This is a genomic window from Paenibacillus sp. sgz302191, assembly GCF_057749925.1.
Map to the genome: position 1 here is coordinate 1 of NZ_JBYLHY010000007.1, position 115,343 is coordinate 115,343.

The window sequence follows — 115,343 nt, forward strand, 5'->3', positions numbered from 1 at the left end:
GACTTGCATGTATTAGGCACGCCGCCAGCGTTCGTCCTGAGCCAGGATCAAACTCTCCAAAAAGGTGTTACCTTTATTGAAAGCTGAATAGCTCAATTTCAAAGCTGACGAGATTTTGCAATCTCTTTGTTTTGGTTGATTGCTCAACCTTGCTTCTTCACTCGTTGTTCAGTTTTCAAAGAACAATTTCTTTCGTTCATTTCGTCGCCCGTTTTCAGCGGCGACTTTTATAATATATCACATTCGCCCAATTCAATGCAAGCTTTTTTTTCAAATCTTTTTCTTGCTTGTCTTGCATCAAACTTTTTGAAAGCGTACCGTCTTTAGGCGGCGAAATCTAATTTATCACAGATGATTATTTAATGTCAAGAAAGAAAAAAAGAATCGGCGCGGCAGCCGATTCCTGCGGATTTTGAATTATTTTAAACGGCCGAATACTTCAGCTCTAATTCCGTAATGTCTTCATCGATAGGGACGGCCACTTCTTTAATCAGTCCCTTTTTCACCAATTTATTAAGAAGAAGCGGCAGCTCTCCCCTGACCTCCAACAGTAAAGGATGAAGCTGCAGTTCCTTGGCGCTCACAGGCTGCCCGCTTTCGGACAATATATAGATGAGGCTTTTGCAGCAGCGCTCCATTTTGGACATCACGGAAAATTCGCAGGCCAGCAAAACTAGTTGAACTCTCTGTTTCAAAGTTTCTTTGCTCATCGTTAATTCTTCGTACAGCTTGTAAACCCCCGGATTGATCGAGCGGATTTGTCGCCAAACCGTAATTTCGGGATGGTAGCCGTCTTCGATAATGACGATGCGCGCCCAATGATGAAGAGCTTCAAGTATATTGTTATAGGCATCCAGCAGATGCTCGTCAAGAATATATTCTTTGCTTTGCAAATATTTTCGCAAAAACAAGGAGAATTCGATTAACAATTTGTGTTCGCGCAAATCAACAGGAAATTCAAGCATTCTATGGCGAAGGCCTTCCAAATAAGTATTTTGATCCAGAAGTATCTCCCCTTTTAACAGCCAATGAATGATGCTGCGATTTTCCCCGACACGAATCCAATGCTCCAGCGAAGCCGGATCAACCCATCTTTCTTGTATACGAAGATCGTCTCTTATATAATTAATCATATGGTTGTTAAGACTCTGATCGTTTGTAACTATGAGAAGCAGTTGATCGAACCCGTCCGTCAGCGCGGGAAGCTGCTTGGGGTTATTCACCGTCATGACGCTGATAATTCTGCGGTCATTGCGGAACTTAAGCAAAAGCTGCTCTTTATCGATTCCCATGGGTATCAGAAGCTCCTGTCTGGATTGGATTACTCTCTTATTTCGACATCAATGGCGGAGTTTCCTGCTGAATTTTGTGACAAATCATACAGTAACGATTGCGAAAGCGACGGCGGAGAGGAAGGAATCAGGTGCGTTTTAAATCAAGTAAAGTGAATGAGTTTCGGCTTTGGGGACTGGGCATGACGATGGGCGGCATGCTGCTCATGATTGTCGGATTGGCGGGGATCGTTTTCGATTGGGGACAAGCTGGCCGCATCATGGCTGTGATCTTTATGATTATCGGCATGATCAGCATGATGGTCAGCATGGGCATTTATTTTTGGGCGGGAATGCTCTCTACTTCGGCGACCGTCATCGACTGTCCTGAATGCGGGCGAAGAACGAAAATGCTCGGAAAAACGGACCGCTGCATGTTCTGCAAAACGATTTTGACGGTGGACCCGCAGTACCAACCCAAAGAGCAGGCTGAAGATCAATTGATCACAATGCCGATGCTGGAGCATAACCGGGATCACGAGCAAAAGCCTCATTAAGCGAAGCGGCACACAACAAAAAACATGGCGGGCGAAAGCCCGTTTTTTTCTTTTGCACACAAAAAAAGACCCGCACAGCGCTCACGGGTCCGGCTTTTGCTGTATCTATGATTTATCCGAGAAAATAATCCCGCACTTCCTGCCAGTTGTTGACGCGAGGATAGCGGGTTTCGTTAACGTTATGAGGAGCCGTATAAAGTATTCCTTGTCCCTTGAAACGCTCGAAATTGTGCGGGTGGTCATCGATCAAGAAATCGGCGTGAACGATGCTTTTGTCGCCGCAAAACACGAAATTCATGTCCGGCAAAAAAGAAAAGTGTTCTTTCAGCCATTCGAATTTGGCCATAAAAGAAGCCGGGTGTTCCATGGCCGCCGTAGCGATAAAAATGTCGTACCGTTCGCTCAGCTCAAGTATGACTTCCTGACTTCGTTCCATCACTTCCAGATCGCGAAAAAACGTGACATCGTCAAAATAACCGCTGATCTCCTGTTCCAGGTGCGGACGGAGATGGCGCAATTTTTTGCCGTGCAAATCCGCCAGTGTAATTTCGTCGTTGTAATCGCGGTTAAACGATGCCAGATGCTTGGCAACAGTATCGGCCATAACCTCGTCCATATCGATGGCTATTCTTTTTCTCATCGATCCTATCCTCCCTATTTGCCCATTTCGTCTTGAATCGTCTTCCACAAATCCGCTTTTTCGAAGCCGCGGCGCCATGAGGCCATTCCAGCCAGATCGTATTTTTTGACGAGCGCGATTCTCGCTTTGACCGAAGTTTCGTCTTCAAGCCAGATCCGCATCAGCTTGTCTCCTTCTTTATACTCCACGTAGTTTTGCCCCGCTTCGGGCAGGAAGACCGGCGTCAGCTTCTTGTCTTTGATAATGGCTTGGGCTTGATCCATCGACAGCGTCTTCGACTTCGCTTCGGTTTTGCCTTTTTTGACTTCTTCCGTCCACAGGCGCGTGTAGAAAGGAACGCCAAGAACGAGCTTGGATGCCGGCACTTTCTCTTCGTTCAATAATTGAACAAGCGATTTTTCCGCCCATGGCAGGGAGGAGACGGAGCCGGATTTGGGACTTGTCGCCCAATATTCATCATAAGCCATCAGCATCATGTAATCCACTGTCTCCGCAAGCGCCGGCCTATCATAAAATAAGGACCACATTTCGTTCGTCGATTTCGGCGTAACGTCAATCGATACGACGAGGCCCTGCTCATGCATGAGCGGCGTCATTTCCCGCACGAATTGAACCAGGTTCGCTTTATCTTTTACGCGCACGTTTTCAAAGTCGATATTAAAACCTTGCAATTTGTACGTTTGAGCAAAACCGAGAAGCTGCTTGATGATTTTCATGCGCAAATCGTACGTCCCAAGCGCTTGGGAAGTCCTGTCGGGCTCGAAGCCGTTGCTGAAAAGCGCCCATACCTGATAACCGCGGTCCTGGGCCCATTTGACATAGGCGGCATCAGCGGAGTTGCTCACCCGCCCCTGATTGTCGGCTAAAGAAAACCAGGTCGGACTGATGACGTTAAGTCCGGGCATCTCGGGAATTTTGGCCGTGTCGGGATTTTTGGAAGTGACGTGTTCCCAGGTCATATTCAGCTTGCCGCCGAGCGGCTTGGCCGGCACAAAGGCCGCAGCGCCCTCGCCGACGGGAATCGTTTCCTCACGGTCAAGCGCGATTTCGCTTTTGCGGACGAAGCCGATGGGACCGCTCTGCTGCTGAATTTTATACCAATCGTTGTCTTCGCCCAAAATCATAACCTGCTCGTCAAAAGCGACGGTCGACAGGATCGACGCCTTCACGGTCGAGCCCGCGCGGAGCTGCGCTCCTTTCGCATCGGTCAGTTTGCCCCACTGCAAACGATCCCCCTTCTTCAGCAGGATGACGGCGCCGGTCTGTTCCGACTCCCTGAGCTCGATAGGGTACAGCTCGCGCAGCGGTTCAATAGGCACATAGACGGTTTTATCTTTCTTTTCGACGGGGAAAGCGAGCGTGTACGGTTTTTCATTCATAAACGCCGAGAGCTGGCTCGTTTTGAAACGAAGCACTTTGTCCGCCGTCGTAATGATCACGGAATCGCTCTGCTCCTCGTACACGATCGACGGATCAATCCACTGCTGGATAAGCGCCAGCGGCAGCTTGAGCGTTTCCTTTTGGCCGATTGCGCTTGTCGGGAAAAATTGGTCTTGATAAAAAACCGGCTTGGCCAGTTCGTGATAATCGGTCTCCGCATGTTCGTTATTAGGGGCGTACTCTTTCCAGAGCCAAAATCCCGCACCTGAACCGAGCATCAAAAAAAGAATGAGGACTAAAAAAAACAAGCGTCTGGGCGACTTTCTGCGGCGAATGTGCGGCTCGGTTGGCAGTGGTTGCAAGTTGTCACGTCCTTTTAAAATTTGCAAAAGAAAAACGCGTTCTCCGCTTCTTATCGCAAGAAGGTTCAAACACGTTCATTATACAACAAAAACCGGAGCGAGCAGGAATTTTGCGCAAAGTTGTTAATGCTTGGTAACGCCGACGCAATCCGGACAAACCCCATATACCTCCAACCGGTGACCGCGCACTTGAAATCCTGTCTGGGCGGCTGCGGTCGTTTCAACGTCGTGAAGCGACGGGTATTCGAAATCGGTGATTTTGCCGCACACCTCGCAAAGCGCATGGTAATGATCTGTCATATCGGCGTCAAACCGACTGGAACTGTCCCCGTAAGTCAGCTCGCGGACGAGTCCCGCCTCAATAAAGACCTTCAGATTATTATAAACCGTAGCAACGCTCATATTAGGAAATTTGGATTCGAGTGCTTTATAAATGTCATCTGCAGTCGGATGAGTCATGGAATCCAGCAAAAAAGAAAGAATGGCGTGCCGCTGAGGGGTCATTCGAACACCGGTTGTTTTCAATTTGGCCAGAGCATGTTCCAATTGTACTGCCATGATACTCACCACCTGATGTGTAGTCATTTATGCTTCACACTTTATTGTACGTGTGTAAATGGACTTTTGTCAATGATGGCAGCGGATTCATGGTTATTCTCAGCAAACAATTACCTGCTTTTGCGGGATTCCAGCAAGAACATGCCCAGTCCGGCCACGATCAGAACGATTGAACCGAGATAAGAACCGAGGAGATCGAAAATTTGTTCGAACCACGGCGGTTTCGTGCTGATCAGGAAAAACAAGACGCCGGCCACGATGAGCAGCACCCCGAGGTTGCTGCCGCGCATCAGCTTTTGCAAGGGGTCCTGCGGCATATCCGCGAATTCTCCCAGTTCCATGCGCCGGTTGACGTTGTCCGTAGATTGCAAAGCGTCAAACAAACTGTAAAAATAAATGACCGGCAAAATCAAGGCGAACAATGTCATCATCGGAACGCTTCCATGCCCATGGGCAATCGAAACCATAATGACAATGTCCAGGATGATGAGCGCCATGATAAACAATCCGCGCTGCATCAAACCGAGATACAGTTGTCCTGTTCCCGGAATGGCGAACGACAGAACCCCGGCAACCCATTTGCGCTTTTTGGGCGATTGATAATAAGGGGGCGTGTAGGGCATGTTCGGAAAAGCGGACGATTCATGCGCGGCAAAAGGCTCTCTCAGCAGTTCCTCATGCCCCGGAAACTCCGGTATGCGATGATTGTTGTTGGGTATATTCACTTCAAATTCCTCCAATCTGCGCTTAAGGATCAGGATTGCAGCAAATGGGAAAGCTGCGCAATGTAAGCGGAAATCATGTTGATTCCCGTATCGATGTTCAAAACTTTGTCGATGAGACCGGAGTGGATAAACAGAACCGTGGCGGCGATAGCAATGAGACCGTTGACAGCCTGGCTTCTCCAATGCTGCTTGCCGGCGTCTGCCTGCCGCGAAGATCGTTCCGGAAGCGTAATAGCCCGCATCACCCGATCCGTAAAATCCGGAGACGTTTCCTCCAGCGGCATCTCGATTAAAAACTTATTCAGATACGGCTCGGACTTGGCCTCTTCCATCGGTTTCCGTCTCATCCGCATTCACCTCCAACCATTTTTCCTTGAGCATGGCCTTTCCCCGGTACAGCCTTGTTTCAATTGTTTTCACAGGCAAGCCTGTAGCCTCGGACATTTCCTGATAGGACAACTGCTTGTAGTGATACAGATACATGATCAGCCTGTATTTATCAGGCAGCTCGGACAACAGCTTCTGCATGCGCTGCTGCTCGTCTTTCATGAGCGCGGCTTCCTCAGGCTGTTCCCTGGCATCCCCTAGCCAGCCCTTCATTTTATCCAGAAGCGCTTCATACGGCCTTCTCTTCTGCGACCGCCTGTAATCCGTGACGAGATTGACCGTCATCCGGTACAGCCATGTCGTAAATTTGGCGTCGCCGCGAAAATAGGAAAGGGAACGGTACAGCTTGACGAACACTTCCTGGGTCAAGTCTTCGGCAGTTTCCCGATGCTCTACCATTCGGTAGACGAGCGAATAAATGTAGTTCTTATGCCGCTCCACCACAATGCGGTAAGCTTCGGAATGACCTTGACGGATCCGGTCGATAAGCTGTTCATCCGTCAAATTGTCCATGCCCGACCTCTCCCTTCCTGTTCGTACTTTATGCTTAGACGCTCGCCCCCTGAAGAACCCTTCAATTAAACTTTACTTTTTTCAACGTTCACTTCTTCAACGCCCGAAAGATTGTTAATCTGCTCCAAAATCGAGACGATCACGGCAGGCTTCGGCACCGTCACGTAAAAGGTGATCCGAACCATTTTTCTCTCCCCATCGTGCTTATAATCCTCCATACCGACTTTGCGGATGTCCACCTTCAACTCGCCGAGCAGGGTTGTAACGATGCCGAGAATTCCCGGTTGGTCGACGGCAACGATGTTGATAATGCGCAGCTTTTTGCCGCTGAAATACCGCAGTTCCAATTTATTAAGGATCCACAAGCTGACCAAAACCATAAGGCAGGCGAGGACGGCCGGATAATAAAAGCCCGCGCCTACGGCAAGCCCGATTCCCGCCACCACCCAAAGCGAAGCGGCCGTCGTCAAGCCCGTGATGGATCTGCCATTGAACATAATCGTGCCCGCGCCCAAAAAGCCGATGCCGCTGATGACTTGCGCCGCCAGACGGGAAGGATCGATCCGAACGTTCACTTCGTTCACGAAGGCACTGAAGCCGTACATCGATAACAGCATCACCAGAGCCGAACCTACGCACACCAAAATATGAGTCCGCAGCCCCGCGGCATGACTGCTGACTTCCCGTTCAAAGCCGATCAGCCCTCCTAAAAGGAGAGCCAAAAACAGCCGGATCGTAACATGCAGCTGATCGATAACCCAAGGATTCATGTTGAAATCGCTCCCTTTACGCAGTGATAACATATTGTATCGCGCTCCGCTTCGATAAGAACCTGCTTTTGATGAAAAAATCAACTCGAAGCAGGGCGTTCGAATGTCGTTAGCGCAATACCGGGGCCGACCGTAAGCGTTCTCCTTGGGGAAAAGCCGAAGCTTTCGTACAGCCGCACCGCCGGATAATTCGCCGACCCGGTCGAGACGACAAACCGGGAAGCCCCGTCCCGCTCCTGATCGGCGAGCACGAACCGCAGCAGGCTCGCGGCGATCCCCCGGCGAAAATAGTCCGGATGCACCATCATCCGGCAAATCGTCACGACCGTTCCCTCGCAGCTGTACGAGATTGCGCCAGCCAGCCTGCTTGCTCCGGCCTCTTCCGTATAATAGCCGAGGAAAGTTTCCTCCGCCGCCCGGATCGAAGCTATGCCGTCCTTGAGCGGAGGAATGTCCTCGAAGCCGATTAATTGCGCTTCCACGCGATAGGAAGCCGTTTGCAGCGACAACAGCTGCAAAATCTCCTCGTTCGTGTCCAAAGGAAGCTGCTTGATGGTCATAGTGCCGCCACCCTCCCCGATTGAAAAAAAGTGGTGCCCATATTGCGGGATCACCACTTTCTGTTTTTATTATTTGCCGTTCAGGCACTCGACGATTAATTTGTTGACGAGCCCCGGGTTGGCTTTGCCCTTCGTTTCTTTCATCACTTGTCCGACCAGGAAGCCTACAGCCTTCTCTTTGCCGGCCTTGAAATCGGCGACAGACTGCGGATTGTTGTTCACGACCTGCTCGACAACCGCCTTGATCGCGCCTTCGTCGCTAATTTGCACGAGCCCTTGCTCCTCAACGATCTTCTGCGGATCTTTACCGGTTTCGATCAGCTCCTTGAACACGGTTTTGGCGATTTTGCTGGAGATCGTGCCTTTTTCGATCAGGCCGATCATCTCGCCCAGTCCTTTGCCGGTAATTTTCACATCACCCAGTTCAAGGTTGCCCGCATTCAAATATCCGAGCAGATCGCCCATGATCCAGTTCGAGACAGCTTTGGCGTCCTTGGTGTACTGCAGGCTCTCTTCAAAGAAGTCGGCCAGCTTCATCGAGGCGGTGATGACTTCGGCGTCGTAGCCCGGAAGCCCGTGCTCGCTCGCATACCGCGCCTTGCGCGCGTCCGGCAGCTCCGGAATCGAAGCTTTGACAGCGGCCTTCCACGCATCGTCGATGTACAGGCTGACCAGATCCGGGTCCGGGAAGTAGCGGTAGTCGTGCGCCTCCTCTTTGCCGCGCATCGTCAAGGTTTTGCCCTGCGCGTCGTCCCAGCGGCGCGTTTCCTGTACGACTTCGCCGCCGCTGCGGAGAATGTCCGCCTGGCGGTATTCTTCGTACTCGAGGCCTCTCTGCACGCCGCGGAACGAGTTCATGTTCTTCAATTCGGCTCTCGTGCCGAATTTCTCCTGCCCGAACGGACGCAAGCTGATGTTGGCGTCGCAGCGCAGCGAGCCTTCCTCCATCTTGACGTCGGACACGTCGCAGTACAGCATGATCGCTTTCAGCTTCTCCAGGTAAGCGCGCGCTTCTTCCGGCGAGCGCAGGTCCGGCTCGGAGACGATCTCGATCAGCGGAGTGCCGACGCGGTTGAAGTCGACGAGCGAGGCGTAGCCGCCGTCCACGTGCGTCAGCTTGCCGGCGTCTTCTTCCAGATGGACGCGGGTGATGCCGATCCGTTTGGCGACGCCGTCCACTTCGATATCAATCCAGCCGTGCTCGCCGATAGGCTGATCGTACTGGGAGATTTGGTAAGCTTTGGGCGAATCCGGGTAAAAGTAATTTTTACGGTCGAACTTGCTGTTCGTCGCAATCGTACAGTTCAGCGCCATCGCCGCTTTCATCGCGTACTCCACCGCCTGGCGGTTCAACACAGGCAGCACGCCTGGATGACCCAAACAGACGGGACACGTATTCGTGTTCGGAGGCGCACCGAATGAAGTCGCGCAGCTGCAAAATATTTTGGATGCGGTGTGAAGCTCCACATGGACTTCCAGACCGATCACGGTTTCAAATTGGGTATCCGTCGTTGCCGTCAAAATGAATATGCCTCCTTTGGACTTGATTAGCCGCCATTATAGCTGCGGACGCTGTTTGTGGTGGTCGGTGTTCTGCTCGTAGGCATGAGCCGTGCGCAGTACCGTCGACTCGTCAAGCGCTTTGCCGATAATCTGCAGCCCGACCGGAAGCCCGTTCACGAAGCCGCAGGGCACGCTGATTGCCGGAACGCCCGCGAGGTTGACCGGAATCGTCAAAATATCGTTCAGGTACATCGTCAGCGGATCTTCCACCTGATCGCCGATTTTGAATGCCGGCGTCGGAGCCGTCGGGCCGACGATGACGTCGTATTTTTCAAACACCCGATCGAAGTCCTGCTTGATCAGGGTGCGCACTTTTTGCGCTTTCAGGTAGTAAGCGTCGTAGTAGCCGGAGCTCAGCGCGTAGGTGCCCAGCATGATGCGGCGCTTGACTTCGGGGCCGAAGCCTTCGCTGCGGGACATGTGGTACACGTCGAGCAGGCTCTGCGCGTTGTCGGAACGGACGCCGTAGCGAACGCCGTCAAAGCGGGCCAGGTTCGAGGAGGCCTCGGACGAAGCGAGCAGATAGTAAGTGGCGACGGCATGTTCGGAATGCGGCATGTCGACCTCTTCCCAGACGGCGCCGAGGCTTTCCAGCACTTTCAGCGCTTCGAGCACTTTTTCCTTCACGGCAGGGTCGATGCCTTTGCCCATATATTCTTTCGGCACGCCGATGCGCAAGCCTTTGATATCGCCTGTCAAGGCGCTCACGTAGTCGGGAATGTCCGTTTTCGCGGAAGTGGAATCCTTCGGATCGTGCCCGGCAATAGCTTGCAGCAAGTAGGCGGAATCTTCCACGTTCTTGGTCAGCGGTCCGATCTGGTCGAGCGAGGACGCGAATGCGACCAGCCCGTAACGGGACACGAGGCCGTATGTAGGCTTCAACCCGACGATGCCGCAGTAGGCGGCCGGCTGGCGGATCGATCCGCCGGTGTCCGAACCGAGCGCAAAATATACTTCGCCGGCGGCAACAGCAGCGGCCGAGCCTCCGCTGGAGCCGCCCGGAACGTGCGCGGTGTTCCACGGGTTGTAGGTCGGATGAAACGCGGAGTTCTCGTTGGAGCCGCCCATCGCGAATTCATCCATGTTCAGCTTGCCTATGGTGACGGTCTGCGCCTCTTTCAGCTTGCGTACAACCGTTGCGTCGTAAATCGGGTTGTAGTTGGATAAAAATTTGCTGGCGCAGGTCGTCTTGAGACCTTCCGTCACGATATTATCCTTGAGGCCGATCGGCAGCCCGAATAAAATCCCTCTTGCGCCGCCGCCAGCGAGCTGCTCGTCCAATTGCTCTGCAGCCGCCCGGGCGTTCTCTTCATCCAGCGTCAGGAACGCCTGGATTTTCGCATCCGCTTCCCGGATTCTCTTATACGATTGATCCACAAGATCGGATACTTTCAGTTCCTTGCCGTGCAGCTTATTGTGGATTTGTTGTAAGGTAAGATCAAACAAAGACAACGACAGGCACTCCCTTCCTTAATATACGTTTTCCTACTCCAATACGGCCGGAACTTTGAACTGGCCGTCTTCTTCGTCCGGCGCGTTCAACAGCACCTTCTCGATCGGCAGCGAAGGCTGCGTCACATCCTCGCGCATCACGTTAACAAGCGGCATCGCATGGCTCGTCGGAGCCACATCGTCCGTATTCAGCTCATTCAGCTGCTCGGCATATTTCAAAATCGCATTCAGCTGCCCTGTGAACTGTTCCATCTCATTGTCCGTGAGATCCAGTCTGGCCAGCTTGGCAACGTGCTCGACATCTGATTTTGTAATGCTCACAATAGTCCACCCCTTTACCTTTGTTGCATATAGTCATTCTTTTCATTATAGCCCAACCATCCCCCAAAAGTGAAGCGAGCCTTTGGTCCGTCTTTGCGCCGTCTTTGTGCGGCCTTTGCGCCGGGGCGCAGCAAAAGCCGCAAGCCGTACCGGCGGACGCTTGGCGCAGTCTGCCGATACGAATTTGCGGCTTGCTTCTTAAAGGTTACTGGATAAAGCCCGAATCCATCGCCTTCGCTTTTTCATTCAACACATAATATTTCAGCTTGGCGGCAGCCAGCGCAGTTTCGTTCTGGTGAACCTTAAGCATGAATTTATCGAGATCATGCCTGGAAATGACACCCGCCGCGTAGCGGAAGCGAACCTTTTGCAAATCCGCCTGAATGTCGCTCAAATTGCGCTGCTCCGTCAGGCAAGCCTGGTAAGCGTTGCGGGCGTCGTTATAGGTCGCTTCGATTTTTTTGGTCAGCTCAAGCTTCGTTTGCGCGTTCTTTTGACCGGCGATGCCCTCATTCGCCATCAGGTATTGGCCGCCGTACGTGTTTTGCGTAACCGTATTGCCAGTTTCCCACACCGCTTCATCGATATTGTTTCCGGCCATTTTCATCTGGTAGGAGCCTTTCAGCAATGTCAGCGTGTCCGTCTCGACGACCGGCTGCGGGGTGATCGGCGCGATATCCTGAATAACCTGATCGGGGTTATAGGCGATGCCGATATCCGTGCACAGCTGAACGAGAGCAAGTCGGTAATTGTTCGTCAGCAGAACGATGTCGTCCTTCTGTTTGGCGAGCGCCTTTTGCGCCGTCTGGACGTCGTCGGCCGAGGCCAGCCCCTGCTGCCGGAACATGACCGCTTTCTGCACGTCCTTCTCGATCACGGCCTGGTACTCGCGCATCAGCTCAAGCTGCTTCTTCTGGCCGAGCAATTGCGCGTACTGCGCGATCATTTGCAGCCGGATGCCGGCCTCGGCCTCATCGCTTTGCAGCAGCGAATTGCGCTGGTCGGTGCCGAGCTGATGGGCGGCCGAACGCATCTGCGCCCGCTGCGAGCTGATGATCGTGTTCATCCCGCCGGCAAGCGCCCCCATGCCCTGAAGCATTTGGTTCATGGCCGAATTTTGCACGATCGTCCACTGCAGATCGACCGGGTCTTTAATCGCCGGCATGCCCGGCGTGTTCGCGATCTCCGCCGCTGTGGCGGGCAGGTGCCCGGGCGTGAACGACGGGCCGGCCATCTGGTCCATCTGGGCCTCCAAATCCCCCTTCTTGGTGCCCTGAGCCGAATATTTCAGCGCCAGCAGAGTCAGATTATGCGAGTCTTTCAGCGCTTTGTCCAACACATAATTCAAATCCAACGAAGCTGCGGTGTCCAGCGTTTCCGGGTACACATATACGTTCTGCACAGGGTCCTCGACCGTCGTCGTGACCGTCGTATCCGCGTAAGCGGCCGGCTGCAGTCCCGCAGCAAGGAGAAGTGCCGAAGATAGCACGATGATCGTTTTTTTCATGATGTTCGCATCCTTTCGAAAAGGTTTCAGGCTGTCAGATTCGATCCTTGCGGCAGCGCAGGCTTGCCGCCCGCTGCGGCTTGCGCCGTCTTTTTGCCGGAAAATACGACAAACCGCGTCAGCAGCATCGCGATGAAATAAGTGAGCGTTCCGGTCAGCACCAGGGCGACGCAGTCCCGCCAAATGGCGGCGAAATCGTTCCCTTTGACGAAAATGTTTCTGACGCCGTCCAAAAAGTAAGTGAGCGGCAGCATATGCCCGACGATCTGAAGCGCCCTCGGCATCGCTTCGAACGGCCAGGTGAAGCCGGAAAGCATGAATGACGGCACCGCGATCAGCATCGCCGTCTGGGTGGAGCCGAGCTGATTGCCCGAAAACAGGCTGATCAGATAACCGATGCCGCTAACGGCGAAAGTAAAGCTGAGTATGATGGCAAGCCCGGCCGGCAGGCTGCCGAACAGCGGGGCTTCGAACACGTACAGCGCGACGACGAAAGCAACGGCGGTATTAAACAGGTTGATGAGAAAATACGGCGCCGTCTTGGCGTAAGCGATCCGCCACGGATTAAGCTTCCACTCGGCGAACCTGTGCCAGGTTCCGCTGTCCTTATCCCTTGTGATCGTCAGAGCGATGCCAAGAAACAATACCTGCTGCAAAATCGCGCCCATCAAACCGTAAAGCATGAAGTCGCTGTAATTAAACGTCGAGTTGTACAAAATGCGGTAGCGGTACGGGATCGGCGACAGGGTGTTCAGCACCTGCTCGCTTTGCAGCCCTTGCTGGAGCTGCAGCTTTTTCGCCGAATATCCCATGCTGAACGTCGTGATCACCTCGTTCGCGCCTTTGGTCGCGGCATTCGAGATCATCATGTTGCTGCCGTCGATCAAGGTCAGCAAAGGCAGCGTCTCCCCGTGCTTCAGCTTCGCTTCGAAATTCGAAGGTATGACAAGCCCGACCTTTGCTTCGCCCGATGCCAGCGCCCGCTTCACCTCGTCCTCGGAATGATATTCCTTCGTAATCCGGAACGACTCGCTCTGCTCGAACGCCTGAATAATTTGACGGCTGAGCGGGCTTTGATCTTCGTCGATGACGACGGTTGCCATCTCCGTAACTTTGTGATGCACATAAATCGATCCGAAAAGCAGTGTGTACATAATCGGAACGATGAACAAAATGGCGAATAGACGGCGGTCTTTCACGATGTGCGTCCATTCTTCCGCAATAATTCGGCCGACCCGCAGATTCATGCGCTCATCACCCTTCCGATTTGCCGTTCCACACGAGCGTCATGCCCGTTGCGGCGCTGCCCGGCAGGCTGCTCAGCTCCACCTTGACGCCGAACGAACGGATGTCCGTTTCGCCTGCGCTCTGGGTCGCTTTTTTCACGGCAAAATCGGGTGCGGCGGCCACGGAAGTGACGGCGCCCTCGATTTTCTCGCCTGTCGCCAGCAGCGTCATGCTGATTTTGTCGCCTGCTTTTAGGCCCGCGACGGCGGTTTCCGGCATGTAGAACTTAACCCAGCGCTTCTCCGCCGCTTCCAGCGAAAACACCGGAAAGCCCGAGCCGACCAGCTCGCCGACCTGCGCGGACTGGGATAAAATGATGCCGTCGCCCGGCGCAAGCAGCTCGGTATAGCTCAAATACGTCTCGGCTTCCTGCTGCGCCGCCTTCGCCTGCTGCTCCCCGGACTGCGCGGATTTGACCGCGCCCTGAGCCTGCCGCACAGCCGCTTCGGCGGCTGTCACGTCGCCCTGCCTCACCTGCACCGTCTCGCGGTTCGCCTCGGCAAGCCCGAGCGCCGCCTTCGCCTGCTCAAGAAGCGCTTCGGCTCCCCGCACCTCTTCCTCGCGCGGGCCCTCGCTGGCCATGTTGAGCTGCTGCTCGGCCAGGTCGCGCTTCGTCTTCGCTTCCTGGTAACTCACCTTCACTTTGTCGACGTCGGCTTTGGCGACAAGGCCTTGCGCAAGCATTGCGTTCATCCGGTCCAGATTTTGCTCGGCGAGGGTGAATACCTCTTGCGCCGCCTTGTACTGAATCTCGGCCTGCTTCTTCTCTTCCGGGCGCGCGCCGTTATGCAGCGCGTCCACCTTCGCCTGCGCCGCATCGACCGCCGCCTTCGCCTGGGCGACCTGCTGCTCGGCTGTATCGGCCGTCACGGCGACGCCGGCAATGCCCTGCTGCTTCTTCGCTTCCGCCGTAGCCGCAGCCCCTTGCGCTTCGGCGATTTTACCCTGGGCCAGCGAGACGGCCGCCTTGGCCTGGTCCACCTTCGCGGCGATTTCGCCGCTTTGCAGGCTTGCCAGCACCTGGCCTTTCTTGACGGTTTCTCCTTCTTTCACGAGAACCTCCGTAATGCGTCCGCCCACTTTGAAGCTGGCGCTAATTTCATTCGCTTCTATATAAGCAGTCGGACGGGCCTGATTCGCCGGATCGGTCTGGCTGACCGCCTGCCTGGATGTCAACAGAAATACGCTTGCGCCGATGACGAGCGCCATCACCGAATAAACCATAGGTCGAATAAATCGCATAAAAAACCCCTCCGTCATAGTTGAAGTAAACAAGTGAAAGTGGTTAGGAAGCAGTCAAGCCGTTCATGATATACAGATTCAGCATTTCGGAAATTTTGTCGTCGGTGAGCGGCGGATTGTGCTTTTCCCAATCAAACACCAGCGCGACATACATTTTGAAAATGACGAATGCGGTAATTTTCGGATCGCACGGCTTCATCGTGCCGCCGGCAATCGCCCGCTCGATTTGCCGGGTCATGAAATCGATCACTTCCGTTTCGACGCTCGCCAGAGCTTGCTGCGCCACCTGATTGCCGTACTGCTGAACCTCGTGGGACAGCTGAATCAGCAGCTCGTGCTCCTTGCGAAACAGGAGGATGCCATAGATCGCGCCGTGAATCCGTTCGGAGGTCGTCTTCCCTTCTTCGAACGACTTCTCGGCGACTGCTTTCATCTCCGCTATCAACGACATGACGATTTCATGAAGCAGCACTTCTTTATTTTCAAAATACGTGTAGATGGTCGCCTTGCCCACCCCGGCAATTTTGGCGATCTGATCCATCGTCGTTCCTTTATAGCCGAACAGCGAAAAAGATTTTTTGGCCGATTCCATAATCATCAATTGTTTGGCATCCATCATTCGCACCTCAGAACTAAAATACTAAATTAGTTTTATGTTCGATTTCTAATTTACCATGCCTTTCCGATTTTATCAACAGAAAAAAACCTGACCCCTGTTCAAGCTCCAGGGGCCAGGTTTTCCGGCGTCGGTACCCGCTTAGATCCACGCTTTCAAGCTGACTTGCTTAATGAAGTCTTCCCGCGACTGCACGTCCTTGCCGCTCTCGACCTGCACGTCCGCCGCATCGCCGTTCATAATTTTGCGGAACAGCTCGGCATTCTTCGTCGCCAGGGCAAAATCGATCAGCGTCTCCTTCTCGATACGCTCCGCTTCCTGCTGCAGCAGCACCTCTTCCAGTTCGATGTCCGCAGCCGGCACATAATAATGCTTGTTCTCCTTCGGGATGCGAATCACGTAATCGAACACGTTATCCGCATTCCGGTCGTATGCAATAATATATCCGTATTGCCCGATAGGCAGGTTTTGCTCCAAACTATCGGCAATGACAATAATTTTTTCACCAAGACGAAGCATTGGAATCCCCCCAACCGCATGAAGCCGACCATGTAAATGTCGAATCTTTCAAATATATGTATCTACGAATATCGTACTAAAAAAAACAGAGAGTGTCCAATGGCATACTCCCTTTTTCATTCGCTCCCGGATGAAATTTCGTAGTCGGATGAAGTTCTTGGTATAATGGTTACCATGTATCCCCTATCATTACTCTGAAAAGGAGTCCTTGCATGAGTTCAGACAGTCCCAAAGCGCCGCGTCCTTCGTTAACGGAAGGGCCGATCGGCAAAACGCTGATTTTATTTTCACTGCCCATTTTGCTCGGAAATGTGCTGCAAACGCTGAACGGATCGATCAATTCCATCTGGATCGGCAATTTTCTCGGCGAGCAGGCACTTGCGGCAACCTCCAACGCAAACATCATTATGTTCTTTTTAATCAGCGCCATATTCGGCATCGCCATGGCCGCGGTCATTTTGATCGGGCAAAATCTGGGGGCCAAAAAGGTCGAGGAAGCGAAAAAAGTCGTCGGAACAAGCTCCGTATTTTTCTTTATTCTTTCGATTGTTGTCGCCCTGATCGGGCTTATTTTTAGCCCAGTTATTCTCGATTGGATGAACACGCCCGCGGATGTGAAGGATCTCGCCGTGCCGTATACGCGCATCATGTTCGCCGGCGTGCCGTTCATGTTCGGCTTCAACCTGATTATGGCCGTTCTGCGCGGATCGGGGAACGCCAAAACCCCTTTTTACTTCCTGCTGTTATCCGCATTCCTCGACGTCCTGCTGAACCCGCTGCTGATAAAAGGGATCGGACCTTTTCCGGAGCTCGGCATATCCGGATCGGCGGTCGCCACCTTTTTCGCGCAGCTGCTGAGCTTCGTCCTGCTTCTGCTTTATTTGTACCGGACGAAATATTTTTTGCGCATTACGAGGAACGACACGCACATGCTGAGAATGGACTGGACGATCATCCGGGTGCTCATTCAAAAGGGGCTGCCGATGGGCTTGAATATGGTCGTCGTGTCGCTCAGCAACTTGATTCTGATTCATCTCGTCAACTCCTACGGATCGGAAGCGGCCGCCGCCTTCGGCGTAGCTATGCAAATATCGAGCTACGTGCAGATGCCGGCGATGGCGATCGGCGGAGCGGTTACCTCTATGGCCGCGCAGAACATCGGAGCCGGCAAGTGGGACCGCGTATCGCGGATTACCTGGATAGGCGTAGGAACCAACATCGTGCTCACGGGCGTGCTTGTCGGCCTGCTCCATCTGTTTAACCGTCAAGCGGTCGGGCTGTTCCTGCCGATGGAAGGCAAAGCGATCGAGCTCGGCGTGCACATCAATAACATTACGCTATGGTCCTTCATCATCTTCGGCATCTTCAACGTCGTAGCCGGAGTCGTCCGGTCCGCCGGGGCCGTCGTCTTCCCGCTGGTCGTCGCCTTTATCGCCTTGCTGCTGATCCGCAATCCGCTGGCCGTGTTCCTTGGGCATACGTACGGATTCGACGCCATCTGGTGGAGCTTCCCCATCGGCTTTATCGTCGCCGTCGTCCTGAATGTGCTCTACTATCGATTCGGCAAGTGGAAAAATACCAAAATGATGGGCAGCGTGAAGCCTGCATCCTGAAAAAAATAAAACGTCGAGCCGGATTTCATTTTCCGGTTTCGACGTTTTTTTTGCGGCGAATCAGCCTTTGACCGAGCCCACCAGCATGCCCTGGTTGAAATATTTTTGCAGGAACGGGTAAATAAGCAGCATCGGCAGCGCCGTCAGCACGACGCCGGCCATGCGGACGCCGGGACTGTATTCGAAACTGCCCATCGCGGCGATCGTTTCGTCGGGCTGGTTCAGCATTTGCCGCAGAAATACCTGCAAAGGCCATTTGTCCTGATCGCTCAAGTACAGCACGGCATTGAAATATGTGTTCCAATGCTCCACGGCGTAAAACAGCGTAATCGTGACGATGACCGGCATCGAGAGCGGGATCATGATGCTCCACAGCAGCCTGAACTCGTGGCACCCGTCCATTCGCGCCGATTCCTCTACCTCTGCGGGAACGCCCGTAAAAAAAGTGCGCATCACGATCAGGTTGAAAGGCGCGATCGCCACGGTCAGGAACAGCGCCCACATGGAGTTCAGCAGGTGCAAATTTTTCACCACAAGGTAGAGCGGAATCATGCCTCCGTTAAACAGCATGGAAAATACGATCATCAGGTTCATCCATTTTCGGCCTTTGAGCCACGACTTGGACAGCCCGTAAGCCATCAGCGTCGTGAATACCATATTGAGCAAAGTGCCTGCGCCCGTAATATAGAGCGAATTCAAGAACGATTTCATAAAAGCCGGGTTCATGAACAAATAGCCGTAGGAGTTGATCGTCCATTCGCCGGGGATCAGAAAGAAACCCCTGGTCTGAATTTCATGCTTGCTGGCGAAGGAAGTCAGAAACACGTACACGAGCGGGAACAAAATGCACAGCACGAATAAAACAAGCAGCCCGTAGACGATCGTATGAAACACCCAATCGCTGCCTCTGGCGTCATGACGGCGCATGCTAGTACACCCCTTCCTCACCGAATTGTTTGGCGATGCGGTTCACGATGACGACGAGCACGAAGCCGATCACCGATTTGAACAAACCGACAGCCGTCGGATAGCTGAAATCGCCCTGCAAAATACCGTTCCGGTACATATAGGTGTCGAAAATTTCCGACACTTCCATGTTCGCCGGATTTTGCATCAATAAAATGTGCTCAAAGCTTAGATCGAGCACGTAGCCGATGCGGAGAATAAACAGGACGATAATGGTCGTCCGCAGCGCAGGCAGCGAGACATGCCACATTTGCCTCCAGCGTCCGGCCCCGTCCATCACCGCCGCTTCGTACAGCGTCGGATCGACGGTCGCCAGGGCGGCAAAGAAAATGATCGCCGACCAGCCCGCTTCTTTCCACACGCTTTGCAAATTGTAGAGAAAGCGGAAATAGCCCGGATCGGTGAGCAGCTCCAGCCGGGGGTAGCCCAACTTGACCAGAAGCTGATTGATCCCGCCGTCCTGCGTAGCGAATAGCAGCACCGTAACGCTGACGACGATGACCCAGGACATGAAGTGCGGGATGTTGATGATCGTCTGCACCGCTTGGCGGAACCACGATTTGCGGACTTCATTCAGCAGCAGCGCAATGATGATCGGTGCGGGAAAAAACAAGATTAGGTTCAATCCGCTCAAATACAACGAATTGGAAAACAGCGTCCAAAAATCCGGATCGTGAAACAATTTGGCAAAATGGGCGAAGCCCACCCAATCGCTCCCGAAAAATCCGCCAAACGGATCGTATTCTTTAAAGGCGAGCAGTACGCCGAACATCGGCGCATACTTGAAAATCATAAAATATAAAAACCCCGGGATAATCATCGCATATAAAGGCAATCCCCGTTTCCAGGCGCCCGCCGATACGCTTTTCCCAAGTCCGGGCGAAGCGGCGACTGCCGTATTAGCGCTTGTCTCCACTATTTTTCCCATGCTGCTTCCTCCGTATATGGGCTGCCGTTACTTTTTATACTCCGCATTGACTTCCTCGATCATTTTGTCGCCGCCGTTTTTCTTCCAATCCGCGATAGCGTCGTCGATCGAATCTACGGAAGCTTTGCCGATAATGATCCTCGTCATCGCTTCGATCATTTTTTTGTCCAGCGTCTGCCCCGACTTGTTCATCGTCTCCGAAGAAATGCCCGCTCCCTTGTTCGGATTGCGGTATTTGGCGTTCAGCTCGAACCAGGGCTCCATCTTCTTGCGCACTTCCTCGCTATCCCACAGGCGGACCGAAATATACGGATCGAAGCGGCGGATCAGCCAGAAGGAAAGCAGGTACGCTCTGTCCGTGTCGAAGGCCGGGAGCTTCTCATACTTGCCGTCGGCGGTTTTCTTGTAATGAATGCCTTCCACACCGTTTTTAATAAGCGTGAAGCCTTCGTCGGAGAGCATGTAATCGAACATCTCCAAGAGGCGTTCCTGTTTCTTTTTATCGATCTTGGCATTGATCACGATTTTGTTCAGCGGCACTGACGTCGTTGTGCCCTGCAGGCCTGTCGGGCCTTTGGACGGCGTCAGCTGCACCACTTCGGCGTCCGGGGAAATCTTTTTAATGGAAGGAACCGCCTGGCTGTAGACGGTGGTCGGCAGCACGTGCCCGATCCCCAGCTTGCCGGACTCGAACTTGAAGTCGGGATCTTTGATTTTGTTGACGGCAAAATCTTTATCGAGCACGTCCTCCTCGTACGCCTTGTGCAAATACGCCAGCAAGCCTTTCAGCTCGGCCGATTGCGTCTGCCACGGCACGAGCGCGCCGTTCGCCTCTTTCCAGCCGTTGGCGACGCCGAACGCAGCTTTCAGCTGATCCATAAACACGTCGGTCGTAAACGTTTGCATGCTGAAGGACAGTCCGACCGTATCCGCCTGGCCGTTGCCGTCCGGGTCCTGCTTGGCGAAAGCTTTGGCCACCTCGTACAATTCGTCCACGGTCGTCGGCATTTTGAGGTGCAGCTTGTCCAGCCAATCTTTGCGGATCGCCATGGAATCGCGGGTTTCGGCGACATAGTAGGGCAGCCCGTAAGCTTTGCCTTTCGGATTCTCCACTTTGATCGCTTCGTCGCTCAAATATTTTTTCAAATTCGGGTATTTGTCCAGCACCGGGGCTATATCCAGAAAAATGCCCTTATCGCGCCATTTGAGAAAATCGTCGCCGGCAATCATGAACGCATCGGGAAAATCGTTGGAAGCGGCCAGCACGCCCAGCTTTTCCTTGTAGTTGTCGGCGGGAATCCACGACATTTTCAAATCGATGTTCAGCTTCTTGCCCAGCTCGTCGAGCACCGAAAATTTCTCCGGCCAGCCTCCGCCCTCATAGCTGATCGTCATCACTTTGAGATCGAGCTTCTCTTTTTTATCCCCCGCCGGAGCCGTCGAGGCCGCCGCTGTTGACGAAGGCGCTGCGGAATTGCCTGGCGCCGTATCCGCCTGCTTTTGCGAGCAGCCCGACAACACAGCGATGGACAGCATGACGGCCGCGGAACTTTTCAACATTTTCATGGATCTACCCCCATATATAAAATTATCCTTACAGCCACAACTATAGCGAGTCACGGGGGAAATAGCCTTACGTAATCTTTCGATTTCCGAACTTATTTTACGGTTCGAAAGGCTGAATATGAAACGGAATGCGGATCGAAACGACGGTTCCCCTGCTGTGGAAGGAGGTGAGCGCGATCCCGTACCTGCTTCCGTATTTGAGCACCAGCCTGGCGTGCACATTGGACAAGCCGAGGGAATGCGGTTGAACGTACGACTCGCCCGCATGTTCCGAAATGCGCCTCAAGTGCCCTTCCAGCTCATGCAAATCCGCCTCGTCAATGCCCATCCCGTTATCGGCGATTTCCAGCACCAAATCCCGCTCCTCCATGTAAGCGCTAACGAGAATGCAGCCTGTCCCGCCCTGGGACTCGACGGCATATTTCACCGCATTTTCCACAATCGGCTGCAAGGTCAGCTTAATAATCCGCCCCTGCAAAAACTTCTCGTTCACGTAAATTTTGCTTTGAAAATGCTTCGGAAACCGGATATGGATAATTTCCAAATATTTGCGCAGAATCGACAATTCCTCTTCCAGCGTCACCTCGAGGTCGGAGAACCGGGCCGTATAGCGGTATACGTCGGACAAGTTTTGCGCCATGCGCTCGATGACCGGCACCTGCTCCAGGTAAGCGATGCTTTTGATGATGCCCAGCGAATTGTAGAGGAGATGCGGATTGATTTGATTTTGCAGCGCTTTAATGAGCGCGTCCTTTTGCTGCAGCTGCATCTGGTACTCTTTCACCTTCAAAAGCGTGTTCGTTTCCATCAGCTCGTTCAGCCTGTAAACCATGTTGTTGAAGCTGTGGAACAGCTGTTGGAACTCGTCCCGGCTTGGCGGCCCGTCGGAGCGCACGTCGAGCATACCTTTGGCCACCTGGTTCATCAGCTTTTTCAAAGTCAGGATCGGCCGGATCAAGCGGTTCGACACGATCGGAACGGCAAGCAAAATGACCAGCGTAATGATCGCCAGCACGAGAAGCACCGAGGAGCGGGCTGCGCTCAGCCCTGCCGCCATTTCTTCGAAAGGCGCCATCGAGACGGTTTCCCAGCCCGTCAAGCTCGAAGGATAATGGGCGATCAAATATTGTTTGCCTTGATACTGCCCGAGAAACATGTGCTGCCCTTCCGGCAGCGCCACCTCCTTCAAGGGAGTCCGGCTGACGGCCGCCCCGTTCCACGCATCCTCCGGGTAATAAATCACCTTTTGCCGGTCCGCCGATAAAATAAAAAACATGCCCGACTCGCCGAGCCTGGAGCTTTGAAAAGCCGCCTGCAGTTCGGCCAACGAAATGTCGATGATCAAATTGCCGATTAATGTCAAGTTGACTTTATCGTAAACGGGAAGCCGGATGGACAGCACAGGCTGGCCGTTGGCCTCGTCGTAATGCGCTGCATGCGTTTCGAACACTTGCATTTTGTCCGTAAGCGGCAGGCCGTACCAGGGCTCCAGATCGTATTGCGGCGGCTTCCCCGTCGATTGGGACATCGAGATGACCGCCTTCCGGCCGGAGACGAGAAAAATGTTGCGGATTTCGGGATAATTCAAGGCCATGTACCGCCTCAATTCATGCTCCGCATCCTGATCGTCCAGATTGGTAGCGTTTCCAGAGACGAGCCACTTTTGTACGACATCGCTGCCCGCCAGGCTTTGGACGGATTGGGCGAAGCCCCGGAAATAAAAATCCAGATGATAGTTCAGCCTGACAATGGCTTCGTACGAAATGTTCTCGAACTGCTTCTTGGCTTCTTTGCCGTAATAATAATTGGAGAAAAGAACTACCAGCAGCAGCGAAATGACGCTGATTCCGTAAAAGACTAGCACCATGACCGCGCGGATCGACAGTTTCGGCAAGAGCGCTTTCATCATTACACACCCAGTTTTTTCCGGTATTCGGCCGGGGTCATCCCTACCAGCTCTTTGAACATCCGGTTGAAGTAAGGCATCGAATTGTAGCCGACCATGCCGGCGATCTCGTATATTTTCAAATCGGCCTCCTGCAGCAGCTGCTTCGCCTTTTCCATGCGCACCTCGTTCAAATAATGGAGGCAGGTTTTGCCGGTCACTTTTTTAAACAACGTGCTGAAGTAAGAAACGCTCAAATGCGCCATATCCGCAAGCCGGGCAAGCGAAAAGTCGTCATAGTAATTGGCCTTGATATGTTCGCATACCTTCAGCACCGCCGCATTCACATTGTGGTTGGCATACTCCGTGTAGCTCAAAATCCAGGCTTCCGCAAGCTCCCGAAAGTGCTTATGTACGCCCTTCTCCTCTTTTTCCGCAAAAGGAACGGCCGGCCGGGACGGCTGGATGCCCTGCAGCAGCTCGTTCATTTTAAACGACAGCAGCGACAGCGCGTTTTTGCCGATTCCCGGCTCGCGGGCTTTTAATCTTAGCAAACTCGCCACGAGACTTTGCGTCTCCTGGAGCTGCTTCTGCTGATTGAGCCCGGGAAATTGATCGATAAAGTGCTGAATTTTGAAAATGTACTCGCGGTATTCGGCCGTCTTCTCCAGACGAAGCAAGGAGCGCTGCAGCGCATCGTGCAGCTCTTGCTTGTCCACCGGCTTGAGGAGATACTCCGAGATACCGAAGCGCATCGCCTGTTTCGCATATTGAAAATTGTCGTAGCCGCTCAAAATGACGACCATGACCGGAAGCTGCTGCGCATAAATCTGCTCGCTGAGCCAGAGCCCGTTTTTCTTCGGCATCATAATATCGGTGACCACGATCCCCGGCCAGCTTTGCTGAATGAAATTCCACGCCTCCTCGCCGTTGTCCACAGCGCCAATAACCGTAAACCGGGGATTCAACTCCTCGATCATTTCCACGACGGCATCGCGAATCCATACTTCATCTTCCGCAACCAGCACTTCGAACAACCCGATCCCTCCCTTATGTCTGTATGGTGAAGCCTGTTATTGGGGCATCTGCCAAAAAAAGCGGTCCTTGAAAAGAACGCCCGTCAAATATTGGATCGTGTGCGGGTCCAGCGTATCGTGCATCTCCTGCAAAATATGCTGCCGCCGATACATATCCGCGGACATGCGAATGCGGGCATGGTGATTGTCGGCATCAAGCAGCAGAATCCGCTCTTGTCGATCGCTATGCCACGGCAGCCACGGGGTCAGGCCGGACTGCTCTCCGTTCGGATCTCCGGTATGCAATAAATTGCCCAAATATGTCATCATGCGTTCCGACAATTCCATTCTTCCGGGCTTATTGTGCGGCGTGTAGTAAGCCCCGGGATGCATCCTGTTCAGCATGCCTTCTTCATGGCCGGTCCAAAAATCGACATCGGCTCCGTGCGAAGAGCCGAACAGTTCCGGCAGCGGCGAAGCGACGACTTCGCTGTTCGCCCCCCAGGCAAACCGAAAAACATACACCGGAGGCGGAGCCGCGGACTCGTGAAGCGCCTCGGCGACAGCGTCGGCGTTAAAGCCCGCATACAGCTTGCTGCCGAAAGTCTTAGCGAGAGTGTACAGCGCGAGCTTGTGAGGATCTTCCAGCAGCTTTCCGGTTTGGACATCGCTCATAAAATCCGGCTCAAAAAACAAAAATCCGGAAAATTCGTCCAGCGTCGAGCCGACGATCATCGGAACTCTACGGTATGATTCTTCCTTAAGCAGCTGAAATCCCGCTTCAGGGATGACATAGCCGTCCTTGAACAGATGCGGGAACCGGTTCATCCTGATTTGCCCGGGACCGACGAGCGGCAAAAACTCCTCGCCGCTCCGGCTTCTCAGATAGGCGGCGACATCCCGCGCATCGCTGCTGCGAAGCCACCGCTCGGCCTCCGCCGGCGAGTCCGCCCGCCCGTCCTGCAGAAGCAGCCGGCTCGCGACTTCGTCGGCAAACCGCTCGCCGAGCCCGGTTTCGACCAGCGTCATGCCGCCGCTCAGGCATACGGCCTTCGCGTACAGGCCCGCCGCCAGCGGAGAAATCGTGAGCGCCATAATGTTCCGCGCACCCGCCGATTGGCCGGCCACCGTCACATTGCCGGGATCGCCGCCGAATGAACGAATATGGTCCTGCACCCAGTGCAGCGCCTGAATGATGTCCAGCAGCCCGTAATTGCCGGAATCGTCGAGCGGATCGCCCGTCGCCAAAGCTTTGCTGCGAAACCAGCCCATCGCGCCCAGGCGGTAATTGATCGACACAATGATACTGTCCGTACGCCGGCACAACACATCGCCTTTGAACTCTTCGCCCGAAGCATTCATGTTCCCGCCGCCGTGAACAAATACGAGAACGGGCAAATGCACGCGGTCGTGGGCCGGTCTCCACAGATTGAGATACAAGCAGTCTTCGCTGCCGACGGCTGTCCCGTCCGGCCATTGCAGTTGAAGCGAACAGGACGCAAACCGCTTCGCCTCCCGCACGCCTTCCCAAGCGTCCGGCTGCTGCGGCGCTCGCCACCGCAGCTCGCCGACCGGCGGTTTGGCGTAAGGGATGCCCAGCCACCCCCATATCCCGCGCTCCGCGTCTTCCACACCTTCTACGATGCCGCTGCGCGTTGTTTGGCGGATGCCGTATTGAAAATTATAAGTATCCATAGACTCGCCCCCCTGTTAAAATATAGAAATGAATCCACTATAAACGGTTTTGAGCTGCACGTGGAGAATCAATCTTGCGAAAACATACTCTAATCTACTATATACACTACCATGCATTCGAAAGGGCTGTCGAAAAAAAGAGTATGCCGAACTCAATGAGCAAGATGACCAATACGCAAATGATTCTGCTGATCGGACTAATCTGCGCGGTCATGACCGGTTTCCGGTTATTGTGGATCGCCTTTCAGACAGTACCTGCGCATCCGCTTGCCGCACATGGCGTCCTGGATCTCCGGAGCATGAGCGCCGACGTCACCGCCCCCATTCCGCTGGAAGGCGAATGGGAGTTGTACCCGCAGCAATGGTTGATGCCCGGCGAGGGCGGCGGACCCGCACCGGCTGCGAATCCGACATACCTTCGCGTCCCGGGCAAATGGGACAGCGCGATCTCGTCCGGCGCCGGCGCACGCGGCTACGGAACGTACCGCCTGCTCGTCCGGACCCGCGATAACCGGGATACGCTGTACGGTATCCGGGTATTGGAAGAGGCCAGCGCCTCCGACATTTACGTGAACGGCCATTTGATCGGCGGCAACGGGCGGCCGGCCGAGTCGCAAGCACTGCACAAAGCCGGAAACGCGCCTTATTCCGTATATTTCACGGCGAACGGAAATACGATCGAGATCCTCATGCGTGTATCCAATTACGAGTTCGCGCGCGGCGGAGGCCTCGTCGGTTCGGTGAAATTCGGCACGGCCGAAGCCATTCAGCGCCAATCGCTGTTCTACATCTCCACAAACATGATAGCCGCCATCGTTATGTTTCTGTACGGATTCTGCGCCTTCATCCTGTATTTGCTCCGCAACAGAGTCAGGGTGCTGCTATATTTTTCGCTGCTTCTGTTCAGCGGGGCAGGCACGATCATGACGAACTATGAGAAGCTGCTGCTGGCCGCAGTACCCTCCCTCAGTTTCGAATGGTCCATGAAGCTCCAGTATCTTTCTTATTGCGGCACGGCGCTGTCCGTCATCCTTTTTTTGAAGCATCTATTTCCGGAGTACGGGAAAGCCGGATACATCTCCCGGTCCATTGCGGTATGCGGCGCAATCACGCTGCTCTGCTTGTTCGTTCCGGGCTCGTACGTGATCGCGGTCCGACCGCTGTTCGTATTGCTGACTGCGGCATCGGCAATCATCGTTCCCGTCTTTTATATCCGCGAAGCCTGGAAAAGAAACGAAGGCTCCTTCTATATGCTGCTCGGAGCATGCGGTACCCTTTCCCATACGATATGGAGCGTAGTGGCCAACGTGGGATTGAACGAGACCGCTTATTACCCGTTCGACTTGATTGTTTCTTTCTTCAGCCTGGCCTTATTCTGGTCCGTCAAATTTTTCCGGGCCACCGCGGACACGAAACAGCTAGCGGAAGCGCTCCAGCAAGCGGACCGCAACAAGGACGAGTTTCTCGCCGTTACTTCTCATGAACTGCGCAATCCGCTTCACGGAATGATCAATATTGCCCGGACCGTCATCGATACCGCCAAGCATTTGCTGGACGACAAGCATATCAAAGATTTGGAACAGCTCATCTCCGTCGGGCGGCGGATGTCTTTTCTGCTGAACGACCTTATGGACCTGGACCGCCTGAAAGCGAACGCCGTCCGGCTTGAAATCGCGAGCACCCACGTACAGCCGGTAGCCTCGGTCGTCCTGGACATGCTGCAATTTATGACCGAAGGCAAAATCATTCGCCTGGTAAATGAAATACCCGCCGGGTTCCCGGCCGTGAAAGCCGACGAAAACCGGCTGCAGCAAATTTTGTTCAATCTGATCCACAATGCGGTCAAATATACGCATGAAGGATCGATTTCGGTCAGCGCGGAGCTGCGGGGCGGAATGGCACATATCCATGTCCACGATACCGGGAGCGGCATGGACGAACAGATGCAGCGGAAAATTTTCCAGCCCTACGAGCGCGGCGACGCCAACTTTACGGATTCGGAAGGGGGCCTCGGTCTCGGATTAAGCATCTGTACCCGGCTAATTGAAATGCATGGCGGAACCTTGACGGTTCGCTCGCAGCCGGGTCTCGGCTCGGTTTTTACGTTCACGCTGCCGCTGGCGGAAGCTGCCGATCAACAAGCCGCCCCCGATGACAAAGAGCTGCTTGCAGCTCATTCGGGCCGGGAAACCGCAGTTGCAGCCGCAGCCGCCGTATCGGTTCCCGCCAAAGAGCCTTTCTTTTTGCCGATCGGGCACATGTTTGGAAAATCGAGGATTTTGGTCGTAGACGACGATGCGGTCAACCTGAAAATTTTGCACAACCTGCTTTCCGCCGAGTCTTACGACGTCGTCACCGCGACGAGCGGCCGCGAAGCGTTGACGCTGCTGCATGCGGGCTACTGGGATCTCGTCATATCCGACGTGACGATGCCCCGCATGTCCGGCTACGAGCTGACCCGCGCTGTTCGCGAGCGCTTCTCCATCTCGGAGCTTCCGGTTCTGCTGCTCACCGCGAGAAATCGGCCGGAGGACGTGTCGATGGGCTTTTTATCCGGGGCCAACGATTACGTTACGAAACCGCTGGATGCGTTGGAGCTTAAATTCAGGGTCAGCACCTTGACGAACCTGAACCGCTCGTTCCGCGAACGCCTCAATCTGGAAGCCGCGTGGCTGCAAGCTCAGATCAAACCGCACTTTCTCTTTAACGCTTTGAACTCGATTGCCGCGCTCAGCGAATTCGATATGGCGCGCATGCGGGACCTGCTGGAAGCTTTCACCCGGTATTTGCGCGCAAGCTTCGACTTCCACAACCAGGACCAGCTCATTCCTCTGGAGCATGAATTGGAACATGTACGTTCCTATTTGTCCATTGAAAAAGAGCGGTTCGAGGACCGGCTCGAGATCGTTTGGGAGCTGAACGGAGGGCAGCATCTGCTGGTGCCGCCGCTATCGGTTCAGCCTCTCGTAGAAAACGCCGTCCGCCACGGCATCATGGGCCACGCGAAAGGGGGAACCCTCTGGATACGGGTCATCGAGCAAGCGGACGGAACGGAAATTGCCGTATCGGACAACGGCGTTGGAATGACCGAGGAGCGACTGCAGGAGGTGCTGAACAGAACTACGGATGAACGCCAAGGGGTAGGCCTGTACAACCTGGATCGCCGCCTCAAGCAGTTGTTCGGCCAAAGCCTGAACGTCCGCAGCGAGCCGGGCCACGGCACCACTGTGACGATGTTCATCCCGGATCAGTCAGGGCGGGGGCGAGATTGACGTTTTCACATCTCAGATTCCAAAACGAGGTGTTTTAATATGAAAAGATCGATTAACAAAATGACGGAAATTTTCAGAAAAAATGCAGGATCGCCACAAAGTAAAGAGTTCACGAATAAGATAAAAAGCTTATTAGATCAATACAAGAGTCTTTTTGACGATGATTGCCCTTATGTGCTTAATGACAGATTATCCGAGAGACAAATCAAGCAGTTTGAAGCCTCGGCAAACGTTGTATTGCCTCAAGACTACAAAGATTTCTTACTAAACATCGGGGATGGTGGGAGATATGTAAGACAGTTCCCTTTGTCCTTATCGCATGCAAAAGAGTGTATGGAAACTTGTTTACGTAAGTCTGCCGGCTTTGAATACATGAGTCTGCCATTTAGTTTGGAAACCTGCAGCAAGCATTTTGATGATAACTTTAACGATGAAGATGACGATGTTACAGATGAAGAATACGAAAGGACAGTCGCAGAGGCACTGCAAGGCACAATCACTTTACATAACGACGGCTGCGGCTACTTTATAGTTCTGGTTGTATCAGGTGAATTGGCCGGAAAATTGTTTTACATAGATACATGTCACGGACAAGGTGTATATAAAGTTAGCGATTCGTTTGAAGATTATTATGTGAAATGGCTTAATCGTAAAATCACGGAGCGATCCGCTTATTTGGAACAGAACGATCGATTTGAATGCATCATTACCAAAATAAAGCTGGGCGGAAATGTTAGAGATTTAGAGGTGAAAAAGGTACAAAACGGTGTTAAGTTCCAGTTTGAGTTTTTCTGTCCAAATGATTTTGTGCGGGAAGGCGGGTATTCCGAATTAACTCAAATCAACGACAAATTAGTAGTCTCCTTATACATGGAGCATAAATCGTACAGTCCTTTGGAGCTCGTAAAGCTGGCGAATAATACGACTCTGGATTCTATTGAGCAAATAAAACTCATCGGGAATAGGTCCGAGCATGTTGTGAGCGGGCAGGTTAACAGACTTTTTAAATATGATATGGGGCAAAATGCTTTCCCCTTGTATATTGAAACGCTGAAACAGGAAGTTTTAATTCAAGGAGTTGCTGTTCCAAATCTATCGATTGGAGATACCGTACAGGTAAAAGGCAGATTATGCGGATCGGTATATAAAATTACACGGCATAAATAAAAGGACAACCCTGAAGGTTGCCCCAAAACTCATCAGCCTTTGACCGCTCCCGCGACCATGCCTTTAATAATGTATTTTTGCATGAACAGGAAAAATAGGATCGGCGGTGTCGTTGTAAATACGACTGCGGTCAAGGCGTAGTTCCATTCGCTTTTGTACTGTCCGAAAAACTTGTAGGAAGCAAGCTGCAAAGTCGCTTCTTTGCCGTTGAGCATGATGAGCGGCAGCAGGAAGTCGTTCCAGATCCACATCACATTCAAAATCGCCACCGTGCTGATGACCGGCACCATGATCGGAAACACGATCCGGTAAAAGATGCGGTACGACGAACAGCCGTCGATGGACGCGCACTCTTCGAGCTCCAGCGGTATCGATTTGACGAAACCGTGGAACATGAAAATCGCCAACGGGCAGCCCAGTCCCCAGTAGATCACATTGAGACCGTTCAGGCTGTTGATGAGATGCAGTTCTTTGGACAGCTTGGTCAGCGTAATCATGAACGATTGAAACGGCAGCATCATCGGCGCGATCGCCAGGAAGAACAGGAATGTGCTGAGCCTGCTTTTTGTGCGGGACAGCTTGTAGCCGGCCATCGAGCCGAAAATGAGAATGCCGATTACGCTTACGGCCGTTATAAACAAGGTGTTCAGGAACAGCTTCGGATAATTCATCAAATCCCACACCTGCGCATAATTGTCCAGGCTGAAATGGCGCGGGAGGCTGACCACATTCGTCACGACTTCGGTGTAATCCTTGAACGTATTGATGACGACGAGAAACAGCGGATACAGGAAAACGCAGGTGAGCAGGATGACGACGATTTCGAGCAGCAGCAAATTTCTTTTGTTGCGCCTGGTCATGCTTCCACTTCCTTGCTTTTAAAATATTTCACCTGGACGACGGTAATGAACAGGATGAGGAGGACAAAAAGCAGCGATTTGGCCGTCGCATAACCGAAACGGTTGTTGACGAACGCTTCATTATAAATGTCGAGCGTTATGCTGGTAGTCGTCCCGCCCGGCCCGCCGTAGGTGAGCGTATAAATGATATCGAACACTTTGAGCGAGTTCGCAATTGTCAGGAAGAAGGCGACGGTCAAGGAAGGCATGAGCAAAGGCAGCGTAATTTTGAAAAAACGTTCGAATCCTTCCACACCGTCGATGGCAGCCGCTTCGTTCAACTCCGATGGAATGGACTGCAGCCCCGTTATATAAATCATCATGTAAAAGCCGATGGATTGCCAGATGCTGACGAGCACAATCGAGACAAAAGCGAGATGCTGTTCGCCGAGCCAGCTCCATTGCAGCAGCTCCAGATGGGTAACCGCATAAAGAGCGTCAAAAACACGCGTAAATATGAATTTCCAAATAAATCCAATAATCACCAGACTTATGATGTTCGGCACGAAAAAGGCCGCGCGAAGCACGCCTCTAGACTTGAGCGCTTTTGTTAAAACAACGGCTAACGCAATCGCGATCACGTTGGTCAACACCACGTTCAATACGGCGTACAGCAAGGTGAACAGCAGCGCTTTCAGCGCCCCCGTATCGGTCGTAAACAGCTCGGTAAAGTTATCGAGCCCGATGAACCGGATGTTTTTGCCGACTCCATTCCATTTGGTAAGCGAATAATAGAGCGACATGAGAAACGGAGCGACGGCGGCAAGCACAATAAAGGCGAGAGCCGGTGTTACAAAAACAAAAAATTCCGTGTAATTTTTGACCGATTTCGTTAATACTTTCATCACGTTCACTCCGGTATCCGTGGTTTTTTGCCTGAATCAAGCCGGAAGAACACTTCCGGCTCGAACAGCAAACTGCTGGGAACTGATGCGTCAATCAGCGGCTTTGGCGAGTTTGGCCCAGGTTTTGTCCAGCTCATCCTTCACTTGATCGCGGGTCGAGGCGCCGCCGACGTATTTTTGCAGCAGCTCACCCGCTTTTTGCTCGAATCCGTCCGGCCAGTAGCCTTTCACCCAAGGGTATGTCACGCCGCTTTTAATAAACTCGGACGTCGCTTTCGCCAGTTGGGCATCCGGGAACGGTGCGTCCTTAATCGTAGAAATTTGCTTCGTTTCGTTCGGAATGAATTTTTTGCCGTAATCGGAGGTGGTCAGCCAGTTGAAAAATTGCAGCACTTCTTTCAGGTTTTTGGAATCTTTGTTGATGCGGTAAATAATGTTGGAATCGACCATCAGCCCGGCCTTGGACGGGTCTTCTCCGACCGGTCCGGCGAGGAAGCCGATGTCAAGATCCTTGTTGATTTTGCGGATCGATTCCTCCGCCCACGTCCCTTGATGCATCATGGCTGCCTTGCCCTGCGCGAACAGGCTGACCTGTGCGTTAAAATCCGTCTCCAGCGGCTTCGGATTGCTGTATTTTTTGGTCAGATCCAGAAGATCGAACACATTCATCGCTTCTTTAATGTCGCTCAGCTTCTTCTTGCCTGCGTTGATATCGGCAAAAGTTTGAGCGTAGTTGCCGCCCATCGAGGCCATAACCTGCGTAAACGTCTGCTCCATCACCCACCACTCTTTGTACCCGTTGGCAAAAGGCGTGATGCCTTTATCCTGCAGCTTTTTGGCCGCATCTTCCAGTTGGCTGAACGTCTTCGGCAGCTCCGTTATGCCTGCCTCGGCGAACAGCTTTTTGTTGTAAATGAACGAGTGCGCCTGCAAAATGAGCGGATACCCGATCACTTTGCCGTTCAGCGTCACGCCGGTTTTGGCCGAATCGACGATGTTTTTCATAAAATCCTCGTTCGTCAAATCGTAGGAGTAATCTTTGTACACGTTGTTGTCATTGTAAGCGCTCGACATAAAAATATCAGGAATATCGCCGGAATTAATCCGCGTCTTCAGCAGCGTCGGGTAATCGTCCTGATGAATCGTAATGTCGAGCTTCACATTGGGGAACTGCTTGTTGTACTCCTCAGCCAATTTGTGCATCGCGTCGCTCATTTCAGGCGCATACTGCAATATGCTGATCGTCACCGGCTTGGCGTCCTTTTTGGCATCGCCCGGAGTTGCCGCGGCGCTCTCTTTGGGCGCTTGACTGGAAGCGGCAGTCTCGGGCTTGGAGCCTGCGGCACAGCCGGAAAGCACAGATGCCAACATCGCTGCGGCGCCAACCATACTCACGTATCTCTTGGTCATTTGGTTCATAGCCTCCCTTTGTTTTGAAAGCGTTTATCGTATCGCTACCTTTATTAAACCGGATTTCATGTGCAGGGTCTATGCAATATCGTGGCTTGTTGCGGGTAAAAAAATGGCATTTGCCGTGGAGAACGCAGGGGCAAACAACCGCCTGGAGCGGCGCAAAAGGCGGGAACGCCCGGAGCCGGCAGGTCCGCAGGCGCCGCGGGGGCGACGGTGATGCGCGGCGGAACATCATGAGGCAGCTTGTGATAAGCCGGTTCGTAGAAAAAGCCTGCGAAAATGCAGGTTTTTTCGATGAAACTTGTTCATTTTGACGAAAAGCCTGCGATTGTGCAGGAATTTTTGATGAAAATGAATCTGGGCCCATGTGCCCGGTGAAAAGCCTGCACTTTTGCAGGAATGTTTCGCGGCCAGCGCCTCAACGAACAAAAAAACTGCACTTTTGCAGGCTTTCTCCGCCAGCAGTCAGGCAGCCGGGCGATCGGCCCACGCGTGTGAGATGCTCAACAGCCTGCGCAATGTCCTCCCAGTTGCCCCAAAAACCCAAATGTAGCCGCCCGACCGCCGTCATGCAGCGCAGCACCCCGCGCTGGGAGCTGCGCGAAGTGCAAAAAAAGCCTTGCCGCCAATTGCGCAAGGCTCCGGCGCGGAGCTATCCCGCGTTGTTTGCATCCGGGTATATCATGATTTTGATGCTCGTGTCCTTTTGGTTGATCGCAGTTTCCAGCGCCTCGCCAATCGAGCTTAGAGGGAACTTGTGTGTGATGACTTTACGGATATCCTGCTTGCCGCCGCTTAACGCCTGGATCGCCGCCGGGTACGTGTTCACGTAACGGAACAGCCCGTACACGTCCAGCTCGGAGTCGACCAGCAGCGGAATGTCTATCGGGATCGCATCGCTGACCGGCAGACCGACCAAAACGATGCGGCCTCCGCGCTTCACGGTGCGGATCGAATCCGCGACGGCCCGCGCATTGCCGGAAGTTTCGATGATGACGTCGATGCCTTTGCCGCCCGTCCATTGCTGCAATTGTTCCTGCATGCCGCCGTCCAGCGGGTTCAATACGTTCGCGGCGCCCAGATCTTTCGCCATATCCCGGCGGAAACCAACGACATCGCTGCCGTAAATTTCCGTCACACCGAACAGCTTGGCCGCTTCGATCGCAAGCAAACCGATCGGACCCAGACCGAGCACGAGAACGCGGTCCTGAGGCTGAATTTTCACCCGTCTCATGGCATGAAATCCGACGGACAGCGGCTCCAGCAAAGCGCCTTCTTCAAAAGACATCGAATCGGGCAGCTTGAACAGGAAATCGCTTCGCACGGCCACATACTCGGCCCATGCGCCGTCTACCGGAGGAGTCGCCATAAATACTACGTCAGGACACAGGTTATAGCGCCCCGCCTTGCAATATTCGCAGCGTCCGCAAGTCACTCCCGGCTCAACGGCGACGCGATCACCCACCGCCACATTCGTGACGTCGCGGCCCACCTGGACAACCTCGCCCGCCAGCTCGTGTCCGAGAATGATCGGCTTTTTCACCTCGTACCTGCCGATTTTGCCGTGCTCGTAGTAATGTACATCCGACCCGCAAACTCCGATGCAGTATACTTTGACAAGCGCCTCGTCAGCCTTCGGCTCGGGGCGGGGCACCTGCCGGATGGCGATAGAATGAGGCCGATCCATGACGGCCGCGGTCATTTGAGAAATGGTCACAATTACTCCTCCTTTGGTGGATTCAGCCATGCTTGCCCAAGAGGGCGGCTAAACATGCACATTATAAAATCATTTGGTAAACGTTGTAAAGACGCTAAACGGAAATACTTGGCGGTGGCCCAGTGGCCCCCCGGCGGTGCCTCCCCTCCTCCATCCGCGTATGGCGAGCCGCAGATGCCTGCCGTGCAGCGCTACGATGCGCGCCGGGAGAGGCGCACATCTAGCCACCGGCAGTGCCTCCCCTCCTCCGCTCGCGCAAGGGCCCGCTCCTGCCTTATGAACGTTCAGGCTGCATGCCTTTTCTAAACTCCAGCGGCGAGACGCCGTAATGCTTTTTGAACGCTTTGCTGAAATAATTCGTATCGTGGTAGCCGATTTTGTCGCTCACGGTCTGAATTTTCAGCTCGGGGTCGCGCAGCAGCTCCTTCGCCTTTTCCATGCGGACATTCAACGTGTATTCGTAAATGCCGCAGCCGTATTTTTGCTTGAACAGACGGAGCAGATGCTCCTTGCTGATGAAATATTTTTCGGTGAAGAGAGCAATTGAAATCTCCTCAAAATAATGATGGTCGATGAACGCCTTGATCTGTTCGACGTTGACCTTGTCGGCAGGCTTGTGGCTTTGCTGGATTTGTTGAATTTGCGCGAACCACTCCGCGATAAAAGCGGTCATCGTAAGCTCGAACCTCGCGAAGTCCGTCACCTGATGGCCGAATTGCAGGTCGAAGCGTTCCATCGCCACGGGCAGCAGGGAAGCCGCCGCGCCGCTCTCCTCGGCAAGCTGCTTCAGCAAAATGCGAAATTCCGTTTCGTTTTGGCGCATCGATTCGAGGCTGAAGTAGCCCGAGCGCCGGATATCGTCGAAAAACTGCTTCAGGATGCTTTCGGCATACACCGCACTGCCGATTTCCAGGCCGTGCAGGAGCAAATCCTTCTTCGCCAAAATTGACGCCCGCGCGGCCGTCTGACCTGCATTCCCGCGTACATGCAGCGGATCGAGCATGTTCGTCTGCCCCAAAGCGGCCTTCGCCGTTTGATACGAAGCGTCCAACTGATCAAGGCGGCCGGTTCTGCAGCCTAGCGCCGTAATGCTTTCGATGCCAAAAGCTTCCCGCAGTCGCGCTGCCGCCTGCTCAGCCGCTTCCCGCGCTCCGCTCTCCGGCGCAGACTCAGGTGCGGACAGGACGATGATGAACTCCTGCTCCTCTTTGCCGCTCTTGAAGCTGAATGCTCTGCCGGAGACGGACAACAGCTCGTCCAACGCATTCGTGATCGAGTAGTTGCAAGCGTGCATATCGCCCCCGAACTTGCCTCGGCTGACCTCGGCGAGATTCAATACCGTCACGACGACGACTCGAAACGCATCGGCGGGCTTCGCTTCGATCAAGTTTTCCAACTCCTTGATCTTGTGAAATTTGCCGCTTTGGCCGATAATCGACGCAAAAATTTTCTCCTTCACAAGCGGCAGGGAAATATTGTGCAAAATCGCGCCGGAAAGCTGGCTGTCGCGCTCGTTCCGCTCGCTGTCCAGCTGCGCGACCGCCCTGGCAATCGCCTGATTCAGCTCCGCTTTTTTAATCGGCTTCAAAATATAGTCGAGCGCACCCGAAGTGATCGCGCCGCGGGCAAATTCGAAGTCGTCGTAGCCGCTGACGACAATGCATTTGGCTGAAGATGCCGTCTTCGCGAGCTGCAAAAATTCGACACCGCCAACGAGCGGCATGCGCATGTCGACGAACACGAGGTCCGGCTTGTGGGCCGCCAGCATCTCCAACCCCTCCTTGCCGTCCCGCGCTTCCAGCACGGCCGCGACCCGGTGTTCCCGCCATGCGCCCAATGCGTGAATCGCGCGTCTGGCAGGTTCTTCATCATCAATGATCAGCGCTTTATACATGTCGTCTCTCCCTCATGGCAGTCAGCCCGATTTCCACTTCCGTCCCTTGGTGCAACCGGCTGCGAATCGTCACGTACGCCTCGCTGCCAAACATCAGCTTTAGCCGGGAATACAAATTTTTCAGGCCGATTTCCTCCTGCACATCCAAATAATTGTCGTTCATCCCGGCCAACACCTCGCTCAATCGCGCTTCCGTCATACCCGGACCGTCGTCGGCGACTTGCAGAACGAGCCATTCGTCCTCCAGGCTGACCCGGATTTCCATATACATCGCATTCGACATTTGCTCCAAAGCATGCTCAATTGCGTTTTCAAGCAGTATTTGCAGCGTCATTTTGGGAATGAGGCACGATTTCGTTTCGTCGGGAATATCCAACGTTACGGTCAACCGCTCACCGAATCTCGCTTTTTGCAAAATCAAATAGTTCTCAATATGCTCCAGCTCATGCAGCAGGCTGACGGTTTCACCGCCTTTAAAACAGTAACGCAGCGAAGAAGCAAGCGCATCCACCATTTGCTGAATCGTGCCGACTTCATGGATAATCGCCTCCGTCGAGATCGCCTGCAACGAATTATACAGAAAATGCGGATTGATTTGCGCCTCAAGCGCTTTCAGACGGGCATTTTTCTCGTTCAGCTTGATTTCGTAGCGCTCGGCGATCAAATCGTTGATTTTGACAACCATCTGATTGAATTTCCGCGACAAGTGCGCGATTTCGTCCGTGCCTTTGAACTCGTAATCCAGCTCGAAATTCCCCTCGCCCAACTGCTCGATGCGGCGGGAAAAATTTTTCAGCCTTCCCGTAATCGCATTGGAGACGAACACCACGACGATAATAAAAAAGAGCACGAACCCGCTGCCAACAAGCAGATTGACGATTCTAGCGGCCGCCGCCGACTTGTTCAGCTCGGCAATGGGCGTCAGCTTAATCAGCTTCCATCCGTCCCGGGGAGACGTGTTATAAAGCGTCAGGTAAGCGGCGTGGTCGATCTTTTGTTCCGCGTAGCCGGATGCGTTATCGCCCTGCAAGCTGACTAAATCCCCCAGCACCCGCCACTGCCGGTCGGACAGCCCGCCGCCGTTCGTATAATACAGCTGATTGCCGCTGTCGAACAGCCCGACGATCTCCCCGGATTGGTCCGGCAAATCGCCGAAAATCCGGTTCAACTCGCGGAAATTCAGCGTGATCGAAATGACGGCCAGCGGGCTTTTGTCCGCGACATTGATCAAAATACGGTGAAACACGAGAAAATGCTGAGGCTGTACGTCCGCCCCCTGCGACGCAAGAGCAGGCTCCATGCTGCGGAATTTGGGGCTGCCCGCCGCCTCCTTGTACCACGGCTCATTCTCGGTCTGCCAATCGCTTTGCTGGGACAAATTGACGGTCGAGCGGGAAAGCCGGTACTGCACATGATTAATCGGCGTATAAATGCTGATTTCCTCAATATCTTCGCGGGAGTAAAACATGTTCTTCATCTGATTTTGGATATAAAATTGCGCCAAATATTCGCTCGAAATGATCGAATCCATGAACATGGCGTCTTTCCGGGGCGAAAGCGAAAACTCGTCGATGCTGCTTATATAGCTTTCCAGATTTTGGTTCACCAGCTTAATAATCTTCTGGTTGCTCGCGATAAAATTGTTTTCGTTCGTCAGCGAAGATTGCCGGTACGACAAATAGGAAAGCAAGATGACGATCAATGCTACGATCAGCGAAAAAACGACGATGAGCTTGTTGCGCAGCCGCCCGTTAATGGTGCGGGAAATCGACTCCAGCCCTAATCTCCGCATATAATTGCCTCCCGGCCCTGAAGCGATATTGTCTATTATGCTCTATAGGATAAAATATCCCCCACGCTTCTGCAACAGAGCGAGGGGGATATTTTATTACAACGTTATGCGGACTGCCGCGCCGGCCGTTTCCGCCGTGATCCGCACGCCCGATTCATGCGGCTCCTGCATCCCGCCTTCCACCTTGGCGACAGACGTTACGCCTCTGAGGACGATGCTCCAACGGCTGCCCTGCGCCGCTCCGGAAGCGGCCGCTTGAATCACATTGCCGCTGCGTGCGGCGGCAAGCTTCACTTCCGCCTTCGTCTGCGGATGATAGACGCGGGACACCGCTTCCTGGCCGTCTTCCAGCTCGAAGAGGTGATACTCCGCATGCTCCGTGTAGTCGTAGTCCGGCTTATCGTCCACCGTGCCGACGGCAAGCAGCGTGTTCGGACGGACGAAGAGCGGTATGCTCAAGTAGCCGTGCTGCTCCTTGAACCATCGGCCTCCCTCCACAATCTCCCCGGTCAAGTAATTCGTCCATGTGCCGGCTGGCAGGTAGTAGGAAGCCGTGCCCGCTTCGTCGAACACCGGAGCGACCAGCAAGGAGCCGCCGAGCATGTATTGGCGGTCCAAAACGTCGCAGGTCGGATCGTCCGCGAACTCCAGCACCATCGCGCGCATAAGCGGCAGACCTTGCTGCGAAGCCTCGACCGCCGTGCCGAACAAATAAGGCATCAGGCTGCACTTCAACTTCGTGAAGAAGCGCAGCACATCGACGGCTTCTTCGTCGTAGAGCCACGGCACGCGGTACGAGCGGCTGCCGTGCAGGCGGCTGTGGCTGGAGAGCAGGCCGAATGCGGCCCAGCGTTTGTACAGATCCGCGCTGGACGTGCTCTCGAAGCCGCCGATATCGTGGCTCCAGAAGCCGAAGCCGGATAAGCCGAGCGACAGTCCGCCCCGCAGGCTCTCAGCCATCGATTCGTACGTCGCCGTGCAGTCGCCGCCCCAATGAACCGGGAACTGCTGGCCGCCGGCCGTCGCGGAACGCGCGAACAAAGCCGCCTCGCCTTTGCCGAGCTTTTCTTCCAGCACTTCGAACACAACCTTATTGTACAACTGCGTGTAGTAATTGTGCATCTTGACCGGATCGGAGCCGTCATGGTAGACGACATCTGTCGGAATCCGCTCGCCGAAATCCGTCTTGAACGAATCGACGCCCATTTCGACTAGCTTTCTCAGCTTGCTTGCATACCACTCGCAGGCCGCCGGATTCGTAAAGTCGACGATGCCCATGCCCGGCTGCCACATATCCCACTGCCAGACGTCGCCGTTCGGCCGCTTCAGCAGGTAACCGCCCTGCATGCCTTCTTCGAACAGCGGGGACCGCTGGGCGATATAAGGGTTGATCCAGACGCAAATTTTCAGCCCTTTATTTTTGAGGCGCTGCAGCATCTGCTCCGGCTCCGGGAAAATCCGTTTGTCCCACTCGAAGTCGCACCAATGGAACTCCCGCATCCAGAAGCAGTCAAAATGGAAAACGTGAAGCGGCAAATTCCGCTCGGCCATCCCGTCGATAAAACCTGTCACCGTAGATTCGTCGTAGTTGGTCGTGAACGAAGTCGTCAACCAGAGGCCAAATGTCCATGCTGGAGGCAGCGCCGGCTTGCCGGTCAGCGTCGTATAATTGCCGAGCACTTCTTTCAAATCGGCGCCGCCGATGAGGAAATACTCCAGGTATTCGCCTTCTACGCTGAACTGCACTTTGGACACTTTTTCCGAAGCCACTTCGAAGGACACATTTTCCGGATGGTTGACAAAAACTCCGTAGCCTTTGTTCGTGATATAAAAAGGAATGTTTTTATACGATTGCTCGGAATTCGTGCCCCCGTCCCGGTTCCAGATGTCGACGCTTTGGCCGTTTTTCACAAACGAAGTGAACCGCTCGCCCAACCCGTAAACGCTTTCTCCGACGCCGAGATCGAGCTGGTCTCTGACGAAAGCCCCTTCATTTTCGGAGATGACATAACCCATATTCTTAAAACCGCTGGAAGTTAGTTTGCGACCCTTGTAATCGAATTTCAAATTCCACGGCGTATCCCGGCGAATGCTGGCGCGCAAGCTTCCGCTCGTAATGCTGGCCTCTTGCACATCCTCCCGAACCTCAACTGCCGCCTGGTCATCCGAGTGAATTTGGAAAAACGGCCCGACCTGGCGCTTGCCTTTATGATGAAAAATTTGCACGCGAATCACGTCTTCTAGCGGCGAAGACAGCTTCACCTCGATCAAAGGCGTATCCAGCTCGCCGGAGCGGTTAACGATCGGTTTGGGCGGGCCGAACAGCGTAAGCGAACGATCGGTTGCATATACGTCATGAACTTCAACCGGACTAATAATCTGATACCCTTTGCGGGTCATCCACTGGCCGTCACTAAACTTCAAAGAAGTCATCTCCTCGTCAATTATGTTTATAAAAATATTGATCCAAATGGGGTACCTTAAGTAAAATAGTAATAGCTTCCCTATATATTTGTCTTGCAGAATGCTGATATCGGCATATAACAATTTTGATAATCGAGGAGCCTCCGCCTATGAACTTAGAAGCGCTGAGAGAAGGCCGGATTCACGGCGATCTGATGTTTCCGCTGAGCGTGTACCAGGTGGAAAAAATAAACGAAACGTTCTTCAATTACCACTGGCACCGGGAAATCGAACTGATTTACATGACGGAGGGCAGCGCCCTGTTCCATATCGGAGCTTCCGCCGTGGAACTGCAGCAGGGCGAAGCTCTGCTCATTCCGAGCGGCCAGCTGCATGCGAGCTACCCGCTGGATGAACGGCCCGCCTATTTTCACGCCGTCGTCTTTGATCCGCAGCTTCTCGGCAGCGGCGTCTATGACGCCATTCAGAGCAAATACATCGAGCCCTGGTTGGAGCGCAGGCTTGTTCTGCCGGACATTTTCCGTCCGTCCAGCCCTTGGGAGCAGCGCGTGCTGCTCTTCCTGACCGACATCATCGAACAGTACAAGGCAAGGCCGAGGGGATTCGAGCTGAAAATAAAAGCGGATCTGCTGGCGTTCTTCGCAGAACTCCTGCCGCACGGCGAGCGGTCTTCCGACCTGCCCCGCAGCTCCTCGGATTCCGACAAAATCGAGCGGATCAAACCCGTCCTGCAATACATGCACGACCACTGCCGGGAGCGTATTCTCATTCAGGACCTCGCTTCCCTGATTCCGATGAGCGAAGGGCACTTTTGCCGCTTTTTCAAATCGATCGTGAAAAAGACGCCTGTCGAATATTTAAATTTCCTCAGGGTGGAGAAAGCGATGAAATGCCTGGAAAACCCGCATCTCAAAATTATCGACGTCGCCAGCGAGGCCGGCTTTGAAAGTCCGAGTTATTTTATTAAAACGTTCAAAGCGCTCAAAAGCATGACACCGACGGAATACCGGAGAGCATTCACAAGCAAAGGAGCGGAAACGTCATGAATGGCGCATCCCCTTACGGCGTCTACGGCTACCGGTTCTCCGATCCGCTTGAGGGCGCTCTGCACCAGCTCTATGCCGTGGGCTGCCAGTATGTCTCCGCAGAGCAGTCCTACGAATGGGACGGCATGGAGCGGATCGACGGCCCGCTTTTTCTGTTTCAATATACCGTGTCCGGCTGCGGCTGCCTGGATATGGACGGCCGCAGCTTCGACGTCGGGCCCGGACACGCGCTGATGGTGGAAATTCCAAGCAAGCACAAATACTATCTCCCTGAGCATAGCTCGCATTGGGAATTTTATTTTGTGCAAATCCGCCCGTTTCATTTGGAAAAGCACTGGTCCGATTTCGTCCAAAGCCACGGCTTCGTGCCGCAGATCCCGCCCGAAAGCCCCGTTATCCGCACGCTGCGGGATATCTACCACACAGCCAGGAAAGACCGGATCGCCGACGCTTTTCAGGCATCATCCCTGGTGTATCAATTTATGATGGAGCTGTCCAGACATAACCGCGCCGCCAAAAAAGAAAAGTCGGCCTGGCCGGACGGCATCCGGCTGGCGGTAGAAGCGATCGAAACCCGTTACGCCTCGCTGCAAAGCCTGGAGGAAATCGCGCATGTCGCCGGCTTGTCGAAGTATCATTTTACGCGTTCGTTCCATGCTTTGACCGGTTACACGCCGATTGCCTATTTGACGAAAATCCGCATGCAAAAAGCCGTAGAACTTCTGCACAGTACTACGCACAGCGTGGAGCAGATTGCGCAAATGATCGGCTACGCAAGCGGCAGCTATATGATCAAAGTGTTTCGGGAATGGGTCGGCTCCTCGCCGGGCGAGTTCCGCACGAGGTCCGAATTCGCCGCCGTCAGACGCCTGCAGTTCGACTGAACAGGCAAAGCGCGGCAGGTGTGTCCGGCATGCAGACCGGGGAGCCGTTGGAGCGCCGTCGGGGAACGGTTGGGGCAGCCCCGGGGTGCCGTGGGGGCAGCGTCAGGGGAGCTGTTGGAGCAACGCCGAGAGCTGTTAGGGCAACGTCGGGAAACCGTTAGGGCAGCGCCGAGACAGCAATATTTTACAATCGGCAGCAAAACATTATTGTAGATGAATGCGCCGGGTTCTTTTATCATACGAGAGAACACGCTTATTTTGCGAAGCTCGCTTATTTCGCCTATCTCTCGCCAATGAAAGGAACTGATCCTATGCAGCATCACCGGACCGCACAGACACCGCCAATGGGCTGGAACAGCTGGGACTGCTACGGCGCCAGCGTCACCGAGGAAGAAGTGCTCGGCAATGCCCGCTATATGGCCGAACATTTAAAACAGTATGGATGGGAATATGTTGTCGTCGACATCCAATGGTACGAACCGGGAGCCAATTCTTCCCGTTACCGGAACTTCGCACCGCTCGAAATGGACGCGTACTCGCGGCTCATTCCGGCGGTCAACCGGTTTCCGTCCGCCCGGGACGGACAAGGCTTCAAGCCGCTGGGCGAGCAAATCCACGCGCTCGGCCTAAAATTCGGCATTCACATCATGCGCGGCATTCCGCGCCAGGCCGTCCATGCCGATACCCCGATCCTGGGCACGGACCGGACCGCGCGCGAAATCGCGCATCCGAATTCCATCTGTCCGTGGAACACGGACATGTATGGGGTGGATGCCTCCAAGGAAGGCGCGCAAGCTTACTATGATTCCTTGTTCCAGCTGTACGCGGAGTGGGGCGTCGATTTCGTCAAGGTGGACGATATCGCCGCTTCCCGTCTGTACCACATCCACCCGGAAGAAATCACGCTGATCCGCAACGCCATCGATAAATGCGGCCGCGACATGGTGCTGAGCCTGTCGCCTGGCCCCGCTCCGCTGGAACACGCGGAGCATTTGACGGCCAACGCCAACATGTGGCGGATGACGGACGACTACTGGGACCTGTGGCCGCTGCTGTACAACATGTTCGAGCGCTGCGAAAAATGGTACCCGCATGTCGGACCCGGCCATTGGCCGGATTGCGACATGCTGCCGCTCGGCCATCTCGGCATCCGCTCCGTGGACGGGGGCGGCAGCGACCGCTTCACTCGCTTCACGCGGGATGAGCAAGTCACGATGATGACCCTGTGGTCCATCTTCCGCTCCCCGCTCATGTTCGGCGGCGAGCTGCGCGACAATGACGACTGGACGCTGTCGCTGCTGACCAACGACGAAGTGTTGACCGTTCACCGCGACAGCTTCGGCGGCAAGCCGCTCTACCGAGACGGCGACCGCATCGCCTGGACCGCGCAAGACCGGCAGGGCGGCGTCTACGTCGCGCTGTTCAACGCAGGCGACGAGCCTGCGGACGTGCAGGTGACGCCGGAGCAGCTCGGGCTGTCCGGCCCGGTCCAGGCGCGCGACCTGTGGAAGCGCGAGGATCTCGGCAGCTTCGGCGGCGCCATCGCCCGGACTGTGCCGCCGCACGGCGCAGTGCTGCTGAAGCTGGCCTGACGCCGTCAGCCTGCAGGCAGCAGCGCGCGGACGCGCGAACAGAGTGTCGAGAAAATCTCGGCACTCTGTTTTTTTGCCCCGAAGCGCAGCCGCAGGCGAAGCGAAAGACGGTGCAGCCGTTCGCAAAGCGGCTCGACCACTCGTCAGCCCGCAAGCCTGCAAAAGTCACAACGTTGAAAAAGTCTCCACACGCTGTTAGGACCGTTTCATAGACGCCCCGTACCTGGCGCCCGACAAAACCTGCGAAAGTGCAGGCTTTTTCCGCGAAAGTGACTCGTTTTGGCGAAAAGCCTGCGATTGTGCAGGAATTTCCAGTCATTGTGGCACCAAGCGTGAGTTTTGGCGAAAAAACCTGCAGTTTTGCAGGAATATTTCGAAGCAAGCGTGTCTGCGGGCAAAAAACTGTACTTTTGCAGGTTTTTCCCCCTTGCCATGCAGAAGTGCTATCTCCTGGCGGACAAGTTTCTTGAGAAGCTGAAAAATGCAGGCTTTCCGCTGGAAACGGCCCATTTGGCGAAAAATGCCTGCAAGTGCTGCAGGAATTCCCCTTCACGAGGGGGCCTGAGCCCTAAGTGCTAGCAGTTTGCAGGTTTTCCTTGCGTGGCCAAAGATTTGCCGCGCGGAAGGCTTTCCTCGCATCGTCAGGGAGGGGGGACGCCGACGGGCGTAGGCTTTCTCAGCACCGCCAAGGCCTAGCCGACGGGCGTAATGCTTTCTCAGCACCGCCAAGGCCTAGCCGACGGGCGTAATGCTTTCTTAGCACCGCCAAGCTAAGCCGGCGGGGCGCGGTTTCTCCAGCCCCGCCAGAGATACACTGGCGGGGCGTGCCCCACACTACTCGTTCCAGAGCTTCACTCTGTCTTTGACAAGCTGTGTCCATTGCTCGTTCATTTTTTTCACGCCGGCTTTGTCGAGGTCAGCCATGAACGCATCCCACACTTTATCGAAATTTTCCGGTTTGGCGAGAACCGCTTCCGGAATGCGCTTTTTCATAATGTCCTGGCATTTTTGGTACGTGACCTGCACGTCCGAGCCTGTTTCCATTTGAATGCCCCATGCCGCGCCGTATTTGCGCACCGGGAATTCTTCCGGCTTCGGCCACAGGTCCAAATAAGTGATCGCATTGTACGCCTTAAGCGTGTCATGGTCCGATTGTGAATAGTTTTTCAGGTACTGTTCCGTGAAGTTCTTCGTATAGTAGTTGCCCGTCGGATCCTTCACGCCGTCGCCATAGCGGGCGGAGATCCAATAGTTGCCGATGCCGATGTCCTTTTTGTAGCCGCTCGGATCGTTGGTCTGTCTGTTTTGCGTTTCCACAGTGGCGATGCGTTTGCCGTTATCCATTTTGTAGTCGATGCCTTCGACTCCCCAGTTGACCAGCACCTGGCCTTCGTCGGAAGCGAGCCAATCCAGAAATTGAATCGCCCGAACCGGGTCCTTGCATTTGGTCGTAATCCCTGTCCCCCATCCGGCCATATAACCGGTGTCCTGGAAGGCGTGATCCTTTATATTTTCGTTCATCGTTACCGGAAAATGCGCGTAAGTTTGATCGAACTTGCCGTCCTTTTTCAGCACGTTCTCCCCTTCAACGTAATCCCATTTCTGATCGATCAGACCGAGCACGCGGCCGGAGGCGATTTTGGCTTTGTATTGGTCGTATTTTTGCACGAAGCTTTCGGGATCGATGAGTCCGATGCTGTTCATGTGGTTCAGCCACCTGAAATATTCTTTTTCCTCCGGGCGCTGGTAATGGAATTTGGCTTCGTACGTGCTCTGATCGATATAAAACTCCCCGTCGTCAGGCGCCCCCGTAGCGTAAAATGCAGGGTTTGTCACCGAGATGAGCATGTGCCAATCGTCCGCATTCAGGGACAAGCCGATCGTCGGCTGGCCGTCCGTCATCGGGTGCTTATCCTTGTAAGCTTTGATGGCGTTTTCATAATCCTGAACCGTTCTGATTTTCGGGTATCCAAGTTCTTTGAGCAGGCGATGCTGCAGCTCGAAGCCGCCTTCCGAGTCAAAATATTTCTGATTCACCCCGACGAACGGCAGTACGTAAATCGCATGGTCGTTTTGGCTGTAGCGCAGACGTTTCATGTAATCGCCGTACACCTTTTTCAAATTCGGGCCGTATTTGTCGATCAGCGGCGCGAGGTCGATCATGGCTCCGGCATCGATCAGCTTTTGCGTGTCGCCTTTGCCCATAATGAGATCCGGGTATTCCCCGCTGGATGCCATCAGGGCAATTTTCTGATCGGCTGCTCCCACCGGAAATTCTACTTTCAGCGTGACGCCCGTTTTTTCTTTAATCACCTTGCCGACTCGGCTCTGCATATCGTCCCAATCCGGATTCTGATCCGCGGCGAACATCGTAAAAGTAATAGGAGCCGCCCCTTTCGCTCCTGCCGCCGTACTGTTCGGCGTTGAACTGCCCTCCGGCGTGCCCGATGAGGACGGCGAAGCGTCCTTGGAGCAGCCTGCTGCGAACAGCATTACTGCGGCAAGCAGTGCGGTCGTAGTTTTTAACGCTTTCTTCATGAACAAAAATCCTCCCTCTATTGTGGCTTTCTTGATTTTTCCAAGTTACGTCAGCTTTTTACGGCTCCCAACGTGACGCCTTTGACAAAATATTTTTGCAGGAACGGGTACACGATCAAAATCGGAAAAGTCACGACCATCGTTATCGCCATGCGAACCGACTCGGGCGAAACTTTGGCAATGCTTTGCGAGGCGTTCGGATTGCGGGATTCATTGCCCGTCTGCGTGCTTTGAATCACCTTCGTCAATTCATATTGCAGCGTCGTCAATTTGATGTTCGTACTGTTGTACAAAAACGTGTCAAACCACGAATTCCAATGCGCAACCGCGATAAATAAAGCAATCGTCGCCAACACGGGCTTGCACAGCGGCAAAATGATTTTCCAGAAAATCGTCCAATCGTTGGCCCCGTCGAGCTTGGCCGACTCCTGAAGCGCATAAGGCAGGCCGTCCATATAGGAGCGGATGACGAATACGTTCCAGACGCCGAGCAGCCCGGGAATGATATATACCCAGAAAGAATTGAGCAAATGAAGGTTGCGCATCAGCATGTAGACGGGAATCAGCCCGCCGGAAAAGTAAAGGGTGAGCGCAAACAGCATCGACATCGGCCTGCGCGCCTGAAAGTCCGTGCGCGACAGCACGAAAGCAACCATCGAAGCGCTTGCTACGCCCAGGATCGAGCCCAGGATCGTGCGCAGCACCGAGTTCTGAAAGCCGATTATAAGCCCCGGGAAGCGGAAAATTTGCTCATAGTTTTGCAAGGTAAACTCGCGGGGCCATATGTGGATGCCGCCTTTTACCGTATCCGAGGAGTCGTTGAGCGAGATCGCCAGCACATTGAGAAAAGGGTACAAGGTGGCGGCGGCCGCGAACAGCATGATGACGTAGAGAAGCAGATCGAAGGCCAATTCGGCTTTGCTTCTCCCTACGCGCACTGGCATGAGCGTACCTCCTAAATAATCGTTTCTTTGGTCACTTTTTTATAAATCGTGTTGGCCGTCAGCACCAAAACGATACTGACCACGGAGCTGAAAATGCCGATCGCCGTACCGTAAGAGAAGCGGCTGAGCTTGATCCCGTAATTCAGCGCGTACAATTCGAGCACTTCCGAATAGTCGGTAACGAGCGAGTTTTGCAGCTGAAACTGCTTTTCAAAGCCGATGCTGATCAGATTGCCGATCGAGAGAATGAACACCACCATGAACGTAGCGCGGATGCCCGGCAGCGTAATATGCCAAATCCGCCGGAAACGGCCGGCGCCGTCCACCGTAGCCGCTTCGTACTGTTCCTGATCGATTCCCGCCATCGCCGCAAGGAAAATGATCGAGTTCCAGCCCGTTTCCTTCCACATGTCCGAAGCGGTAACGATGCCCCAGAACCAGGTCGGCTTGGCCATAAACTGAATCGGCTGGTCGATCACATGCAGCGCCATCAACAGTTCGTTGAGCGCGCCGTTCTCGACGGCAAGCATCTTCGTGACGATGCTCGCGACGACCGCCCACGATACGAAGTGCGGCAAATACGAAATCGTCTGCATCGAACGCTTGAACAACTGGCTGCGAAGCTCGTTCAAAATGACCGCAAATACGATCGGAACCGTAAAGCTCACGATCAGCCCCATGACGCTCATGCCCAGCGTGTTGCGCAGCACAAGATAAAAGCGCTCGTCGGCAAACAGCTCCTTGAAGTTGTCGAGCCCCACCCACTGCTGGTTGAGAATCGGCTTGCCTGGTTTAAATTTTTGAAAAGCCATCAGCCAGCCCCACAAAGGGACGTAGCTGAATATGACGATCCATATGACGAAAGGCACGGACATCATGTACAAATACCGCTGCTGAACCATTTTCCGAAAAAACCGCGAAGACGGCTTTCGCCCCGCAAGAAGCAGTTCCCGATCGGCAGGCAGCGTTTTCATAAACTTCCCTCCCCCTGGTTGTGCGGCCCGCTTTTCTCAAGCCTCCGCTATGTATGTATTCATCATACTGGAAGACGGACATGTAAAAAACCGTATAAATTCGTCATCAAATCATGTCAAAACAGCGCTTGCAAAAAGACAAAAAACCCCGGAGCCTCATTTGCTCCCCGGGGTCCTTTTTATGCAGTTGTCAGTCTCAAAGCAACGCTCATGCATGTATGCTGTTGTCCGCCGGAAACACAAGCCCTATTTGCCTCCTGGCCTCGTCCATAATTTCCAAAGTGATTAAAGAATTCGCATGGGAATTCGTAGCGGATTCCAGCCTGCCGCTTCGGATCAGGCCGATAAATTCCGCAGCTTCGTACATCATCGCTTTGCCGGTTTGCGCCTGTGTCAACTCCTCCACGCTTCCGTTCCGATAGCGGATTTCCACCTTGCCGGGGGTGTTGATCTGATCGATGATCATCGTCCCGTCCTCCCCTTGAATTTCTACAGGGGCATACGAACTGCTAATTTTCGAATGCATGAGCACCGCGTCCATATCCTTATAGCTCAGGAGGAGGCTTCCCTCTCCGTCGACACCGGATTCCAGCAGCAGTCCGTTCGCCTGAACGCGCTCAGGCTTGCCGAACAGAACAGCCAACGGATAAATGCAGTAAACGCCAAGGTCCATCAAAGAGCCGTTGGAAAAAGCGGGATTAAAAGCGTTCAGCACTTTACCTTGCTTATAGGCATCATAACGGGAGGAATACTGGCAGTAGCTTGCAAAAAAGCGGCGGATTGGCCCCAGCTTGTGCAGGTTGTCCCGAATAGCCCGGAAATTCGGCAGCAGCGTCGATTTGAGAGCTTCCATGAATACGACGTTGTTCTTGCGCGCAGCCTCAATCATTAAGGCCAGCTCGGCGGCATTGGAAGCAGCCGGCTTCTCGACCAGCACATGCTTGCCATGATTCATGAGCAAAACGGCCTGCTCCGCATGAAACGAATTCGGGCTGGCAATATAAACCGCGTCGAACTCACCGCTCCCCGCGAACGCCGCCAGATCCGTGAACACGTGCGGAACCTCGTACTTTTCGGCAAACTCCCGCCCCTTCTCCTCCGTACGTGAATATAAAGCAGCCAGCACAAACTCCCCCGTCTGCCTGGCCGATTGAATGAACTCCTCCGTAATCCAGTTGGTGCCGATAATAGCAAATCGTATCATATCTTGGACTTCTCCTTCGCGCATTTGATTAGCTTGCCTTCTAATTAACTATATCATTTTTTGCGGAAGAAGATGAGATTGCAGGCCCCCGGTATCCATGATATGGTAAAATAGTTTGAAACGACTCGTTAAAGGGTGGTGCAACAACCAATGTTGAAAAAAAACGTTATTATGTTCATATCGGGAATTATCCTTAATTTGGCGATATGCTCCGCTGCCGTTACGGCTTCGGAGTATGCGGACACTCCGTCGGAGCCGGCGGACGGCTTGCGCGTCCCTAAGACGTTGACTTTGCTGGAAGAAACGCCGTACTACAAAATTCCCAACGTGTCTCTTAACCAACCGGAAGGGACTTTTGCCCCCCAGGAAGTCGAAGTCATAGAGGCAGAGCCCTATTGGGCGCAATCAGGAAATTGGTGGAAAATCCGCACCTCCTTCGGCGACAGGTGGGTCAAGACCTTTCCGAGCAGCATTGACGTACCACCTCCCGCCGCAGTAACGCTGCTTGAAAACACGCCCCTATACGCCAAGCCGGACAGCTCCGGGCAGCCGACAGCAGCGCTTTCTCCTCAGGATGTCAACGTTGTCGGCGCGGAAAAACAGTGGTTCTACAGCTCAACCTATATCGGCAGCGAAATGAAATGGCTGAAAATCAGCACGACATGGCTCGGTGACCAATGGATTCAATTACCTCGCCAAAAGATAGGCCTCATTCGACCCGTAGACCGGAAATCGTTTTATTTATATGCGGAAGTATTCGAAACGCCGATAACCGACTACACGAATTATGTCCCTTTGAACACTGCCCAATTCCTGCGTCAAACCGCCGAGTTTATTTCTCCCGAAGGTACGACCTACCGGGTAGAGACCGGGAGCGGACCGAAATGGACGAGGGAAACCGGCATGGTTATTGCGAAAACGAACGAAACGATCACGCGCCGCGTCCGAACGCCGCTTTATCCATACCCGTGGCCTTACGGGCAGGAAGACCCTGTCATGATCGAACCGCAAACCGTAACCGCGCTGGAAAAAGCGGAACCCGAACCTTACATGAGGGAAAACGTTTGGTATCATGTCGTCACGAATAAAGGCGAAGGTTGGATCAACGGGCATTATGCCGATCCCGAAGATGCCAAGACCGAGACAGCCGAGCTCCGGCTGAACGCGGATGTTACGGAATTATACCGCTACCCCGGGACCGGGATTTTGCTGCATTACGGCCAAATAGGGCCGCAAACGGTCCGCCCCACGGCCACCTGGACCGATCCGAACGACACTCGCTGGTACCGGATCGAGACCTTTCTCGGCCAGGCCTGGATCGCGATTCGTCCGGATAAAGACCGGATTGTGCTCCCCGACCGCGGGCAGAATATGCAGCTTATCGTCCAGAGTAGCTACAAAGGAGCTATTTATAACCAGGACGGCATCTATACATTTGGAAACGAGAAAGCCGGATTTATGAAGGACAATCAAATATATTTCGATTCCGGCTTTTTAGCGAAAATGTACCAATTCACGGTGACAGGCCCCGATGCGAAGGGCTGGTGGACCTTTGACAGCGGCGCGGGATATTCGTTCAGGCTAAAAGCCGGCGACAACCAGGTCACGACCTCATGGAACGGCGGCAGCAGCCGCACCGTGCTTCTGCATGCCGCGCCGGCCTCCGCCTCCGCCGATGCAGGCGCAGGGCATCCCCCTGCCCTGCGCATCGACGATTTGCGGACCCTTTTCGGCGCTTTCACCGAAGTGTCCGCAGGCGGCAGCGAAGTCCTCCTCGGCGCTAACGGCTACACACCCGAATCGCTCCAATTTCCGAGCGCCGTGGACGGAAACCGCCTGCATCTGTCCGCCCTGCTTTACGATGAGGACCGACCGGATCAAAACATGCACCGGCTGAAACCCGTGCTGTATGTATACGACCGTGACTCCGGCAATCCCGACGATCCGCAAGCTGCGGCATCAGAGGCGTATCTGTATTCGCTGGATTTCAACCGGGGATTATATGAAATATCCCTGAATAAGGAGCTGAAATCAGGAGTCAACCGTTTAAGCGCAGTATTAAAAGTCGGCGAACGAATACTATTCCGGCGAGACTTCGACGTAACGGCAAGGGATGCGAAGCTGCAGCCATAAGCCGCTCTCTGGCCTCGCCCTCCGGAACCGATATCACCCTGCAGGTGGCAAGTACCAAAGCAAAAAAGCCTGTTCACTTCAGCTCTTTTCGCTGTTTTGAACAGGCTTCTTTTTTAATCGGACAGGACTATAAGATTTTGCTGAGAAATGCCTGGGTACGTTCATGCTCGGGCGAGCAGAAATTTTCGGAAGCGACGATCATCGTGATGCCTTCATAAGTGTGGAAATTAACTGCCAATATTCATCATGGCCAAAAGGTCAAAAAACAAATGCACGATAATGACAGGGACGATCCTCCGGCTTTTGACAAAATAAATGGAGAAAATAAAGAAACTTAGCCCGACATATAAAGCCGGTATTAATCCTTGATATAGATGATATGAGATCTGAATCAGCGTGCTTGCAACGACCGCTACTTCTTCTTTTTTGGCCAAATACTTCAACTCGGTTATTGTGTAGGCCCTGATAATCAATTCTTCAAAAAAAGGATTGATCAATATGAATGTGAAGTAAAATATGGATATGTTTGATTTTAGAAAATCAATGTTTTGAGGCCCTTGAGAAAAGCCCGGAGAGATAACGAGCGCAATTATGTAAACAATATAGATGCCGAAATACAGCGCTAACCCGTGTAAAACATCCGTTTTGCGAAATTCAAAACCAATATCTTTAAAAGTTCTGCCTTGCTTGTTTAAGACAACATAAAGCAATCCAAGCGAAAGCACTTCCCATATGATGCTGAACATAAATTGAAAATCCGGGTTATAATTTGAGGTATTGCCTGTTTGAAAAAGATAGATTGAGTTTATAACAAGTGGAGATATCGAAATCAATAAAACTATGACTAATGAAAGTATGCGAATTCGGGCTTCAGTTCTCACTTGCTAACTCCTTTATGCCATTTCACTCCGTTTCAATACTGAAAATAACGAAATAATTCAAGTTTTTTGCATCCCGTTCCTCTTTATCTATAATTCTGAACTCATTCGATGCGGGATCCTGGATGACAAAGTACGACTGGCTATTCTCTCTGAAAAGCTTCTTCGCAATATCGATGGCATACTGCTTGGTCATATAAATATTCCCCCTTAATGAAATTATCGGTCTTGGACGTTTCTGAAATAAGTTGAATTGCAGGCAAACCCTCCTTATTGTTAACATTTTAAATAGTAAGATTATACCATATTTTTTGAGGGAGCGGCAGATGGCAGCATCTCTTCGAGATGTTATTTCGAAAGTAATAATTCAATTTTGGAAATGACCTCGGCTAAGGTCTTCTCCGCTACTTTACAGATGAATGCGGCTTGATAGTATTGCCAGTCAAGACTTTTCACTTGGTCGGATAGAATGGCCCCCTCGATCGGCAAGTCCTGCGGAATGATTACCTCAAAGGGATAGCCCTTGATCTTTGAAGTTACCGGACAAAATAAAGATAAACCGACCTTCCCATTGTACGATGCCGGTGATATAGCTAAGGCAGGCCGCTTGCCAGCTTGCTCAAACCCCGATTGCGGATTGAACTGCAGCCATACCAAATCGCCGCGATCTGGAATGTACCGTTCTACCATGACTCTCGACCTTCCGGATTACCTGTAGAGATTTCATGATGAATATTGTCCGGGGTCACCTGTGATAATAATTCGTCTAACATTTTTGACTTGGGCTTAATTACAAGATAACCATTTTCTATATCGAGATCAACTTCAGAACCTTCCTCAAGACCCACTTTGACTGCCAGCGCTTTGGGAATACGAATGCCCAAGCTATTGCCCCATTTTTGAACCTGCAGCATAAATATCACCTCCAATAATGTTTATACAAAGTTTAAACAAAATACAAGGAAATGTCAAATCGAAGTTGGCTAGAGGGCAATAATGCTCAGTTCAGTTGCGGATTTCTAGAGTTACTCAAAATACGAATAAAGATTCAAACTAAGCGGATTATCAATCTGTCCTTCATACGTATCTTGGTCAATAAACCGCTCTTTTCAAAACAAAAACGATGCAACCAGAAGATTGCACCGCTGCTCTATCCAATATTATACAGCTTCTTCTTTTCTAGGAACAATCAAAACATATTCCGTCTTGTTCTTCATCATCTTATACACAATATTGACCAACTTTCGCATGATACAAACGATGGCCTGTCCTTTCGTCTTTCCTTCCGCCTGCTTCTTGTTATAATACTCCAGAAAGATCGGATTCCGCGGCTCTTGATGTCTTCTGGACAACGCTAATTGGCGGCAAGCCAGTTGAAAGAACAACTCATGCAAAGCGCGATTGCCCTGTCTCGTCTTCGCATGCTTAACTTTGCCCCCAGAACCAATATCAACAGGGGCTATTCCTACGAATACCACAAGGCTAATTGATTGGCCAACAGTGCTAAGACATATTTTTTGAAAATCTCGGCTCATACATCCTAAGCACTTTTTGCTGTGTTTAGTGATGCCGCGGCAGAAAAAAGAAAACCTTGCGAGGGTTAGTCGCAAGGCCGATGTGATTAAAAGTTAACTTTCTTCGTTATCAATTTCGAACTTTCTTCTTTTAAAAATCTCTAATGCCGCTTTCTCCCTTTCAATCAAATCTTTGTGATGTTGAAAATCACCAGCAATTTCCTTGTAACCCCATATTGCAGAAAGATCATCACCATTCTGGTCTCCGATAAAATTAAAGTACCACGAAGTTGATATCTTATGATTCAAAATTGCAAACCATTCGGAAGGATACCATATCGGATCATTGTCTTCGCATTTTAATAAGTAGTATAGGTAATTGTCCCAAACCCCTATTGCATAAACAATATATACATCGTTTACTTTTAAAGTCTCTGATATGTAATCGCTAGGATAACCAGCTTTTAGAGACAATATATTCCCCGAGTTACCTTGACATTGTACCTTCATACTTTTCTCCCTCACCTATCCTTAAACTTAAAATCATCGTATTCACCAGTAAGAAAATTATAAACCCAATGAATTTCAACCCCATCATTGGTTTGACTCATTTTTACCCATCCGTCCTTATGTGACCATCTGGAGTCTTGCATTAATGAAGGCATTTTTAGGATTTCACCTTTAGTCGGATTTTTCATGGCTTTATCCATAGCTGCTCTTTCTATATCATTATTTGGAACTGTCCGTCCTGTAGAACCTCTTCCTAGGGGACCACTACAGCTTGTATTATGCACCCATACACCAAGATTACTAACAAAGTACGTATGGTACTCATTAACCGTCATGTTGTAGACAGTAGCTTGCCTGTGTTCCATCTCAATGCTATCTATCTTAAGTTTATTTCCATCACTTTGAAGAAGGAAATCATTAATCTTGAGATCTTTGACGAAGGTCCAACCCTTTCCGTCCACCCAGAAGGGATGATTAAAGGTCGATTCAATCGTTTGATCGCCCACACGGATGTTATATATTTCATCCGTCTCATGACTAAACGTCGCCGTTACATCTTTGTAAGCCTCCTCTCCAGTCTCTTCGTTCTTCGAGAGAACTTTATCTCCGACTTGAATGTCTTCGATATTCTTTTCCCCTTTATCTGTTAGCACTTTTGTGCCTGCTGTAAAGCAATTACATTCAGCAGATACTAAACTCGAAGCCCTCGTTCTAGCCGCTGCTGCACCTTTCTTTACACCTACTGCTCCCATATCTACATAAGATTCTAAAATAGATGCCAAGTCTGATGCACTAGCTATATTAGCTTTATTAACGTCTACAAGCATTTTTATAGCCCAATTAGATTTGTCTAGTGTATTCTCCTCATCCTGATTAGTCATAGTGGCTATACTATACAAATAGTTATAATAATTGTTATTCTCATCTTGGAACTGCCTTTGATAATAAGAACTCCATTGATCATGTACTTCTTGTATACCTAATTCCCCATCTCTTGCCATCTCAAATGACAATTGGAGTTCTCTTGGATCATGCCCAGTAGGATCAACATGGGTCAACGGGTTATTATGCACATAGGTGTACAAGTTGAGAGTTAACGGATTATCCAATTGCCCCTCATAGCTATCTTGGTCAATAAACCGCTCTTTTCAAAACAAAAACGATGCAACCAGAAGATTGCACCGCTGATCTATCCATTATTATACAGCTTCTTCTTTTCTAGGAACAATCAAAACATATTCCGTCTTGTTCTTCATCATCTTATACACGATATTGACCAACTTTCGCATGATACAAACGATGGCCTGCCCTTTCGTCTTGCCTTCCGCCTGCTTCTTGTTATAATACTCCAAAAAGATCGGATTCCGCGGCTCTTGATGTCTTCTGGACAATGCCAATTGGCGGCAAGCCAGTTGAAAGAACAACTCATGCAAGGTGCGATTGCCCTGTCTCGTCTTCGCATGCTTGACTTTGCCCCCAGAGCCGATATCGACAGGGGCTATTCCTGCGAACCGTGCAAGCTGATTGGCGGAAGCAAAGCGGTGAATATCGCCTATTTCAGCCACTAGATTTGCTGCACTGACTAAATCAATCCCCGTCATGCTTTCCAACTTGAAACCTAATTCCTTCATCAATGGCTTGATTTCGCTCTCTACCTGCGCGATTTCCTTCTTGTGGAATCGAATTTCCTTCACTAAACTCTTCACAATAAAATCACGCTTGTCCTGAAAATCATTCTCCTGCTGCCCATCGCTTTGAATCAGGGACATAATTTGTTCTGCTTTCTTCGTAGAACACGCGTAATTGCTCAATTTCCGCAAGAAATGGGTTAGCTCATCCAATTCAATGCTCTGCAAGTGCCTTGGCGAAGGGAAACGGTGAAAGAAGCCCAATGCCGTCTTGCCATCCAATTCAGAGAAAAATTTGCGGTATGTAGGGTAATGGTGCTGTAGCTGAGAATGAAGCTTTTTGATGGAAAATGCCTGTCCCTTCATACTCGCATTCCGCCTAGATACCAATTGCTTGATCGCCCAGTAATGGTCAATTGGATTCGCAACAGGTAAACGATCCAAGTCCTCCATCAACACGGTAGCGATGCATTGTGCATCCCATGAATCTGACTTCTTAACCGTGTTATGACTCTTACGCTTGGCACTCGATAGCTTGCCGCTGACTTCTTTGACTATGTATTGCTTTTTCTTAAGGAACACGGTCAACGTTCTTCCGTAGTTCGTCGTGTCCTCCAGACCAAATATGATCTTGGTAAACTCCGTTTTAGTTCGCTGTTTTTCAATGACCTTGAGCAATTTCGGAAAATCCGATGGCTTGTTTGCAAACGTAACCTCAAACAGCTTCTCACGGTAAAAGTTCATACCTACAGCGGTATGCTGATGCTTGTGCGGGTCTATCCCCACATATAAATACTCTATTCGTTCTTTCATCCTATCCATCCTTTATATGTGAAATAATTGCATTTGAGTGATTGATAAAGGGCAGTTCGCAACTTCCGATTTCGAGCGTTAACCGTAGCGATTCGCAAAGATACAAAAGCAATACCACCCTTTAGCAATCACTCAACAAGGATTCTATTGTCAAAGAACAGGGTAGAAGGTTGGATTCGCAACTTGGAAACAAGCGTTCACCATGTTCCTTACATGATGCGCAATGATACTACAGCAATATGCCAACCCTCACATGATTCTTTCAGCTACCTACTGGCTTTCATGTCACAAGCCAAAAAGGCTTTTTCCATTCGCAAATGAAGCAGTTCCAAACGCACATTGGCTTCAATCTGATGAATAGCAAGCAATACTTCTTCCATCAACAGTTTTTCAACATATTCTCCGTACTGAAAAATGTGGTCATACATCGCCAACGTACACATTTCAGCGGTTCTCAGTTGCTTGGAATAGGTGTCTTCTTGCTGCACTAATTGACGATACTTTTCAACCAAAGTCTCCATCCTATGACCACCTTTCATATAATGGCTTGATGCTTGCCAACCGCTTGAACATTGGCATAACGGTACATGCCGCTATAGAAATCTTTGCGGTCAAGAATACGTTTGACTTGGACTTTGGTAAAGGAATTTCCTTGCCGGGTGGTTAAGTTTTCAAGATTCAATTGACTTGCAATTTCAGACAAACTCCAAGTCGGGTTTAGCTCTTTTAATTCAAATACACGTTGCACAACAGCGGCTTGTCTCTCGTCAATCTCAATGACTTTAGAGCCTTTCTTTGCCGTATAGCCAAATGTTGCTCGTCCTCCTGCATAACCACCTTCTTTGGCTTTCTTGTTGCGTCCTTTGCCCAGTTTCATTGCAATTTCTAAGCGTTGGTAGGCGTCTAACAATTCCATCAAGCCGTTAATCAGGAAGTCGGAAGGGTCTTTCTTATAAATACTGTAGGTTGGCTGCTCAATGGATTTTACATCGACGTTATGTTTCTTAAACTCCCGATGAACCAAAACTTTAACAATATCGCTGCGCCATAGACGGTTCGTGTTCAAAACGACTACAGCATGAACGGATTGAGTAGCGATAAGGGAAAGCATGTCCTGGAAACCCTGACGATCCACCTCCAAAGTATCCTCATCTACTTTTGCACCGCTGATACCTTCATCGCTGAATACATGTAGCAGGTTCCAGCCTTGCTGCTGGCAATAGGATTCAATTTCTTCTTGCTGATAAGACAGGCTATAACCATCTCTGGCTTGTCCTGCTGTCGACACTCGAATATAGCCGATGACATTCATTGAAATTGCCCTCCGTTACAGAGATTTTGATTATTGTAACGCAATACCGATATATTTATATTATATAACGCAATACCGTTGTATTCAAGTTTATTTTTCTTATGTTAAAATAAATCTCATAACGGTACTAAGTTATACGATTGGTTAATACTCTACTAGCATTGTAACGGAGGAGATAGAAATGCCCGTTCGGTTACGTTTAAAAGAAATTCTCGAAGAAAGGGGAATTTCTCAAAGACAATTGGCTATTATGATGAATATTCGTCCAAATACTATCAGTCACTTGTGTTCAGATAAATTAAATGCAGTTTACTTTGATACATTAGAGCAAATATGTAAGACATTAAATGTTGATCTACAAGAATTGATTATAATGGAAGATGACAAAACCTCCCCTTTAAAATAACCTGAATCGTCCAATTCCTAACAACGATGAATGGCAGTATCAGCTATGCAATATATGGCTAAACTCAAGGCTTTTTACGATGTAAATTACCCCCGACTATCCAAAGAAAATGAAATCGTTATTTTAAAGTCATTCAATCGGGGAAATCATCTGTTCACTCTTGTTAACTGATGTTTTTAATCGTTTACTTATGTTTACTCACATTTCATATGTAATTCAAGCTAAGTCGAAAAAAACCTTATAAACATTGGCTTTATACTCATTTCAAACGAAATTGAAATCGCAATCGTATCGCTAACAAATCGGTATGTATGGATGACATTTAACTCAATTTTGAATAATCTATGTACAATGGTTTCAACTGAGTCTGGCTTGGGAACTGCAATTTCCCTGCCTGACTTTTTTTGCTTGCATATGTAGAAGCCCGATAAATTTGTTTTAATTCGGTTTCACTGAACTGAGCATGAAGAACTTTGAACCCAAGTATACGTTCAATTTGATTAATTTGATGCAAGTGGGATTGCAGCCAGCTAATCGTAAGACCTTCTAAAGTTTCAGGCAATTTAATATGTTTCAAAATCCGCTTCGTCGCATGTTCGAAAAATTCTTTGGTTAATAAATCAACTGCAAGTCGCTTTAATGAATATTGCTTCATATCTTTATAGCTCGGACTGATTTCTATTCGGAGCAATCCATATGCTTGTTCGATGATTTCTTTTGACTCTTTACGATCCATACATTCCTTCTGCTTATTATAGAAAGTGACGCGGCTGCTTTTGTTTCTATGTGTTACAGTTTCCATGTAACCATCCGTATGCGGCTTCATATAGGGCATTTGGATCATGCTAATTTGCTTGATATATTCAGATACTTGCTCATGGACTTGAAAATTCCAGCATACGTCAATTCGTGTTAAATACCAGTCCTCCGTTCTAACGTGAATGTCAAACAATTCGTGTAACCTTTGATGCAACCTTTGGAAGAAAAGGGGAATATCGCTTTCTTTCAGGAGGCGTACATTGTTACCGTAGAGAAACTTGGGGATGGAAATTTGAATTTTGAGCAGTTGAATATTTTCTTTGTACTCGATGTATGGCAGATGTTCGTCATGAATGATGTATGTGGATTTATGTAGACCTGTATCATGATCATAGTAAGTTATCGGTTTATTTTCGTATGTAACGAGTAATTGACGGTCAATAGGGATATTCGTTTTTAAAGTTATTGTATCGAACAAAGACATTCTCCTAGAGTATGATAGATTCTAAAAAATGAGAGAAGATTCGGCATGTTATAAGAACAATCAAGAGCATCATTCCTTTCAATGATCCTTATTTATTTGAGCAAATCATGCTTAACAGCAAAATCAAAAACATCATCGTCTATAGCGTTTTGACCGCGCATAAACTGACCAAATCCTAATTGTGGCACAGTCATATAGTAAACCAATAAACGTAACGCTGACATTCGTTTATCTTGTCGTTGCGACCAATTCTCTTGTTCGGATTCATTAGTATTTTCTGGTGCCATTTCATCAAATAACTCGCTTAACCGTTCCAATGTCTCCAATATGCGTCTGCCTCTGTAGAAATCTTGCTCATAAAGCTCCGTGTACAGTGTCGAACGTAAATTCAGAATAAGCGTTTCGATTTGTAATTCCTGATCAAGCATTCTTCGCTCATCCTCGTAGGGATCGACCCAACGCAAATACTCTTGCCTAACGCCATCATCATCTGTAAAGGAATCTGGCATTTCAAAAGAATCCCGCTTCGATAGTCGTCTAAGATACTCTAATTGAATTTGAATTTTTTCGACTTCGTTCAGTTCCTTTGTAAAATATTTTTCTTCAATGTTAAACAATTTAGATAATGCCTCAAGTTTGGCTTTGGGGATAGGTCTTTTTTTACTTAACCACGCCATAATAGTTGGTGGAGCAATGTCCAATTTTTCAGCCAATTTCTTGTAAGTGCCATTATACACTTTTACAATATATTGAAGTCCTATCATTTAATTCACCCTCATTCTCGACTAATCGATTAGCCTTTCAGTGATATAAAGATATCATAAGGCTAATTGATTAGTCAATAGTGCTAAGATATATTTTTGAAAATCTTGCCACTCATACATCCTAAGCACTTTTTTGCTGTGTTAGCGATGTCGCGGCAGATAAAAATGAAAACCTTGCGAGGATTAGTCGCAAGGCGGCAAAATATTATGCTACATATTCTATTTTTTCTATAAACTCTTCAAATGTATCTGCTAGAGGAAATGTCGCGTAATCAATACTTTCAAATGCTCGCTCATAGCACCATAGTATAACTTTCGGAGGTGCTTTTCGATCAACAAAGTATAGACAAATGTAATCGTCATATCCAGCGTTTACAATAGGGATACAACCCTCCTTCATCAAGTTTCTAAACTCAGTATACACTTGAAAAATGCTCTCCTCTTTTTCAGAGTCAAATTCTAATACCTTTACTATTGAAATAGAACCGATTGCATTGTTTAGTACAGGCTTACGACCACTACAAACTTCTTTGGCGATATAATTCATTTTTTCACTAAAAAAGTTTGGAAGTTTTACATTTAAAGATTTTTCAAGCTCTTCAATGTTTGTCATATTATTTGCCTCCATAAAAAGGAAACTGCGAATCTCTGTTTGTCTTCGGTGGCGTTTTTTCAAGATTTATAAAGACTCTATGAGATCCAGTGGGGGTATCTGGTGTACTTATATTAAATGGATACTCCTTCTTATAGATCATCATACTATGGTCTTCATTATAGGTTATTGCGTCTGGGTGTAATAAAGTATCTTCTCTAAGTTTAGTAACGTCTATATCTTTTCCAAATTGTGTAGCCTTAGCGGTTGATTGAACATTGGGATCATACATGTGTTTTTCAGAATGAGTAGTAAAGAAATCTGAGGCATTCATACCCCCATCTTCTTTATAAAATTGCTTTGGAATGGAATTGGCAAGTTCAGACGCACTCTTATTAACGATTGAGGCCTCTTTACTAAAGAACTTTCCTTCTGTGCTCATCGCAAGGTAAACAGCCCCTTCACCGAGAGCTTGCCAATCCTTAGAATTAAGTTCATCATCGGTTAATGCATCATAGTTTTCTGGCCCTACAACGCCTTCTCTAACAAACATTTTCATACCAATGACAAAATATTGCCAATTGGTGAGGTTTGCACTTCCACCTTCACCAGCTGATCCCTCATTCATATGTCCAGTAGGATCAACATGGGTCAACGGATTATTATGCACATACGTATACAAATTCAAACTCAGAGGATTATTAATCTGCCCCTCATACGTATCTTGGAATATAAAGCTTGAATGTCCAATAGTTAAGGCGGGATTGCTCCCGCCCATAAATTCAGTCTGTATGCTGGTGTTGGTGTCTTAATGCTTCAATATAACAAATACATTTGTCTTCCGAAAACGAATAATACACTTTGTATTTATCGACCAAAATCCTGTACGTTCCTAGCCAAGATGGCTCATTTGCTGGAATAGCCTCCAATAACACAGCTATCTTTTGCTCAATCTTACGAACCAATTCAACTTGATAACGCTTCGTTTCTTCTTGGGTAAAATGGATGCTTTGGATTTGCTTTAAACTCTTCCTTGCCGAAAGTGTCCATTTTATGTTCATTATAACTGCCCTTTTTCAATTGCCTCTATAATGTCCTCAGTAGAATATACCTCACCGTTAGCGATATCCTGTTTCGCTTGCATAATGAGAGCTTTCAGTTCCTCATCGCTCTCAATGTCCTCTTGGACAATATTTTTCAACGGTTTAACCAAATAATGTTTGCCTTCAATATCTACAATCGTATTCTCATTATCGTCAATCCACGCCTTAAATAATTCTGCATGATTACCTTCAAGCTTTTTCAGCATTGTGGGAGTTCCCCCCTTGGAATGGTTCTTATTTCAATATTATATCACCCTGTATACAGTTTCGATACAGGCACGATATATTCCGTCTTATTCTTCATCATCTTATACACGATATTGACCAACTTTCGCATGATACAAACAATGGCCTGCCCTTTCGTCTTGCCTTCCGCCTGCTTCTTGTTATAGTACTCCAGAAAGATCGGATTTCGTGGCTCTTGATGTCTTCTGGACAACGCCAATTGACGGCACGCCAGTTGAAAGAATAACTCATGCAAGGTGCGATTGCCCTGTCTCGTCTTCGCATGCTTGACTTTGCCCCCAGAACCGATATCGACAGGGGCTATTCCTGCGAACCGTGCAAGCTGATTGGCGGAGGCAAAGCGGTGAATATCGCCTATTTCAGCCACTAGATTTGCTGCGCTAACTAAATCAATCCCTGTCATGCTCTCCAGCTTAAAACCTAATTCCTTCATCAATGGCTTGATTTGGCTCTCTACCTGCGCGATTTCCTTCTTGTGGAATCGAATTTCCTTCACTAAACTTTTAACGATGAAATCACGCTTGTCTTGAAAATCATTATCCTGCTGTCCATCGCTTTGAATCAGGGACATTATTTGTTCTGCTTTCTTCGTAGAACACGCGTAATTGCTCAGTTTCCGCAAGAAATGGGTTAGCTCATCCAATTCAACGCCCTGCAAATGCCTAGGCGAAGGGAAACGGTGAAAGAAGCCCAATGCCGTCTTGCCATCCAATTCAGAGAAAAATTTGCGGTATGTAGGGTAATGGTGCTGTAGCTGAGAATGAAGTTTTTTGATGGAAAATGCCTGTCCCTTCATACTCGCATTCCGCCTAGACACCAATTGTTTGATCGCCCAATAATGGTCAATAGGGTTGGCAACAGGCAAGCGGTCAAATTCCTCCATGAGTACAGTTGCGATACATTGCGCATCCCATGAATCCGACTTCTTAACCGTGTTTTGACTCTTACGCTTGGCACTCGAAAGCTTGCTGCTGACTTCCTTGACTATGTATTGCTTTTTCTTGAGAAATACGGTTAGCGTTCTTCCGTAGTTCGTTGTATCCTCCAGCCCAAATATGATCTTGGTAAACTCCGTTTTAGTTCGCTGTTTTTCAATAACCTTGAGCAATTTCGGAAAATCCGATGGCTTGTTTGCAAACGTAACCTCAAACAGCTTCTCACGGTAAAAGTTCATACCTACAGCGGTATGCTGATGCTTGTGCGGGTCTATCCCCACATATAAACACTCAATTCGTTCTTTCATCCTATCCATCCTTTATATGTAAAATAATTGCATTTGAGTGATTGATAAAGGGCAGTTCGCAACTTCCGATTTCGAGCGTTAACCGTAGCGATTCGCAAAGATACAAGAGCAATACCACCCTTTAGCAATCACTCAACAAGGATTCGGTTGTCAAAGAACAGGGTGGAAGGTTGGATTCGCAACTTGGAAACAAGCGTTCACCATGTTCCTTACATGATGCGCAATGATACTACAGCAATATGCCAACCCTCACATGATTCTTTCAGCTACCTACTGGCTTTCATGTCAGAAGCCAAGAAGGCTTTTTCCATTCGCAAATGAAGCAGTTCCAAACGCACATTTGCTTCAATCTGATGGATAGCAAGCAATACTTCTTCCATCAACAGTTTTTCAACATATTCTCCGTACTGAAAAATGTGGTCATGCATCGCCAACGTACACATTTCAGCGGTTCTCAGTTGCTTGGAATAGGTGTCTTCTTGCTGCACTAATTGACGATACTTTTCAACCAAAGCCTCCATCCTATGACCGCCTTTCATATAATGGCTTGGTGCCTGCCAACCGCTTGAACATTGGCATAACGGTACATGCCGCTATAGAAATCTTTGCGGTCAAGAATACGTTTGACTTGGACTTTGGTAAAGGAGCTTCCTTGCTGGGTGGTTAAGTTTTCAAGATTCAGTTGACTTGCAATTTCAGACAAACTCCATGTCGGGTATAATTCCTTTAATTCAAATACACGTTGCACAACAGCAGCTTGTCTCTCGTCAATCTCAATGACTTTAGAGCCTTTCTTCGCCGTATAGCCAAATGTTGCCCGTCCTCCTGCATAACCGCCTTCTTTGGCTTTCTTATTGCATCCTTTGCCCAGTTTCATAGCAATTTCTAAGCGTTGGTATGCATCTAACAATTCCATCAAGCCGTTAATCAAGAAGTCCGAAGGGTCTTTCTTATAGATGCTGTATGTCGGCTGCTCAATGGAATTTACATCGACGTTATGTTTCTTAAACTCCCGATGAACCAACACTTTAACAATATCGCTCCGCCATAAGCGATTCGTGTTCAAAACGACTACAGCATGAACGGATTGAGTAGCGATAAGGGAAAGCATGTCTTGGAAACCCTGACGATCAACCTCCAAAGTATCCTCATCTACTTTTGCTCCGCTGATACCTTCATCGCTGAATACGTGCAGTAAATTCCAGCCTTGCTGCTGACAATAGGATTCAATTTCTTCTTGCTGATAAGATAAGCTGTAACCATCCTTGGCTTGTCCTGCTGTTGACACTCGAATATAGCCGATGACATTCATTGAAATTGCCCTCCGTTACAGAAATTGAGATTTATGTTACGATATAACGTTATTTAGTAATAACACAATTATAATTCCGCTATTTCGTAATGTCAACATTGCGTTATTGCACCATAAATTAATTTGCTCTATCATTAACTGTTAGAAGGAGGGCTTGGTAGATGCACCTGATTATTAAATTAAGTGACATTCTTAAGCAACGCGGTATGACACAAAAGCAACTTTCAGAGCTTACTGGAATTAGACCAGCAGCCATTAGTGAAATATGCAACAATCAGAGAACTTCAATTAATCGGGAACACCTTGAAAAAATTGCCGAATGCCTTGAGATACAAGATGCCAGTGAAATCTTCCATTTTGAAAAGTAACGCGTGCAGCATGCGAAATACTAACAATTATTTGTTAGGAACTGAATCGCTCCAATTCCAACACCGATGAATGTAAGCATCAGATACGCAATATATAGCCATTTTCAAGCCTTCAATCGGTGTAAAATACCCCCGACTATCATTAGAAAATAAAATTATTATTTTAATGGTCATACAATCGTAGAAATCGCATGTTTACTCGTGTTTACTGTTGATTCCAAACGTTTACTTATGTTTACTTGCAATTCATATGTAATTCAAGCTAAGTCGAAAAAACCTTATAAACATTGACTTTATGGTCATTTTCGATGAAATCAAAATCGCAATCGTATCGCTAACAAAACGGTGTATGTAGATGACTTCTAACTCAATTTTGAATAGTCTATGTACAGCGGCTTTAACTGAGTCTCGCTTGGGAATTGCAATTTCCTTACCTGACTCTTTTTGCTTGCGTATGTAGATTTCGCATAAATTTGCTTTAATTCTGTTTCACTAAACTGAGCGTGAAGAACCTTAAATCCAAGCATGCGTTCAATTTGATTAATTTGATGCGAGTGGGATTGCAGCCAGCTAATCGTAAGACCTTCTAAAGTTTCGGGCAATTTGATATGTTTCAAAGTCCCCTTCGTCGTATGTTCGAAAAATTCTTTGGTCAGCAGGTCTATAGCCCGTCTTTTCAATGAATATTCCTTCATCTCTTTACAGCTTGGACTGATTTCCATTCGGAGCAATCCTTGAGCTTGATCGATGATTTCCCGCGGTGTTTTACGTATGATACATTCCTTTTGTTTGTTGTAGAATGTAACGCGTCTGCTTTTGTTTTTATGTGTTACAGTTTCCATATAGCCATCCATATGCGGCTTCATGAAGCGAAGTTGAATCCCGTTTAACAGCTTCACATATTCAGATACTTGTTCATGGACTTGGAAATTCCAGCATACGTCAATTCGTGTTACATACCAGTCCTCCGTTCTAACGTGAATGTCAAACAATTCGTGTAACCTTTGATGCAACCTTTGGAAGAAAAGGGGAATATCGCTTTCTTTCAGGAGGCGTACATTGTTACCGTAAAGAAACTTGGGGATAGAAATTTGAATTTTGAGCAGTTGAATATGTTCTTTGTACTCGATGTACGGCAGATGTGCGTCATGAATAATGTATGTGGATTTATGCAGACCTGTATCATGATCATAGTAAGTTATCGGTTTATTTTCGTATGTAGAGAGTAACTGACGGTCAATAGGGATATTCGTTTTTAAAGTTATGGTATCGAACAATGGCATCCTCCTAGAGTTTGATAGATTCTAAAAAATGAGAGAAGATTCGGCATGTTATAAGAACTCTCAATACGCATCACCCCTTTCAATGTTTTTACTGTACTTGACGCGGGATACGTTATATCGCCTCAATTAAATTAACTTATTTTATTTTTAAATTTAACATATTTTACGTTTAACCATAAAAGAAACCTTCGGCAAATCACCCTAACATCTCCTTTTACTTTTCCCTTGCTGGTAAGTTTATCCTAACAAATTGTGCATGTACAAGTCAAGATATTTTTAACTTTTTTTATTTTATTGTCTTGAAGAAGAATCAAATAGAGTACATCTCCTTCATCTTCTCTTCATTCAAAAATTCATGCCGGAGTCGGAATAGAGTTTGATTTTCTCCAGCTTTTCCAGCAATGCCGAATTGTTTCAAAATACGAGGATAGGCTTTTTTCGTAATCTCGCCTTCCTGTAAATAAAACTTGTGCAGCATAGCCAGCATGCCCGAATAAGCAATGTTTCGTGGGATGAAGTCCATCTCACCAATGTCTTCCGCAAGCATGGCAATTCTCCGATGAACCGTGTGCTTATCCGCTCGATCCATATTTTTAGTTTGCGTAATCGCGGGTCTTACAACATAATCGCTTTCAGTTAATTGCGCTGTAGGAGCCTTACTATTGACGGCTTTACCGTTTTTCTTTTCATAATAAGTTTCATGGAGTGCCTTGTCACATAAGCGGATACAACTTTCTGAAACGGTCACGATTCTAGGCTCGTTTCCAGCATCGTCGACTACATGTAACTGACTATTCTCCGTATCGATATCGTCCTTGGTAAGATTTAATATTTCGCTGTATTGTTTCCCGTATACACCGTTGAAAATCAGAGAGACAATAACCGCATCCTGTGCATTAACACATCGATTCGTAATTGAAACAATTTCATCCTCAGTCCAAAGCGTTTTGTTACGTCGAAGGATAAATTGTTCTTTCCATTGTGTGGAAACTCCATCAAGTGGATTGCTTTCTTTCCAGTATCCCATGGCAATTGACCACCGTATATACAAATCAATCCACCGTACATTGTTCTTAGACGAATGCTCGGTAGTTGGCATAAGCAGAGAGAAATAATGGATAAGCTGCTTCTCATTGAACGAGTATAAGTCCTGGTTGAGTGTATATTCGATTGAAGCTGCTACCTTAAACAAACGATGTATGACTTTCTGACTACCTTCATTGTACTGGATCATGAATTTTCGTTTTATTTCTTCATTGAACATTCGATCTTCATAGATGACATTTGCCATGAACATCAACTCTTTTAACATATTTTATTTTTATAATACCATGTATCATCATTTTTGCAAAATATTCATCCGCATAGGTCAGTTCCTTAAATCCTGACGAGCAAAAACGAATCTCTGACATTGTGGAGTTAATTCGGTGGAGTTGATGAACAACGCAACGTAGGATTCAAAGAAGGAAAGTTGTGAGTTCAGTAGAAAATGCACATGTCTAGTTTTATTTTACTTTGCTGTGCCGTACTTTTCGTTGCTAGCGATGCCGCGGCAGACAAAAAGAAACCACCAAGCGGTGGTTAGTCGCAAGGCGGTTGAGATTATATTAATAAGTTGTCAGGTAATCGTCCATTTCTTTACCTTCGAGTGTACATAATTTAATGTAGTCCTTTTCTATACCAGTCAAAAATGTACTGTTCTGCTTTTTGTTGCTCGTCAGTAATACACACCAAAACTTACATACGTTAGATTAACATAAGCATTACAAATTTGAGAGGAGTAATATGGCTGCATATTGGGTATAGTTCGCTCGGTAACAAATAATCCAAATTCTTTTATATCCTCATTGTCCTGCTCGTATTTTATTACTGCCGCATCAGTGTCATCATTTCCTGCAATAAAATCGATTTGCAGCGATATTGTTTTCATAATTTCTTCATAAGCATAAATCAATTTGTCTATATCATCGTATATCTTTTCTCTCGAAAAGACCACGTCAAACAAATCAATATCTACCTCACGATATTTTCTGTCATCATAATAGTATTTATAAATTTCATATTTGTTGTTAAATTGGCTTAGAAGAATATCAGTAGCTTTAGAAATATCGCTATCTGACATTTCTTCTGTCGTCATCATGGATGTTACTAGTCTCATTTATCTAACCACTCCTGTCTCTATTAAGTATTTGAATTGCTCATCACTTAATTTAAACGCAGTATTAAATGTATTATCCGAATTGATAAAAGCCCATTGTTGAGTAGATGGATTGTAAACATGAGTACCTTGATTACCATAATAAGTGCCGCTTTTTTGAGTCCCAGTCTCAATTAAATTCTTTACATCATTTTTGAATAATTCAACACTTGCATTTTTACCATCAGGATAGTCACCAAAATCCGCTCTATGCTTTCCAAAAGCTTTATCTATTGACTTTTGATTGAAAACTACATCATCGGCATTTTGTATTATCTTATTAGCAGCATTACCCGCACCCTTGTTAACGATAGATGCCTCTTTACTAAAGAACTTCCCTTCTGTGCTCATCGAAAGGTAAACAGCCCCTTCACCGAGAGCTTGCCAATCCTTAGAATTAAGTTCATCATCGGTTAATGCATCATAGTTTTCTGGCCCTACAACGCCTTCTCTAACAAACATTTTCAGACCAATGACAAAATATTGCCAATTGGTGAGGTCTGCACTTCCACCTTCACCAGCTGATCCCTCGATCATATGTCCAGTAGGATCAACATGGGTCAACGGGTTATTATGCACATAGGTATAAAGGTTCAAACTCAGCGGGTTATTTATCTGCCCCTCGTTCGTATCTTGGTCAATAAACCGCTCTATTCAAAACAAAAACGATGCAACCAGAAGATTGCACCGCTGATCTATCCAATATTATACAGCTTCTTCTTTTCTAGGAACAATCAAAACATATTCCGTCTTGTTCTTCATCATCTTATACACAATATTGACCAGCTTTCGCATGATACAAACGATGGCCTGCCCTTTCGTCTTGCCTTCTGCCTGTTTCTTGTTATAATACTCCAGAAAGATCGGATTCCGCGGCTCTTGATGTCTTCTGGACAACGCCAATTGACGGCACGCCAGTTGAAAGAACAACTCATGCAAAGCGCGATTGCCCTGTCTCGTCTTCGCATGCTTGACTTTGCCTCCAGAACCGATATCGACAGGGGCTATTCCTGCGAACCGCGCAAGCTGATTGGCGGAAGCAAAGCGGTGAATATCGCCTATTTCAGCCACTAGATTTGCTGCACTGACTAAATCAATCCCCGTCATACTCTCCAGCTTAAAACCTAATTCCTTCATCAACGGCTTGATTTCGCTCTCTACCTGCGCGATTTCCTTCTTGTGGAATCGAATTTCCTTCACTAAACTCTTCACAATAAAATCACGCTTGTCCTGAAAATCATTCTCCTGCTGTCCATCGCTTTGAATCAGGGACATAATCTTTTCTGCTTTCTTCGTAGAACACGCGTAATTGCTCAACTTCCGCAAAAAATGGGTTAGCTCATCCAATTCAATGCCCTGCAAGTGCCTTGGCGAAGGGAAACGATGAAAGAAGCCCAATGCCGTCTTGCCATCCAATTCAGAGAAAAATTTGCGGTATGTAGGGTAATGGTGCTGTAACTGAGAATGAAGCTTTTTGATGGAAAATGCCTGTCCCTTCATACTCGCATTCCGCCTAGATACCAATTGCTTGATCGCCCAGTAATGGTCAATTGGATTCGCAACAGGTAAACGATCCAAGTCCTCCATCAGCACAGTAGCGATGCATTGTGCATCCCATGAATCTGACTTCTTAACCGTGTTATAACTCTTACGCTTGGCACTCGATAGCTTGCTGCTGACTTCTTTGACTATGTATTGCTTTTTCTTGAGGAACACGGTCAACGTTCTTCCATAGTTTGTTGTGTCCTCCAGACCAAATATGATCTTGGTAAACTCCGTTTTAGTTCGCTGTTTTTCAATGACCTTTAGCAATTTCGGAAAATCCGCTGGCTTGTTTGCAAACGTAACCTCAAACAGCTTCTCACGGTAAAAGTTCATACCTACAGCGGTATGCTGATGCTTGTGCGGGTCTATCCCCACATATAAATACTCAATTCGTTCCTTCATCCCATCCATCCTTTATATGTAAAATAATTGCATTTGAGTGATTGATAAAGGGCGGTTCGCAACTTCCGATTTCGAGCGTTAACCGTAGCGATTCGCAAAGATACAAGAGCAATACCACCCTTTAGCAATCACTCAACAAGGATTCTATTGTCAAAGAACAGGGTGGAAGGTTGGATTCGCAACTTGGAAACAAGCGTTCACCATGTTCCTTTCATGATGCGCAATGATACTACAGCAATATGCCAACCCTCACATGATTCTTTCAGCTACCTACTGGCTTTCATGTCAGAAGCCAAAAAGGCTTTTTCCATTCGCAAATGAAGCAGTTCCAAACGCACATTGGCTTCAATCTGATGAATAGCAAGCAATACTTCTTCTATCAACAGTTTTTCAACATATTCTCCATACTGAAAAATGTGGTCATACATCGCCAATGTGCACATTTCAGCGGTTCTCAGTTGCTTGGAATAGGTGTCTTCTTGCTGCACTAATTGACGATACTTTTCAACCAAAGCCTCCATCCTATGACCGCCTTTCATATAATGGCTTGATGCTTGCCAACCGCTTGAACATTGGCATAACGGTACATGCCGCTATAGAAATCTTTGCGGTCAAGAATACGTTTGACTTGGACTTTGGTAAAGGAACTTCCTTGCCGGGTGGTTAAGTTTTCAAAATTCAGTTGACTTGCAATTTCAGACAAACTCCATGTCGGGTTTAATTCCTTTAATTCAAATACACGTTGCACAACAGCGGCTTGTCTCTCGTCAATCTCAATGACTTTAGAGCCTTTCTTTGCCGTATAGCCAAATGTTGCTCGTCCTCCTGCATAACCGCCTTCCTTGGCTTTCTTGTTACGTCCTTTGCCCAGTTTCATAGCAATTTCTAAACGTTGGTAAGCATCTAACAATTCCATCAAGCCGTTAATCAGGAAGTCCGAAGGGTCTTTCTTATAAATGCTGTAGGTTGGCTGCTCAATGGATTTTACATCGACGTTATGTTTCTTAAACTCCCGATGAACCAACACTTTAACAATATCGCTGCGCCATAGACGGTTCGTGTTCAAAACGACTACAGCATGAACGGATTGAGTAGCGATAAGGGACAGCATGTCTTGGAAACCCTGACGATCAACCTCCAAAGTATCCTCATCTACTTTTGCGCCGCTAATTCCTTCATCACTGAATACGTGCAGTAAATTCCAACCTTGCTGCTGGCAATAGGATTCAATTTCTTCTTGCTGATAAGATAAACTGTAACCATCTCTGGCTTGTCCTGCTGTTGACACTCGAATATAGCCGATGACATTCATTGAAATTGCCCTCCGTTACAGAAATTTTGATTATTGTCACGCTTAAGAGGTTCATATATGTATTATATACCCTTTAAGAGTGACAATCAATGAATTTTTTCCTGCAACATGGTATAATCTCAATAAATATCTGTTCGGGAGACCGTGTATGAAAATTAAAATTCGACTAAAAGAAATACTTGCTGAACGTGGCATGTCACAAAGACAATTAGCTCGTCAAATGGGTTTACGTCCAAGCACAATTAATCACCTATGTTCTGACAACGTAGATAGAGTTTATATTCGTACACTCGAACACATTTGCGAAGCATTGAATATTAGCATTCATGAATTAATCGAAGAAGAAATCGAATCGTCCAATTCCTAACACCGATGAATGTAAGCATCAGATACACAATATACAGCCATTTTCAAGCCTTCAAGCGATGTAAATTACCCCCGACTGTCATTAGAAAATAAAATTATTATTTTAATGGTCATACAATCGTGGAAATCGTTTGTTTACTCATGTTAACTGATGTTTTCAATCGTTTACTTATGTTTACTCACATTTCATATGTAATTCAAGCTAAGTCGAAAAAACCTTATAAACATTGGCTTTATGCTCATTTCAAACGAAATTGAAATCGCAATCGTATCGCTAACAAAACGGTGTATGTAGGTGACTTCTAACTTAATTTTGAATAGTCTATGTACAATGGTTCCAACTGAGTCTGGCTTGGGAACTGCAATTTCCCTGCCTGACTTTTTTTGCTTGCATATGTAGAAGCCCGATAAATTTGTTTTAGCTCGGTTTCACTGAACTGAGCATGAAGAACTTTGAACCCAAGTATGCGCTCAATTTGATTAATTTGATGCGAGTGGGATTGCAGCCAGCTAATCGTGAGACCTTCTAAATTTTCGGGTAATTTGATATGCTTCAGAGTCTGCTTCGTCGTATGCTGGAAAAATTCTTTGGTCAGCAGGTCTATAGCCCATCTTTTCGATGAATATTCCTTCATCTCCTTATAGCTTGGACTGATTTCCATTCGGAGCAATCCATATGCTTGATCGATGATTTCCCGCGGCGTTTTACGAATGATACATTCCTTTTGTTTATTATAGAATGTAACGCGTCTGCTTTCGTTTTTATGAGTTACAGTTTCCATATAGCCATCCATATGCGGCTTCATGAAGCGAAGTTGAATCCCGTTTAACTGCTTCACATATTCAGATACTTGCTCATGGACTTGAAAATTCCAACATACGTCAATTCGTGTTAAATACCAGTCCTCCGTTCTAACGTGAATGTTAAACAATTCGTGTAACCGTTGATGCAACCTTTGGAAGAAAAGGGGAATATCGCTTTCTTTCAGGAGGCGTACATTGTTACCGTATAGAAACTTGGGGATGGAAATTTGAATTTTGAGCAGTTGAATATGTTCTTTGTATTCGATGTACGGCAGGTATGTGTCATGAATGATGTATGTAGATTTATGTAGACCTGTATCATGATCATAGTAAGTTATCGGTTTATTTTCGTATTCTTGAAGTAAATCATGGTTAATATGAATATGAGTTTTCAAAGTTATGGTATCGAACAATGGCATCCTCCTAGAGTTTGATAGATTCTAAAAAATGAGAGAAGATTCGGCATGTTATAAGAACAATCAAGAGCATCATTCCTTTCAATGTTTTTACTGTACTTGACGTGGGATACATTGTAAATTAACTTATTTTATTTTTAAATTTAACATATTTTACGTTTAATCATAAGAGTAACCTTCGAATAGTCTCCCTAACATCTTTTCTTACTCCCCCTTGCTGGTAAGTTTATCCTAACAAATTGTGCGTGTACAAGTCAAGATATTTTTTTAACTTTTTTTATTTTATTGTCTTGAAGAAGAATTAAATAGGGTACATCTCCTTCATCTTCTCTTCATTCAGAAATTCATGCCGGAGTCGGAATAGAGTTTGATTTTCTCCAGCTTTTCCAGCTATGCCGAATTGCTTCAAAATAGGAGGATAGGCTTTTTTCGTAATCGCGCCTTCCTGTAAATAAAACTTGTGCAGCATAGCCAGCATGCCCGAATAAGCAATATTTCGCGGGATGAAGTCCATCTCACCGATGTCTTCCGCAAGCATGGCAATTCTCCGATGAACCGTGTGCTTATCCGCTCGATCCATATTTTTGGTTTGCGTAATCGCGGGTCTTACAACATAATCACTTTCAGCTAATTGCGCTGTAGGAGCCTTACTATTGACGGCTTTACCGTTTTTCTTTTCGTAATAAGTTTCATGGAGTGCCTTGTCACATAAGCGAATACAACTTTCTGAAACGGTCACGATTCTTGATTCGTTTCCAGCGTCGTCTACCACATGTAACTGACTATTCTCCGTATCGATATCGTCCTTGGTAAGATTTAATATTTCACTGTATTGTTTCCCGTATACACCGTTGAAAATCAGAGAGACAATGACCGCATCCTGTGCATTGACACATCGATTCATAATTGAAACAATTTCATCCTCAGTCCAAAGCGTTTTGTTACGTCGAAGGATAAATTGTTCTTTCCATTCTGTGGAAACTCCATCAAGTGGATTGCTTTCTTGCCAGTATCCCATGGCAATTGACCACCGTATATACAAATCAATCCACCGGACGTTGTTCTTAGACGAATGCTCAGTACTTGGCATAAGCAGAGAGAAATAATGGATAAGCTGCTTCTCATTGAACGAGTATATGTCCTGATTGAGTGAATATTCGATTGAAGCTGCTACCTTAAACAAACGATGTATGACTTTCTGACTACCCTCGTTATACTGGATCATGAATTGTCGTTTTATTTCTTCATTGAACATTCGATCTTCATAGATGACATTTGCCATGAACATCAACTCTTTTAACATATTTTATTTTTATAATACCATGTATTATTATATTTGCAAAATATTCATCTGCATAGGTCTTGTTCCCTTAAATTCTGACGAGCAAAAACGAATCTCTGTCATTGCGGAGTTAATTCGGTGGAGTTGATGAACAACGCAACGTAGGATTCCAACAGAAAGGAAGTTGTGAGTTAAGTGGAAAATGCACATGTATAGTTTAATTTTGCTTTGCTGTACCGTACTTTTCGTTGTTTGATGCCGCGGTAGAAAAAGAAAACCTTGCGAGGGTTAGTCGCAAGGGCGGGGATATCAATTAGTCATTGCACAACTCTAAAATATCAACGAACACTGCATCTTTTAGTGTTAATCTCCTGTTTACAGGATCAATTTCCTCCAGCTGTCCCCATTCATAAACAGTATCATATGCATCGTATTCGAGACTTAATTTAATATATCCAAATTGTTGAAGTATCTTATTCACTTTTGCCTCAACTTCTATAAACTCAAATGTGTCAGCTGAGCCAACCAAACCTAAAAACCCTTGCAAAGAGTCATGCTTTATTCGATGATAAAGCAAATATTGATATACAGGAACAATTTTAGAAATTGTTAGTTGCATCTCTTGTGATAATATAAATCCTCCTTCCCCATGCTTTTCCTGTAATTTCATGTACACGTGAGCAGATGGATTAAATCCGTCTTGTATTTTTATTTCTGTAACTTCTTGAATATTAAATATGTCCTTAGGCAGTTCAATAGATTGTCTGCTGGTTTCAATGTACCACTGGTCGAGTTCCCTCTTAAGGTACAATTTTTCCAGAAGCTCTTTAAATTGGGGGTATTCCTGTATAAACCTTATACCGTGAGTCATATTAGCCTCCCCATTTTCTACTCTTAATAGGCTCACCCGTCTGTTCACCAGTGACTGGGTCATACTCACCTAAATGATTTTTTTGTTTCTTATCCCATTTCTCTAGGCGACCATGTTGACTATCCCATTGGTAATAATTCTTTCCATCAAACCAAGTTTTTCTACCGTTTATCGTTCCTCTAGAAGTCATACCTTGGTCTTTCATCCAATCTGTTTCCTCGGACAGTATCTTATATGTGGAATTATCACCTTGTTTTATTTTATCAAAATCTGTGTAACATTTTCCAGTATTATGAACCCAAATACCAAGGTCGCTGACGAAGTAGGTATGGAAATCGTCAACCGTCATGTTATAAACCGTGACACGCTTCTGTATCAGTTCAATGCTATCTATCTTGAGTGTATTTCCGTTACTCTGAACAAGTGTGTCACCGACTTTAAGGTCTTTTACAAACACCCATCCTTTACCTTCCACCCAGAACGGATGATTAAAGGTTGATTCAATGGTTTGATCGCCAACATGAATTTTATAAATCTCATTTGCTTCATGGTTAAACGTTGCTGTGACCTCTTTAAACGCTACCTCGCCAGTCGTTTCATCCTTAGAGAGAACCTTATCTCCGACCTCAACGTCTTCGATATTTTTCTCCCCTTCGTTTGTTTGAACCTTCGTTCCTGCCACAAAACAGTTACACCCTGAGCTAGACGTTCCTTTTGAACCTTTCCCACTAAGATTCTTTGAATTTGCTAATAATAACTCAAGATGATTAGCAAGATACTTCATAGGTATTAAGCTTGCTACAGCCTCAGTTGCATCCGTTCCATTCTTACAGTTACACATTTCATTTGTAAAACCTGTGATGTCACTTTCATACCAATCAAGATAATAATCCCACGCAACCTCATTATCACTAGTAGTTCTAAAAATACCATCTGAATCTTTATAATACAGGTTTGGTGTTGGATTTGTAGCATCACAAATTTCATCACCTGACATACAATGCCCTGATGGGTCCGTATGCGTTAATGGATTATTCTGAACATAGGTATAGAGGTTCAACGATAATGGGTTATTGACTTGCCCCTCATAGCTATCTTCACTCAGGAACCGTCCCATGTTCGGGTCGTACCAACGTGCCCTCAAATACTGTAAACCAGTCGAGCTATCCCACATTTCACCACTGTAGCGGAAAGGTTGCGGCACCGTTTCTTGCGTCGTTAGCGGATTGCCCCACATATCATACGTATATGAATTTAATGTATTTCCCGAGCTATCCGTGAGGCCTACAACATCTCCGTGGCCATTTGACAGGTAATATTGTTTATTTCCATTTGCATCTGCTCGGGCAACTAATCCATTACCTCGAATGTATCTGGCTTTTAATGCAGTATTTCCGTTATTCACCATTCCCTCGGCGATCATATTCGCGCCATCGTAATAATAACGCGTTGTCTGTCCGTTTTCTGTACGCTCGTAAAGCAACCCATCTCCATTATAGCGGTAGGATACGTTTTTACCATCGTCAGTTGCAACTTGAGTCAGGCGGTTGCGGTCATCATATGTGTAGCTCGCTCCATTTAGATTCATCGTACCGTTCATTTGAAGGGTTTGACGGTTGCCGCGGGTATCATACGTATACTGCTCGTTAAACTGGGTGGACGTAGAAATTCGGTTCAATTTATCATATGTGAACGAATTCGAAATGCCGTTGTCGGTCTTACTTGTCTGGTTAAAATTATCATCATAATCATAACTGTACGAACCCAAAATCGTACTACCCGATTTTTTTTGAGTTAAACTCATCAAATTACTGCCGTCGTAATTATACGTCCAACTGGTACCATTTCTTTGCTCCACTGTCGCGAGCAAGTCATTTTTCTTGTACGTATAGGTCGCATCCCAGTTATTTTTGACTGGCCCAACACCTTGCAGCCTGTTACGAACATCATAGCCATATGCCGTATTGTTGCCAAACGGATCGATCATTTGGGTTCGATTGCCCTGATCATCATATTGGTACGATGTTGTTTTTCCATCCGGATAGGTGAGTGTGCTCAGGCGCTTGGTTACAGGATTAAAATCATACTTTGTGATTCCTGTTCCATCTTGCATCGTCAAACGTCTGCCAGCAGCATCATAGCTGTATGAAATCGTTTCATTGCCGGAAACGCTATTTTTCAAGAAATTGCGAGTGTTGTATTCATAGGTTTGAACTTGTCCTTTACGATCTACGTACTTACTCAAGTTGCTATTTGCATCGTAGTAGTATTTTTCAATTAGTCCCGCGGGATCGGTCTTCTTAATGAGTCTGCCCATTTCGTCGTACTGTTTTTGTAGTTTGTTTCCATCTGCATATTGGACTTGAGTCAATTTATTCGCAAGGTTATACGCATAGGAAGTAGTCTGAGACAACGCATCCGTTACAGATGTTAATCTGCCTAACACATCGTATGTGTATGTCGTTGTATAGCCCTTGCCGTCCGTGCTCGTAAGCACATTGCCCACATAATCATATGTGTAATCTGCAAGCTTAGTCTCTTTTGTTTTCAACCATTCTTTCTTTGTCAGGCGATTCAATAGATCATACGTTTCCTTGGTCTGATTACCCTCCGCATCTTTAACCGTCTTGGTAAAGTTGATATCGTCGTAGGACACTGTTGCGGAAAAACCGTCAAGATAGTCCGTTTGTTTCAGTCGATCCCATGAATCATACTGGTAATTGGTAGTATGACCAAGGGCATCCTTGCTCCATGTCATCCGCCCGTAAGTATCGTAACCAAAAGTCGTAAAGCCGCTCCCGCTGATTCCTTCAGAGATTTTCCTGCCAAGCGGGTTCCATTGTGTGATAGTAGTGAGCCCTGTCTGATCTGTTGACGTAATTTTGTTATTCACATCGTCATACGCGAGTGTCACAGTGCTATTATCCAGGAATGTCGCTTTCGTCACTCGATCCAGAAGGTCATACTTATACTTCGTGACATATTGTTTGCCATCCGTATACTGAGTCAATCTACCCGTTGTCGTATCATAGATCATGCTTTGCTCAATATTTGATTTATTCCCATCTACATCTGTCACTTGTATTGATTGTTTAGTCAAGAATGCACCGTTATTCGGTGGGTTTACATCATATGATTTTGTTACAGACGTCGTGCTTTGATTGTCTGTAGCCGTCACTTTGGTTTGATTACCGAATTGATCGTAGTCATAATTGATTTTCAGGGCAAATGAACCATTCGGATCATCGTTGTCTTTGACTGTAAGCGTTGTAACGCTGCCCTTGTCGTTTCTTTGATACGTAACGTATTGAGTGAGAGTAGCACTTTGTTTTTTAATTTCTTTGCTTAAATAAGATTCTAGATTATTTGGTTTTACATACACATACGTGTTTGTTACGTTATTCGCGTCTGTTTCAGAAGTTACTTGCCCATGATTGTTATATGTTTTTGTGACCGTTATAGGCACCGAAGTTTGTCCTAAGCTAATATTCGTATACTGGCCTTTAATTTTTGACGGATATGGAAAGTTACTAGTTGCACTGGTTGCATACTCATAATCTGTACTTTTCTTCAAATTACCCGCTACTTCGGTTACATTAGTATTAAAATAATCGTTTTCATCGGAACTGGGGTAGCAAGTTGTATACATAATATCAGCGCAGCCCTCAGTCCCTTGTTTTTTTTCATAATTAATAAAATGATTCTTGTATGCATAAGTAATGATTTTGGAACCTATGGTCACGTCAGTTTTAATGATTTGATCATTATTGTTCTCACTGTTCGAGAAGCTTGCCATACTTCCCGTATACGCATAGTTGATTTGATTATAAGCTTGTCCGTCTCCGATCTGATCTTGACGAGATGCATTTCGATACTCTTGGGTGTACGCATATGTTCCACCATATCTGGAAACTGGGGCGCTTTCGTATGAAAAAATAGATTTTGCTCCTGTTGGATACTGAACGGAACTTAACAAAACATGTCCAACAGATTCTGCGTCACCTGATCTTGTACTTGTAAAGTTAAAGGATGTTAGATTCTCCCCAGATACGTAGCCATATTGAGTTACTCCTTGAGCATTTTCAACAGACGACAGGTAATCAATTTTCGTATTAAGCCATGGTTTATCCACAAATGTAACGTCTCGTTGTACTTTATTATACACAACTTTTTTATTACCTTGTGTGAGAATGATTTGATTCGAATAATAGGCAATGTCAATGGTATTTCCAACAGCGTCCTTGATTTTACTTAACACGGTTCCATAAGTAGGGTCTACTGTGTAATGGAACTCTACACGATTACCATACTTGTCAACGATAGCTATTAAGCGTCCTTTCAAAACATCATACTTATCAAAATAATAGCTGATACCCGATGTTTTACTGACAAGCTTAAAGTAAGAGCTTATCCCATTTACGTTAATATCGTTTACGTTACATGTAAAATAATAATCATCTACAAAGTGATCTTTAAACTCAGGGCAGGAAGTATAGTAAAATAGGGCTGCTGTACTGCCATCGGGAAGATTAATGGATTTAGAATCAATATAAGGAATATCCCACTTCCACCCCCCACCAATCGGAAACAATTCGTTTTCAATCGACTTCTTATTAGCAATATTCCTAAAACTACTCCAAGGATATACAAAAAATTGATCGTAGTTTATTTGCGGATCTTCCGCTACGCCGGTAACCGTTCTAGTATAAGTGCCAGATGTACTTGTAGCAACCCAATTTGAGTACGAAATATCTTTTCCTTTATTCGCCGCTACCCATTCGCTGGACTTATTGTAATCATCTAGTGTATACTGCGTAGCACTCACAGTAGATTGGTATAGCTTGGGGGAATTACTTATGATATTGCCATTTACCATGGTTTGTGTATAGGTATACGCATTATATTTAAACCTGAAGGCACCTGGCTGCACGATTTGGATGTCCATTTTGAAAAAACCGGAATTTTGGCTATTATAAGTTCTTGATAAAGTAAAAGATAACCCGTTTCTCCCAGGCAAAGTAAGATCGTTCTCTCTTACTGTAAGGGCGCCGGATAAAGGTGAAACTTCGCCCGCAGTTTTACTGAATGGTGCTTGATCAGGTTTAAGATTGACATTATTAAACGACCCATAATCAATTGATGAAAGAAAATTAGGAGCACTTGCGATTTTCGCATTACCTTCAACGGCCATCAAACTTTGAGGATGGACTGTTTTTAATATTTCGTCTATATCACCATGAGATTGTTGCCAAAAGCCAAGTGCGGATTCAATCTCATTTATTGAGTATCCCTGCATTATTTTTTCTTGAATGACCGAATTAGAAACGTTATATTTCTTACTTAACTCAAATATTCTCTGTTCGATATAAACCGAATCATAAACAGACTGAGTGCCAGTTCCACCATACACATGATCTGTTACCGAAGATGTGCCGCTTGCAGCAGGTATGCCAAACACCCCAGCAGCGTTGACAAGTCCGCGGCCGTATTTCGTTGAATCGCCAAGAGGTTGCGCACTGTTATCCAAAGCTTGACGAATCTCTTGATTCTTGTAGTTTGCATTGCGTCCTTTCATAAGCGCCGCGACACCTGCAACTTGCGGAACCGCCATCGATGTACCGCTCATTGTGATGTAATTGCTTCCCGTTAGTGGCAAACCTTGAATATTTACTCCAGGAGCAACAAGCTCAACCTCATTACCTGTGTTGGAAAACGATGCAAGCTGATTACTGCTATCTACAGCTCCCACACCGATTACAGAATTGAATTTCGCCGGATAAGAGACTTTGGTTGCCCCGTCATTTCCAGTTGCGGCAATAAGAAGAATGCCGTTGTTATAGGCCAGTTGCATAGCTTCCTCAAGTGCGACGGAATAGTCGGTTCCAGCAAAGCTCATCGCCACGATATCCATGTGATTATCAATGGCCCATTCAATCCCTTGGATTACTTGGCTATATGTTCCGTTACCATTTGAATCTAGGACTTTCACATTATATAAGCTTACATGAGGAGCGACTCCCACAAGTCCGCGATCATCTTTTAAAGCCGCTAAGATTCCAGCTACAAAAGTACCGTGACCATTGTTATCGTTTAATGAAGCGTCATTCATAACAAAAGAAACGCCACCTGCCACATTTAGCTCAGGTGATTGTGCATTAATGCCTGTGTCAAAAACAGCCACCTTTACACCGTCACCATAGATCGCCTGATTATGGACTTCAGGAACATGGATTTGGTATATGTTTTGCGTTACTGTATCGCCTGTTTTACTAACAATGCTATCTTTTTCAATATAGGCTACATTCGGGTCCTTTTTTAACTCTGCAACTTCGCTAGTTGATAGCGTTGTAGAAATATGAGAAGGAAGATGCTTAAATCTCTTATCTTTTTTTTCAGACAGCAAGCTTCGCTTGGTTCTTTTGCCAAGAGCCTGCTTCCCTTTTTCCGCATCTTTGAACTTGATGATATAAGCTCCCTCAGGGAAACTATTGCTTGATTCTTGCGCCGCGGCATCTTGTGCCATTGCAAATGTAGGTAAGATCAGTGTCAATAATAGGGTAATACTTAGCAAAAGCGGTAGAAATCTTTTTTTCATGATGACCTCCAGATTCTATTGAATTCCAAGAAAAACACCGGTACCTCTGTTGAAATACGATTATTGCATCATTTCCAATTCTCCAATGCTTGTCCACCAGTGACCGTTATTATCGCTGATGTTTATTCTGTACTTACTAAACATTCCCGGATTTTTCACGGTAAAAGTTTTTGCTTCGCTAAGATGCCATCCGGTTATATCTGTTTCAGTTGACAACACACGCCATTCCGTTCCGTTGAATCCTTCGAAGGTCCAGGTTTTTGGAGCGGATGCCAATGTTGATTCATCATATCTTGGAGTGATTTTGTAAGATCGCACCAGTGTGGGCAGAGGGAACTGATAAGCCAACCAACCTTGAACTGTGCCGTTTGTGATCCAGCTTTGTTCAGAATTCAAGTGATCAAACGCCTTGTAAGCTGCATAACCTTCACCAAATTCGCTGTCGGCACTAGCCGTACCATTTGTACTCACATTACTGGTCATAGCAGGAATAATGTTGTACTCTCTCGTGCCGCCATCTCCCTCCATCATCTCAATCTCGCCAACGCTCGTGTACCAATGTCCATTGTTTCCGGTTATATTAATTCGGTATTCTTTATAGCTTCCGCTTGAGTTAACATTAAACATTTTAAACTCTCTGATTTTCCAATCCGTTACATTCGTTTCGCTAGACAAAATGTTCCACTTGCTTCCATCGAATCCTTCAAAGGTCCAAGATTTGGGTGAAGCGGCTATAGCGCTGATTTCATTTCGAGGAAGTATTTTATACGAAATGACATGTCTTGGAGTCGGAAATTTAAATGAAAGCCAGCCCTCAACTACACCGTTCGTGATCCATGCCTGCTCAAGGTCAAGATGATCGAATGCCTTGTAAGGAGCATAATTTGAACCGAAGCTGCTGCTTGCACTGGCAGTACCGTCAGGAGAAACATCTTGAAACATGATAGGAATAATGTTCTGGTCTCCCCACAAATTAAACACCTTGTTATTGACCCTTTTCGCCAGATTTCCGTTTTCATCATAAGAGTACGAAATCCGATATTTTTGATCGTCCTGAAAGAAGGTATACCATTGCAACTTGTTGGATATATCATACTTATACTGGGCTCTATCCAACAAATAATCAAATTCGACAGAGTTACTGGCTTTTCCGGCTTTGACTGCAATGGCTTTAATTCTTGTATCCTTGGTTATACTTATAGGAGAACCGTCGTATATTTGCCCAGAAGATAGAGCAGGCTCTCGGCCATCCAATGTGTAAATGATAGAGTCCGCTCCAACCGAGCTTAATTGTACTTGTTCATTATTTTTACGCAGACCGGGAGGTACGCTGCTTTCGATAATTACAGGTTGCCTCCAACCACGCTGTTTCACTTGCGGATAGGCCCACACATACACCTGCGCAAACCTCATATTAATACCGTCATTTATAGCTTGATCGATATTTTTCCATATGGAATCATTATTTGTAGAATCCGCTCCCGATAAATAATGAATTTGGCTGGCAGGGTAGTTCAGTTTACGTTGAGCTACTGTCAGGGCTTGTCTATGTTTCTCCATATTGTTGGCAATTAAATAATCGTAATCTTCGATCATAAAAAAGTCTAAGTTTGGCGATTTCCATTGCTCCACAGGAAAGTTGACTTTGCTCATCATACTAGGCGCCAACTCTTGGTCAACTACCGTAGGGATAAATAACAGAACCGCAAATTGGCCTGTTGGATAGACGCTTTTCAAAGTGTCACGAAGCATAAGCGAAAATTTCCCATTCTGCTCGCTTAACCAATTCAGCAATTCTTCATGACCGCTCGTTGAGTCATATGCCGATTTAAATTCATACATCGGTTTTCCAAATTTTTGCTGATATAACGCTCTTGTTGATTGATCATAAAATGTGGGGGGACTGCCCGGCAGACTATCCATATACCACCACCAAGGCTCTCCAAATTGAATAATAGGAGCCTGGTTGTTGTCCTTATGTATTTTAGCTAACCCCAATATGTATTGCTTATAATAAGACTGAACTTCCTGATTGGTGAAACTGAGAAGTTTAGGAGTCGGGGACCATAACGTCTCTGCCCCAATTCCATCCCAAGTTCTTTGCCACCAAGAGGGAGGCGCATCAACATTTTCCATTGAGATTGAAGCGATTACTTTAGTATTACGCGCCGATAATTGCTTCACATAGCTCGTGTACCAACTCTCAAATGCTTGATTGAACGGATGCTCCTTAATAATTTCCATTCCATTTTGGCCGTTGTAACGCTTATCGTAGTAGTGAGATGCGCCTACATAAAAATCGACTATATCGCCAAAGCCTAGTCTACTGTAGTCACTCACAAGTCGTTCAGGGGTTAAATTGTATGAATCATCGTACCCCTCGCTAATTCTTACTTTGCCGACAGGCGCTACTACTTTCTCATTCATCAGAAAAGTATTGCCATATACGTTCCAGTTAGAAAACTCAATCTTAAATGGTTTGGAATCTGCAAAATAATTCACATTTGTTTCATTATAGTTATATTCTTTCGGGACAAATGCCCATTCCAATCGCTTAATATCGGTAACCGGAACTTTGACCCATTCTGGATTCGGTACCCATGCACTCTCGGAACTACTTATCTCATTTTGAACGAAAGGAACCCATCCTGAATAGAGATTGTTAAAATCAATTCTAATTTTCCCGGTTGTACCATCCGCATTTCCCTTCTGTCTTCCAATTGGGAACGCATAATCTATACCTATATCCTTGCTTACAGCGGCTTCCCAGTTTTCTTGCGGGCGATCTACCACATAATTCCACAGACGAACATAATATGCTTTATCATCGGTAGTTACAATGGTCAGCGTTGGTGATGGAGTGCCGTCCATGGGAACCGCATCACCGCTGATTTTGTAGTTGTACTCAAGTACAACATTGGAAAAATCATGATTCGTCGGGTACTTTAAATCAGGGTGGCTGTGGACATCCTCTGTTTCCCAATACATGACGTCAAAATCCTTGCTTGTCCGGAAATTTCCGGTAGTCATAAAGTTATGCTCATCATTAGTTACAGTTGCCGACATCATATCGAAATTAGAGTTATTTATAAGATACTTTGGCTTAAGCTTATAAGCTTGTTCTTCCCCGGAGGCGAAAGATTGATTATTGCAAAAAATGAAAAACATTACTACAATACCAATTGCAGCAATCAACTTCACTCTCATTTTGTCCCTCCTGAGATGATTTCAGATTGTTTTTGCAGTACTTCTTTTGAATAAATTTGATAAACTCTCGCATACTCTTGTTTGGCCTCTTTAAGACCAGGATTTTCCCCGAAAAATTTGGTTGCAAGTTCAAATGCCGCCTCATATTGCTGTTTCTCTATGGCAGCATTAATTTCTTGTTTTAAGTTGTCGATATCCGACTTCTTGTCAGTACTCTTTGGATTATTTTCATAGTTCGAATCCCCGTTGTCGGATGATTTGCTCTTAGCCCAGTTGGACTTCGTTGATTTAAAGGAGTTGTTTTTGTCTTTGACACTCTCCCACTTCGACATGATTTCAGCATATGTTTTGTTGGTTTCTTGAAGGCTTGCTTCGTTTTCTTTATGTTTAGAACTGTTCATTGACTGTAAAGGCTGCATTCCTTTAGAAACTGCATGAGTAGAGTTTTCTTCTGTAATTGCATCACCTGACAAACTTTGTTGAGGTTTTAGTTCTTTGTCATTTCCTGCATAAACGATCGTGTCATAGACTAACCAAGAAAGCATCATAACTAGCATTGCTGATACAATCAATCTGATTCTTCTCTTCATTGAAATCTGCTCCATTCTTTTGAAAAATCTGCTAATTCAAAATAATAATTTACTTTATTAATAAATTCGTGAAACGTTGTGGTTCGTACACATAGTATCTCTCCCTTCGCTACTAAATAGCCTCTCAATATTCGCCACCCAACATTAGAAGCAGTTTCGCACAAATTCTAGATTACTCTATTTTCTCATATGCTACTTTAGCTAATTTTGTCGAATTATAAGAACATTTGTCGAATATTTAAAAAAAACAAAAAAGACGCCCGAAAATTGGCGCCTTTTGAGTAATTTATCCGTCACTTCCCCCCTTTCCCTTTGTATGATGACGGCGATTCGCCGACGTATTTTTTAAATTTGCTGTGGAAATAATCGGCGTTGGCGTAGCCGACGCGCAGGGCGACTTGGTGGACTTTGAGTCCTTCGCCGAGCAGTTCGATCGCTTTTTGGATGCGGACTTGATCGAGGTAGGTGTGGAAGTGGGCGCCGGTGTAGTTTTTGAAAATTTTACCGAGGTAGCCGCTGGTGTAATTAAATAGCTCGGCCAAGGTGTCGAGCTTCAAGTTTTCGTAGTAATGCCGTTCGACGAAGTCGATGATTTGCTTCAGGACGGGCTCGTTGCCCGATGAGTTGATCCGGACCGTCAATTCCAGCAGCTGCTGCTTGACCCGCTTCATCAAAGCTTCAAGATTCGGCTGCTCGTAGATGTCGGCGATCAGGGGCATGAATTCCCAGACGTTTGTGTACGTCTTGTCATGCAGTCCTGCCAGCTTGTTCAAGACGATGGAAATCAGCTGCACATAGTTGGTCTTGATGCTGTGCTCGCTGCAGTCAAATGCGGCGATTTCGGCGCCCGCCCTTTGGATCCACTGGTCCAGGCAGTCTTTTTTGCCCATGTCGATGGCGTAGTACAGCTTTTCTCCGAGCGCTTGGAGGTCGAGGCTTTCCGCAGTCCGGGCAGTCTCGCCGGCACGGCTCTGGTCGATCAGCTCATTTCCGAACAGGAAATGCTGCTTCAGCAGCTGCGCCGCCGCCTGAAAGGACGCGCGGATGTGCACGACCTGCTTAACCGGGTCTCCTATCGCCGCATAGAACGGAATTTCTTTCAAGCCGCTTCGGAGCTCTTCGTATAAGCTGAGCCTTTTTCGTTCGTCCGCAGCCGGATCAAAGAGCAGGACGCCGTGATAAGCGTTGGCATGAAAAACAAAGCCTCGCCCCTGCTCTTCAAAAAGGGCGGACAGCGCCCGTCTCACGGAAGCATGAGCGCGTGAATCCGCCCCAAGCTTCTGCGGAAGCTGCAGCAGCAGCACCTGATAAGCGCCGGTCGGCGAAGCGATGAGCCGCTCGTTCTCCGAAGGCGGGCGGCTCATCCGGGCCGCATGGCTCCCGCCGGTGCCCGGCCCCACGCCTTCGCTGGCGCTCCGGCCCTCGCCCGGCCTCGCTCCTCCGCCGGCGCCCCAGCCCTCGCCGGACCTCGCGCCCTCGCCGGCGCCCCGGCCCGCGCCCGGCCTCGCTCCTCCGCCGGCGCCCCAGCTCTCGCTCGGCCCGGCGTCATCGCCGGCGCTCTCATCGCCCAGCAGCATCGCGCGAATCCATTCCTCGCGCCGATTTCCCGGGCGGTCGGCCTGCAGGAGCTCGCTCAGCTCTCTCTGCTTGTTCAACTGCAGGCGGATTCGCACCAGCGCCGCCATAACCTCTTCTTCGTCGACCGGCTTCAGCACGTAGCCGTCGACTTGGCCGACAATCGCCCGCTTGGCGTATTCAAAATCGGCGTAGCCGCTCAAGATCAGAAAACGGCATTCGGAATCGGTTTTGCGAATTTCCTCGATCACCTGCAGCCCGTCCATGACCGGCATGCGAATGTCTATGATCATCAAATCCGGCGCCAGCTTCGCGTATTGAACCAAAGCCTCCCTGCCGTTCATCGCGTCGCCGACAACTTGAAAACCGCAGCGTTCCCAGTCGATCAGCGTTTGCAATCCCCCGCGAATGGCGGGTTCATCGTCCACAATCAATACTTTATACATGGCTTGTTCACCTCTGGACAGGTATTGAAAAAAAGATACGCGTTCCCGCACCTTCCTCCGTTTGAATGTTCAGCCCGCAGCTATCCCCATATAAGAGGACAAGCCTCTGGTGCACGTTGCGCATCCCGATCCGATGCTCCTCGCTATCCTCCATGTCGCCCAAAGAACGCTCGATCTCCAGCAGCTTGTGTCGGCTGATTCCGGCTCCGTTATCGGAGACTTCGATATGCAGGCGGTCGCCTTCCAAAGACGCGTTCACTTTGACGACGCCTTCTCTCTCGACACGCTCAAGGCCATGGATAACGGCATTTTCGACAAGGGGCTGCACGATCAGGGGCGTGATTCCGATCCCGCTCGCTGCCGGATCCACATGAATCTCATAATTCATACGATCCTCAAAACGGAACGCCTGAATGTCCAGGTAGCACCGCACCATTTCGACTTCATCCTTGAGCGGGATCGTGCTGCCCCTGATTTCGATTTTTTTGCGCATCAGCTTGCCCAGCGTTCGGACGATGCCGGATATTTCCGTTTCTCCTTTCATATGCGCCTTCATGCGGATCGATTCCAGGGCGTTGAACAAAAAGTGCGGGTTGATCTGGCTCGCCATCATTTTCAGCTTGATTTCTTTTTGCCGCAGCTCCAACTGGTTGTTGATCCGGTTCGACTCGTGGACTTCGTCCATCAGTTCCCGAATGCTCCTGACCATGTTATTGAACTGCCGGGACAGCATGCCGATTTCATCGTTCCCGTCAATTTCCGAAGACACATGCAGATGCCCAAGCGCGACTTTGTTGATCTGCTTGTTCAGCTGGAGCAATCTGGACGTCAAGATCCGGGCGGAAAAATAAATCAGCACGAAAGCGATCGCCAGGCTGACCAAAATAATCGTCAAACCCATATTGCTGATTTGATTCGCTCTGCCGACGATGCTCTTGACGGTGAACACGGAGACGATGCGTAGTCCGCTGGCGCTCAGCTGCGGGATTAAATCGCGAATGACAATTCTCGAATCCTGTCCCTGAAACAGCGTTTCATACGTGCCGGCCGGTTTGTTCAAAAAATCTTTGGCAAAATCGAGATCGCTCACGTTATGTCCGACCCATTCGGTGTTTTTGGCCGCTACAATGCTGCCTCTATCGTCAAAAATCATCGTATCGAACTGCTCCTGACTCACGATGGAATTCAGTTCGTCGGGATTGACGCTGATCACCAGCACACCGCTCGAACGATAGTTGGAAAAATAAATTCTTTTTACGAGACTTAAATACCTCTTGTTGTTCTTCGTTTCGTCCTCCACGGCATACCATCTGATTTTATCGTTTTTTTTGTACTTCGCTTCCTGATACCAGAAAGATTGGAGGATTGCTTCCGAAGGCTGGATGAAATTCCAATTGTTCAGTATGGTCGGATTGGTCGTATAAAACCGGACATTGAATATTTCCTTATAAAGCTTGATAAAATCGGTGAAATCCTGAAATTCTTTATAAGCGCTTACAACTTCATAAATCGACGTATACTCCGTATTGACGACCCGCTCCAGCCGCGGATCAATCATCAGCTTGTTGGAAATTTCGATCGGTACCCTCAGCACGTCCAGCGCATGGTTGTTAATTTTTTCCACATTATTGGAAGTTTGGCCGATAGCGTCATTGAGAACCGTCTGTCTGAATTGGCTCGTTAAGAAACCGCCTACAATGATAACCGGAATGACGACGACCCCGATAAAGGCGAGGATCAGTTTATTTTTGAGCCGAATGTTGTTGATTTTGTTGATGACGAAAAGAAGCATGGATATCACCGCCATATACTTCCATTATAGCATACAGGAATATCCAGATATTGATTCTTTTTTCATGTCAAAAATGAGATACGGCCGCCAATCGACTCCGCACACAAAGCCAAAAAGCGTCCCCCCGGCCGCCCATCAGGCAGCAGGAGAACGCTTATGGCAAGAGTGCCGCTATATTGTCTGCAACCTGCGTCATACACGCGAGGCCGGACTATCGCCATCCATCCTGCGGCAAGTCGGAACTACTCCAGCAGCTGCCGATGGATTTTGACGACGACTTTTTTGATCGGTCCGTCGACGCTTAACGAGCAGCAGGGGCGGTGAATATCGCTTGGGAAAAAGACCGCGAACATGCCCGGCTGCAGGACGATCTCCGACTCCCGCGGACTCTGCGCCTTATCGTAAAATGCGATGTCGCGTGCTTCAAACTGGTCGTCGATCGGCTTGGAGCCGGAATCTTTTCTGCTGACACCCAGTCGCTCCTCGCCGCTGACCAGCAGTTGAATGTCCGTGTAGACCGCATGAGATTCCGGCTTTTGCTCCGCGAACGGCCGCGTGACGACCTCTTGGACCAAAGCGAACATCAAATCTCCTTCAAGCTCGTATTTGCCGGGGGCCGAGTTGGCCAGTTCCTGCTTAAGAACGTAGTCGAGCCCTCTCTGTACGGCAGCCGGCAGCAAGTGCCGCTCCTGCTCCAATGAATGAATGTCGTTTACAATCATTGTTTTAATCCCCTTTGCTAAATAGCGTATTTTTGCGAATAGGCCCCGGTAATCCGGTGCATCTGCACGACCTCAAGGCGATCCGTGGCCGAGAATTGCGTATCGTCTTTCGATCTGCAGCGGTAATTGCTCAAGATTCCCTCAAGCATAAGATAGTACTTGGCATTGACCGGGTACAGCTGTTTTTCGATCCAGGAAGCCATGGTCAGGAAGCTGATCAGATCCTCGGCCTCCTCCGGACGGGAAGCGTAGCTGCGCATCAGCCATACGTACAAATCGGGATGGAAATTGCCCATGACGCCGACGTACCCTGCGATGCCCGAATTTAACGTTTCCAGCAAAGTGGCCGAGTTGGCGTTGAAAATACGGAGGGCCGATCCGGCCGTCGATTCCCGCTTCGCCCGGATCAGTTCCGCGTCGCAGCAGGTGTCTTTCAGGAAGTAAAACCGGCCTGTCCCGGCGCACCATTCAAGCAGAGCGGGAGGCAAGTTCCGCTTGTACGGTGACGGACACTCGTACAACCCGAGCTTAACCTCCCCGGGAATGTGCTCCAGCAGCCTGGTCAAATTGCTCTTCAGCACTTCGTCCGATTCATGCTGCGCGGCAAGCCGGTTCGTCACCAGCACCAGGGCGTCGATTCCCGTCTCCGCCATGGCGTTCAGCTCCGCCACCTGGTCCTCGAACGCGGCGGAGATATGACCGGAGGCGACAACCGGCACGCGCCCCGCCGCTTTTTGCTTGACAAAAGCAGCGATCTTCACTCTTTCTTCCAGGCTCAGATAAAACATTTCGCTTGACTGGCATACGGCGAACAAGCCATCTGCCTGGTTGTCCAAATACCACTCTACCAAGCGGCCCAGCGCCTTATAATCGACTTCATCCGACTCCGTGAACGGAGTCAGCATCGTAGGCCATACGCCCCCGGCAATTTGGGTATTCATCAAAAGTCCTCCCGTTATCCTTTATAGATCCTGATCTGGTGATTACCCGCTTTCGCCCGTACTGGCTGGCAACGCTGGTGCACTGTTTGACGGTGATCATCTCGTCCACCTGCTCCATAAGTATATCAATTCCCGGGATATGCTGGTATCGGTAATTAGGCATAATCCCACCGCACACCCTCTTTCAGGGAAATGACTGTTAAAAAACTCGCCCGCCAGGGGATTAGAAATGCAGGAAAGACCAATAAACTCATATCACATCACGATCGCCACTCCACAGAATGAAAAGGTCTACTAGAAAAAAACTGCAAAAGTGCAGGCTTTTCCAGTAAAAAAGGTCCATTTTGGCGAAAAGCCTGCGATTGTGCAGGAATTTTCGGAGAAAACGAACCTGAACCCCTGTTAGCGGCGAAAAGCCTGCACAATTGCAGGAATTTTCCGTAGCCGACGTATCCATCGAGCAAAAACTGCATTTTTGCAGGTTTTCTTCGTGCAACCAGGCAGATTGTGCGACCAGCTCGGGCGGAATGGATTCAGCTTGCGATTAAAGACAACGGCATTGGATCTCTGCATGGCGGTCGTATTGGGGTACGGAGCAAACAAGGGGCGAATGCCGAATTTTATTATTTTATATTGCCGGTTGTCAATGAGGATTGAACCTCTCCTTGCGCTTGGACTGAACCCCTGCCTTATCGCTGCTAGCGATGCTCTTTCAGGCTTTCCAGTCTTTACCCAAGGATTGTCGCCATATCACGCCATGTTCAGAATAGAATCTCCAACTGCTTATATTCTTTCAATGGTTTCTTATCAACTAATATCTCTTTATTATTACAATTTGAATTATATACGTTCAATATGTTTAGCTGATATATCCATTCCCCTGCATCATGGTGAACCAATCTTCCATTATAAATAATTCTCCCATATTCGTTTTTCTTAAGTTCAAAAGCCATTTCCGACAAGTAATTATATCTTGAGTCGTATCTTATCGGTTTTCCGCAATAATCGGTATATTTAAAATAAATAAGAAGACGATCTTCATTTCTTTGTATTTCAACACACCCTATCTTCCAATCACATAAGTTAGATTCAACAAATTCTACTTTATTATTTTTGATCAAAATACCTTGTTCGTTTTGAATTAAACCAATTCGATGAAATGGTATTTTTGAATCAGATTTATAATTTATCATTGATTCTGGAATAGAGAATGATTTATTATAATGATTTCTTAGAGTAGAATAAGGTGCGCCTCTAGTCTTTTTCCCCCACAATAATGTAATGCTCTGTACAATCACTCAGGTTCGCTCCTGTTTCCCAATATAAAATCCCTTCAAAAGTTGTTTCATTGATATTCGTTGAAACAATTACATTATCCTGCCGCAATCCCCCGCAATATGCAATGGATTGGCAAAAAAGCAATCCAAAAGAAACTCCGGGTCATTTTTCATGCTATAGTACAATTAAAGACGTCTATACTACTACTGCAAGGGAGAGATTGCTATGGTGAAAGAGTTTTGGTTAAATCTTCCTGTGAAGGACATCAAGAAGTCAAGAGAGTTTTTCACCAAACTTGGCTTTGCATTTCATCCGCGGCACAACAATAGCGACGAAGCCGCCGGCTTGCTCATCGGAGACAAGAATGTCATCGTGATGCTTTTTCCGGAAGCGGCTTTCAAAAACTTTACGAGAAACGAGCTTGCAGACACCAAGCAAGGTACGGAAGTGCTGCTTTCCATCGATGCCGACAGCAAAGAGGAAGTAGACGAGCTGCTGAGGAAAGCGGCCGAAGCAGGCGGCACCGTATATAGCGCGCCCCACGGCCAAGGCTGGATGTACGGCGCCGGTTTTGCCGATTTGGACGGCCATCGGTGGAATGTGTTGTATATGGATCAAAGCAAGATGCCGAAGGAATAGTAATGAACCAAGGTTTTTTAATTTCCCCGGCAATATTTTCATAATAAAGTCTTGAACCTTACGTTACGTCATGTTTTATACTGAAGTTACCGGTACAATCGAGCACAGGATGAGCTGGGAGCGCAACCTCGACAATCTCGGGGACTTCCTGGCCGATTCGGCGGATGAAACCGATTAATCGAGGAACGTTAGTATGAGCGAAAGAATGGGAGGAACCGATATGACAGACAACAAACCGACAAGAAGCCCAAGCCCGGACCCGAGCGGCGCTGGCGAAAATGAACTGGTGGCTGCGCGCATAATGGATGCGCCGCGCGAACTCGTATTTAAGGCGTGGACAAACGCCGACGATCTGGCGCAGTGGTGGGGGCCGGTCGGCTTTACGAATACGTTTCACGAATTTGATCTGAAGCCGGGGGGCAGCTGGCAGTTTACGATGCATGGCCCTAACGGGGCTAATTATCCGAACAAGATCGTCTTCGGCGAGATCACCGAACCTGAGCGAATCGTACTCCGGCATATCTCGAATCCCCAGTTCCAAGTGACGGCCACTTTTGAAGATTTGGGCGGCAAAACCCGGGTTACTTTTCGCCAGCTCTTTGAGAATGCCGCTGTATTTGAACAGGTCAAGTCGTATGCCGAACCGGGAAATGAGCAGAACTTGGACCGCCTCCAAGCGCATCTTGCCAAAATGAGCTTATAAACAGCAACCGCCTCAGACCAAATTCATGGCATGAGGCGGTTTTGCTATTTTTACACCAAATCGTTGAAAATACTGCTAAGCTGCTCGGCGATAAATGACGGCCCCTCATCCAATTCTTCGCTGCTGAACGAGAATCTGCCGACGGTTTCGTCCATATCGAGCATTTCGGCCAAAAATCCGTTGAATCCGCGGGCTTTGCGGTCCAGCTCCAAAATGATTTCAATCCCGCCTTCATTCGGATATGCCACGATTTCCAGTTCGTCTATTGTGTTTTTGTACTGGCTGCGCAGGGTCGGTTCGAATTCGAACTTTTGGATAAACGGCAGGGCGTAACTGTGCTGCGGGTAATACTCGTTTTCCGCTTTGCTCATCTGGAATCCAAGCAGTTCGAGCGCTTTGAACAAAATCGACGTGTACGGATGCGCCAATATTTCAACGTCATCCCGGTCCGTCGGATCGACCGCATTGTCGATATCAAGCCCGGTTCGAATCCAAATCGGGAACTCACCGATGGAAATAGGAGTATGATGCGGCAGTACAAGGCTGAAAGGAATTTCTTTCGTTTCGCCCGGCCGGAAAACAAGGCTTTCGCCCAAAACGAAATTCGCAATCTCGACGGTTTGCTTTTCATAATGAATTTCGGTGCGCCCGTCGCGGTTTGCGTCTCTTTCGACAGGTTTGTAATACTCAGTCATAAGCCGAAAATAGAGCTTTCTGACGGTCTGCTCCACGTTCCCTCCCGTGGCAACGACGACTCCGTCGACATACCCTCCGGGAATAAACTGCTCCGTATGAAACTGGGCGTCTATATCAATGTTGCCGATTCCGACCTTGGCCAGCATCTTTTTGAAAAATGACACGATTCGTCTCCCCCATTCTATCATTTAGGAAAAATTACCTATCTGAATCTTACATGATAGCTGCGGGTTCGACAATATGAAAAAACGATGAATCGGCAAACTTGATTCAGTACGGCTTCGTTTCCTTGTACAGCTTGACGACAATATCCTGGTTGTAGTTGCCGAAGCCGGTGCCGAACAGGGTGAGCCCGCCCGGATTTTTGGCGTCAGGCAGGACGGCGATCCGCAGCGTCCACTGCTTTTGGCGAATGTCGATATCATCAAGCGTCACGTCGGACATGCGCTGCCCGTCAAGGAAGGTACCGTCCTTGTTGATCGTGAACATTTTCAGCAAACCGAATTGGTTAAGCCCCGAACTCCACCAGTCCGGTGTGTACCTGCCCCGCTGCGAACCGCCGAAATCTCCCGGAGAAGTCCACTGCCCAAGAAAACGGCCGTTCAAAAAAAAGGTGATGTCGGAAGGCCAGTCGTTGTTGACGCTGGGCGCTTCCGAAGCCATCTCGAGCGAAATTTCCAGCTCTATCGGGTTTTCGCTGGCGAGCAGGTAATTCGGAATTTTGTATTCGACATAACCGCAGCCGATCCATAAAATTTTGGCATTCACCCGCTCCGGGGATAAAAAGCTGCGCGAATCGTCAAAGCTGCCGATCACTTTCTCCGTTGTCGCTAGACCGCAAGTAGGATTGACTTCAATATCCGTGTAGTGCCCGATCGGAATTTCAATATGAGTATGCTCGCGAATAAGCGGCTTGTCTCTTTGCGGGAGCAAAATTTCGATGCTGCTCATGTCCGGATTCATCGAACACAGCTTTTGCTGGCCGCCGCGTCCCGGAACGATCGCCGTCTTGATCAGCTTCGCTTTTTCCAGCTTTTTGACGTGCATGGTCATGATCGCGCTGCTGAGGCCCAAAGCCTCGGCGAGCTCTTTGATATTCATATCCTTTTGGGCGAGAAGATGCATAATATTAAGCCGGACGGAACTGGCCAGCGCCTCGAATAAAGGCAAGGAGCCGGGGGAAAGATCTGCTTTCATGAAAGCCTCCGAAAACGTATATTTGTTCTATCATATCGGTTTTTTCATTGTTTTCATAGTATCCGTCGGCGGACGGCGGTTCTAGGAGATGATTTTGGTGCGCCGCGCATTTTCGGCCGACCGTTTCGTAAAGCCGCTTAACGGCTTCTTGAGAGCAAGCGCCGCCAAGTAGCTGAGCGCAATAAAAACGCAGAGGCCCAGCGCGTCCTTGATAGCTGTCTCCGGCCAAATGCCCCCGACCGCTTCCCGCAGCAAACTGATCGCATAAGTGAACGGCATGAAAGGATTCAGCGCTTGAAAAAACGGCGTTGCCGTACTGATCGGGAACGTGCCCCCTGAACTGGAAAACTGGAACACCATGAAAATGATCGCAATACCTTTCCCCGTATTTCCGAAAACCGACAGCAGCGTGTAGGTAATCGTAACGAATACTTTGCTGACCAGTACGGCGAAAAGTACGAACCAGATTTTATCGGCGACATAAGTGCCAAGAATCCAAATATCCCCCAGCGTCAAAATAAGCGCCTGAAAAAAGCCCAGGGTAAGAAACGTCAGCAGCCTGCCAAAATACATCTGATACCCTTTGTATCTGCCCCCGGGGTTGTCCAGATCGACCCGCAGCAGCGAAATCAGCAGCGTAGAGCCGACCCATAGCGATAAGACCGCGTAAAAAGGCGACATGGCGGAGCCGTAGTTCGGAATGGGATATAACCGATTCTCGCTGATTTGCACCGGCTTCGCCAAAAAATCGCTCTCCTCGGCAATATCGCCGCGCAGCAGCTTCGCCAAATCCGCGAAATTGTTCTCACCCTGCACCTGCCTGATCTTATCCGCAGCCTTGTGCACGGCATCTTCCAAAGCGGGGAGATCGCTTCGGACAAAATCCGCCGCCCGATGAACCCCGTCCTCCACTTCCGGAAGCTTGTTTTGCACGAAATCCGAAAGCCGGTGCAGCTGCTCCTCCGCTGCAGGCAAATCATTGCGGACAAAATCGGCCGCTTGATGAAGCTTCTCCCCGACTTTCGGCAAATCGTTCTGCACAAAAGGAACCGCCGCATTCACAGCTTTGGTGAACTCGTCCATCTTGTCCTGCATGCTTGCCGACGCGTCCTGCACCCTGGCGCGAATTTGCGGCATATCTTTTTGCAGCGCGCTGAGCTGGGCGATGCCGAATTGGATTCCCGCCTGCGCATCGTTCAAAATTTCCTTTATATTCGGAAGCCGCGCTTTGGCCGTCTGAAGTACGTCCGCGGACGCCTTCGCCACAGCCTGCACCTGCCCGAAAGCTTGTTTCATCTTCGGGACGATCTCCGTATCGTATCGGGACAATATATCGCCCAAAATGCCGTCCGCCTCTTTGGACAACGTATTCAAGCTCTCCACCAGCTCTTTCGCCGGCTTCTCCCCGCGTTCTATAGCCGCCGTAATGGCAGTGATCGTCTGAATTTGCCGGTTCATTTTGGATTTCAGAGTGCCCAGGCGATCGATCATATCGGTCAAAACAGGACTCTGTACATACGTATTCAACCTGCTCAGCAAATCCGTAGTTCTATTCAGCACCTCGACGCCTGCCGTCAGACGGTCTTTCACAAAAGCCAGCGCATTCAGCGCTTTTTGCGGATCGATATTGGCGTCCATCAAAAGCCCTGTTACTTCAGCCGCGTTCTGCGCCGTTTGCTGCAGCAGCAGCAAATTTTGCTTCACGACAGCGGGGAGCGTCTGGAGGGCGGCATCGTTTTTCGCCAAAAAGTCCTGCAGGCTGTCCGCAAAAGCTCCGCCTTCCGTGGCGATCCGCTCAATTTGGGGCAGAGCCTCCTGCGCGGCGGCAACGATCTCTTCGGCTTTCTGCGCCTTGTCCATCGCCGTGTTCAGCGCGTTCTCCACTTGATCGAAATTTCGCGCCAGCTCGGCAATGCGGTCCGCCACCTTCTGAATTTCCGGCAGCTTCTGCTGGAGGACGACCACCTGCTGGGCCGCTTCATTGATTTGCGGCCAGCGCTCGTCGATCTTGAGGATCGCATCCCCCGCTTCGCGGATCTGCGGAATCTTTTGCTCGAGGCTGACGATTTTTTGAGCTTTGTCGTGAATGTCCGGCAGCTTTTGTTCGACCTCGAGCACCTTTTGGCCCATACTGTCGATCTCAGGCAGGCTCTGCTCGAGGGTCAGCACGCCTTGTTCCACCTTGCGGATGGTCGGAAGCTGTTCCTCCAGCTGGACGCCGGCTTCGTTCAACTTTTTGAGCGCCGTCTCGCTTACCGTTTTCACAAAATTTTCGTTGATCTGAGCCGTCACGGCGGAAACTCCCGAATTCGTAATTTTGGGTGCGACCGCATTCATTTTTTCGTTGACCGTATATTCCACTTCCGGCTTTTGCACGTTTCCTTCCGCAATGCCTGTAATTTTCCGCGAGAAATCGGCGGGGATCAGCAAGCTCGCATAGTAATCCCCCCGCTCAACGCCGCGCCGGGCCTCGTCCGCATCGACGAAAGTCCAGCCGAGCTTCGTATTGGCCTTCAGGCTTTCTATCACATCGCTGCCGATGTTGACCGTTTTGCCGTTGACGGAAGCCCCTTCATCCTTGCTTGTGACGGCAATTTTGATTCCGCCGGTATGCGCGTAAGGATCCCACACGGAAATAACGTTGACCCAATCGTAAATGGAAGGAATCAATATGAGGGCAACCATAAGAAAAATCCCTGTAGGTACTTTGAAAATATTTTTCCAGTCCGTAACATAAATGTTCCAAATACTTTTCATCTCTTACCGCCTATGTAACTTATTTGGTTTATTGTACCATGATCTCCCTCTTATGATACTACAAAAAAAGGCCCGTGGGATGCATCGATTCCCGGGCATGCCAAAGAACCTGACAGGCGCAAGCGACCCGTCAGGTTCCTTGTAAAGAATCAATATGCGGCTGTGAAACGGGCGCGGACATGCTGCGGATTCTCGGCTTCGTCCAGCAGGGCCATCGCGTAATCCTCCGCCGAAATTTTGCTGTTGCCGTTCTCATCGGTGACCAGCTGCTCGGTGCCCAGGCGGAACTTGCCTGTCCGCTCGCCCGGCTCGATCATCCCGGCCGGTGAGAACGATGTCCAATTGATATCGGACTCGCGCAAAATGCCAAGCGCGTTGCGATGCGCCAACGCGATAGGCTTCCACGCCTCCGGGAATCCGGGCGTATCGACGATCTGCACGCCTGGAGCCACCTCCAGGCTGCCTGCTCCCCCGACCGCCAGCAGCCTGTCGAGGCCGGAAATTTTCACGGCTTCGATCAACGTGCGGGTCAGATCGGCCAAAGCGCCCGGGTCTCCGGCCGGCCCGTAGGCGCTGACGAGAATGTCGTGGCCTTTTACAAGGGAAGCCAGGCTGTCCGCTTTGAAAATATCTCCCGTCACAACAGTCAGGTTCGGATGACTGACCGTGACTTTCGCGGAAGTTCTTACGATGGCCGTCACTTGATGGCCGCGGTCAAGCGCCTCTTTTAAAATCCGCTGTCCAATCGTTCCGGTCGCTCCGATCAATGCTATTTTCATGTTCGTTTCCTCCCCGTTGTTTCTATTAACAGCGCTCGCGAATCCCGGGCGCGCCTTGCGTCGCCAGAGCATGGCAGCGGTCACCCCCCGCTCGGGCGACGTCTAATCAGCAGTTGTTGTCATCGATACCGCAGGCCAAACCCGAATCCCCAGGCTGAACCTGCGCTTGTTGCAGCTCTTGCTGAATGATGCGCTCTATCGTTTCCTTGGACGCCATGCCTTGAATCACCTGGCTGCCGATCTTGATCGTCGGCACCGCCTGGATGCCCGCTTCGTGGTACGCGTGCTGCAAAGATTGCTGCTGCGCCTCCCGATATCGGCGCTCTTCAAGCGCTTGCTTGAACGCCGCCGAATCAAGGCCGATTTCTGCGGCAAGACGCGTCAATACGCCGATGTCGCCGATGTTTTGCTCTTCCTGAAAAAACGCCCGGAATACGCGGTCGTTATAGGCCGTTCCTTTGCCCTGCTCCTTGGCGAATTGGAAACCTTCGAAAGCGAGGCCCGTGTACGGATGCGGCGACAAGTTCGGCAGCCTCATCTCGAGACCCAGCTTCGCGGCAGCGGGCTTGATATAAGAATCCCATGAAGCCCGTTTCGGGGCATCGTTAATCGGATCAATCGGAGGCGCAGGCTCCGGCCTCAGCTCGAAAGGCATCCATTCCAGCTCTACATCCTTGCCTTCAACCGCTTGCTCTAAAGGAACTTTTCCCAAAAAGCAAAAAGGGCATACATAGTCAGAGTAAACTTGAATTTTTAAAGTCATACTGATCCCTCCGTTTTGTTTTGTAACTTTTTCAGTTACATGTATTGGCAAAAAAAATGAAAAACCCTTGAGTTTATCATTTTATGTTGGTCCTTGCTGTAGCACATTAGAGACGACCTGCTCCAGCGTTACGCTTGCCAGCTCGTTTTCCAGCGCTTGCTGGGCCTGATTAAAGCTGAGCTCAAGCGCACCTTGAATGTTGCGCCCGACGAGGCAATCCGGATTCGGCTGCTCGTGAATCGTAAACAAGGCGTCCTGATCTTCCGCTTGCACGGCATGATAAATGTCAAGCAGCGTGATCTCTCCGATCGGACGCATCAGCTTCGCTCCGGCGACTCCCGGAGTCGTATGCACAAGCTTCGCCTTGCTCAACATGCCGATGATGCGTCTGATGACGACAGGGTTCGTGTTCACACTGCCGGCGATATACTCCGATGTTATGCGCGCGCCTTTGTCAATCTGAAGTAGCACGAGTATGTGTACGGCCACCGCCAACTTGCTGTTAATCGCCATCACTGTTCACCCCATTCATTTCACGGCTTGCATGTAACAATTATAGTTACATAACAATTGAAAGTCAACCAACCGTATAAGCTTTTGCAAATTGGGTAAAACATATATAGTTTCCATACAGACAGGAGGGATTCCTTTGGCACACGATGAACCCGTGCAAGCAGCGGAGGTTGAAGAAGTCACTGAAGCCGTGAATGCCGCTGCCGAAGATGACGACGACGAGGAACATGTCCACATCGAGTGGACCGGCTACATTTGAAAAAGCCGGCTTGTTTCGGCTTTCTCCTCACCGAGAGGAGGAGACAGCTGCCTTGCCGATGGGGCTTGCCTGACAAGGTTCTTGCTCTTTCTGACCGCGCCGCGTGCAGAAAGACCTGCAAAAGCCCAAAAGCCAGGCTATCGAAAAACCTACTTGTCAGAGTCGATAGCCACAATCTGCGCAGCTCCCAGCGCGCGGTGTTGCGCTGCATGACGGCGGTCGGTCGACCGGCCTATTTCCACGGAAAAAACCTGCAAAAATACATGAATTTGCGCCCTTGATCCCTGTCCACGAAAAATTCCTGCAATTGTGCAGGCTTTTCATCGAATACATGGACTTAGATTCACTTTCAGCGAAAATTCCTGCACTTTTGCAGGTTTTTCGCCAAAACAAGCTAATTCCGCAGAAAAAACCTGTACTTTCGCAGGTTTTCTCCCTACTGAGCTGTCTCCTGCCCAGCTGTGCAGTTCCACGACCTACAGCCGGTAGAGGCGCGCGTCCAGAAAAGCGGCATTCCCCACAAGTTCGCCTACTTGTGCGGGACCGCCCCGCAATCGTTATTTAATCCGTCTCAACGCAGCTTCCTGATCGATGGAACGTCTTGCAAGCAAATCCAATGTAGCCTCATGTCCAGTTAAAGTTACTTCTATTCGTTGAACACTCTCGCTTGTTGCTACGACTTCTTTATTTACCTCCGATACTGCTTGCTGAATGGCAGGCAACAGCTCTACATCCTGTTTCGTTGCCATCGTTTCTTTGATCGAGGTGACGCTAGATTCAAGGTGATCGAGCCGTTGATCAACTTTGTCGAGCCGTTGGTCAACTTTATCGAGCCGTTGGTCGACTTTATCAAGCCGTTGGTCGACTTTATCAAGCCGCCGGTCGATTTGTTCGATTCGTTGATTCGTTTGGTCTAACTTATCGAGAATTTGTTGCAGCAATTGTTCACTCATGAGATCCGCTCCTTTACAATTGTATGTTCATTATCTCATCGAACGGGCATTTGAGACAAGGTCCATTTAAAGTGAGACATCTTCGACTTCAAAAATCGAATCGACGACAATCGGAAGGTTGTCTCTTAACGAATTTGCGCCCAAAACGGAACGGGCATGAGCACCCTTCTCCTGAAAAACCTCGAACAAGAGATCGGAAAATCCGTTCAGCACTTTGTGATGTTCTTCGAACTGCGGGACGGCGTTCACAAAGCCCTGCACTTTCACCGCTCTTTTTACTTTATCCAGCGTGCCAAGCCCGGCCTTCAATACAGCGAGCACCTCAAGTCCGGTCTGCCGCGCAATCTGATACCCTTCTTCCGTCGTATAATCCTGACCTAGCTTCCCTTTGGGGCTTCCGGCCGGCCCTTTTCCCGAAACAAAAAGCAGTCCGTTCACGATAACGAAATTGGCGTATTTCGCTGCAGGCGCACTCGCCTCGGGAAGCACGATTCCCAACTCTTTTAACCTGTTTTCAATCACTTCTCCCGCCGTTGACATGATGCAATCATCCTCCCTTTTTACGCCTCATATTCAAAATCGCCGTAGGTGATTTCCTTAAACTTTTCTTTCCAGGGCGATAACGCCGAAATGTTTCCGAAAATTTCGTTGGCCTTTTGTACGCAAACCGTTTGCACGACTTCCGCATACTCCTTGCACCCGGAATTGTCTATGTAGGTTAAAAGCTGCTGCTTATGCTGCAAAAGCTCGTCCATCGTCATTTTATCTTCGTAATAATGCTTCAACCCGTCAAAAGTATCGTCTTCCACGGAGAGCAAATACAGGATGGGCAGCGTGCGTTTTTTGGAAAATAGGTCATTTTTCAAATCATACCGGGTAAAATCTTTCACATCATTTTGGATTTGATGAAGAAGACCGATGCAATCCGCCAAATCGTTTAGTTGCGCGGCGGTATCCGGCGGGCAGGGTACGGAGGAGTATCCCATGCAGCAGGCAAGCCTAAAGAGAGAACCCGATTTCTCCTGCACCATCATCAGGTAGTCGTCCACGGTTCGGACGGATTGATTCAAATCTTTTTGCTGGCCGTTGATCGCTCTGAACAAAAGCTTGCTTGCCTCCGTGCAGACCCTTTCCTGCTGCTCTTTGCCGATGAGCGATCCCAGTTCCCCTATAAACCCGGCAAAAAGCGCCAAAATCGCATTTAACGTATACGCCTGCGGACATTTCATCCACGGCTTTTTATCGTTATCCTGATCCTGCAGATCATCGATAATATCCAAAGAAAGCATCATCATCTCGGTTGCCGCGGCAATCCGGTCGATATTCGGCGAATTCCCTCCCAACATAAAATGCGTAACGCGCGTAATGTCCGACCATCGGCTCTGTTCCTGCTCTTTATCCCGAATAAACGCTTTCAACAGCTCATTCAAATCTTCGGTCGTGACGTACTCATCTACAATACTTAACATATGCAGCATCACTTCGCGGTTCAACTCTTGCGCCCCCCCTTGATGACTACGTGAATTCTTTTCTCTGAACGAACTTCTCGACGGCTTCAATCTTGGACTTCGCACCCAGTTTGCCGTAAACCTTTTTCAAATAATTATCGATCGTTCTTCTGCTCATATGAATCTGCTCGGCAATTTGCTCGTGGGTCAGGCCCTTAACAAGCATATTCATCATCAAAATTTCTTCTTTCGTAAGCGGATCGCTTTCGCCGGTTCTCTCCGCGCTCAGCCTCATGTTCCGGAATAAAGAGATAGGCAGCATCGTATGGTTGTCCAAAATGCAGTTCACCATATTTTTGATCGTTCTCGCACCGGACTCCTTCGACAAAATGCCGCTCACTTTCAAACCGATGAAATTGTTCAACAAATCGCTCGTATCGATTCCGGTAAAAATAACAATATGAATGTTCGGATACAGCTTCTGAATTTGCTGGGCAACTTCTGTGCCGGTTTGATCGGGAAGCCGGTAATCGAGAAATATGAAAGTGGGTTGAAGCTCCCCAAGCAGTTCCATGCAATGCTTTGCGCTGCCCGCTATGCCAATAACTTCAATACCTTCGATTTCTTCCAGCAAATTTTTCGTAGCCTGCGCGAATAGAGGATGATCATCGACCACAAGCGCTTTTACAGTTTCGACACCCTCACTCATGCGGATAAGACCTCTTTCATTGGAATTATGATTTGTATTCTCACGCCGCTGTCTTTGGAAGAACTCATTTCCCATTGCCCGTTCAGGTAATGAACGCGCCCCTTCATTTGCTTCATCCCGATTCCGGACTCGCCGATGTTCCTCGGAACGTTGGATTCATGTTCAAAACCGACGCCGTCATCTTCGTAAATCAAATAAAAGTAGGATGGTTCCCTCATACTCATATTAAATGTGACTTGAGTGGATTGCGAGTGTTTTTTGGCGTTATTAAGAAGTTCCTGGACAATTCTGAAAATGTGTCTCTTCGTGGTCAGCTCTTTCGATTCGATTGCCTCCGCGTTTTCAGTAATAAACTCAATCTTGAAAGGGCTGTAGGAAGCTTCTTTATCCAGCCATTTTTGAACCGTTTGGATAAGTCCGAGCTCGCTGAGCATATACGGATTCAGCTCAAAACAATTTTGCCGCAAATTCGAGTTGATCAATTCGATAAAATTAATTATATCGTTCAGCTGCTCCCGATCCTCCGGATTCATCGAGTATTTGTTGAACAATGATACAAATCTCCGCTTGAGAAAAAACAAATCCTGCATCGTCGTATCGTGAAGGTCGGTAGCGATGCGGCTCCGCTCATCCTCTTGCAATTCGAACACCAGCTTGCGGAACCATTGAATATCCTGAGCATCCTGTTCGCTCGGCAGTTGTGCAGCCAAATGCTTCAAACGGCTGGTCAACTTCCGCATCAAATGAATATTTTCCAGGCTGACCGCCAGATAAGTGGTAATCATATGCAGCCATTGGAGCTCTTCCTCGCTGAGAAGCGTATTCGTCTTCTTCCGGGTCAGGATCAAATAACTCGTATATTCTTCATGGCGATTGATCTCGATAGTTTTGTACAAGGGATGGTTCGCAAGAGAGGACGAACGAATAAGCTGTTCGATCTCCGCCGGATGAATGTCTCCTTCATGTATCGTTTCGATCGTATCCTGATATTGAAAGACGATGGCCCCGCCCTTGACTTCCAGCGTTTCAACGATATCGACGAGAATCAAATCTTTCAGCTCGCGAAAGCTTGAAATCATCTCCAAGCTGCGGGACATTTTCCTCAAAGCAGTCCGCAAAATATATTTTCTGGGAAATATAAAAGACTCCAGCCTGGTCGTTAAATACTCCGCCGAATAAAGCACACTTGCAACAAGACCAACCGAAGCGAAGAAGATGAAAAGTACATGCTTCGCATCCGCCTCATGAGGAAAAACAAGGGCGAACAGTCCTGTAAAAAGACCGCAGGGAATGATAGACAAAAATATGACGAATATGATACGCCGTAGGATAAGGCTAATATCGTACAGTTGATCCGATGCAATGAGGTAAGCGAAAGAGATCGGGAAAAATAGAATGAACATACTAGTATAGCTATTTTGAGTACCTTCATATCCGATGAATATTTGCGGAACAACAGATAGACAAATAAACGGCATAAAAGAAAAAAACATGCAAATCAATACTGTTTTAATAATCGTCGATAAATATGATTTTTCTTTTCGATGCTTAAAGTAAATCCAAATTAGTATAGAAAGATTTAATAAAAAAACGATTGAAAAAAATGATAATACAAGTGGCGATCTATATAAGTAAGCCGCATAAGCCCACGAAGGGAATAAATAAGATACGTTAGAGATACTCTCTGCAACTACAATGGCATATAAATATTTCAATAGCCCTACGGGTAGGGATAGGTTCCCCTTTTCCTTAAAAAATACAAATAAGAAATGCAAGAAGATGACTTGAGAAGCCGTCATTGAATTGGTAATCAAAAACTTGCCTAACGCGTCACCTCTGATCGAAGCTCCTAAGCTCATCCATATAATTCCGTAAGATAAAAAAACGTATGAGAGCAAGCGAGCGGAACGAGAATGGCGCATTTTCATAGAAAGCAATATAAACATGAACATGCTCAAAGTTCCCCCGAAAAGCGGAGTAAAACTATAAGTCATACTGCTCTTTTTATCAACGATGATGTCGCGCTCGTAACCATTCCTAGAAATCTTGATATGCTGAGCCTGCTCAATGGTTCTCCATTTTCGAATTAAAGAAATTTCGTCAGGAGTTTGCCCATCGACCTGCAAGATTCGGTCTCCAACTTGCAAATCAAGTTGTACGCCGACTCCCTCCTTGTCAAGTTCCTTGATTACCCACTCCGTATTTTGACTCTTCTCTAAGTAAATTCCGATAAAAGGAAAACGAAATGTAATGGACAGACACCATATTAAGGAAGCAGCAAGAATAAGTAGGCCCCAACGTAACAACTTTTTTCCCATGAAAGTCTCCCTCTCGTAGTCTTTATTTGCTATAGTAAAGCTGAAGTACATTTTCGACATAAAAGGAGGTGAATCTACAAATGTCTATCATCCAGATATCTCCTGATCTACATCAGACCGTTAAAAAAATGAAAGAAAGTACAAAAGAGGGGGATAAATTAACGATCTCTCAAACATTGTCCAAAGTTGAATCGAGTGCGGCCATTAATGTGTTTCATCGTTCTGCCAACGTGAAGGGAAAAGAGCAAAAGGAACCCTATGCACAGTGGTAGCAATCGACCTTGTATTATTTTACCAAATTAAAGAAGGATTGTATATTAGTGCCTCTGCTAATGATACAATCTTTTTTAGTGCTAATCTTTACATAGAACAAAACAATAAGCCGGAATAATTACTTTTATTTTCATATTTTCTGATAATCCCGATTCGCTCCCTTCTCTAATCACTTTATATCCTGACTGTACCTAGGCAATCAAATCGCTAATATGGGGGCAAAAAAGGCTTATTCCACACTTTTGGTTCAAGTTGGAATAAGCCTTTAAAAGTTTATCAAGTTTTTGTGATTTTTTCACATTTGGTGCTGTTAGGTTTGTAAACTGCGATTAATGTAGAGAATGAGCCACAGGCTGTCCTGTCACGGATTTTATGAGCAATTCATGATCAGTGTCGCCTAACAGACCTTTAATGTCAATTTCCAACCTCCTATCTTCTCCCGTTACAATCCTCGGAAAGTAACCTTTATGCAATTCTCCGTTTCACATCTAATAATATGCGCTGACCCATAGTCCTCAAAAAGAAGTTTACCTCCACAACGTGGACATGGAAGCGATGTACTACCATATCTCACGTAATCTTCAGCGACTTTATCGATATAGTCCGCTTTCTCTTCTCTGTTATGATTAGCTGAGTTAACTTTAATATCCATATAAAATTCTCCTCATGAACTTAGCGTTATTCAAGATATAAACTTCAAGCGTTGGTGTGCGTTCATACAAAATGGAGAAATCATTATACGGGTATTACATAACTCGCATTGTGGCTTTATCGGTTGTAAAATTTAAACACTCTTCCTACTTGTTACCTTTTTTTCGCTTTGTTAAACCTAACCTATCTAATATATCACTTTTAGAAATATTTAAACGAACATGATAATCTCCGGTCGGACATACAATACTAGGATGCATACCGTTTTCTGCTCTTTGATAAATTAGAATTTGCCCACAATTAGGACAAGGAACTTTCTCTCCATTCAAAACCTTTCTATCAATATCTGCATCTTTGTTATTCATATTTTCCTCCTTAAATTCAACGATACGGTAAATTAGGATAAAGATGTTTCACTTCATTGAGGATAGCACGAATCTCACTAAACGAAAGATTTTCTTTTATATGCTTAGCTTCTCTCATAAAAGCAATAATCTCTTCACGCTGAGTATAAATAGGGTTTTTTAATGAGTTATGCGTAACTTCATGGATAATTGTTTGGGTAGTCCTAGTAACAGACTCTGTCCCTTTTACATATATTCTCACAGTGTTTGTATTAACATTTGCTAGTCCCATGATTTGATTTCCAAATTCATCCAAAGGGACTTCGCCATAATCCAAATTGATTTTTATATTATTCTGTTTTATTAAGTCTAGTGTTTCTTTTCCTACATTTGACCTATTCATTTCTCTATACAAATTCTTAGGTGCAATTCTTTGCCCATTTGGTGCAAAAGTGTCTTCCTTAAACAGATCGGTTGGTTTAGCATAACGCGTCCCCTCAGCTTGCTTCATCAACGGAAAAATTGGGCTCTCCGCCTCCACCGCAGCAGTTGCCTTGCTTGCACTCGACGTGAGGACACTCAGTTCCTCCGCTCCCTTCACACTTCGTACAACGGCTCCTAACGGTACAAAGACTTCTGCCGTTTTCTCGATGCCATAGCCCAGCATTTCCGCTTTCCGGTTCGGACTCGCTTTTTCAAATTCCTTTATCGTACTCACGACTGCTTTCGTTACTTGTCCCGGCAGTTGCTTCACGTTCGCAATCCCATTCTTGGCATCTTCTTGCAGTGTATACAGCGGTTTCTCACTGCGGATCGTCTTCAAGGCGTATTGTGTACTTCGTACTGCCGAGCTAAACGCATTGCCCTTCAGAACTAATGATACCACACCAGATAGTGTCCCTATAACTCCTTTGGCTACTCCGGTTTTAAAATGCTCTTCCAGTTGAATGCGTTGGTCTACGGCGTCCAGTACGCTTGTGATGTAGCGATTATCCATCTTGCTTCCTTCGAGCAGCTTCTGGATGATATCTCTTCCTTGTCCATTATAAGTGCTTGCATCCAGTGCCGCATAGATCCACTCTTCCCCTTGCCTGACTTTGTTGTCCAGCCACCCAATTCCTGTCTCTATCGTGCTCAGACCATTTTCGAGAAAATCGAGTAACCTCGCTCCGCTTCGTCCCGTCCACGTTGTACTCATGGTTTTTACTGCCGCTGCGTTTTTGACTTGAGGTAGGAAACTTCGCCCGGTCAGGACATCCTTTACCCATGCTTTCCAACTTCCGCTGAAAATACCCGCGCCTTTCCCGTCCGCCTCATCGAATTGGTTCGCTTTTTTCGTGGCGAAGTCCTGGATTTGCTGCAGTTCGTAGCGCAGTTCCTGCAGCATCCGGTCAATCGATTGGTAGCCGCTGTCCACATCGGACCGCTGGCGGCTGGACATTGCGAGTCCGTTCATCGCGCCGCGAAGCTGGCTTTGGATGCGCTCCAGTGTCCCGATCGTCGCATAAAGCTCGCTCGCCGTGGCTCGCAGCGTCGATGTGTCAACACGTATTTGCACCTAGGTTCCCCCTTTCGTTGTTAGTGGATCGCATGTTCTTTTAATGCGTTACCCTTGCACCAAAATCATCGTAACTGGATAAATCCCCGTGATAGAACGCCACGTCGCCGTCCATTAGCGTGAACGTGTTGCCGTACTTATCCATCGTCGTATTGCTGAATCCTTCCATCTGCCATTGGTTGTCCAGCGGGACGCTCTCCCCAGGCAGCCGCCTGCCGGTGGTGGCACCCGAAACTGAAATATGAAGCGCGGAATCCGCCATTTTGATAAATTCTGCCCGCGTTACTTGTTCGTCCGGTTTGAAGGTATGATCCTGATAGCCGTCCACGTACCCTTTTTGAACCGCACCGGCGATGGTCGCCTCCGCCCAGTGCCCTTTCGTATCGCTGAAGCTGCCCGCAGAAACCGTGCCGGCAATATTCGTTGACTTTGTTGCCGGTGCGGCGGCGGTTGTATCGGCTTTGACATCGTGAATTGAACTTCCGAGCAGCACGATAACCGCTATTGTTGTAACTAATTGAACTTTCATTTTTATGCCTCCATAGTAAAAAAGTACTTTTTCCCAAAACAAAAAAACCAACTGGTTTCGGTGACCCGGCTGCCGTTTCCTTGAGGGATGCCTTACGACATATCCCCGCAGAAGTAGGCCCGTGGCTTTGCGTCCCTGTCTTTCGAACAGGTTTGCCTTTTCAATTTCATTTGGTCATTTAGGTATTTGAAACTACAAATATAGTACATTGGATTCAATACAAGTTCCATATTAACCCATAATCTAACAGATTTCCACAAAAAACACACATCCCTCACAATATTGATTGCAAAACAACACATATATCATTAAAAAATGCAATTTAAACCCGCTTGTTTTGATCAATCTTATTTCATCCGATTTGCACAATCACGCAACATCATTTGCACAATCGCGCAAAATATTTACGATGAAAACAAGCACAATTTTTCCATATAATAGTAGAATAAAACGGAATTTCAGGGTGTGTATGGGATGGATGAAAAGCAATTTGAGCGACTGCTGATTGACACTATTAGAGCGCATTTTGAAGATGCGCCTACGCCTCCTGCTCCTGCCATTCATGCATCTTGGGAGAAGATGAAGCTAGTGCTTATGGAAGAATCCAAGCAGGTCTCGATTGATGTATCCAAACTCCCTCAGTATGGCAACTGACTTATTATAATGGGGATCGAGACCAGGAGGATGTATGCTTAACTACTACAAAGACCTATTATTGAATGTATTCCTCGTTTTCCTCCCGATAGCGTTATATGTCCATGTCTTCAAAGCCGAACGTACGCATTTGTATAACCGGGTTGCCGTTTATATTATTTTTGGCGCCGCACTGGTTGCAACAATGTTTTTTCCTGTTATGATCCAAAAATTCACCTTCGATTTCCGCGGTATTCCGCTTATCATAGGCTCTTTATATGGAGGCGCTTACGTCTCCCTGCTGCTATTTGTCACCTTGATTGTTTGCCGGTTCTTCATGGGGAGCCCTCATCAAATCGAGTACATTCTTGCACTCATCCCCGCGTTTTGCGTGATGTTATTGTATATCAAAAATTTCCAAACGTTCTCGTTGTTGAAGAAAATCATTTCCTCAGTCGTTGTCTACTTCATCATTAGAATGCTGGCTCAAACCGTTTATTTGTATTTGATACAAAATAATCAGGCGTGGGCGGATTACGTGGCTCCGGGCGGTTATAGAACCATTTTGCTGCAATGTTTCGTTGCAGGGCTTTACGTCTACATGCTGGAAATTTTCAAAAAAAATGTGCGCCAGCGCGATGAAATTACGAATAATGAGAAATTCAAAGTCGCCAGCGAAATGGCCGCTTCCGTCGCCCATGAAGTCAGGAATCCGCTTACTTCGGTCAGGGGCTTCATTCAATTGATGGGGAGCGAAAAAATCAGCAACGAAAGCAGGCAGTATTATCAAAAAATTTGTCTGGATGAGCTGGATCGGGCCCAGCAAATTATTTCAGATTATTTGACTTTTGCCAAACCGGAGTCGGACAACGTCGAACTTATCGATTTGAAAAGCGAGATCGACTACATCACGAACGTTCTTGCCTCTTTTGCCAATTTTCAAAACGTACGCATACTGACGCAATCGCCGGATGGACAGCTGCTCGTTCACGGGGATAAAACCAAACTGCGCCAAGCTTTCTTGAATATCGGAAAAAACAGCATTGAAGCGATGCCGAGCGGCGGACAATTAACGATTCATTTGCAAAAAATGAAGCGGCATGCCGTCATCTCCATTATCGACACCGGAACGGGGATGACAAAAGAGCAGGTCGACCGTCTGGGAACCCCTTATTATTCGACGAAAGAAAAAGGAACCGGGCTTGGGACCATGGTTTCTTTTAGCATTATTCGGAAAATGCAAGGTACGATAGAAGTCAAAAGCGAAAAAGGAAAAGGCACCACCTGTACGATTTCGCTGGACCTGGCTATTTGAAGGGCAGCAAAAAGACGCCTCCATCCCGTATACACGGTTGTTCGGGAGGCGTCTGTTCGTATTTTACTTTTGAACAGATAGTTGCTATGATAATTATAATTTTGTTTTGACCGGGTATCTATAACGAATGACAGGGAGCGAATTTCTATGATGGACCCGTTTCACCTAGATTTCAGTCGAATGCATCATGGCCGTTAAACTTCCGGATTCTAAGGCGGCCCGCTTTCTCTTGACCTGCCTCGTCTCCGCAGCAGGGGGATGCTTGTTCACGTTTATTCGCATGCCGATTCCGTGGCTGCTGGGGCCGATGATAGCCGTGCTGCTGGCTTCCAAATGGGCCAAGCTGCCGCTCTACTGGCCTTCTTACGTGCGCGACGCAGGGATTGTGATCGTCGGCTATTCCATCGGATTGTCGCTGACGAAAGCGGCGCTCATCGAAATCGTGCATCAACTGCCTTCCATGCTGATGATGACCGTTGCATTGATTGCGCTGTGCGCGATCATCGCCTTTTTTATATCCAAACTGTCGGGGATCGACTTCCCGACGATGATGACCGCGAGCATCCCCGGCGGGCTCACGCAGATGATTACGCTCGCAGAGGAGTTCAAGCAGATCGATTTGACCATCGTCACTTTTTTTCAAGTGACGCGGTTGATGATGATCGTTTTTTTCGTTCCGCTGCTGCTTTTCAGTCCGGTGCTGGGAGGCAACCATACAGGCGCCTCGGGCGCTGCTGCTACTTCGGAAGCTGCTTGGGCCGCACTATTCCCCAACATCTGGATATATGTGGCGGTATGCCTGATCTGCGCATGGGTAGGCAGTAAAATCAAACTGCCCACCGCGTATATGCTGGGGCCGATGGTCGGCACCGCAGTCGTTCACCTTGCGGGAGTTTACGGTCCCGAGCTGCCTTCCGCCCTGCTTAACATCTCCCAGTTTATGATCGGGAGCTATGTGGGATTGCTGCTGAAGCCGAACCAACTGGAGCGAAAAGTCCGGACGATCTCGCTGGCGATCGCCAGCGGAGCCATTCTGGTGCTCGGCTCGCTTGGCCTGAGCATGCTTCTGACCCGGCTGCACTCGGTATCCAGAGCAACCGGCTTTCTCAGCATGGCGCCCGGCGGCATGGACCAGATGGGCATCATGGCCCATGAGATCGGCGCCGAGCTGTCGGTCGTATCCGGCTATCAAACCTTCCGGATTTTGTTCATTTACTTCGTCGTTTCGTCCGTGCTTAAAGCGGCGTTCCGCTTCGCCGCCCAAAGGAAAACGAACCGCGCGGAACTGCAAAAATAACAAAACGGAGCCTGCCGCTGTGAGCGGGCTCCGTTTTTTTTCAATCCTATTTTTGAATCAGCTTAAAATCGTCATAGTGAAAACCCGGAGCGACCACGCAGGATACGAATACAGGCTCGCTGCCCAGAGGCTTTGCCGTTTGCCATACTTTGGCCGGCACGAGCGCTTGCGGCTGCTGCCCGTTCAACACGTCGGGGCCGAGAATGATTTCCTGCTGCGCTTGCGGCTGATCGGCGTCTCCGCCCAAAGAAAGCAGCAGCGGACTGCCCGAATGCCACAGCCACAGCTCATCCGACAAAACCGTATGCCATTCCGAAAACTCCTCCGGATGAAGCACAAAATAAATCGAACTCGCGGCAAAGCGCGGCCCGGAATAAGACTCGCCCAGAACAGGCTGCGGAATTTCAAAAGCAGCTTTCCAAAGCTCCTTATACCATCCTCCTTCCGGATGGGGCTTCAGGTCCAATGCCTGGACGAGCGGAGATAACTGCTTGGTAATCATATGGTTTCCCTCTCTCTCGGTAGTTCTTTTTCTCTATTTTTATCTCTATGAAACAGTAATCTAGTGATAAATATGTCGCATATTTGTCGAAAAATCAAGCTCTCTCACCCAAACGCTTCAAACGGGCATGGACAACGAATCTTCCGGCTACCGGGTCGAGTGCATAATCGCAGGTCGATAGGGTAATAATCCGGTCTCCGGGAGCAACCTCCATATCAGTTGCATAAAGCGATTTTTGTTGAATTTTTTGTAAAAATGCGGCATAATCCTCATCGTCGGAAAATTCCGTCTCGATATAGTTAAAATCCGTAGTC

Annotated in this window: 105 protein-coding genes, 1 rRNA gene, 1 pseudogene and 1 riboswitch (1 of these 108 running past the window's edge); of the genes and pseudogenes, 18 read left to right on the forward strand and 89 right to left on the reverse strand. The window is 48.3% G+C overall.

The annotated features are described in order from the left end of the window. Nucleotides 1-63, reverse strand: a 16S ribosomal RNA gene (locus AC3G2T_RS11860); the annotation flags it as partial. A gap of 359 nt (nucleotides 64-422) precedes the next feature. Next, nucleotides 423-1,292 (reverse strand): nucleotidyltransferase-like protein, encoded by an 870-nt coding sequence (locus tag AC3G2T_RS11865; RefSeq protein ID WP_488435565.1) that lies wholly within the window; start codon nucleotides 1,290-1,292, stop codon nucleotides 423-425. 131 nt (nucleotides 1,293-1,423) lie between these two features. Between AC3G2T_RS11865 and AC3G2T_RS11870 the strand changes: the two genes are divergently transcribed. After that, nucleotides 1,424-1,828: a DUF2614 family zinc ribbon-containing protein gene (locus tag AC3G2T_RS11870; protein ID WP_474686481.1), complete on the forward strand. Its 405-nt coding sequence runs from the start codon at nucleotides 1,424-1,426 to the stop codon at nucleotides 1,826-1,828. A 112-nt stretch (nucleotides 1,829-1,940) separates the two neighbouring features. On the opposite strand, the gene AC3G2T_RS11875 is transcribed toward AC3G2T_RS11870, so the two are convergent. From AC3G2T_RS11875 to AC3G2T_RS11950, 16 genes are all read right to left on the reverse strand, one after another. Continuing rightward, the gene (locus AC3G2T_RS11875) at nucleotides 1,941-2,468 is read right to left on the reverse strand and encodes a 5' nucleotidase, NT5C type (RefSeq protein ID WP_488435566.1); all 528 of its coding nucleotides are present in this window, start codon (nucleotides 2,466-2,468) and stop codon (nucleotides 1,941-1,943) included. 14 nt (nucleotides 2,469-2,482) lie between these two features. Then, nucleotides 2,483-4,210 (reverse strand): glycosyl hydrolase family 18 protein, encoded by a 1,728-nt coding sequence (locus tag AC3G2T_RS11880; RefSeq protein WP_488435567.1) that lies wholly within the window; start codon nucleotides 4,208-4,210, stop codon nucleotides 2,483-2,485. 123 nt (nucleotides 4,211-4,333) lie between these two features. Beyond that, nucleotides 4,334-4,768, reverse strand: coding sequence for a peroxide-responsive transcriptional repressor PerR (gene perR, locus AC3G2T_RS11885; protein WP_488435568.1), 435 nt, complete (start codon nucleotides 4,766-4,768; stop codon nucleotides 4,334-4,336). A 110-nt stretch (nucleotides 4,769-4,878) separates the two neighbouring features. After that, nucleotides 4,879-5,493 (reverse strand): hypothetical protein, encoded by a 615-nt coding sequence (locus AC3G2T_RS11890; protein WP_488435569.1) that lies wholly within the window; start codon nucleotides 5,491-5,493, stop codon nucleotides 4,879-4,881. 29 nt (nucleotides 5,494-5,522) lie between these two features. Further along, nucleotides 5,523-5,840, reverse strand: a complete 318-nt coding sequence (locus tag AC3G2T_RS11895) for a hypothetical protein (RefSeq protein ID WP_488435570.1) — start codon at nucleotides 5,838-5,840, stop codon at nucleotides 5,523-5,525. After that, the gene (locus AC3G2T_RS11900; protein WP_488435571.1) at nucleotides 5,791-6,393 is read right to left on the reverse strand and encodes an RNA polymerase sigma factor; all 603 of its coding nucleotides are present in this window, start codon (nucleotides 6,391-6,393) and stop codon (nucleotides 5,791-5,793) included. Before AC3G2T_RS11900 ends, AC3G2T_RS11895 begins: the two co-directional genes overlap by 50 nt. Before the next feature lie 65 nt (nucleotides 6,394-6,458). Beyond that, on the reverse strand, nucleotides 6,459-7,163 hold the full coding sequence (locus AC3G2T_RS11905) for an MgtC/SapB family protein (protein ID WP_474686467.1): 705 nt from the start codon (nucleotides 7,161-7,163) through the stop codon (nucleotides 6,459-6,461). An 80-nt stretch (nucleotides 7,164-7,243) separates the two neighbouring features. Further along, the gene (locus AC3G2T_RS11910) at nucleotides 7,244-7,723 is read right to left on the reverse strand and encodes a GNAT family N-acetyltransferase (RefSeq protein ID WP_488435572.1); all 480 of its coding nucleotides are present in this window, start codon (nucleotides 7,721-7,723) and stop codon (nucleotides 7,244-7,246) included. A 69-nt stretch (nucleotides 7,724-7,792) separates the two neighbouring features. Further along, nucleotides 7,793-9,244: an Asp-tRNA(Asn)/Glu-tRNA(Gln) amidotransferase subunit GatB gene (gene gatB / locus AC3G2T_RS11915; protein ID WP_488435573.1), complete on the reverse strand. Its 1,452-nt coding sequence runs from the start codon at nucleotides 9,242-9,244 to the stop codon at nucleotides 7,793-7,795. 36 nt (nucleotides 9,245-9,280) lie between these two features. Continuing rightward, a complete protein-coding gene (gene gatA / locus AC3G2T_RS11920; RefSeq protein WP_488435574.1) occupies nucleotides 9,281-10,738 on the reverse strand; it encodes an Asp-tRNA(Asn)/Glu-tRNA(Gln) amidotransferase subunit GatA in 1,458 nt (485 codons plus the stop codon). Between the two features lie 33 nt (nucleotides 10,739-10,771). Then, nucleotides 10,772-11,059, reverse strand: coding sequence for an Asp-tRNA(Asn)/Glu-tRNA(Gln) amidotransferase subunit GatC (gatC, locus tag AC3G2T_RS11925; RefSeq protein ID WP_474686459.1), 288 nt, complete (start codon nucleotides 11,057-11,059; stop codon nucleotides 10,772-10,774). A gap of 205 nt (nucleotides 11,060-11,264) precedes the next feature. After that, nucleotides 11,265-12,566: a TolC family protein gene (locus AC3G2T_RS11930; RefSeq protein WP_488435575.1), complete on the reverse strand. Its 1,302-nt coding sequence runs from the start codon at nucleotides 12,564-12,566 to the stop codon at nucleotides 11,265-11,267. Between the two features lie 26 nt (nucleotides 12,567-12,592). Next, nucleotides 12,593-13,813 carry an ABC transporter permease gene (locus tag AC3G2T_RS11935; protein WP_488435576.1) on the reverse strand — a complete coding sequence of 407 codons (1,221 nt, stop codon included), beginning with the start codon at nucleotides 13,811-13,813 and terminating at the stop codon, nucleotides 12,593-12,595. Nucleotides 13,814-13,820: 7 nt separating this feature from the next. After that, the gene (locus AC3G2T_RS11940; protein ID WP_488435577.1) at nucleotides 13,821-15,095 is read right to left on the reverse strand and encodes an HlyD family secretion protein; all 1,275 of its coding nucleotides are present in this window, start codon (nucleotides 15,093-15,095) and stop codon (nucleotides 13,821-13,823) included. Between the two features lie 43 nt (nucleotides 15,096-15,138). Beyond that, on the reverse strand, nucleotides 15,139-15,714 hold the full coding sequence (locus tag AC3G2T_RS11945) for a TetR/AcrR family transcriptional regulator (protein WP_474686451.1): 576 nt from the start codon (nucleotides 15,712-15,714) through the stop codon (nucleotides 15,139-15,141). A 138-nt stretch (nucleotides 15,715-15,852) separates the two neighbouring features. Next, a complete protein-coding gene (locus AC3G2T_RS11950) occupies nucleotides 15,853-16,230 on the reverse strand; it encodes an ATPase (protein WP_488435578.1) in 378 nt (125 codons plus the stop codon). A gap of 212 nt (nucleotides 16,231-16,442) precedes the next feature. On the opposite strand from AC3G2T_RS11950, the gene AC3G2T_RS11955 reads away from it, so the two are divergent. After that, the gene (locus tag AC3G2T_RS11955; protein ID WP_488435579.1) at nucleotides 16,443-17,843 is read left to right on the forward strand and encodes an MATE family efflux transporter; all 1,401 of its coding nucleotides are present in this window, start codon (nucleotides 16,443-16,445) and stop codon (nucleotides 17,841-17,843) included. Nucleotides 17,844-17,903: 60 nt separating this feature from the next. On the opposite strand, the gene AC3G2T_RS11960 is transcribed toward AC3G2T_RS11955, so the two are convergent. The 6 genes from AC3G2T_RS11960 to AC3G2T_RS11985 all read right to left on the reverse strand — a co-directional run bounded on the left by AC3G2T_RS11960 (nucleotide 17,904) and on the right by AC3G2T_RS11985 (nucleotide 25,899). Beyond that, the gene (locus AC3G2T_RS11960; RefSeq protein WP_474686445.1) at nucleotides 17,904-18,770 is read right to left on the reverse strand and encodes a carbohydrate ABC transporter permease; all 867 of its coding nucleotides are present in this window, start codon (nucleotides 18,768-18,770) and stop codon (nucleotides 17,904-17,906) included. Nucleotide 18,771: 1 nt separating this feature from the next. Continuing rightward, the gene (locus AC3G2T_RS11965) at nucleotides 18,772-19,737 is read right to left on the reverse strand and encodes an ABC transporter permease (protein WP_488435580.1); all 966 of its coding nucleotides are present in this window, start codon (nucleotides 19,735-19,737) and stop codon (nucleotides 18,772-18,774) included. A gap of 27 nt (nucleotides 19,738-19,764) precedes the next feature. Continuing rightward, nucleotides 19,765-21,303, reverse strand: a complete 1,539-nt coding sequence (locus AC3G2T_RS11970; RefSeq protein WP_488435581.1) for an extracellular solute-binding protein — start codon at nucleotides 21,301-21,303, stop codon at nucleotides 19,765-19,767. Between the two features lie 97 nt (nucleotides 21,304-21,400). Then, on the reverse strand, nucleotides 21,401-23,212 hold the full coding sequence (locus tag AC3G2T_RS11975) for a cache domain-containing sensor histidine kinase (protein ID WP_488435582.1): 1,812 nt from the start codon (nucleotides 23,210-23,212) through the stop codon (nucleotides 21,401-21,403). Continuing rightward, the gene (locus AC3G2T_RS11980) at nucleotides 23,212-24,216 is read right to left on the reverse strand and encodes a response regulator transcription factor (RefSeq protein ID WP_488435759.1); all 1,005 of its coding nucleotides are present in this window, start codon (nucleotides 24,214-24,216) and stop codon (nucleotides 23,212-23,214) included. Before AC3G2T_RS11980 ends, AC3G2T_RS11975 begins: the two co-directional genes overlap by 1 nt. Before the next feature lie 45 nt (nucleotides 24,217-24,261). Continuing rightward, a complete protein-coding gene (locus AC3G2T_RS11985; protein ID WP_488435583.1) occupies nucleotides 24,262-25,899 on the reverse strand; it encodes a carboxylesterase/lipase family protein in 1,638 nt (545 codons plus the stop codon). 155 nt (nucleotides 25,900-26,054) lie between these two features. On the opposite strand from AC3G2T_RS11985, the gene AC3G2T_RS11990 reads away from it, so the two are divergent. Next, on the forward strand, nucleotides 26,055-29,171 hold the full coding sequence (locus AC3G2T_RS11990; protein ID WP_488435584.1) for a hybrid sensor histidine kinase/response regulator: 3,117 nt from the start codon (nucleotides 26,055-26,057) through the stop codon (nucleotides 29,169-29,171). A gap of 39 nt (nucleotides 29,172-29,210) precedes the next feature. After that, on the forward strand, nucleotides 29,211-30,338 hold the full coding sequence (locus tag AC3G2T_RS11995) for an SMI1/KNR4 family protein (protein ID WP_488435585.1): 1,128 nt from the start codon (nucleotides 29,211-29,213) through the stop codon (nucleotides 30,336-30,338). A 32-nt stretch (nucleotides 30,339-30,370) separates the two neighbouring features. On the opposite strand, the gene AC3G2T_RS12000 is transcribed toward AC3G2T_RS11995, so the two are convergent. From AC3G2T_RS12000 to yicI, 8 genes are all read right to left on the reverse strand, one after another. Further along, nucleotides 30,371-31,198, reverse strand: a complete 828-nt coding sequence (locus AC3G2T_RS12000) for a carbohydrate ABC transporter permease (protein WP_474686431.1) — start codon at nucleotides 31,196-31,198, stop codon at nucleotides 30,371-30,373. Then, on the reverse strand, nucleotides 31,195-32,082 hold the full coding sequence (locus AC3G2T_RS12005; protein ID WP_474686429.1) for a carbohydrate ABC transporter permease: 888 nt from the start codon (nucleotides 32,080-32,082) through the stop codon (nucleotides 31,195-31,197). The genes AC3G2T_RS12000 and AC3G2T_RS12005 overlap by 4 nt, the downstream gene beginning before the upstream one ends. Before the next feature lie 90 nt (nucleotides 32,083-32,172). After that, entirely contained in the window at nucleotides 32,173-33,492 is a 1,320-nt protein-coding gene (locus AC3G2T_RS12010) for an ABC transporter substrate-binding protein (protein ID WP_488435586.1), read from the reverse strand. Between the two features lie 655 nt (nucleotides 33,493-34,147). Further along, nucleotides 34,148-35,197: an NAD(P)-dependent alcohol dehydrogenase gene (locus tag AC3G2T_RS12015; protein WP_488435760.1), complete on the reverse strand. Its 1,050-nt coding sequence runs from the start codon at nucleotides 35,195-35,197 to the stop codon at nucleotides 34,148-34,150. Nucleotides 35,198-35,281: 84 nt separating this feature from the next. Beyond that, entirely contained in the window at nucleotides 35,282-35,440 is a 159-nt protein-coding gene (locus AC3G2T_RS12020; protein WP_488435587.1) for a hypothetical protein, read from the reverse strand. A gap of 46 nt (nucleotides 35,441-35,486) precedes the next feature. After that, a complete protein-coding gene (locus AC3G2T_RS12025; RefSeq protein ID WP_488435588.1) occupies nucleotides 35,487-37,106 on the reverse strand; it encodes a response regulator in 1,620 nt (539 codons plus the stop codon). Beyond that, nucleotides 37,099-38,898: a cache domain-containing sensor histidine kinase gene (locus AC3G2T_RS12030; protein WP_488435589.1), complete on the reverse strand. Its 1,800-nt coding sequence runs from the start codon at nucleotides 38,896-38,898 to the stop codon at nucleotides 37,099-37,101. Before AC3G2T_RS12030 ends, AC3G2T_RS12025 begins: the two co-directional genes overlap by 8 nt. 96 nt (nucleotides 38,899-38,994) lie before the next feature. Beyond that, nucleotides 38,995-41,322: an alpha-xylosidase gene (gene yicI, locus AC3G2T_RS12035; RefSeq protein WP_488435590.1), complete on the reverse strand. Its 2,328-nt coding sequence runs from the start codon at nucleotides 41,320-41,322 to the stop codon at nucleotides 38,995-38,997. Between the two features lie 149 nt (nucleotides 41,323-41,471). On the opposite strand from yicI, the gene AC3G2T_RS12040 reads away from it, so the two are divergent. From AC3G2T_RS12040 to AC3G2T_RS12050, 3 genes are all read left to right on the forward strand, one after another. Beyond that, nucleotides 41,472-42,368, forward strand: a complete 897-nt coding sequence (locus tag AC3G2T_RS12040) for an AraC family transcriptional regulator (RefSeq protein WP_488435591.1) — start codon at nucleotides 41,472-41,474, stop codon at nucleotides 42,366-42,368. Further along, nucleotides 42,365-43,252 (forward strand): helix-turn-helix transcriptional regulator, encoded by an 888-nt coding sequence (locus AC3G2T_RS12045; RefSeq protein ID WP_488435592.1) that lies wholly within the window; start codon nucleotides 42,365-42,367, stop codon nucleotides 43,250-43,252. Before AC3G2T_RS12040 ends, AC3G2T_RS12045 begins: the two co-directional genes overlap by 4 nt. A gap of 311 nt (nucleotides 43,253-43,563) precedes the next feature. Continuing rightward, complete coding sequence (locus AC3G2T_RS12050) at nucleotides 43,564-44,844, forward strand: glycoside hydrolase family 27 protein (protein ID WP_488435593.1); 1,281 nt, start codon at nucleotides 43,564-43,566, stop codon at nucleotides 44,842-44,844. A gap of 834 nt (nucleotides 44,845-45,678) precedes the next feature. Here AC3G2T_RS12050 and AC3G2T_RS12055 read toward each other — a convergent pair. From AC3G2T_RS12055 to AC3G2T_RS12070, 4 genes are all read right to left on the reverse strand, one after another. Continuing rightward, nucleotides 45,679-47,382, reverse strand: a complete 1,704-nt coding sequence (locus AC3G2T_RS12055; RefSeq protein WP_488435594.1) for an ABC transporter substrate-binding protein — start codon at nucleotides 47,380-47,382, stop codon at nucleotides 45,679-45,681. Between the two features lie 50 nt (nucleotides 47,383-47,432). Next, nucleotides 47,433-48,326: a carbohydrate ABC transporter permease gene (locus AC3G2T_RS12060; protein ID WP_488435595.1), complete on the reverse strand. Its 894-nt coding sequence runs from the start codon at nucleotides 48,324-48,326 to the stop codon at nucleotides 47,433-47,435. Between the two features lie 11 nt (nucleotides 48,327-48,337). After that, nucleotides 48,338-49,228 carry an ABC transporter permease gene (locus AC3G2T_RS12065; RefSeq protein ID WP_488435761.1) on the reverse strand — a complete coding sequence of 297 codons (891 nt, stop codon included), beginning with the start codon at nucleotides 49,226-49,228 and terminating at the stop codon, nucleotides 48,338-48,340. 280 nt (nucleotides 49,229-49,508) lie between these two features. Continuing rightward, nucleotides 49,509-50,504: a Gfo/Idh/MocA family protein gene (locus tag AC3G2T_RS12070; RefSeq protein ID WP_488435596.1), complete on the reverse strand. Its 996-nt coding sequence runs from the start codon at nucleotides 50,502-50,504 to the stop codon at nucleotides 49,509-49,511. 150 nt (nucleotides 50,505-50,654) lie between these two features. Between AC3G2T_RS12070 and AC3G2T_RS12075 the strand changes: the two genes are divergently transcribed. After that, nucleotides 50,655-52,637 (forward strand): SH3 domain-containing protein, encoded by a 1,983-nt coding sequence (locus AC3G2T_RS12075; protein ID WP_488435597.1) that lies wholly within the window; start codon nucleotides 50,655-50,657, stop codon nucleotides 52,635-52,637. A gap of 227 nt (nucleotides 52,638-52,864) precedes the next feature. On the opposite strand, the gene AC3G2T_RS12080 is transcribed toward AC3G2T_RS12075, so the two are convergent. From AC3G2T_RS12080 to AC3G2T_RS12125, 10 genes and pseudogenes are all read right to left on the reverse strand, one after another. Then, entirely contained in the window at nucleotides 52,865-53,518 is a 654-nt protein-coding gene (locus AC3G2T_RS12080) for a CPBP family intramembrane glutamic endopeptidase (protein ID WP_488435598.1), read from the reverse strand. A gap of 22 nt (nucleotides 53,519-53,540) precedes the next feature. Then, nucleotides 53,541-53,711 carry a hypothetical protein gene (locus AC3G2T_RS12085; protein WP_474686405.1) on the reverse strand — a complete coding sequence of 57 codons (171 nt, stop codon included), beginning with the start codon at nucleotides 53,709-53,711 and terminating at the stop codon, nucleotides 53,541-53,543. 152 nt (nucleotides 53,712-53,863) lie between these two features. Continuing rightward, complete coding sequence (gene mazF, locus AC3G2T_RS12090) at nucleotides 53,864-54,205, reverse strand: endoribonuclease MazF (protein ID WP_488435599.1); 342 nt, start codon at nucleotides 54,203-54,205, stop codon at nucleotides 53,864-53,866. Continuing rightward, nucleotides 54,199-54,429 carry an AbrB/MazE/SpoVT family DNA-binding domain-containing protein gene (locus AC3G2T_RS12095; RefSeq protein WP_488435600.1) on the reverse strand — a complete coding sequence of 77 codons (231 nt, stop codon included), beginning with the start codon at nucleotides 54,427-54,429 and terminating at the stop codon, nucleotides 54,199-54,201. The genes mazF and AC3G2T_RS12095 overlap by 7 nt, the downstream gene beginning before the upstream one ends. Before the next feature lie 246 nt (nucleotides 54,430-54,675). After that, nucleotides 54,676-54,996, reverse strand: a pseudogene (locus tag AC3G2T_RS12100) (transposase); the annotation flags it as partial. Nucleotides 54,997-55,143: 147 nt separating this feature from the next. Beyond that, entirely contained in the window at nucleotides 55,144-55,539 is a 396-nt protein-coding gene (locus AC3G2T_RS12105) for a phosphoribosylaminoimidazole synthetase (protein WP_488435601.1), read from the reverse strand. Between the two features lie 11 nt (nucleotides 55,540-55,550). Further along, nucleotides 55,551-56,648 (reverse strand): polymorphic toxin-type HINT domain-containing protein, encoded by a 1,098-nt coding sequence (locus AC3G2T_RS12110; protein ID WP_488435602.1) that lies wholly within the window; start codon nucleotides 56,646-56,648, stop codon nucleotides 55,551-55,553. Nucleotides 56,649-56,738: 90 nt separating this feature from the next. Further along, nucleotides 56,739-57,980: an IS110 family RNA-guided transposase gene (locus tag AC3G2T_RS12115; protein ID WP_488435603.1), complete on the reverse strand. Its 1,242-nt coding sequence runs from the start codon at nucleotides 57,978-57,980 to the stop codon at nucleotides 56,739-56,741. Nucleotides 57,981-58,246: 266 nt separating this feature from the next. Continuing rightward, complete coding sequence (locus AC3G2T_RS12120; protein WP_488435604.1) at nucleotides 58,247-58,501, reverse strand: hypothetical protein; 255 nt, start codon at nucleotides 58,499-58,501, stop codon at nucleotides 58,247-58,249. A gap of 14 nt (nucleotides 58,502-58,515) precedes the next feature. Beyond that, the gene (locus AC3G2T_RS12125; protein ID WP_488435605.1) at nucleotides 58,516-59,292 is read right to left on the reverse strand and encodes a recombinase family protein; all 777 of its coding nucleotides are present in this window, start codon (nucleotides 59,290-59,292) and stop codon (nucleotides 58,516-58,518) included. Nucleotides 59,293-59,473: 181 nt separating this feature from the next. On the opposite strand from AC3G2T_RS12125, the gene AC3G2T_RS12130 reads away from it, so the two are divergent. Continuing rightward, entirely contained in the window at nucleotides 59,474-59,698 is a 225-nt protein-coding gene (locus AC3G2T_RS12130) for a helix-turn-helix domain-containing protein (RefSeq protein ID WP_488435606.1), read from the forward strand. A 322-nt stretch (nucleotides 59,699-60,020) separates the two neighbouring features. Here AC3G2T_RS12130 and AC3G2T_RS12135 read toward each other — a convergent pair whose 3' ends face one another. The 9 genes from AC3G2T_RS12135 to AC3G2T_RS12175 all read right to left on the reverse strand — a co-directional run bounded on the left by AC3G2T_RS12135 (nucleotide 60,021) and on the right by AC3G2T_RS12175 (nucleotide 66,201). Next, a complete protein-coding gene (locus AC3G2T_RS12135) occupies nucleotides 60,021-60,935 on the reverse strand; it encodes a phage/plasmid replication domain-containing protein (RefSeq protein ID WP_488435607.1) in 915 nt (304 codons plus the stop codon). 98 nt (nucleotides 60,936-61,033) lie between these two features. Next, on the reverse strand, nucleotides 61,034-61,705 hold the full coding sequence (locus tag AC3G2T_RS12140) for a helix-turn-helix domain-containing protein (protein ID WP_488435608.1): 672 nt from the start codon (nucleotides 61,703-61,705) through the stop codon (nucleotides 61,034-61,036). A 205-nt stretch (nucleotides 61,706-61,910) separates the two neighbouring features. Beyond that, nucleotides 61,911-62,318, reverse strand: coding sequence for an SMI1/KNR4 family protein (locus AC3G2T_RS12145; protein WP_488435609.1), 408 nt, complete (start codon nucleotides 62,316-62,318; stop codon nucleotides 61,911-61,913). Between the two features lies 1 nt (nucleotide 62,319). After that, nucleotides 62,320-63,075, reverse strand: a complete 756-nt coding sequence (locus tag AC3G2T_RS12150; RefSeq protein ID WP_488435770.1) for a hypothetical protein — start codon at nucleotides 63,073-63,075, stop codon at nucleotides 62,320-62,322. A 4-nt stretch (nucleotides 63,076-63,079) separates the two neighbouring features. Then, complete coding sequence (locus tag AC3G2T_RS12155; protein WP_488435610.1) at nucleotides 63,080-63,358, reverse strand: type II toxin-antitoxin system RelE/ParE family toxin; 279 nt, start codon at nucleotides 63,356-63,358, stop codon at nucleotides 63,080-63,082. Beyond that, on the reverse strand, nucleotides 63,358-63,606 hold the full coding sequence (locus tag AC3G2T_RS12160) for a hypothetical protein (RefSeq protein ID WP_474686393.1): 249 nt from the start codon (nucleotides 63,604-63,606) through the stop codon (nucleotides 63,358-63,360). Before AC3G2T_RS12160 ends, AC3G2T_RS12155 begins: the two co-directional genes overlap by 1 nt. Before the next feature lie 44 nt (nucleotides 63,607-63,650). After that, complete coding sequence (locus tag AC3G2T_RS12165) at nucleotides 63,651-64,889, reverse strand: IS110 family RNA-guided transposase (protein WP_488435611.1); 1,239 nt, start codon at nucleotides 64,887-64,889, stop codon at nucleotides 63,651-63,653. Nucleotides 64,890-65,155: 266 nt separating this feature from the next. Then, nucleotides 65,156-65,410, reverse strand: a complete 255-nt coding sequence (locus AC3G2T_RS12170; RefSeq protein ID WP_488435612.1) for a hypothetical protein — start codon at nucleotides 65,408-65,410, stop codon at nucleotides 65,156-65,158. Between the two features lie 14 nt (nucleotides 65,411-65,424). Next, on the reverse strand, nucleotides 65,425-66,201 hold the full coding sequence (locus AC3G2T_RS12175; protein WP_488435613.1) for a recombinase family protein: 777 nt from the start codon (nucleotides 66,199-66,201) through the stop codon (nucleotides 65,425-65,427). Between the two features lie 161 nt (nucleotides 66,202-66,362). Here AC3G2T_RS12175 and AC3G2T_RS12180 point away from each other — a divergent pair, with 161 nt between their 5' ends. Beyond that, on the forward strand, nucleotides 66,363-66,569 hold the full coding sequence (locus AC3G2T_RS12180) for a helix-turn-helix domain-containing protein (protein ID WP_488435614.1): 207 nt from the start codon (nucleotides 66,363-66,365) through the stop codon (nucleotides 66,567-66,569). A gap of 362 nt (nucleotides 66,570-66,931) precedes the next feature. Here the strand turns inward: AC3G2T_RS12180 and AC3G2T_RS12185 are convergent, their stop codons facing one another. The 7 genes from AC3G2T_RS12185 to AC3G2T_RS12215 all read right to left on the reverse strand — a co-directional run bounded on the left by AC3G2T_RS12185 (nucleotide 66,932) and on the right by AC3G2T_RS12215 (nucleotide 73,308). Further along, nucleotides 66,932-67,846 carry a hypothetical protein gene (locus AC3G2T_RS12185; RefSeq protein WP_488435615.1) on the reverse strand — a complete coding sequence of 305 codons (915 nt, stop codon included), beginning with the start codon at nucleotides 67,844-67,846 and terminating at the stop codon, nucleotides 66,932-66,934. A 316-nt stretch (nucleotides 67,847-68,162) separates the two neighbouring features. Beyond that, nucleotides 68,163-69,143 carry a phage lytic cycle repressor MrpR family protein gene (locus AC3G2T_RS12190; protein ID WP_488435616.1) on the reverse strand — a complete coding sequence of 327 codons (981 nt, stop codon included), beginning with the start codon at nucleotides 69,141-69,143 and terminating at the stop codon, nucleotides 68,163-68,165. Nucleotides 69,144-69,569: 426 nt separating this feature from the next. Next, nucleotides 69,570-70,010 carry a hypothetical protein gene (locus AC3G2T_RS12195; protein WP_488435617.1) on the reverse strand — a complete coding sequence of 147 codons (441 nt, stop codon included), beginning with the start codon at nucleotides 70,008-70,010 and terminating at the stop codon, nucleotides 69,570-69,572. Beyond that, a complete protein-coding gene (locus AC3G2T_RS12200; RefSeq protein WP_488435618.1) occupies nucleotides 70,011-70,613 on the reverse strand; it encodes a colicin D domain-containing protein in 603 nt (200 codons plus the stop codon). A 141-nt stretch (nucleotides 70,614-70,754) separates the two neighbouring features. Next, complete coding sequence (locus tag AC3G2T_RS12205; protein WP_488435619.1) at nucleotides 70,755-71,996, reverse strand: IS110 family RNA-guided transposase; 1,242 nt, start codon at nucleotides 71,994-71,996, stop codon at nucleotides 70,755-70,757. Nucleotides 71,997-72,262: 266 nt separating this feature from the next. Beyond that, nucleotides 72,263-72,517 carry a hypothetical protein gene (locus tag AC3G2T_RS12210; RefSeq protein ID WP_488435620.1) on the reverse strand — a complete coding sequence of 85 codons (255 nt, stop codon included), beginning with the start codon at nucleotides 72,515-72,517 and terminating at the stop codon, nucleotides 72,263-72,265. Nucleotides 72,518-72,531: 14 nt separating this feature from the next. After that, a complete protein-coding gene (locus AC3G2T_RS12215; protein WP_488435621.1) occupies nucleotides 72,532-73,308 on the reverse strand; it encodes a recombinase family protein in 777 nt (258 codons plus the stop codon). Between the two features lie 148 nt (nucleotides 73,309-73,456). On the opposite strand from AC3G2T_RS12215, the gene AC3G2T_RS12220 reads away from it, so the two are divergent. After that, a complete protein-coding gene (locus AC3G2T_RS12220) occupies nucleotides 73,457-73,675 on the forward strand; it encodes a helix-turn-helix domain-containing protein (RefSeq protein ID WP_488435622.1) in 219 nt (72 codons plus the stop codon). A 301-nt stretch (nucleotides 73,676-73,976) separates the two neighbouring features. Here AC3G2T_RS12220 and AC3G2T_RS12225 read toward each other — a convergent pair whose 3' ends face one another. The 11 genes from AC3G2T_RS12225 to AC3G2T_RS12275 form a co-directional block, all read right to left on the reverse strand. After that, nucleotides 73,977-74,891, reverse strand: a complete 915-nt coding sequence (locus AC3G2T_RS12225; RefSeq protein WP_488435623.1) for a hypothetical protein — start codon at nucleotides 74,889-74,891, stop codon at nucleotides 73,977-73,979. A 304-nt stretch (nucleotides 74,892-75,195) separates the two neighbouring features. Next, on the reverse strand, nucleotides 75,196-76,176 hold the full coding sequence (locus tag AC3G2T_RS12230; protein WP_488435624.1) for a phage lytic cycle repressor MrpR family protein: 981 nt from the start codon (nucleotides 76,174-76,176) through the stop codon (nucleotides 75,196-75,198). 313 nt (nucleotides 76,177-76,489) lie between these two features. Continuing rightward, nucleotides 76,490-77,083 carry a hypothetical protein gene (locus AC3G2T_RS12235; protein WP_488435771.1) on the reverse strand — a complete coding sequence of 198 codons (594 nt, stop codon included), beginning with the start codon at nucleotides 77,081-77,083 and terminating at the stop codon, nucleotides 76,490-76,492. Beyond that, the gene (locus AC3G2T_RS12240) at nucleotides 77,049-83,642 is read right to left on the reverse strand and encodes a S8 family serine peptidase (protein WP_488435625.1); all 6,594 of its coding nucleotides are present in this window, start codon (nucleotides 83,640-83,642) and stop codon (nucleotides 77,049-77,051) included. The genes AC3G2T_RS12235 and AC3G2T_RS12240 overlap by 35 nt, the downstream gene beginning before the upstream one ends. Before the next feature lie 60 nt (nucleotides 83,643-83,702). Continuing rightward, nucleotides 83,703-86,849 carry a non-contractile tail sheath protein gene (locus AC3G2T_RS12245; RefSeq protein WP_474683020.1) on the reverse strand — a complete coding sequence of 1,049 codons (3,147 nt, stop codon included), beginning with the start codon at nucleotides 86,847-86,849 and terminating at the stop codon, nucleotides 83,703-83,705. Continuing rightward, on the reverse strand, nucleotides 86,846-87,439 hold the full coding sequence (locus AC3G2T_RS12250) for a hypothetical protein (protein WP_474683019.1): 594 nt from the start codon (nucleotides 87,437-87,439) through the stop codon (nucleotides 86,846-86,848). The genes AC3G2T_RS12245 and AC3G2T_RS12250 overlap by 4 nt, the downstream gene beginning before the upstream one ends. A gap of 293 nt (nucleotides 87,440-87,732) precedes the next feature. Then, nucleotides 87,733-89,460: a response regulator gene (locus AC3G2T_RS12255; protein ID WP_488435626.1), complete on the reverse strand. Its 1,728-nt coding sequence runs from the start codon at nucleotides 89,458-89,460 to the stop codon at nucleotides 87,733-87,735. 7 nt (nucleotides 89,461-89,467) lie between these two features. Then, nucleotides 89,468-91,252, reverse strand: coding sequence for a sensor histidine kinase (locus AC3G2T_RS12260; protein ID WP_488435762.1), 1,785 nt, complete (start codon nucleotides 91,250-91,252; stop codon nucleotides 89,468-89,470). Between the two features lie 242 nt (nucleotides 91,253-91,494). Further along, nucleotides 91,495-91,974: a NanQ anomerase/TabA/YiaL family protein gene (locus tag AC3G2T_RS12265; protein WP_474683016.1), complete on the reverse strand. Its 480-nt coding sequence runs from the start codon at nucleotides 91,972-91,974 to the stop codon at nucleotides 91,495-91,497. 17 nt (nucleotides 91,975-91,991) lie between these two features. Continuing rightward, nucleotides 91,992-92,915 (reverse strand): dihydrodipicolinate synthase family protein, encoded by a 924-nt coding sequence (locus tag AC3G2T_RS12270; RefSeq protein ID WP_474683015.1) that lies wholly within the window; start codon nucleotides 92,913-92,915, stop codon nucleotides 91,992-91,994. A 761-nt stretch (nucleotides 92,916-93,676) separates the two neighbouring features. Beyond that, on the reverse strand, nucleotides 93,677-94,213 hold the full coding sequence (locus AC3G2T_RS12275; protein ID WP_488435627.1) for a hypothetical protein: 537 nt from the start codon (nucleotides 94,211-94,213) through the stop codon (nucleotides 93,677-93,679). A gap of 205 nt (nucleotides 94,214-94,418) precedes the next feature. Here AC3G2T_RS12275 and AC3G2T_RS12280 point away from each other — a divergent pair, with 205 nt between their 5' ends. Continuing rightward, the gene (locus tag AC3G2T_RS12280; protein WP_474683013.1) at nucleotides 94,419-94,832 is read left to right on the forward strand and encodes a VOC family protein; all 414 of its coding nucleotides are present in this window, start codon (nucleotides 94,419-94,421) and stop codon (nucleotides 94,830-94,832) included. Nucleotides 94,833-95,052: 220 nt separating this feature from the next. After that, nucleotides 95,053-95,535, forward strand: a complete 483-nt coding sequence (locus AC3G2T_RS12285) for an SRPBCC family protein (protein WP_488435628.1) — start codon at nucleotides 95,053-95,055, stop codon at nucleotides 95,533-95,535. Between the two features lie 50 nt (nucleotides 95,536-95,585). On the opposite strand, the gene AC3G2T_RS12290 is transcribed toward AC3G2T_RS12285, so the two are convergent. The 6 genes from AC3G2T_RS12290 to AC3G2T_RS12315 form a co-directional block, all read right to left on the reverse strand. Further along, nucleotides 95,586-96,395 (reverse strand): sporulation protein, encoded by an 810-nt coding sequence (locus AC3G2T_RS12290; RefSeq protein ID WP_488435629.1) that lies wholly within the window; start codon nucleotides 96,393-96,395, stop codon nucleotides 95,586-95,588. 106 nt (nucleotides 96,396-96,501) lie between these two features. Further along, complete coding sequence (locus AC3G2T_RS12295; RefSeq protein ID WP_474683010.1) at nucleotides 96,502-97,428, reverse strand: ArsR/SmtB family transcription factor; 927 nt, start codon at nucleotides 97,426-97,428, stop codon at nucleotides 96,502-96,504. 81 nt (nucleotides 97,429-97,509) lie between these two features. Continuing rightward, on the reverse strand, nucleotides 97,510-100,185 hold the full coding sequence (locus AC3G2T_RS12300) for a YhgE/Pip family protein (protein ID WP_488435630.1): 2,676 nt from the start codon (nucleotides 100,183-100,185) through the stop codon (nucleotides 97,510-97,512). 149 nt (nucleotides 100,186-100,334) lie between these two features. Continuing rightward, the gene (locus AC3G2T_RS12305) at nucleotides 100,335-100,964 is read right to left on the reverse strand and encodes an NAD(P)-dependent oxidoreductase (protein WP_488435631.1); all 630 of its coding nucleotides are present in this window, start codon (nucleotides 100,962-100,964) and stop codon (nucleotides 100,335-100,337) included. 106 nt (nucleotides 100,965-101,070) lie between these two features. Further along, the gene (locus AC3G2T_RS12310) at nucleotides 101,071-101,727 is read right to left on the reverse strand and encodes a DsbA family oxidoreductase (protein WP_474683007.1); all 657 of its coding nucleotides are present in this window, start codon (nucleotides 101,725-101,727) and stop codon (nucleotides 101,071-101,073) included. Between the two features lie 81 nt (nucleotides 101,728-101,808). Continuing rightward, a complete protein-coding gene (locus AC3G2T_RS12315) occupies nucleotides 101,809-102,240 on the reverse strand; it encodes an Rrf2 family transcriptional regulator (protein WP_474683006.1) in 432 nt (143 codons plus the stop codon). A 136-nt stretch (nucleotides 102,241-102,376) separates the two neighbouring features. Here AC3G2T_RS12315 and AC3G2T_RS12320 point away from each other — a divergent pair, with 136 nt between their 5' ends. Further along, a complete protein-coding gene (locus AC3G2T_RS12320) occupies nucleotides 102,377-102,499 on the forward strand; it encodes a hypothetical protein (RefSeq protein ID WP_474683005.1) in 123 nt (40 codons plus the stop codon). 557 nt (nucleotides 102,500-103,056) lie between these two features. Here AC3G2T_RS12320 and AC3G2T_RS12325 read toward each other — a convergent pair. The 5 genes from AC3G2T_RS12325 to AC3G2T_RS12345 all read right to left on the reverse strand — a co-directional run bounded on the left by AC3G2T_RS12325 (nucleotide 103,057) and on the right by AC3G2T_RS12345 (nucleotide 106,688). Then, on the reverse strand, nucleotides 103,057-103,452 hold the full coding sequence (locus AC3G2T_RS12325) for a histidine kinase (protein WP_488435632.1): 396 nt from the start codon (nucleotides 103,450-103,452) through the stop codon (nucleotides 103,057-103,059). 66 nt (nucleotides 103,453-103,518) lie between these two features. Next, entirely contained in the window at nucleotides 103,519-103,992 is a 474-nt protein-coding gene (locus tag AC3G2T_RS12330; RefSeq protein ID WP_488435633.1) for a RidA family protein, read from the reverse strand. 20 nt (nucleotides 103,993-104,012) lie between these two features. Next, nucleotides 104,013-104,945: a polyprenyl synthetase family protein gene (locus tag AC3G2T_RS12335; protein ID WP_488435634.1), complete on the reverse strand. Its 933-nt coding sequence runs from the start codon at nucleotides 104,943-104,945 to the stop codon at nucleotides 104,013-104,015. A gap of 22 nt (nucleotides 104,946-104,967) precedes the next feature. Next, nucleotides 104,968-105,609: a response regulator gene (locus tag AC3G2T_RS12340; protein WP_488435635.1), complete on the reverse strand. Its 642-nt coding sequence runs from the start codon at nucleotides 105,607-105,609 to the stop codon at nucleotides 104,968-104,970. Continuing rightward, nucleotides 105,606-106,688 (reverse strand): sensor histidine kinase, encoded by a 1,083-nt coding sequence (locus tag AC3G2T_RS12345; protein WP_488435763.1) that lies wholly within the window; start codon nucleotides 106,686-106,688, stop codon nucleotides 105,606-105,608. Before AC3G2T_RS12345 ends, AC3G2T_RS12340 begins: the two co-directional genes overlap by 4 nt. Nucleotides 106,689-108,007: 1,319 nt before the next feature. Here AC3G2T_RS12345 and AC3G2T_RS12350 point away from each other — a divergent pair. Further along, nucleotides 108,008-108,199, forward strand: a complete 192-nt coding sequence (locus AC3G2T_RS12350; protein ID WP_488435636.1) for a hypothetical protein — start codon at nucleotides 108,008-108,010, stop codon at nucleotides 108,197-108,199. A 798-nt stretch (nucleotides 108,200-108,997) separates the two neighbouring features. Here AC3G2T_RS12350 and AC3G2T_RS12355 read toward each other — a convergent pair. From AC3G2T_RS12355 to AC3G2T_RS12365, 3 genes are read right to left on the reverse strand one after another with little or no spacing between them, the layout of a single operon-like run. Continuing rightward, nucleotides 108,998-109,216, reverse strand: coding sequence for a hypothetical protein (locus tag AC3G2T_RS12355; RefSeq protein WP_488435637.1), 219 nt, complete (start codon nucleotides 109,214-109,216; stop codon nucleotides 108,998-109,000). Nucleotides 109,217-109,232: 16 nt separating this feature from the next. Further along, nucleotides 109,233-110,753 (reverse strand): WXG100 family type VII secretion target, encoded by a 1,521-nt coding sequence (locus AC3G2T_RS12360; RefSeq protein WP_488435638.1) that lies wholly within the window; start codon nucleotides 110,751-110,753, stop codon nucleotides 109,233-109,235. A gap of 40 nt (nucleotides 110,754-110,793) precedes the next feature. Further along, the gene (locus tag AC3G2T_RS12365) at nucleotides 110,794-111,282 is read right to left on the reverse strand and encodes an S-layer homology domain-containing protein (protein WP_488435639.1); all 489 of its coding nucleotides are present in this window, start codon (nucleotides 111,280-111,282) and stop codon (nucleotides 110,794-110,796) included. Nucleotides 111,283-111,338: 56 nt separating this feature from the next. Further along, a riboswitch (cyclic di-GMP riboswitch) is annotated at nucleotides 111,339-111,449 on the reverse strand. A 307-nt stretch (nucleotides 111,450-111,756) separates the two neighbouring features. On the opposite strand from AC3G2T_RS12365, the gene AC3G2T_RS12370 reads away from it, so the two are divergent. From AC3G2T_RS12370 to AC3G2T_RS12380, 3 genes are all read left to right on the forward strand, one after another. Beyond that, complete coding sequence (locus AC3G2T_RS12370) at nucleotides 111,757-111,936, forward strand: hypothetical protein (RefSeq protein ID WP_474682985.1); 180 nt, start codon at nucleotides 111,757-111,759, stop codon at nucleotides 111,934-111,936. Between the two features lie 34 nt (nucleotides 111,937-111,970). Next, nucleotides 111,971-113,230 (forward strand): ATP-binding protein, encoded by a 1,260-nt coding sequence (locus AC3G2T_RS12375; RefSeq protein ID WP_488435640.1) that lies wholly within the window; start codon nucleotides 111,971-111,973, stop codon nucleotides 113,228-113,230. A 187-nt stretch (nucleotides 113,231-113,417) separates the two neighbouring features. Then, complete coding sequence (locus tag AC3G2T_RS12380; RefSeq protein ID WP_488435641.1) at nucleotides 113,418-114,527, forward strand: AbrB family transcriptional regulator; 1,110 nt, start codon at nucleotides 113,418-113,420, stop codon at nucleotides 114,525-114,527. A gap of 46 nt (nucleotides 114,528-114,573) precedes the next feature. Here AC3G2T_RS12380 and AC3G2T_RS12385 read toward each other — a convergent pair whose 3' ends face one another. Together AC3G2T_RS12385 and srtB are read right to left on the reverse strand one after the other, a co-directional pair. Then, the gene (locus tag AC3G2T_RS12385) at nucleotides 114,574-115,026 is read right to left on the reverse strand and encodes a cupin domain-containing protein (protein ID WP_488435764.1); all 453 of its coding nucleotides are present in this window, start codon (nucleotides 115,024-115,026) and stop codon (nucleotides 114,574-114,576) included. A 97-nt stretch (nucleotides 115,027-115,123) separates the two neighbouring features. Further along, nucleotides 115,124-115,343: the final stretch of a class B sortase gene (gene srtB, locus AC3G2T_RS12390; RefSeq protein WP_488435642.1), read on the reverse strand. It continues 572 nt past the right edge of the window; 220 of the gene's 792 nt are visible here — the last part of the coding sequence; its start codon lies off the right edge, out of view — the gene reads right to left on this strand; it ends in the stop codon at nucleotides 115,124-115,126.

Excerpts from the sequence above, each read along its gene's own strand:
- AC3G2T_RS11950 (WP_488435578.1), bottom strand. The coding sequence starts at position 16,230 with ATGCTTCGTCTTGGTGAAAAAATTATTGTCATTGCCGATAGTTTGGAG.
- perR (WP_488435568.1), bottom strand. The coding sequence starts at position 4,768 with ATGGCAGTACAATTGGAACATGCTCTGGCCAAATTGAAAACAACCGGT.
- AC3G2T_RS11955 (WP_488435579.1), top strand. The coding sequence starts at position 16,443 with ATGAGTTCAGACAGTCCCAAAGCGCCGCGTCCTTCGTTAACGGAAGGG.
- AC3G2T_RS12315 (WP_474683006.1), bottom strand. The coding sequence starts at position 102,240 with ATGGCGATTAACAGCAAGTTGGCGGTGGCCGTACACATACTCGTGCTA.
- AC3G2T_RS12085 (WP_474686405.1), bottom strand. The coding sequence starts at position 53,711 with ATGACCAAGCAGTATGCCATCGATATTGCGAAGAAGCTTTTCAGAGAG.
- AC3G2T_RS11865 (WP_488435565.1), bottom strand. The coding sequence starts at position 1,292 with ATGGGAATCGATAAAGAGCAGCTTTTGCTTAAGTTCCGCAATGACCGC.
- AC3G2T_RS12175 (WP_488435613.1), bottom strand. The coding sequence starts at position 66,201 with ATGAATGTCATCGGCTATATTCGAGTGTCAACAGCAGGACAAGCCAAG.
- AC3G2T_RS12245 (WP_474683020.1), bottom strand. The coding sequence starts at position 86,849 with ATGAGAGTGAAGTTGATTGCTGCAATTGGTATTGTAGTAATGTTTTTC.
- AC3G2T_RS12195 (WP_488435617.1), bottom strand. The coding sequence starts at position 70,010 with ATGAGACTAGTAACATCCATGATGACGACAGAAGAAATGTCAGATAGC.
- AC3G2T_RS12220 (WP_488435622.1), top strand. The coding sequence starts at position 73,457 with ATGAAAATTAAAATTCGACTAAAAGAAATACTTGCTGAACGTGGCATG.
- AC3G2T_RS12145 (WP_488435609.1), bottom strand. The coding sequence starts at position 62,318 with ATGACAAACATTGAAGAGCTTGAAAAATCTTTAAATGTAAAACTTCCA.
- AC3G2T_RS12310 (WP_474683007.1), bottom strand. The coding sequence starts at position 101,727 with ATGACTTTAAAAATTCAAGTTTACTCTGACTATGTATGCCCTTTTTGC.
- AC3G2T_RS12170 (WP_488435612.1), bottom strand. The coding sequence starts at position 65,410 with ATGGAGGCTTTGGTTGAAAAGTATCGTCAATTAGTGCAGCAAGAAGAC.
- AC3G2T_RS12180 (WP_488435614.1), top strand. The coding sequence starts at position 66,363 with ATGCACCTGATTATTAAATTAAGTGACATTCTTAAGCAACGCGGTATG.
- mazF (WP_488435599.1), bottom strand. The coding sequence starts at position 54,205 with ATGGTAGAACGGTACATTCCAGATCGCGGCGATTTGGTATGGCTGCAG.
- AC3G2T_RS12095 (WP_488435600.1), bottom strand. The coding sequence starts at position 54,429 with ATGCTGCAGGTTCAAAAATGGGGCAATAGCTTGGGCATTCGTATTCCC.
- AC3G2T_RS11960 (WP_474686445.1), bottom strand. The coding sequence starts at position 18,770 with ATGCGCCGTCATGACGCCAGAGGCAGCGATTGGGTGTTTCATACGATC.
- AC3G2T_RS11975 (WP_488435582.1), bottom strand. The coding sequence starts at position 23,212 with ATGATGAAAGCGCTCTTGCCGAAACTGTCGATCCGCGCGGTCATGGTG.
- AC3G2T_RS12010 (WP_488435586.1), bottom strand. The coding sequence starts at position 33,492 with ATGACCAAGAGATACGTGAGTATGGTTGGCGCCGCAGCGATGTTGGCA.
- AC3G2T_RS12060 (WP_488435595.1), bottom strand. The coding sequence starts at position 48,326 with ATGCCAGTGCGCGTAGGGAGAAGCAAAGCCGAATTGGCCTTCGATCTG.
- AC3G2T_RS12000 (WP_474686431.1), bottom strand. The coding sequence starts at position 31,198 with ATGACCAGGCGCAACAAAAGAAATTTGCTGCTGCTCGAAATCGTCGTC.
- AC3G2T_RS12210 (WP_488435620.1), bottom strand. The coding sequence starts at position 72,517 with ATGGAGGCTTTGGTTGAAAAGTATCGTCAATTAGTGCAGCAAGAAGAC.
- AC3G2T_RS11995 (WP_488435585.1), top strand. The coding sequence starts at position 29,211 with ATGAAAAGATCGATTAACAAAATGACGGAAATTTTCAGAAAAAATGCA.
- AC3G2T_RS12205 (WP_488435619.1), bottom strand. The coding sequence starts at position 71,996 with ATGAAGGAACGAATTGAGTATTTATATGTGGGGATAGACCCGCACAAG.
- AC3G2T_RS12350 (WP_488435636.1), top strand. The coding sequence starts at position 108,008 with ATGTCTATCATCCAGATATCTCCTGATCTACATCAGACCGTTAAAAAA.
- AC3G2T_RS12300 (WP_488435630.1), bottom strand. The coding sequence starts at position 100,185 with ATGAAAAGTATTTGGAACATTTATGTTACGGACTGGAAAAATATTTTC.
- AC3G2T_RS12005 (WP_474686429.1), bottom strand. The coding sequence starts at position 32,082 with ATGAAAGTATTAACGAAATCGGTCAAAAATTACACGGAATTTTTTGTT.
- AC3G2T_RS12375 (WP_488435640.1), top strand. The coding sequence starts at position 111,971 with ATGCTTAACTACTACAAAGACCTATTATTGAATGTATTCCTCGTTTTC.
- AC3G2T_RS12015 (WP_488435760.1), bottom strand. The coding sequence starts at position 35,197 with ATGACCGCGGCCGTCATGGATCGGCCTCATTCTATCGCCATCCGGCAG.
- AC3G2T_RS12045 (WP_488435592.1), top strand. The coding sequence starts at position 42,365 with ATGAATGGCGCATCCCCTTACGGCGTCTACGGCTACCGGTTCTCCGAT.
- AC3G2T_RS12355 (WP_488435637.1), bottom strand. The coding sequence starts at position 109,216 with ATGAATAACAAAGATGCAGATATTGATAGAAAGGTTTTGAATGGAGAG.
- AC3G2T_RS12150 (WP_488435770.1), bottom strand. The coding sequence starts at position 63,075 with ATGGGCGGGAGCAATCCCGCCTTAACTATTGGACATTCAAGCTTTATA.
- AC3G2T_RS12380 (WP_488435641.1), top strand. The coding sequence starts at position 113,418 with ATGGCCGTTAAACTTCCGGATTCTAAGGCGGCCCGCTTTCTCTTGACC.
- AC3G2T_RS12280 (WP_474683013.1), top strand. The coding sequence starts at position 94,419 with ATGGTGAAAGAGTTTTGGTTAAATCTTCCTGTGAAGGACATCAAGAAG.
- AC3G2T_RS12120 (WP_488435604.1), bottom strand. The coding sequence starts at position 58,501 with ATGGAGACTTTGGTTGAAAAGTATCGTCAATTAGTGCAGCAAGAAGAC.
- AC3G2T_RS12340 (WP_488435635.1), bottom strand. The coding sequence starts at position 105,609 with ATGAGTGAGGGTGTCGAAACTGTAAAAGCGCTTGTGGTCGATGATCAT.
- AC3G2T_RS12265 (WP_474683016.1), bottom strand. The coding sequence starts at position 91,974 with ATGATTGTAAACGACATTCATTCATTGGAGCAGGAGCGGCACTTGCTG.
- AC3G2T_RS12260 (WP_488435762.1), bottom strand. The coding sequence starts at position 91,252 with ATGCTTCTTTTCGTCATCAACAAAATCAACAACATTCGGCTCAAAAAT.
- AC3G2T_RS12305 (WP_488435631.1), bottom strand. The coding sequence starts at position 100,964 with ATGAAAATAGCATTGATCGGAGCGACCGGAACGATTGGACAGCGGATT.
- AC3G2T_RS11875 (WP_488435566.1), bottom strand. The coding sequence starts at position 2,468 with ATGAGAAAAAGAATAGCCATCGATATGGACGAGGTTATGGCCGATACT.
- AC3G2T_RS11990 (WP_488435584.1), top strand. The coding sequence starts at position 26,055 with ATGAGCAAGATGACCAATACGCAAATGATTCTGCTGATCGGACTAATC.
- AC3G2T_RS12230 (WP_488435624.1), bottom strand. The coding sequence starts at position 76,176 with ATGGCAAATGTCATCTATGAAGATCGAATGTTCAATGAAGAAATAAAA.
- AC3G2T_RS12075 (WP_488435597.1), top strand. The coding sequence starts at position 50,655 with ATGTTGAAAAAAAACGTTATTATGTTCATATCGGGAATTATCCTTAAT.
- AC3G2T_RS11970 (WP_488435581.1), bottom strand. The coding sequence starts at position 21,303 with ATGAAAATGTTGAAAAGTTCCGCGGCCGTCATGCTGTCCATCGCTGTG.
- AC3G2T_RS12250 (WP_474683019.1), bottom strand. The coding sequence starts at position 87,439 with ATGAAGAGAAGAATCAGATTGATTGTATCAGCAATGCTAGTTATGATG.
- AC3G2T_RS11930 (WP_488435575.1), bottom strand. The coding sequence starts at position 12,566 with ATGAAAAAAACGATCATCGTGCTATCTTCGGCACTTCTCCTTGCTGCG.
- AC3G2T_RS12155 (WP_488435610.1), bottom strand. The coding sequence starts at position 63,358 with ATGAACATAAAATGGACACTTTCGGCAAGGAAGAGTTTAAAGCAAATC.
- AC3G2T_RS11910 (WP_488435572.1), bottom strand. The coding sequence starts at position 7,723 with ATGACCATCAAGCAGCTTCCTTTGGACACGAACGAGGAGATTTTGCAG.
- AC3G2T_RS12285 (WP_488435628.1), top strand. The coding sequence starts at position 95,053 with ATGACAGACAACAAACCGACAAGAAGCCCAAGCCCGGACCCGAGCGGC.
- AC3G2T_RS12190 (WP_488435616.1), bottom strand. The coding sequence starts at position 69,143 with ATGGCAAATGTCATCTATGAAGATCGAATGTTCAATGAAGAAATAAAA.
- AC3G2T_RS12105 (WP_488435601.1), bottom strand. The coding sequence starts at position 55,539 with ATGAAGGTACAATGTCAAGGTAACTCGGGGAATATATTGTCTCTAAAA.
- AC3G2T_RS12130 (WP_488435606.1), top strand. The coding sequence starts at position 59,474 with ATGCCCGTTCGGTTACGTTTAAAAGAAATTCTCGAAGAAAGGGGAATT.
- AC3G2T_RS12070 (WP_488435596.1), bottom strand. The coding sequence starts at position 50,504 with ATGATACGATTTGCTATTATCGGCACCAACTGGATTACGGAGGAGTTC.
- AC3G2T_RS12055 (WP_488435594.1), bottom strand. The coding sequence starts at position 47,382 with ATGAAGAAAGCGTTAAAAACTACGACCGCACTGCTTGCCGCAGTAATG.
- AC3G2T_RS11895 (WP_488435570.1), bottom strand. The coding sequence starts at position 5,840 with ATGAGACGGAAACCGATGGAAGAGGCCAAGTCCGAGCCGTATCTGAAT.
- AC3G2T_RS12365 (WP_488435639.1), bottom strand. The coding sequence starts at position 111,282 with ATGAAAGTTCAATTAGTTACAACAATAGCGGTTATCGTGCTGCTCGGA.
- AC3G2T_RS12025 (WP_488435588.1), bottom strand. The coding sequence starts at position 37,106 with ATGTATAAAGCGCTGATCATTGATGATGAAGAACCTGCCAGACGCGCG.
- AC3G2T_RS11985 (WP_488435583.1), bottom strand. The coding sequence starts at position 25,899 with ATGGATACTTATAATTTTCAATACGGCATCCGCCAAACAACGCGCAGC.
- AC3G2T_RS12050 (WP_488435593.1), top strand. The coding sequence starts at position 43,564 with ATGCAGCATCACCGGACCGCACAGACACCGCCAATGGGCTGGAACAGC.
- AC3G2T_RS12160 (WP_474686393.1), bottom strand. The coding sequence starts at position 63,606 with ATGCTGAAAAAGCTTGAAGGTAATCATGCAGAATTATTTAAGGCGTGG.
- AC3G2T_RS12140 (WP_488435608.1), bottom strand. The coding sequence starts at position 61,705 with ATGATAGGACTTCAATATATTGTAAAAGTGTATAATGGCACTTACAAG.
- AC3G2T_RS11905 (WP_474686467.1), bottom strand. The coding sequence starts at position 7,163 with ATGAATCCTTGGGTTATCGATCAGCTGCATGTTACGATCCGGCTGTTT.
- AC3G2T_RS12125 (WP_488435605.1), bottom strand. The coding sequence starts at position 59,292 with ATGAATGTCATCGGCTATATTCGAGTGTCGACAGCAGGACAAGCCAGA.
- AC3G2T_RS11940 (WP_488435577.1), bottom strand. The coding sequence starts at position 15,095 with ATGCGATTTATTCGACCTATGGTTTATTCGGTGATGGCGCTCGTCATC.
- AC3G2T_RS12370 (WP_474682985.1), top strand. The coding sequence starts at position 111,757 with ATGGATGAAAAGCAATTTGAGCGACTGCTGATTGACACTATTAGAGCG.
- AC3G2T_RS12270 (WP_474683015.1), bottom strand. The coding sequence starts at position 92,915 with ATGAATACCCAAATTGCCGGGGGCGTATGGCCTACGATGCTGACTCCG.
- AC3G2T_RS12115 (WP_488435603.1), bottom strand. The coding sequence starts at position 57,980 with ATGAAAGAACGAATAGAGTATTTATATGTGGGGATAGACCCGCACAAG.
- AC3G2T_RS12330 (WP_488435633.1), bottom strand. The coding sequence starts at position 103,992 with ATGTCAACGGCGGGAGAAGTGATTGAAAACAGGTTAAAAGAGTTGGGA.
- AC3G2T_RS11935 (WP_488435576.1), bottom strand. The coding sequence starts at position 13,813 with ATGAATCTGCGGGTCGGCCGAATTATTGCGGAAGAATGGACGCACATC.
- AC3G2T_RS12255 (WP_488435626.1), bottom strand. The coding sequence starts at position 89,460 with ATGTATAAAGTATTGATTGTGGACGATGAACCCGCCATTCGCGGGGGA.
- AC3G2T_RS12295 (WP_474683010.1), bottom strand. The coding sequence starts at position 97,428 with ATGAAAGCAGATCTTTCCCCCGGCTCCTTGCCTTTATTCGAGGCGCTG.
- AC3G2T_RS12240 (WP_488435625.1), bottom strand. The coding sequence starts at position 83,642 with ATGAAAAAAAGATTTCTACCGCTTTTGCTAAGTATTACCCTATTATTG.
- AC3G2T_RS12040 (WP_488435591.1), top strand. The coding sequence starts at position 41,472 with ATGAACTTAGAAGCGCTGAGAGAAGGCCGGATTCACGGCGATCTGATG.
- AC3G2T_RS12065 (WP_488435761.1), bottom strand. The coding sequence starts at position 49,228 with ATGGTTCAGCAGCGGTATTTGTACATGATGTCCGTGCCTTTCGTCATA.
- AC3G2T_RS12215 (WP_488435621.1), bottom strand. The coding sequence starts at position 73,308 with ATGAATGTCATCGGCTATATTCGAGTGTCAACAGCAGGACAAGCCAGA.
- AC3G2T_RS12345 (WP_488435763.1), bottom strand. The coding sequence starts at position 106,688 with ATGATTTCAAGCTTTCGCGAGCTGAAAGATTTGATTCTCGTCGATATC.
- AC3G2T_RS11965 (WP_488435580.1), bottom strand. The coding sequence starts at position 19,737 with ATGGGAAAAATAGTGGAGACAAGCGCTAATACGGCAGTCGCCGCTTCG.
- AC3G2T_RS11945 (WP_474686451.1), bottom strand. The coding sequence starts at position 15,714 with ATGATGGATGCCAAACAATTGATGATTATGGAATCGGCCAAAAAATCT.
- AC3G2T_RS11900 (WP_488435571.1), bottom strand. The coding sequence starts at position 6,393 with ATGGACAATTTGACGGATGAACAGCTTATCGACCGGATCCGTCAAGGT.
- AC3G2T_RS12325 (WP_488435632.1), bottom strand. The coding sequence starts at position 103,452 with ATGAGTGAACAATTGCTGCAACAAATTCTCGATAAGTTAGACCAAACG.
- AC3G2T_RS12165 (WP_488435611.1), bottom strand. The coding sequence starts at position 64,889 with ATGAAAGAACGAATTGAGTGTTTATATGTGGGGATAGACCCGCACAAG.
- AC3G2T_RS12030 (WP_488435589.1), bottom strand. The coding sequence starts at position 38,898 with ATGCGGAGATTAGGGCTGGAGTCGATTTCCCGCACCATTAACGGGCGG.